This window comes from Citrobacter sp. RHBSTW-00944 (genome assembly GCF_013615435.1).
In the GTDB taxonomy this organism is placed as follows: Bacteria; Pseudomonadota; Gammaproteobacteria; order Enterobacterales; family Enterobacteriaceae; genus Citrobacter; species Citrobacter braakii.
In genome coordinates, this window is sequence record NZ_CP055418.1 from 3,683,255 (window position 1) to 3,798,597 (window position 115,343).

Genomic DNA, 115,343 nt, shown 5'->3' on the forward strand with positions numbered 1-115,343 from the left:
GTTGGTCCCTTCTACCAGCGCCTGAGCGGTAGAGAAGGTTGCGCCATCCGGCTTCAGCGCGGTGGACGTATTGTCCAGAATTTCAATCCCAACACCGTCCGCAGTGGTACCGTTATCTGCAGAAGAGACGGCCAGCAGGTTGTTATTGGTATTATCGGACTGGCCAGAGAAAGCAACGGCTGCGGTTGCGGCAACGTTCGGGTCACAGTCGTTCAGCACGATAGAGAACGGAATTTGTGCTGTAGTGTCACCCACTGCGGCAAAACTGGCAGTACGATACTGGCCTAACGTCACAACCTGATCGGATGACTGAGTACTGACTGCACAGGCTGCATTGACCAGTTCACCTTCAAAATGCACAGTACCGCCGCTAACGCTTACCGGATCGGCTGCAACCGCTGCACCGGCGACTAACATCAGGCTGGCAATAACAGAAGAGGTCATTAATTTACGTTTCATGGATTTCCCTTGAATTACACACATACGGCTCCGGCATCCTGCGGGATCCGTTTGAATCATTATCGACATTAAATGTCAGGCTAATTATCTCTGCATCCTGTAAAGATATATATCGCATGAGAATTAGCTAACCTTTTACCCCAACTCTCCTGAGTATTTGATTCACTAATTATTCCTCGCGAATATGACTATTCGTCACAGCGATAAATTAAACATTTCAATTAATGAAAAATACCTGCAAATCCTTTTAATGACCCTGGCTAATTCTTAATGGGACCCAGGAAAAATCTGTGTGGGAATGAGGTAAAATCCCTCATAATTAACCGTAACAGACTGGTTTGTGGCGCATTACCCCTGAAAATACCAGGGTGATGAGTTGTTTCATTCACGTTAATTTTGATTAGCATGCTCATTAATTATCCGCAAGGCTTATGCCTTTGTCCTGACCCCATTCGCAGATCGTGACGCCCCCTGGCGCACGTAAAAATGCAAACGAAAACTGACAGCACGTCCCGCTTCTGACAAAATAGCGGCATCCCCTTCGATTTAACGTAACAGACGGAATCCTCTCTCTGATGGCAGCAAAGATTATTGACGGTAAAACGATTGCGCAGCAGGTGCGCTCTGAGGTTGCTCAAAAAGTTCAGGCGCGTTTAGCGGCTGGATTACGCGCCCCAGGCCTGGCTGTTGTGCTGGTAGGTAGCAACCCGGCTTCGCAGATTTATGTCGCGAGTAAACGCAAAGCCTGTGATGAGGTGGGGTTTGTCTCCCGCTCCTATGACCTGCCTGAAACCACCAGCGAGGCGGAGCTGCTCGAGCTGATCGATACGCTCAATGCAGATACCACCATCGACGGTATTCTGGTCCAGCTGCCGTTACCTGCGGGTATCGACAACGTTAAAGTTCTCGAGCGTATTGCGCCGGATAAAGACGTTGACGGTTTCCACCCGTATAACGTTGGTCGCCTGTGCCAGCGTGCGCCGCGCCTGCGCCCATGTACTCCGCGCGGTATTGTGACTCTGCTTGAGCGTTACAATATCGACACCTACGGTCTGAATGCGGTCGTTATTGGCGCGTCGAATATTGTTGGCCGCCCGATGAGTATGGAGCTGCTGCTGGCTGGCTGCACCACCACCGTCACCCACCGGTTCACCAAAGATCTGCGTCGCCATGTAGAGCATGCAGACCTGCTGATTGTTGCCGTCGGCAAACCTGGCTTTATTCCCGGCGAGTGGATCAAAGAAGGTGCGATTGTGATTGATGTCGGCATCAACCGTCTGGAGAATGGTAAGGTTGTTGGCGATGTGGTCTTTGAAGATGCTGCCGCACGCGCGTCATACATCACGCCGGTACCCGGCGGCGTAGGCCCAATGACGGTCGCCACACTTATCGAAAACACGCTGCAGGCGTGTGTTGAATATCATGATGTAAAGGACGTTTAAGATGGCCACATTTTCACTGGGTAAACACCCACACGTTGAACTCTGCGATTTACTGAAGCTGGAAGGCTGGAGCGAAAGCGGCGCCCAGGCAAAAATTGCTATTGGCGAAGGGTTAGTGAAGGTCGATGGTGCGGTAGAAACGCGTAAACGCTGCAAAATCGTTGCCGGACAGACCGTCAGCTTTGAAGGCCACAGCATTAACGTCGTGGCGTGATCCCAGGTGCCGGATGAGGTTAACCCCTGTCCGGCCACTTCCTCCCTCGTTTTCAGATAATGACTTCATCACCACTTCACAGTGAACTGTTAGCATGTTGTTTTTCCACACGAAGCGATCATCATGCCAACAATCGTTACCCACGCTGCCGTTCCACTCTGTTTAGGATTAGGTCTCGGGCGTAAAGTCATCCCCCCGCAATTACTGTTTACTGGCGTCATTCTGGCTATGTTGCCGGATGCCGACGTACTGTCGTTTAAGCTTGGCGTCGCCTACGGCAACGTGTTTGGTCACCGCGGTTTTACCCATTCGCTGCTGTTCGCCTTCGTGGTACCGCTGCTCTGCATATGGATGGGTCGACGATGGTTCAAGGCAGGCTTAATTCGCTGCTGGCTATTCCTGACGGTTTCACTGCTGTCGCACAGCCTGTTGGATTCGGTCACCACTGGCGGCAAAGGCGTCGGCTGGCTGTGGCCGTGGTCGGATGAACGCTTCTTTGCACCGTGGCAGGTGATTAAAGTCGCCCCGTTTGCGCTATCACGCTACGCCACACCATACGGGCACCAGGTGATAATTTCGGAGTTGATATGGGTATGGCTACCGGGAGTTATGATGATGGGTGTGCTGTGGTGGTATCGGAAATATTAATTTGCCGGATACGACAAGCGTCTTATCCGACCGACATTCGTACATTGATTGCCGGACAGGGCGCGAGCCGCCATCCGGCAATCAATATCATTACTTACGACGCCAGGTAGTGCCCTGCGGGCCATCTTCCAGCACGATACCCATCTCATTGAGACGGTCACGCGCGGCGTCAGCTGCCGCCCAGTCTTTGGCTTTACGGGCATCCAGACGCTGCTGGATTAACGCTTCAATTTCAGCAACTTCACCGTCATCCGCCTGCGCACCGCTTTGCAGGAATGCTTCGGGCTCCTGTTCCAGCAGGCCCAGCACGCTGGAAAGCTTACGCAGATGCGAAGCCATACCGTTAGCCGCCGCCATATCTTCACCCTTCAGGCGGTTAACCTCACGCGCCATATCAAACAGCACGGAGTAGGCTTCCGGCGTATTGAAGTCATCGTCCATCGCTTCAATGAAGCGTGCTTCAAAGGCTTCGCCACCGGCTGTGGCAACGGACTTATCGGTGCCGCGCAGCGCGGTATACAGACGCTCCAGCGCAGAGCGTGCCTGCTTCAGGTTCTCTTCGCTGTAGTTTAACTGGCTACGGTAATGACCAGACATCAGGAAGTAGCGAATGGTTTCGGCGTCGTAGTATTTCAGAACGTCACGCACGGTAAAGAAGTTGCCCAACGATTTGGACATTTTCTCCCGGTCAACCATCACCATCCCAGAGTGCATCCAGTAATTAACGTATTCACCGTCATGCGCACAGGTGGACTGAGCGATTTCGTTTTCATGGTGCGGGAACATCAGATCCGAACCACCGCCATGAATATCAAAATGGTTGCCCAACTGTTTGCAGTTCATCGCCGAACATTCGATGTGCCAGCCAGGACGACCCGCGCCCCACGGAGACGGCCAGCTCGGCTCGCCTTCTTTGGACATTTTCCACAGCACAAAGTCCATCGGGTTGCGCTTAACATCAACCACATCAACGCGTGCGCCCGCCTGCAGCTGATCCAGATCCTGGCGTGACAGCTGACCATAGTTCGGGTCAGTCGGCACGTCGAACATCACGTCGCCGTTATCAGCGACATATGCGTGACCTTTGGCAATCAGTTGTTCAGTGATTTCAATGATCTCAGCGATATGGTGCGTAGCGCGCGGCTCCAGATCCGGGCGCAGAATATTCAGCGCGTCAAAATCGCTATGCATTTCCGCGATCATTCTGTCGACCAACGCCACAAAGCTCTCACCGTTTTCATTCGCGCGCTTGATGATTTTGTCATCGATATCAGTAATATTGCGCACATACTTCAGCTTATAGCCGAGGAAGCGCAGATAGCGCGCGACAACGTCGAAAGAAACGAAGGTACGTCCGTGGCCAATATGACAGAGATCGTAAACGGTAATACCACACACGTACATGCCGACTTCCCCGGCATGAATAGGTTTGAATTCCTCTTTTTGGCGCGTCAGTGTATTAAAGATTTTTAACATCGAAGATTCCGTGTAGACGTGTGTGGATAGTAAAGTCTGTATAATACCCATAATTTAGACCGGAAGCAGCACACTTTGCGAGGTGATCGCAGCTTGCGGTTATGCTATAACACACCCCTAACTCTGACCCTTCACGGGGTCGAAGCACCAATCTACCGGAACAGGATGCAAAAATGGTTACTTTCCACACTAATCACGGCGATATCGTAATCAAAACGTTTGATGATAAAGCGCCTGAAACAGTTAAAAACTTCCTGGACTACTGCCGCGAAGGTTTTTACAACAACACCATTTTCCACCGTGTTATTAACGGTTTCATGATCCAGGGCGGCGGTTTCGAACCGGGCATGAAGCAAAAAGCCACGAAAGAAGCGATCAAAAACGAAGCGAACAACGGTCTGAAAAACACCCGTGGTACGCTGGCGATGGCGCGTACTCAGGCTCCGCACTCCGCAACCGCACAGTTCTTCATCAACGTTGCAGACAACGACTTCCTGAACTTCTCCGGCGAAAGCATGCAGGGTTGGGGTTATTGCGTGTTTGCTGAAGTTGTTGAAGGCATGGACGTGGTTGATAAAATCAAAGGCGTTTCCACTGGTCGCAGCGGTATGCACCAGGATGTGCCAAAAGAAGACGTCATCATCGAAAACGTGACCGTCAGCGAGTAATCGTGACGACACTGTTTATTGCAGATCTTCACCTCTGCACAGAAGAACCGGCGATCACCGCCGGTTTTCTGCGTTTTTTAGCCGGTGATGCGCGAAAAGCTGATGCACTGTACATTCTCGGCGACCTGTTTGAAGCCTGGATTGGCGACGACGACCCAAACCCACTGCATCATGAAATAGCCGCGGCGATAAAATCACTGGTTGATTCCGGCGTTCCCTGCTTTTTTATTCACGGCAACCGAGATTTTCTGCTCGGCAAACGTTTTGCCCGTGAAAGCGGCATGAGCTTGCTGCCTGAGAAAAAAGTACTCAACCTGTATGGCCGCAAGGTATTGATCATGCATGGCGACACTTTGTGTACCGACGATGCAGGCTATCAGGCGTTTCGCGCCAAAGTACATCAACCCTGGCTACAGAAGCTGTTCCTCTCCCTACCTCTGTTCGTTCGCCAACGTATCGCCGCGAAAATGCGCGCCAACAGCAAAGCGGCCAACAGCAGCAAGTCACTGGAGATCATGGATGTGAATCCGCAGGCCGTCATCACCGAGATGGAAATGCATCAGGTCCAGTGGTTAATTCACGGCCACACCCACCGCCCGGCAGTCCACGAACTTACGGCCAATGAACAACCCGCTTTCCGCGTGGTATTAGGCGCATGGCACACCGAAGGGTCGATGATCAAAGTCACGCCAGATGACGTTGAACTGATCGCATTTCCGTTTTAATTCCGCAGATATCCAGTTCCTCTTTACACAAAACTCGTTGCGATGTAGCCAACTACAAAGGCTGCCTGAAGGGTGAAGTGTAAAGCGCGCAATCGTTTTCCTTGACGGCGAATTATGCTATTCTCTGTGGCCTCAAAAGTCGAGTGTAGTGCATCACAGGAGTTTTCAGACGCATGTCTTCCCGCAATAACCCGGCGCGTGTCGCCATCGTGATGGGGTCCAAAAGCGACTGGGCTACCATGCAGTTCGCCGCCGAAATCTTCGAAATTCTGAACGTGCCGCATCATGTTGAAGTCGTCTCCGCCCACCGCACCCCTGACAAGCTGTTTAGCTTCGCCGAAAGCGCAGAAGAGAACGGCTATCAGGTGATCATTGCCGGTGCTGGTGGCGCTGCGCATCTGCCGGGCATGATTGCGGCGAAAACGCTGGTGCCTGTTTTAGGCGTCCCGGTGCAAAGCGCGGCGCTGAGCGGCGTAGATAGCCTTTACTCCATCGTACAGATGCCGCGCGGTATTCCGGTCGGAACGCTGGCTATCGGCAAAGCGGGCGCGGCAAATGCGGCCCTGCTGGCGGCACAAATTCTGGCAACACACGACAAAGCATTACACCAGCGTCTGAACGACTGGCGCAAAGCACAAACCGACGAGGTGCTGGAGAATCCGGACCCGCGAGGTGCGGCATGAAGCAGGTCTGCGTACTCGGTAACGGTCAGCTAGGGCGCATGCTGCGCCAGGCCGGTGAGCCGCTGGGCATTGCAGTCTGGCCCGTCGGGCTGGATGCCGAACCAGCAGCGGTCCCTTTTCAGCAAAGCGTGATCACCGCTGAGATTGAGCGCTGGCCGGAAACGGCGCTCACCCGCGAGCTCGCGCGCCATCCGGCGTTTGTCAACCGCGACGTTTTCCCGATTATTGCCGACCGTCTGACGCAAAAGCAGCTTTTTGACAAGCTCGGCCTGGCAACTGCGCCGTGGCAGTTGCTGGCGGATAAAAGCGAATGGCCTGCAGTATTCGACAAACTCGGTGAGCTGGCGATCGTGAAACGTCGCGTCGGCGGTTACGACGGTCGTGGGCAGTGGCGTTTGCGCGCAAATGAAACCGAACAACTGCCGGATGACTGCTACGGCGAGTGCATCGTTGAGCAGGGAATCAACTTCTCTGGTGAAGTCTCACTGGTTGGCGCTCGTGCGCACGACGGTAGCACCGTCTTCTATCCGCTGACCCATAACCTGCACCAGGACGGCATTCTGCGCACCAGCGTGGTCTTCCCGCAGGCTAACGCCAAACAGCAGAAACAGGCCGAAGCGATGCTCTCAGCCATCATGCAGGAGCTGGGCTATGTCGGCGTGATGGCGATGGAATGTTTCATCACCCCGGAAGGTCTGCTGATTAACGAACTGGCTCCACGCGTGCACAACAGCGGGCACTGGACGCAAAACGGTGCCAGCATCAGCCAGTTTGAGCTGCACCTGCGCGCCATTACCAACCTGCCGTTACCCACGCCGATAGTGAACACTCCTTCGGTGATGGTAAATCTGATTGGTAGCGACCTGAACTATGACTGGCTGAAGCTGCCGCTGGTGCATCTGCACTGGTATGACAAAGAGGTGCGTGAAGGGCGTAAGGTGGGACACCTGAACCTGAGCGACAGCGATACCGCGCGTCTTAGCGCGACGCTGGAAGCGCTTATTCCCCTGCTGCCGCCGGAATATGCCAGCGGTATTATCTGGGCGCAGTCAACGCTGAAATAAGCCGATATGGGCGGCGTGTTTACACACGCCGCCCATTTTTTACAGACGGATACAGGTTCCGGCTTTGCCCGCCAGCGTATCTTCAATACGTGACAACGCGCCAATCCAGGCCGGTTTCCCACGTCGTTTCACATATCCGCTGACGGCGGTGACCTTTGGTCCCATCGAACCATCGGCTTTAGCAAACGGCGCTAGTTCATCAGGAGAGGCCTGACGAATCGCGCGCTGCTCCGGCGTCCCCCAGTTTTCATAGACCGCATCGGCATCGGTCAGAATGACCAGACCATCGGCATCAATCTGTTCAGCCAGCAACGCCGCCGCCAGATCCTTATCAATGACCGCTTCAGACCCTAATCCTTCGCCAGTAACAGGTACGCCGCCTCCCCCGCTGCAAATTACCACATGCCCTTCTTTAAGTAAGAGCTTAATGGCATCGCTTTCTACAATCTGGCGAGGTTCTGGCGAAGCGACAACGCGCCGCAGGTATTTGCCGTCACGCTTCATATGCCAGCCGTAGGTGGCTTCCAGTTGCGTTTGTTCTTCGGGCGAATATACCGGGCCGATAAATTTCTCCGGTGCCATAAACGCAGGATCGTCCTCTGACACAACAATCCGTGTTAACACCGTGGTCACCGGCGGCATCTCCGGTTCAGCGGTCAGGCTCTGGGCCAACATATAACCAATCATGCCCTGAGTCTCGGCAACCAGCACATCTAATGGATAAGGCTCGACCTCCTTCCAGGCAAGATTCTGTAACGACAGCAGGCCAACCTGCGGTCCGTTGCCATGTACAATAGCCAGACGGTACGAGCGCGCCAGACGCGCCAGGGCAGGTACGGCGCTGGCAATATTACGATATTGATTTTCTGCGGTCAGCGCCTCGCCGCGCTGCAATAATGCGTTGCCACCAAGAGCAACAACCAGCGTTTTCATTCCCTATCCTTCTATGATTTGTTGCCCAATCCAGAACCCCAACAGGGTGTCTGCACCGGAGGTATGCCCAAGCGCCAGCAGCGAATTTATCGCTGTGTCCAGCCTTTCCTGGCGACGCAAAGCATGGGTGAAGTGGAGTAAAGGTGAAGCGAAGTAACCTGATGCCGCGTAGCGTAGGTAGCTCACGCTAACCACAGTCGTCGCCTGCTCAAGGTAGCCGGAATCATCAAAGAAACGGTGACCGGAAACCTTATTCAGCGCGCCGAAATACCAGGCCGCCAGCAGCATGCCAGTCAATGTATCATCATGACTGGGCGTTAAACCGGGCCCTTTGCCTAACCACTGTCGCCAGTCTGTCGGCATCCCCGCAAGCGCCGTGAAAAAGCAGTGGCGGAACTGACGTAGCTCGGGGCACAAAGGCAGGTTTGCCGCCAGCATTAATGGCCCGAACAATCCCGTTTCCTCGCCGCGCTCCATCCAGTCGGGTGCAAGGCGCGGGGAATGTGGACGGTAAGTTATTCTCAATGAACAGCAGCGCCGCGGCTGGCACAGCAAAAATGGCCCCAACTGGATCCCCCCTGGGACAGCCAGAGGGGTTTCACTCCCACGTAATGCCGTACGCAGCGCATCAAAGTCATGCGTACGGATAACCCATCCTCCCGGGCTAAAGCCGCTCCCCTGGCGGTGCAACGTCAACAGTGCGCCGCTTTCGGCCACAAGATTAATCGCGCGCCGCCAGATGCCGGACAACTGCCATACCTGGCGAAAATCCGCAGACTGCTGGCTGCCGAGCAGAGGATGGATGATCATCATGCGCCCCCTTTTAGCTAATGCCCATGCTTTCAGCCAGCGCTTCCAGGGCCAGCTCAAAGCAAGCTAACGGCGCACGGACGGTTCCCGCGCCAATCTGGCCAATACCGGCCTCTTTATGCGCAATACCGGTATTGATCAGCGGCGTAATCCCCGTTTCGACCACGCGACGGATATCGAGTCCCAGGCAGGCCCCCTGGAAATCCCAGCCGGGGATCTGCAGCTGCATATTGCGCTCCAGATAGATTTCCGCCATCTCCTCGGACACGGATTTCGCGGCTTCCATCCCTCCGGCACCGACAAAACGCGTGACGCCAGGTGCGGCGATCATCGCTGCACCGCCAATGCCAAAAGTTTCGGTGATGGCGCTATCGCCCATATCCGGGTTTGCCTGCTCCTGTGAAAAACCAGTAAAGAACAGTCCCTGCGGTGTGTTAACAGGTGCGGTAAACCAGCGATCGCCAAGTCCGCTCACCCGAATTCCGAACATGTCGCCATTACGGGTCATCGCCGTCACAATACTGCCAGAACGCACAATCGCTCCGGCGTCCATCGCTGCTTTGCAGTAAGCCATCGCCAGGTTGAGGAAGAACTGGTCGGTTACGCTGAGGAAATCCATTACCTCAGCAATCTGCTGCTTATCATGTTGCAGACGGGCAATTTTCGGTGCCAGGGTTCGCATTAGCAGGGCTGAAGAGGCAATGTTGCGCTGATGGAACTCGTCCCCCATCGTAATGCCCTGCGCCATCATGGCGGTCAAATCAATACCCTGCTCCAAAGTGCCCAACGCTGCGCTTAAGACTGGCATCAGGACATCGCGCATCCAGCGTAAACGCTGCTGGACATCTTCTCCGTATGCGCCGAAACGCATCACTTTGCCAATGCCTTCGTTGAGATTGCAGTAAGCCCGGTTCCCTTCAGTGATGTTTTCCACCACCAGCATCGGCATGCTGGCAGAGGTGATTCCGCCCATTGGCCCCACGGCATTAACGTGATGGCAAGGTACAAAATTGATTTTCCCCTGCTCCAGTAATGCCAGCGCGCTCATTTCATCATTGGCCCACCCTTCGAAAAGGCATGCACCAATGCAGGCCCCTTTCATCGGGCCGGTCATCTCTTGCCAATGCATTGGCGGTCCTGCATGAAGCAGCGTTTTTCCTTCATTGAGTTCGCTGATTAACGAGGACGCGGGTTGCACATCCAGCCAGTGCGGGCGCGCACGACGAATTTGTTCGATTACTGCAGCATTGGCTTGCGCCACTGATGTAAACATTGGAACCCCTTATTGCAAACGTTCTAATAAACGAGCCAGTTTTTTGTTACCGCCAGCGACAGGCGCCCACTGGTAATGCACCACAGGCTTTTCTGCCGCCTGTAAATCCAGTGCAAAACTGCGTAACCCGGCATTAATGACCGCTACTTTTTCCAGTAGAGAAGGTGCGGATTGATGAGATAACGGTCGAGATGGCCGAATCAGTTCGGCGGCAAGCAGAGTTGCCTCAGGCAGTGAACTCACTACAGCGATACCGGCGTCCTCCAGCGTGGCGATTTGCAGTGAACGACACTGCGGATCGCGTTCTGTACCGGTCACCGTCGCAATCGCAAACAGCGGTTGCTCGATGTTTCGGGCAGCACATGCCTTTTGCCAGGCCTGAACCAGTGATGCCGCAGGATCTGCCGTCGCACCGTAACCAATCACGACGTCGACCAATAACACCCGTACCTGCGGCTGCGAACCGAGATCCGTAATAAGCTGATTACGTAATGCAGGATCGATCATCGGATGCGGCCGCCCGACGGTGTAAAAATCATCCCCCAGGTCAATAATCTGATGCCCGGCGGCATCCAGCATCATGCCGTGATGATGCTGAGCATCCGCAGCAACGTTAAGGTGTGCGGCCAGCAGTCCCGCCGCTTCGGCAGCCAGCGTTCCTCCGGTATATAGTCCACGAATCAGTCCATCTCCCGTGGCAGCAAGCGCGCAGCGTCGCGCCGTGACTCGCGCCAGTAAACAGGCTAGACGGGCCGCATCATCCAGCGTCGATGCAAACCAGACGTTTTCATCACGGGCCGCTGTGCAGGTGTAACCTAAAAACAGGGCCACAACGGGTTTTCCCGTGGCTTTCATCGCCGTGACAATACGCTGACGAACAGCTTCCGCCGGTGGTTTAGACACAAAAGCCAGCACCTGGCTTTTATCATCTGTACCGAGCATCTCCAGCGCGGTAAGTGCGCTAATGCCCCCCACCTCAGCGCTCAGATCGCGTCCGCCCAGCCCGATGGCGTGAGTGATGCCTTCCCCGGCCAGCGCTATCTGTGAACAGAGCTCCTGGATCCCTGTGCCGGAGGCGCCTATCACACCAATATTGCCTTCCGGCATTACGTTGGCAAAAGCCAGCGGCGTACCGGCGATCATGGCGGTTCCGCAATCCGGTCCCATCACCAGCAGACCTTTATCTCGTGCGCGGCGCTTGAGATTGATTTCATCTTCCAGCGTGACGTTGTCGGAGAACATCATGACGTTCAGGTTGCGATCCAGCGCCTGGTTCGCCAGTTCTGCCGCGTATTCACCAGCAACAGAAATTAGCGTCATATTCGCCTCTGGCAATTTCTGACACGCACTTTCCCAGCGTCTGACCTGCAGTAGCGTTTGGCTTCCCCCGGTAGCCTGCGCCAGCTGCTGCAACGACTCATCCAGCTGTTGCAAAATGGCCTGCGTAATACTCTCATCCGCCGCTTCAGTACGAATAGCCACGCAAATATCATTCGGCGTAGCCTGATTAAAATCGTCATGCCAAAACCCGGTCGTTTCCAGTAACGATTTATTCGCCGGCGTTCCCATCATGACCGATACATCGTCTACATTTTCGGACTCACTCAGCTTACGTGAAATGATCATTAAACTGACAGAGTCCTGAAAACACCCTTTTTTAATAAAGGCGTGGATCATAACAACCCCTTAATAATTGCACCCATGGCAATTGCACGAGTAGTGTTAATGTGGAACTCAAGGTATATATCCAACATCACAAATAGAGTGACTGGCATCACACACAGATTATTAGCAAAAGAATTTTAATAACCACAGGAGGATTACATGTTATTTTCTAACGGCATTATTTATTTAAAAAAAATGGCAAACCAGCACTGATTATCAAATAAATTCTAACTATATATTTTTGCCTGTCTGGATCACATATTAGATTTATTTTCCCGGTATGTTAACGGCAGTCATGCTTCACACCGTCGTTAAAAAGGAAGACAGATGAAAATCAGTCGGGAAACACTCCACCAGCTTATCGAGAATAAGCTTTGCAAGGCCGGACTAAAACGAGAGCACGCCGCAACGGTTGCCGAGGTATTGGTTTATGCCGATGCCAGAGGCATTCATTCTCATGGCGCCGTTCGTGTTGAATACTATGCCGAGCGCATTTCAAAAGGCGGCACTAACCGCAAACCCACCTTTCGTTTTGAAGACACCGGTCCTTGCACAGCGATTTTGCATGCCGATAATGCCGCCGGGCAAGTCGCAGCAAAGATGGGTATGGAGCATGCAATTGAAATTGCCAAAAAAAATGGTGTCGCCGTGGTCGGCATTAGCAGAATGGGACACAGCGGAGCCATTTCTTACTTTGTCCAGCAAGCCGCCCGTGCAGGCTTGATTGGCCTCTCCATTTGCCAGTCCGATCCAATGGTCGTACCGTTCGGCGGCGCGGAAATTTACTACGGAACCAATCCGTTAGCCTTCGCAGCGCCTGGGGTTGGCGACGATATCATGACCTTCGATATGGCGACGACGGTGCAAGCCTGGGGCAAAGTTCTGGATGCCCGCTCACGCAATGAATCGATCCCGGATACCTGGGCTGTCGATAAAAATGGCGCACCTACAGCCGATCCTTTTGCAGTCAATGCGTTGCTACCCGCGGCCGGACCAAAAGGGTATGGTCTGATGATGATGATCGATGTGTTATCCGGCATCCTGTTGGGGTTACCGTTTGGTCGTCAGGTCAGTTCTATGTATGAAGATCTACATGCTGGACGTAATTTAGGCCAACTGCATTTAGTAATAAACCCCGAATTTTTCTCCTCCAGCCAATTATTTCGTCAGCATCTCAGCCAGACCATGCAAGAGTTAAATGCCGTTGCTCCTGCACCTGGTTTTAAACAGGTTTATTACCCCGGACAGGATCAAGATATTAATCAACGCAATGCTGCGATTCATGGTGTCGACATTGTTGACGATATTTATCAATACCTGATTTCCGATGCTCTCTATATCAAGTCATACGAAACAAAGAATCCCTTTGCACAATAATTATTGAAACAGGAATTTCATATGATCAACCATTTTCGTCACGCAATAGAAGAATCCCTTCCCTGGCTCTCTTCCTTTGGCGCAGATCCTACTGGTGGGATGACGCGTTTGCTGTATTCGCCAGAATGGCTTGAAACACAACAGCAATTCAAAAAGCGTATGGATGCCAGCGGCCTGGAAACGCGCTTTGATGAAGTGGGCAATTTGTATGGTCGCCTGCGCGGGAACGAATCCCCGGAACAGGTCATTTTAAGCGGCTCGCATATTGACACCGTCGTTAACGGCGGCAATCTTGACGGCCAGTTTGGCGCGCTGGCGGCGTGGTTAGCGATTGACTGGCTTAAGACAACCTACGGCGCTCCACTGAAAACGGTCGAAGTGGTCTCCATGGCTGAAGAAGAAGGTAGCCGTTTCCCGTATGTTTTCTGGGGCAGCAAGAACATTTTTGGACTGGCAAATCCCGATGATGTCCGCAACATCCAGGACGCCAAAGGCACACGCTTTGTTGATGCGATGAACGCCTGCGGATTTACCCTCCCCACAGAACCACTACACGCTCGCAGTGATATCAAAGCCTTTGTTGAATTACATATTGAGCAAGGGTGCGTGCTTGAAAGCAATGGTCAGTCTATCGGGGTCGTCAGCGCGATTGTCGGGCAGCGTCGCTATACGGTAACGCTGAATGGCGAGTCTAACCATGCAGGTACAACGCCGCTGAGCTACCGTCGCGACACTGTTTACGCCTTCAGCCGTATCTGTAGCCAGTCGATTGAGAAAGCCAAAAAACATGGCGATCCTCTGGTTCTGACCTTTGGCAAAGTTGAGCCGCAGCCAAACACTGTCAACGTAGTGCCGGGAAAAACGACCTTCACCATCGATTGCCGTCATACCGACGCCGAAGTGCTGCGTGATTTTACTCAGCAACTGGAAAATGACATGCGCGCCATCTGCGACGAAATGGATATCGGCATTGATATCGATTTGTGGATGGACGAAACGCCGGTTCCGATGGATAGCAAACTGGTCGCCACCCTCACCAAACTGTGTGAAAAGGAACAGCTGAACTATCGCGTGATGCATAGTGGCGCGGGCCATGATGCGCAGATTTTCGCGCCACGGGTGCCGACCTGCATGATATTCATTCCCAGCATTAACGGTATCAGCCACAACCCCGCTGAACGCACAAATATTAACGACCTTGCCGAAGGGGTCAAAACTCTGGCATTAATGCTTCATCAACTTGCCTGGCAAAAATAAGGAGTCAACAATGGGATATCTGAATAACGTCACGGGTTACCGCGATGATTTATTGGCTAACCGCGCAATTGTAAAACACGGTAACTTTGCCCTCTTAACCCCCGATGGACTGGTTAAAAATATCATTCCGGGTTTTGAAAACTGTGACGTCACCATCCTCTCAACGCCAAAACTGGGCGCGTCGTTTGTTGATTATCTGGTGACGGTACATCAGAACGGGGGCAACCAGAGCGGTTTCGGCGGCGAAGGCATTGAAACGTTCGTTTATGTTATTTCCGGCAAAATTGAGGCAAAAGCGGAAGGTAAAACATTCACTTTAACGCAGGGTGGATATCTGTACTGCCCGCCAGGCGAGCTGCTCACCTTTAGCAATGCTCAGGCTGAAGACAGCCAGCTGTTTTTATACAAACGTCGTTACATCCCCGTAGTGGGCCATGCGCCGTGGCTGGTCTCCGGTAACGCCAATCAGTTAGAACGCATCCATTACGAAGGTATGGATGACGTGATTCTGCTGGATTTCCTGCCTAAAGAATTGGGTTTCGATATGAATATGCACATTCTGTCGTTCGAGCCGGGCGCCAGCCACGGTTATATCGAAACACACGTCCAGGAACACGGCGCTTATATTCTTTCAGGCCAGGGAGTTTATAACCTCGACAATCAGTGGATCCCGGTGAAAAAAGGCGACTACATCTTTATGGGCGCTTATTCCCTGCAGGCCGGATACGGCGTGGGTCGTGGTGAAGCATTCAGCTACATCTACTCCAAAGATTGCAACCGGGATGTCGAGATTTAACAGCGTGCAGTCCTCCTGATACTTTTTTTTATTTAGCTATGTTGGGTTTTGCCACGGTATATACCGTGGCTTTTTTTATGCTTAACGCAGAGTCATCGCCTGACCCAGTTTCATCGCACAAGCGATATTACGCGCGCAGTGATAGAGATTAGTTTCACCGCTCGCCAGCACTTCTGCTAACGGCGCGAGTCGCGGTAGAATACTGAATACCGCATCGATACCATGGCTGTGCACCACCTCTACGCCGTCGCCCAACACCCCAGCAATACCAATAACGGGAACGTGATGCCGCATGGCCACCGACGCTACGCCGATTGGCGCTTTGCCACCGACCGTTTGTGAATCAATACGTCCCTCGCCGGTGATAACCAGCGCCGCATCTTTGATTGCCCGCTCCAGATGTACAGCCTGCAGCACAATCTCGATCCCGGGTTTCATACTGGCCTGCAGGAAGATAACCGCAGCAATCCCCATTCCTCCAGCCGCCCCACCGCCAGGCATCTGAGCAACATCCTCACCGGTCAGGGTTTGCAGCACACGGGCATAGTTGAGTAGCCCTTCTTCCAGCATCTCAACCATCTCAGGCGTAGCCCCTTTCTGCGGGCCGAATACCCTTGCAGCACCGCGCGGACCAACCAGCGGATTATCGACGTCACAGGCAACGTCAATTCGACACGCTTTCAGCCGCGGATCGCACTGTTGCAGGTCGATGTGTGCAAGGCGAGACAAACTCCCACCCCCAGCGCTTAATGACTTACCTTGCGCATCCAGAAAACGAACGCCAAGCGCCTGTGCCATCCCTATACCTCCATCAACCGTCGCACTCCCGCCAATACCAAGAATAATATGGCGAATACCAGCATCCAGCGCATGGCGAATCAGCTCACCAGTGCCGTAACTTGAGGCCAGCAATGGATTGCGCGCCTGCGGTTCGACCAGCATCAGCCCACTCGCCGCCGCCATTTCAATAATTGCGGTCTTACCATCCCCGGTCAGGCCATAAAATCCCTTTACCTGTCCCCCCATCGGCCCGCAGACTTCCACAGAGATAACTTTTCCTCCTGTCGCCGCCACCATTGCATCCACAGTTCCCTCTCCGCCATCAGCAACCGGTAAACAAATATATTCTGCATCCGGGAATATGGCCGAAAATCCGGCTTTAATTGCCTGGCAGCATTGGTCAGCGCTTAAGCTCTCTTTAAATGAATCTGGCGCAATTACAATTTTCATCATCAATCCTTTTTCATCATGTTATTTAATGCGTTCCCATGGAATGAGATTCTCCATAAGCACCGCCAGTAAAATTCCTACCAGCAAGCCATTGCTCAGTAATGGCCGAATAGTCAACGGAAGATCTTGTAAATAAACCGGAGGCAGTCCCATCAAAAAAATGCCGACAAATAGCGGGAGCGCCAGTCGATAAATATTCCGTGCGGTAAATGTGATTTGCTGGCTAAATACCAAACCGGAATAAAGCAGCGGAAGATAAGAAACCAGCATCACGGCACTGCTGATCGCCAACGGAATGGCGCAAAATAAACGGGTTAGTGGCGTAAACATTGCCACGAATAAACACAATACGCTGCCGCAAATAAATGATTTTCGCGAGCTATCGCCGGTCTGTGTTAACAGGCCGATAGAAGAGACAAAGGGTGAAAATGGAATAACGGCAAAAGGTACTGTCACCAACGTCATAAAACCGGAAATAATAAAACTGCGGCGATAACGCGAGCTGCTGGAGCCTTGTTGTGCATAAAAGACGTCCGTGCCGCGCACCGCGCCATAGGTATTACTGACATTCACCAGACCGGTGATAACTGCCGTCAGAATAATGCCCGGCAACAGTCTGCCGTGACTGCCTAACGGGAACCACTTCCAGCTTAATTCACCGGACGGCAAGGTTATTGATGGAAAACACAATCGCCACAGACCCCATCCCACTATCGCCCCTACCAACAGGGCATAGCGTGAGATCCGCTGTGGTAAAAAGATGATCATCGCAAGGATGAAGCACATCACAGCAACTGCCAGGCTAAAGGGCGCCAGTTGAATTTTGACGCTGGTATCCGCAATGCCAAAGGGCAACCCCAACATGCCTTTAAAAAATATAGTGGTCAACTGCGCGCCAAGCAGCAGCATAAAAAAGACCATCACCGTTGGGGTAAAGAGCCCGGCTAATCGATGCCCCAGTCCACTAAAGCCGATAATCATCGTCAGAACAGCAGAAATCACAATTCCAACAGACAGGCTGGTAGCAATATCATTGAGTGGTGTTCCGCGTGATGCCTCAGCCAGCGTAATCGTCAGTATGGTTCCCCACCACAAACCGGTTGGTCCTTCCATAATGGCGCGGCGATGGCCACAAATAACCTGCGCAAGACAGGCCAGAGACGTCGTTAAAAAAGCGTACTGCGTGAGCATTAGCAGATTGCTCACAGGGAGATGAAAAGCAGAAACCAGCGTTGGCGGGACCACGACCGTATTACAAAAAATAAAGAAAAACCACTGAAAGCCGGATAACAAACTTTCGCGGTTAATAACAGGAAGCATATTCATACCTTAGAATAGAGAATGCCCGCCAATATGACGGGCATTAATTCACATCACATTATTGTTGATGTTTAAGGATAAATTGACCTTTAGGCGATACCGGGAAACCCTGCTCAATGTCATAAATAACATCACCACGCAGAATGGTTTTAGTAATGCGCGCGCCAATCGTACGGCCAACATACGGGCTGACTTTGTGGCGATATTCCAGGTCTTCGTTCTTCAGAACGTATTTGCTGTCCGGTTGAATAAAGACGAAGTCGGCATCTTTACCCGGTGCAATACGTCCTTTCTGCTTCAGACCAAAAATATCGGCGGCATTGGTTGCCATTAATTTTGCGAACAGCGGCAGCGACATGCCGCGTTTTTGCACGGCTTCATCAAACATAACGTCCATGCAGCTCTGCAGTCCGGCAATGCCGCCCCACGCCTGCATGATATTGCCAGCCTTCATTTCCGGTGGGCATGGAGAGTGGTCGGAAACCAGGCAGTCAATCTCGCCGTTAAACAGCTTTTCCCACATACCTTGCTGATTTTTCAGATCACGGATTGGCGGAGAGCATTTCGCGAGGGTGCCAATCTCTTCAAACTGATCGGTATCCAGTACGAAATAATGCGGGCAGGATTCGCAGGTCACATCCTGACCTTCCTGACGGACACGGGTCACTTCTTCCACGCCTTCCGGGCTGCTGATATGGCAGACATGCAGGCGACAACCGGCGACTTTCGCCAGATACAGCACCCGACGAATCGCTTCCACTTCGGTAAATACCGGACGTGAGGCCACATAATCATGCGCCGTCACGCGACCTTCGCGTTTAGCCTCCTCGCCAAGCTCGTCGCAGATGAGCGCGTTTTCGCAATGCACCAGTACCGTCTGGTTCATTTCTGCCAGCTTCTGCGCGCCTTTAAAGAACTGCCAGTCGTTCACGTCGCGAAAATCATTATCGATACCGCGGTCGCCACAGGTGGCAACGAAGCATTTGAAACCGACAACACCGACGTCATCCAGCTCGTGCAGACGATCGAGGTTATATGAAACCAGACCGCCAAGCTGCGCGGCATCAATGGTCAATTTGCCTTTGGCCGCATCAAATTTCAGCTCGATGGTTTCACGATCCACTGTCGCGGGTAGCTGGTTGAGAGGCATTTCGATCATCGTGGTGATACCGCCTTTTGCCGCGGCACGCGTCCCCGTCTCATACCCTTCCCAATGGGTACGACCCGGCTCAGAGATATGGGTATGCGCATCAACCATGCCAGGTGAAACCACCAGACCCGTCGCATCCATGACCTGCTTCGCCTCACCCAGATTCTCGCCAATGGCGGCGATTTTTCCTGCCTGGACGGCAATATCAACAATGCGAGCTTCATTTTCTAAAATAACAGTACCGTTCTTAATAATTAAATCAAAAGACATAACAAACTCCTTGTATGGATACAGATAATTTTTATAAATAACTCACGCTTAAATAAGCGATTACTGACTTCATCACATCTGTCCTGTGGCTTTTTGCGCTCTGGCTGATTCAGCAACTGATTTTTTCTTCAGCAAGGCATAGGCGACAAATGCGACAATAACGCCAACAAACCACGACACTCGCGATAACGGTTCAAGCAGAGGAATAAATTTACCCCCCAGTGAAAGAATGACTGCCACTAACGTTACGGAGAAGGCTGTCAGATTAAATCCGTTTTCATAATATTGGTAATCACCGCTGGCGGTATATAATTCATCAAGATTAATTTTTCCGCGCATCACGACAAAATAATGCGCTAACATAACCCCAATAACAGGGCCAAGCATCCCGCCGATAATATCCAGAAACAGATAAATACTGCTCTGATTTTCCATTAACTTCCACGGACAAATCAGCAAACTAATAATACTGGCGATCAATACACCGTTTTTATACGTTAACTTAGTAGGTGCAATAGCGGCAATCTGATAACCAGCAGGAATAATATTACCGGTAGCGTTCGTAGAGATTGTCGTCATTAAAATAACCAGTACCGCAAAAAACGAGGCAAACAAACTGTCCCAACGCTGCACGATATCCAGCACATTCCACGTATCCATTCCGTAATGAATACTGGCACCGGCGATTATGCACGCGCTGGCAATGGCAAATAGCACGTATGCGACAATGAGCCCTAGCGTCTGGCCCAACGCTTGTTCACGAAATGAGTGGGCATTTTGCGTAAAATCGGATGCGCTCACCGCCGGAGCGGCCCATACCGCAACAACCGCGTTGATAACAACCAGAAACAGGAATCCGCTGTTGCCCGCTTTTTGTACGCCGCCAGGAATGTAGTCCAGAATCGGTCCAATTCCTACCAGGGATATCGCCCAGATAGCCATCCCGCCGAATACAATATAAATACAGGGGTTGAGGATTGCGGTAAATTTATTTAATACCTTACCACCACCAAAACCAATACCGACGTTAATGAGCCAAAAAATAAGAAATGTAATCAGCCCCGGCAGAGAAAGCCCTAATAAGGTAAAGTCACCGCCCAGCGTTAAAAACCCTGGCCATATCTTGCCAATCAGAATAAGAAATGCCAGCGATCCGGCATAACATTGCAGACCGAACCACATAATTGCTGCAATCCCCCCTCTCAAGAGTCCCGGGAAGAGCGCTCCGCGTACGCCATACGAGCCACGCAGAATCATTGCAAAAGGTACACCGTATTTACTTCCGGCTGCACCGTTCATTACCATAACTAACGCAATAAACAATGCACTAATAATAATAGCCAGCATGATGCTGAATGTGGAAAGCCCAAGAATAAAGAACCCACCAACCATAACGTAATTAGGTACGTTATGCACAGACCCCATCCATAATGTAAAATAGTTGAATGTTTTCCAGTTTCGTTGCTCGGCTGTTTTTGGTAATAAGTCGTCACTATAACCACGTTGTTGATATAGATCTCTTTGATGTTCCATAAATCCCTCTTGTCACGTATCGGATAACGTTGTAATGGGTTTAGCTATGCGGAACAAAAACAATAGAAAATAAGTTAAATAGTTTTAATTATATTTTTATGCTGAAGCAATGACTGTCGTCGCTTTCTTTTTATATAATGTGACGGCCGCAAAAATAAGCGTTCCGGTAACAACCAGACAGGCGGAGATAACAAAGCTTATTTCTTTAGAGCCCGTCAAATCAGAAATAAATCCGGTTAATGTTGGCGCAATAACAGCTGAGCTCATGCCAAAGAAGTTAAACAGGCTAAATGCTCTGCCCAGCGTTTTTGATGACGCTTGCTCAGAAACAAAGGAGATCAGAATCGGATCCACCGCCATTTTTCCCAATAAACCGTACAGAGTCAGGCTGACCATCAACATGGTAGTATTCGGCGACAACACCGTAAATACCAGCATTGCGGCGGCCATGATTTCCAGACCAAGAATGACTTTGACTTTGCTGTTGCGAAACTTATCGGACAGATGGCTAAAGAATAATGCGCCAGGGACACCCACCACGGCGACTAACGCCGAGGCTACCCCAATCGCACCGCCATCAAATCCTCGTTCAGTCTGCAGATAAGACGGGAGCCAGGTCACGATCAGGTAATAGCCATAGCAGGTACAGAAGTAGAGGAAGTACACGCTACATAACAGACCCGAAAACAGCGGCGGGCTCTTCTCTTCTGATGCCGTTACCGTTTGAATTTTCTGATCTGCAGCAGGTACTTCATTTTTTGCCTTACCACGGATAACCAAAGTGAATATGCACAGCATCACCACCAGAATGGCAGCAACCAGGAACAACACATTTTGCCAGGCCATGCTCATGCTTTTTACCAGCACGCTGGAACCGATTAAACCGATCCCCATCCCAATTGCAGAGCCGCTATTAATAATGGCGTTTGCCAGTGCCCGACGAGCCTGTGGGACATTTGCCGAAGAGAGTGAATACGCTGAACTAAAGAAAGAGGCGCAACCCGCTCCCGCCATTAACGAACCCGCATAGATCATCACCAGTCCAGTGGCTTTTGCAATACTCAGCGTACCAATAATAAACAGCGTAAACCCACACATCAGCATAATTTTCTGGCCAAGCTTATCGACCAGAATTCCGCAGGGAATTTGCATACTGCAATAGGCGAAGAAATAAAAACTGGCGATAGCACCTATTTCAGCATTGCTGACATTACCCAGCGATGCCTGAATTTCAGGATAAATAGGTGTGAGCACGGTGCGATATATCCATATTGCTACCCAACCCAGACTCATTACGACGACGATCTTCTTCCAATATTCAATACCGGATGTTCTCTTTTCACTCATGACATGCACCTTTCCAAAGTGTGTCTGATTAAAATGTATCGCTGCAGTGAGCGCAGCGATACGAATGATCATGATAATTTATGATTTGCCATTAACTCCAACGCCTGAACCATGGCCGAGTGATCCAACTGGCTACCCCCATTCGCGGCACAGGTATTAAATAATTCCTGACAAGTTGCTGTATTAGGCAGATTTAATGACAGAGCCCTTGCGCTTTGTAATGCAAGATTGAGATCTTTTTGATGCAATGCAATTTTGAAACCGGGCTCAAAGGTGCGCTTGATCATACGCTCACCATGTACTTCCAGAATTCGAGAAGAGGCAAATCCCCCCATTAATGCCTGCCGCACGCGAACGGGATCCGCGCCAGCTTTCGAAGCGAAGACTAACGCCTCTGAAACAGCTTCAATATTTAAGGCAACGATAATTTGGTTAGCCACTTTACAGGTTTGACCATCACCATTACCGCCTACCAGCGTGATATTTTTACCCAGAATATCAAACAGCGGTTTGACCCGTGCAAATACATCTGGCTCACCGCCAACCATAATGGACAAGGTACCTTCGCGAGCGCCAATTTCCCCGCCAGAGACGGGCGCATCGAGGTAATCCCCGCCCAACGCATTAACCTGTTTCGCAAAACGTTTGGTTTCGATAGGAGAGATAGAACTCATATCGACAATGGTTTTTCCCTGCAATGCGGTTTTGGCACAACCGTGTTCACCAAAAAGCACTTCTTCCACCTGCGGCGTGTCCGGAACCATTATGAAGATGATGTCTGCAAAATCAGTTACCTGACGCGCAGTTTCAACATTAACTGCCCCCAATGACAGCAATTCGTCCGCAACCGGACCAATGGTCGTGACATGTAATTGATGTCCGACGCGAGCCAGATTAATCGCCATTGGCGAACCCATAATACCCAGACCAATAAATCCCAGTTTCATTTTAACCTCTTATATCTCTGTCGGTTTTCCCGAATTCAGGCAACACAATCCCCTTCCAGAACGGTGGAAAAATGGCGTTACCTGAAATTCCTTAAAAATTATCGATATTGATTAATCCACGATAATCCCGCTTCGGTGGTGGTCAATGGTTTATATTCGCAACCAATCCAACCGTCATAACCTGATTTATCGATAAACTTAAAAATAAAGTCATAATTAATTTCCCCGGTTCCTGGTTCTCCACGACGAGGGTTATCGGCAATTTGCAAATGACCTATTTTATTTGCCCACGTAGTCATGGTCTGGGTTAATTCCCCTTCCATACGCTGCATATGGTAAATGTCATACTGAATCTTGATATTATTGCAACCGACACTATCGATTAAAGCCAGCGCCTGCTGGGTCCCGGTGAGATGGAATCCAGGAATATCAAAATGGTTGATTGGCTCAATCAGCAATAAAATATCTTCTTTCGCTAACATATTTGCCGCATAGCGCAGGTTTTCCACCAACGTCTGCTGGATCTGTTCGGCAGAAAACCCCGCAGGAGTTTTACCTACCAGGCAATTGATCTTCTTATTGCCGAGCCCCTTCGCATAACGAACAGCCGCCGCGACACCATCGCGAAATTCTTCTTCGCGACCTGGAATACAGGCGATACCGCGTTCACCCGCCGCCCAGTCTCCGGCAGGAAGATTATGCAGCGTATGCTCCAGCTGGTTGATCTGCAGCTTTTCCTTTAATACGTCAATGTCGTAATCGTAGGGAAACATAAACTCTACGCCACGAAATCCCGATTGTGCCGCTTTATCGAAGCGTTCAAGAAAACTGTATTCCAGAAACAGCATGGAAAGATTGGCTGAGAAACGTAACATCTGTCACCCCTTCTATTCGTATTTCATAAAACAGGTTTCGGTTGGTGCATCCATCGCACCGTCCGCAATCTCTTCAAACTCGGTGACATTATCCAGCTCACTGCCCATAGAGATGTTGGTCACGCGCTCAAGGATCACTTCGACCACAACCGGAACGCGGTACTGTGCCATCAGAGCTTTGGCTTGTTCAAATGCCGGAGCAAGATCTTCAGGTTTAAATACGCGGATGGCTTTACAACCTAATCCCTCAGCCACTTTGACGTGATCAACGCCATAGCCGTTTACTTCGCTGGAGTTGATATTTTCGAACGCCAGTTGGACGCAGTAATCCATATCAAAAGCACGCTGCGACTGGCGAATCAGGCCGAGATAGGCGTTGTTGACCAGCACATGGATGTAAGGAATGTTGAACTGTGCGCCCACTGCCAGTTCTTCGATCAGGAACTGGAAGTCAAAATCACCGGAAATCCCAACAACGTTACGCGTTGGGTCAGCCACGCAAACCCCTAATGCCGCGGGCAGCGTCCAGCCAAGAGGGCCTGCCTGACCGCAGTTGATCCAATGACGATCCTTAAATACGTGCAGCATTTGCGCAGCGGCAATTTGCGATAACCCAATGGTAGTGACGTAGCAAACATCACGACCAAAGGCTTTATTCATCTCTTCATAAACACGCTGCGGTTTAACCGGGACATTGTCGAAGTGGGTTTTACGCAGTAGCGTCCGCTTACGCTGCTGACATTCATCAACCCAGGTATTCCGGCAAGGTAAACGACCGGCTTTCTGCATCTCCTGAGCAACGTCGATCAGCAAAGTTAGCGCAGCTTTGGCATCCGAAACGATTCCTAAATCCGGGCACAGGACGCGGCCAATTTGCGTCGGCTCAATATCGATATGAATGATTTTGCGCCCTTCGGTATATTTCGCGACGGAGCCTGTGTGTCTGTTAGCAAAACGGTTACCAATACCGAACACCATATCGGAGGCCAGCAGCGTGGCGTTTCCGTAACGATGCGCCGTTTGCAACCCCACCATTCCGGCCATTAACTCATGATCGTCCGGGATGCATCCCCAGCCCATCAGCGTAGGAATTACCGGTACGTTGGTTAATTCTGCAAAACGTTGCAGCAATTCGCTGGCATCAGCATTAATCACCCCGCCCCCAGCCACGATGACCGGACGCTCAGCCTGAATCAGCATTTCCAATGCTTTCTCAATCTGTTTGCGGCTGGCTGCAGGCTTGTAGACTGGCAGCGGTTCATACATGTCGGGATCGAATTCGATTTCTTCAACCTGAATATCAAAAGGTAAATCGATCAATACCGGACCAGGACGACCAGAGCGCATGACATGGAATGCCTGCTGCAAAACCCGGGGAAGCAGTGCGGCTTCACGCACTGTTACCGCCATTTTGCTGACCGGTTTGGCAATAGATTCAATATCAACAGCCTGAAAATCTTCCTTATGCAGGCGAGCGCGAGGGGCCTGACCGGTGATGCATAAAATTGGAATAGAATCAGCAGAGGCGGAATACAGCGCAGTGATCATATCAGTGCCTGCCGGACCAGAAGTGCCAAGGCAAACGCCAATGTTTCCTGCCGTCGCACGCGTATAGCCTTCCGCCATATGGGAAGCGCCTTCAACATGACGAGCCAGAATGTGACGGATGCCTCCGTGCTTACGCATTGCGGAATAGAACGGGTTAATTGCCGCTCCAGGAACCCCAAATGCGGTGGTGATACCTTCTTTTTCCAGCACATACATTGCCGCGTCAACGGCTCTCATTTTTGCCATTTTCTTTCTACCTCTATTAATTGGAAAAACTTTCCAACTTTGAAAAGATCCAAAAAAGTCCCGCTCCTCTGAGCGGGTTGCGACTTAAGCTACGGGGGTTTTTAAACCCAGCGCCGTACTGATATCTCGTGCAGTATCCCGTACCAGTTCTCCCTGACTGATAAAACGATCTTCCGTCAGTCTGGATGCGGGCCCCGAAATAGAGATGGCAGCAACGACACTGCCTGCATCATCATAGATAGCTGATGCAATGCAATTCAATCCAATAACATGCTCTTCGTGATCGACGATATACCCATTCTCACGCGCCATTTCCAGATTGCGCAGCAGAGTAGGAAAATCCACCAACGTGGTTGGCGTAAATTGCTGCAAACCCGTTTTCACGATGATGTCCATTAACTCTTCTTCCATCAACGGATAAAGCAGCGCTTTTCCCGCGCCGGAAGCATGTAACGGCATACGACTGCCTAAAGGTGCGCACATTCTGACCATCGATTTGCACTCCTTCTGACCAATCAACACCGCTTCGGTGCCATTGCGAATTGCGACATTAACCGTTTCGCCTGACAGCAGCATTAATCGGTGCATAAACGGTCCGGCTACCGACAGGACGTCGCGATTATGAATATACGCAGAGCCCACATTGAATACGCCTAAACCGATGTGCCACCAGCCTAACTGGCTGTCCTGATAGACAAAATCAGCACCCTGTAAAACCTTCAACAGGCGAAAAGTCGTGGAGAGCGGTAAATCCAGACTGCCGGAAATATCGCTAACTGACGAACTGCCTCCACTTCTTTCGAGATACTGCAAAATCGCAATGCCTCTCTCAAGCGCCTGAGCGCCTTTCTGCGCAACCGGCTCCGCCTGTCCAGGCCTGCCGCGCCGTCTTACTTCCGTCTCCACTACGTTTACTCCGGCCCAAAATATGAGCATAAACAATGAACAATATGCGCATATTAAGCAAGAAGGCCGATAGCGTCACGCAAAACAGAGCTCATGTGCCGGGATACTTTCAACATCGCAATTATCGCTACCACCACGATCGACGGTCAGAAAATTGGTCACGGTTTGCCAGGCAAACAGCGGGTGATGCCAGACATTTCGGTGGTAATTCACACCCTGTTGGCCATTGGTGATAAAGGCTTTTAAAGTGGAAAGGTCAGGTTTGTCCTCGCCGAGCGCGACAATCACTACAAACGCTTCGCCATTCATAGGCATAAATGCCTGAGTGCCTAGCGGATGGCGCTCCAGCTCATGCACAACAATCGGCATGGCGGCTGGTTGCGCGCGGTTGATACTGATGAGCGTGCGATCCTGCTTAAGTATCTCCACATTGGCCAGGTCGTGATAACGTTCAACGAGCCCATCATTGATATGAAAAAAATCACGTTTATGAGTTTCTATCACATCGCCATAGGCGCTGAACGCGTGCTGATTTAACGGTAGTACCTCTAGTTTCATCATCATTTCCTTGTAACTGAATTCCGCTGAACCGCAGTCAGAACACTTAGCGGCTTCAATACCATGCAATCTAAAACCTTCGTGATTTAACATCAACACAAAAATTGGAAAAATTTTCCAAAACTAGATTTAGACCACAATTTAAACAAGGTCATTATGCAAAAATACTTATAAATCAGAGAACAAGAAATCAGGCTTGCAGAAGATCATTTAGGGAGTAGCTGAAAATGTTTGACCCGGAAACACTACGTACCTTTATCGGCGTCGCCGAAACGGGAAGTTTCTCCCGGGCAGCGGATCGCTTGTGTAAAACCACGGCCACCATCAGTTACCGCATTAAGCTTCTGGAAGAAAATACCGGCGTCGCGCTGTTTTTTCGCACCACCCGAAGCGTGACGTTAACCGCCGCAGGTTCTCACCTTCTTTCCCAGGCAAAAGACTGGCTCGCCTGGCTGGACAGCATGCCCAGCGAATTACAGCAAGTGAATGACGGCGTAGAGCGCCAGGTGAATATTGTGGTCAACAACCTGCTGTACAGCCCTGAAGCCGTCGCTCGCCTGTTATCCTGGCTTAACGCCCGCTACCCCTTTACTCAGTTTCACTTTTCCCGGCAAATTTATATGGGCGTATGGGATTCACTCTTGTACGAAGGATTCTCGCTGGCTATCGGCGTAACCGGCACGGAACCGATGGCAAACACCTTTACCCTCGATCCTTTGGGTTCTGTTCAGTGGCGATTTGTCATGTCAGCGGATCATCCACTAGCAGACGTCAGCGGCTCATTAACGGAAGCGCAGTTGCGCCGCTTTCCGGCAATTAACATTGAGGACAGCGCGCGGACCCTGACCAAACGGGTCGCATGGCGTCTTCCCGGTCAAAAGGAGATCATCGTACCGGACATGGAAACCAAGATTGCGGCGCATCTTGCGGGTGTGGGTATTGGATTCGTTCCGCAGCCGCTCTGCCAACCGTTACTAGATAGCGGCCAACTGGTCAGCAGTATCATCCCGACCATGCGTCCCCCTTCCCCCTTAAGCCTCGCGTGGCATAAGTTTGGCGCGGGTAAGGCCGTAGAAGATATTGTGGCGCTGTTTACCCAGCGAAAACCGGAAGTCGCCGGATTTTTAGCAATTTTCAACAATGCACGCGATTGAAAATCAAGTCATCCTCTCATTTGGCGCGTAAAATAGTACGCAAGATGATTTGAGGTTTCGTTTTTTACTATGCAAGACAAACAAACAGCACAGGACTATCGCGCAATTTTGCTCGCTGGTACGCCTATAATCGATGTACGCGCCCCCGTCGAATTTCTGCAAGGCGCAATGCCGGGCGCAATCAACCTTCCCCTAATAAACGATGACGAACGTGCCGCCGTGGGTACCTGTTATAAACGTCAGGGACCCGAGGCAGCCCTCACGCTCGGCCATCAATTGGTCTGCGGCGAGACTCGCCAACAACGTATGAAGGCCTGGCTGGATGCCTGTCGTCAAAATCCTGCGGGTTATTTATGCTGCGCGCGCGGCGGTCAGCGTTCGCACATTGTGCAGCAGTGGCTGCACGAGTCCGGGATTGACTACCCGCTGATACACGGCGGCTACAAAGCCCTGCGTCAGGCGGCGATTCAGTTGACTGAAGAATTAGTGCAAAAGCCGATCGTCTTAATTGGCGGCTGTACCGGGAACGGTAAAACGCAGCTGGTGCAACAGCAGCCGAACGGTGTGGATCTCGAAGGTCTGGCGCACCATCGCGGTTCCTCGTTTGGTCGCACCGTTGAACCGCAGCTAAGTCAGGCGAGTTTTGAAAACCTGCTGGCGGTCGAAATGCTCAGAACCGACAGCCGTCAGGATCTGCGTCTGTGGGTACTGGAAGATGAAGGCCGCATGATCGGGGCTAATCATCTGCCTGAGTGCCTGCGCGAACGCATGACCCAGGCATCTATTGCAGTGGTGGAGGATCCTTTTGAGCGTCGTCTGGAGCGACTGCGCGAAGAGTATTTCGTGCGGATGCACCACGATTTTACCCATGCTTATGGCGAGAGTCAGGGCTGGCAGGAGTATAGCGAGGATCTGCACCACGGCCTGTTTGCTATTCGCCGCCGTCTGGGTTTACAACGTTTTGCCGAGCTGACCGCCCTGCTCGACGTGGCTCTGCGCGAACAGCAAGCGACGGGCAGTACCAACGCCCATATGGGCTGGCTGGTACCGTTGCTCAACGAGTATTACGACCCGATGTATCGTTATCAACTGGAAAAGAAAGCCGCGAAAGTCGTCTTTCGCGGCACATGGCAGGACGTTGCCGACTGGCTTAACGCACAGTGATCAGTGTCTGTCGCGCTTATCCGCGCGTTTCGCCAACCAGTCGCCCAGCACCTGAACGACCTGCACCAGAATAATCAGCGCCACCACGGTGACGATCATGACCTGGGTTTCATAGCGGTAATAACCAAAGCGAATCGCCAGGTCGCCTACCCCACCGCCACCAACGATTCCGGCCATCGCGGAGTAACCGATCAGACTCACCAGCGTTATCGTCAACCCACGCAGCAGACCCGCGCTCGCTTCAGGTAACAGAACGGTGCAGATGATGCGCATCGGGCTGGCGCCAAAGGCTTCCGCCGCTTCAATAATGCCTTTATCGACTTCGCGCAGTGCGCTGTCGACCAGACGGGCATAAAAAGCGATTGCCGCCACCGAGAGCGGGACCGACGCCGCAATCGGCCCAATGGTATTTCCGAGTAAAAACTGGGTGAGCGGCAGCAGCAGCACCAGCAGGATCACAAACGGCACCGAACGGATGATATTCACCAGCACGGAGCTGAGCAGATACACAAAACGGTTTTGCCAGAATAAATGCCGGTCGGTGACGAAAATAAGAAAACCGAGCGGCAGACCGCCAATAATCGCCAGCACCGTAGAGATACTTAGCATCTGAAAGGTTTCATTAAACGCCAGCGTCAAATCAGGCAATAAATCATCCACGAATCACCTCCACCTGTGCCGTGCGTTGACGAATATGTTCCACGGCGACATCCACCGCAGAAGGGTTATGCGGCGCGGTCAGTTGCACCACCAGAATCCCCAGCGCACGCTCGCCGATATATTCAATTTTGCCGTGCAGAATGTTCACCGCCACACCAAATTTAACCGCGACTTCAGACAACACCGGCTGTTCCGCTGAATCGCCGATGAACAGAATTTTCAGCAACTGGCCAGGCAAATGCTGGCGCAAGCGTTCGGGTAGCGTCAGATTGAGGGTATGCGACACCAGTTGCTGCGTGAAAGCGTGCTGCGGGTGAGCAAAAACGTCAAACACCTCACCGGACTCCACCACCTTGCCGCCGGACATCACCGCCACACGATCGCAAATCGATTTGATCACGTTCATCTCGTGAGTGATCAGTACGATCGTGATCCCCAGCTGTTGGTTGATCTGCTTAAGCAATGCCAGAATAGTGGCCGATGTTTCCAGATCCAGCGCAGAGGTCGGTTCATCACACAGCAGCACATCGGGGTGATTGGCAATCGCACGGGCAATACCAACGCGCTGCTTTTGCCCGCCGCTGAGCTGCACAGGAAAGCGGTTTGCCTTGTCAGACAGCCCCACCAGCGTCAGGATTTCGCTGACGCGTGGGCCAATTTTACTGCGCTCCCATCCGGCAGCCTTCAGGCTGAAAGCGACGTTTTGCGCCACGGTACGGGTATGCATCAGATTAAAATGCTGAAAAATCATCCCAATACGCTGACGGGCTTTACGTAGTTGCGCCCCTTCCAGCGCGGAAATTTCTACGCCGTTAACCTTTACGCTTCCCAGGCCTGGTCGCGTTAAGGCGTTCAGGGTGCGCAGCAGCGTACTTTTCCCCGCGCCGCTGGTCCCGACAATGCCAAATATCTCGCCTGCGCCTATGCACAAGCTGACGTCATCAACCGCCCGGGTTGATGGTCCACGGCCTGCGCTAAAATCCACGCAAACCTTTTCTATCTCAATCATAGCCACCTCAGAAATGCGAAAAGGGCAGTCGCCGCTGCCCCTGTTAACCTTGTGCGCAGCGATTATTGGGCTGCCGACATCCATTCCGGTTTCTGGAAGGCGCTGTAAATATTTTGCGGATCGTCGATCACCGCGCGATACGCCGGAGATTTCACCGCCGCCACAATATCTTTCGCGAACGGTTTATCCGCATCTTCACTGCGTACCGCTATGATATTTTTCAGATTTTCGTCAAGATGCTCTTGCTTGATGGCGCTGGCGAGATCCAGTTTCGCCGCCACGGCAAAGTTACCGTTGACCAGCGCGCCGGTCACACCGTCCAGGGTACGCGGCAGTTGTGCCGCTTCCAGCGGTTTAAACACCAGCCCTTTCGGGTTGCTGGCGATATCGCGCTCAGAGGCTTTAGTCGGATCGATAGTGTCTTTGATGGTAATAAGGTCAATAGACTGCAGGAAACGCAGACCGCGAGCCAGATTGGTTGGATCATTGGAAAGCGTGATCACATCCCCTTTTTTTAACTCATCCAGGCTTTTGATTTTATGTGAGTAAAAACCCATCCCGGCCGTCGGGACCACAATCAGCTTGCTCAGCTTCAGTCCTTTATCAGCGGTGAATTTGTCAAAGTAGAGCGAGTGCTGGAACAAGTTGGCATCAATACTGCCGTTGGAAAGCGCCATGTTCGGCTGCACGTAGTCGCTGAATTCGCGCACCACTACCTTATAGCCTTTCTCTTTCAGCGTAGGGGCAATGGCCTGTTTCACCATATCGCCGTACGGCCCAGGTGCGACGCCAAACACGATGGTATGCGGGTCACTGTTCGCATGAGCAAGTTGTAATCCACAGGCCAGTAACAGCGCTCCGGTCGCGACGCGTAAACTCTGACGCAATCCCATAATTTCTCCATTTTAACGTTGTGGTGTCATGTCTCACGCCGTTCTTGCGGCGTTGTTCTTGTTGGCCTGTTAACAGGCTGATTGTTAACATGACACAGATCACAACCTGCTGTCCTTGAAATTATTTCATGATGTTGCGGGATATGTCGTTGAATGTACGTTGAAGGTACTAATGTGTTTTTCAGCAAAGGATAGTAAAAAACCGGATAACCTTCTGGTTACCCGGTTTTGGCAGGGAAATTGACTTAGAAGTCGTAACGCAGACGAACCAGGTTCATATCACCCAGATTGTCGGTGCTGGAGGTGAAGACGTGTTCGTAATCCACACGGAAACCGTAGTCCAGCTGGAAGCTGATACCCACACCATTGTCGGTACGCAGGTAGTTACGACCATTCACGTATTCAATACGGTCGCCCATAACGTAGGGTTGAACGGATTTCAGCGCATACTGACCAACCGGGAAGGTGTAACCCGCAAAGTATTCCAGACCCCAGGCATCACCGGCAAAGTAATCGTTAACAGAGACTTTTTTGGTGGTCATGAAGTTTTGATACCAACCGCCGCCCATCGAGAAGGTCCAGTTGTCCGGTTTCCAGCTCAGCGCGGTACCGACGATGTTTTGATCGTAGGTTTTGCTGGTGTCGCCACGCATTTCCGCGCGGGTGTAGTTCCACGCCGTACCCCAGGTCAGGTCATCGGTGATGTGATAATCCACACCCAGCGAGCCACCGCCTTTACGCTTGTAGCGCAGACCGTTGTTCGGGTTGTAATCATCGCTGAACAGATAAGATGCGTAGAGATCAACATCACCAACCGTTTTCTTATACTTCAGTGATTTACGCGTACGATAGGAACCGTCATAGTCGCCATTGATACCGTTACCTGGTGCCTGACCGATCATGTCGTAGTCCCAGATATCCGTTTTCGCACCAACCACATCATAGTAAATGCTGTTCTGTTGACCGAAGGTCAGCGTACCCCAGGTCGCGCTCTTCAGACCGGTGTACAACATACGACGCGTGGTATCGTTGGCGCCGTTAGCATAGTGATTATCCCAGTTGAACATTGCCGGGAAGTTAACGCCCAGCTCGTAATAACTCACCCAACTGATGTCATCAAACAGATAGTAATCAGCGGCGAAGCGGAAACGCGTCCCGCCGTCGAAACCATTACGTTTGTAGCCATTCTTACCATCATCACCGGCCATATTCTGGAACTGCGGACGAATACTCCCGCCAACGGTGAAGTTAAGACGGCTCAGCGGGTTGCCCGCCTGTGGATCTTGTTTCAGGACCGTGATTTCCGCCTGGGAGGCGAACGTCGTTAATGCCACTGCTGCGCCGATCGATACCGCCAGCGCCGTTTTTTTTATAGTCATTATTTGTACCTTGATAGATAGCCTGCCAATTATTCAGCATACAAATATTAACGTTTATTAATACACTCGTGTTGTCGGGTTTTTATTGTTCTGTGCTGTTAAATATCAATGAGTTATCAATTTGTGCTACATAGATAAAAAACGCACCGGTTTAAAAAACCGGTGCGTAATCATCACGAATATGAATTAACTACTGAACTGACGGAACAGCGCTTTGCCTTTTAGCAGACGTGAACCGAGCCATCCGCCGCATAACGAGAGCAACAATGCCCCACAAAGCGGCAATACGACCCACAGTCGCCAGTCTGGCTCCCACGGAAAATCAAACACTCGGGTTTGCAGCACCGCCAGTGCGGTTTCCGCGCCGATGGCAGCCACCAGTCCGGCGACCATTCCGAGCATGGCGAACTCGCACCATAGCGTGGTACGCAATAGCTTCTTACCCGCGCCCAGCGTGCGCCAGACCACCAGTTCCTGATGACGCTGACGCATTCCGACCTGGACCTGCGCCAATAGCAGCAACATACCGCAAGCGGTAACCAGCACCACCATCACCTCCAGTGCCCGGCTCACCTGCTCCAGCACCTGGCTCACCTGTTTGAGGATTGCGCCAATATCCAGCAGGCTGATAGTCGGGAATTCGCGGTTAAGCTGCGTCAGCATGCCATTGCCGTTCTCCCAGCGAAAGCTGGTTAACCAGCTTTGCGGCTGAGCGTCCAGCGCGCCGGAGGGAAAGATAAAGAAGAAGTTGGGGCGCAGGCTTTCCCAGTCCACTTTGCGCAGACTGCTGACCGTGGCGCTGAAATCCTGGGTATCGCCCATAAAGGTCACCCGATCGCCAAGTTTGACGTTCAGCCGTTTCGCCAGCCCCTCTTCCATCGAGACTTCGCCCGCTTTTGGCGGCCAGCTTCCGGCAACGATCGGGTTATGATCCGGTCGGGTATCCTGCCAGGTCAGATTAAGCTCACGGTTCAGCGCCTCATCGTGATTGCCTTCGGTCGGCTTCTCATTGATCGCCGTCAGACGCGCCCGCACAATCGGATAGAACGATTCCGGGATCACCTGATGCTCAGCCAGGAAAGCCTTGAGTGGAACCACCTGTTCGGTGGCAATGTTGATGAGAAAATAGTTCGGGCTTTCCGGCGGCATTTGCTGCTGCCAGCGGTCGAGCAGGTCGCCACGCAGTACCAGCAGCAGCGCCAGCAACATAAAGGAAAGCGAAAATGCCGACAGCTGACTGAGCGTTGACCACGGCTGGCGCAACAGCCGACTGACCGCTAAACGCAGCGGCAGCGAGGTGAGCGTCAGGCCACGCAGCACGTTGAGCAGCATCCAGCCGAGCACCCCGCACAAAAGCGCCAGCACTACCGCTCCGGCCAGCACGGCCCACAGCAGCGGGCTTCCGCCCATCAGTCCGGCGAGCAGGGCAATCACGACTATCAATACCACCGGCAAATAAAACTTCAGCGGCCAGACGTTTGCCACCACGTCACGGCGCAGTACCCGCAGTGGCTGAGTCGCCAGCAGCAAACGGTAAGGGCGTAACCCCACCAGCAGAGAAATGACCGTCATGGTGCCTAATGCCCATAGCCACGGCCAGGGACTGGCAGGCGGCAGTTCGCCGGGCAGTACCGGCTTAAGTAATACCACCAGCACGCGTTCAAACAACAGCCCGAATAACCCTCCGGTCACGCCAGACAGCGCCAGCACCATCAGCCATTGACCAACAATCAGCCTGCGCAACTGTGCTCTGCCCGCGCCAAGGGTTTTCAGAATAGCCACCAGATCGTAACGACTGCGGCAGTAATGGCTCATCGCCACGGCAACCGCAGCGACCGCCAGCAGCAGGGTTAGCAGCGCCGACAGCAGCAGGAACTGTTGCGAACGCTCCAGTGATTTCCCCAGCGCCCCTTCATCCTGCTCCAGCCCATACCAGCGCTGTTCAGGCTTTAACTGCGGGAGCAGCCATTTTTCATAGGCTTCCAGTTGCTGCGGTGTCCCGCCAAATTTATAGCGCCAGGTCACCCGGCTCCCCGGCTGGACCGCCGCCGTTTTTTCGACATCCGCCACGTTCATCATCAGGCGCGGCGCTATCTGGAACGGATTAAAACCGGCGTCCGGCTCCTGCACCACTTCCCCAGCGATGCGCAGCGTGGCATCACCCACATCGATGGAATCACCGATTTTTAAGTTCAGCAACGCCATCAGACGCGGAGCCAGCAGCACCGAGCCAGGCTGAGGTTTCAGTCCCGGCGGATTGGTTTGCAACGTGCCATACATCGGATACACATCATCCACCGCTTTGACGTTCGCCAACTGCGGCGTATCCCGGGCAAAGGTCATAGTGGCAAAGGTCAGCTGTTCGCCCACTTTCAGGCCACGCTGTCGCGCCTCGTCAATCCACGCTTTCGGCACGGTACGCGAACTTTGCAGCGACCGATCTCCCGCCATAAACTCACGGCTTTGCTGGCTCAGCCCTTTTTCCATACGATCGCTGATATTACCCAGCGCCAGCACGCAGGCCACGGCCAGACTCAGCGCCAGCCAGACAATCAGTAATGAAGGCGAGCGCCATTCGCGCCAGAACCAGCGTGCAATCATGCCTCCTCCTGCAACTGTCCGTTCACCAGGCGTAAACGCCGATCGCAACGCGCCGCCAGTTGAGAATCATGGGTCACCAGAATCAGGGTGGTGCCATGTTCCCGGTTCAGAGAAAACAGCAGGTCGGCGATTTTGTCTCCGGTCTGGCGGTCCAGATTGCCCGTCGGTTCATCGGCAAACAGCACGTCAGGGCGACCGTTAAACGCCCGCGCCAGCGCCACGCGCTGCTGCTCCCCACCGGAAAGCTGGGCCGGAAGATGATCAAGACGTTTTCCCAGCCCCAGTTGCTCCAGCAACATTTTTGCCCCGTCGCGACTTTTTCCGCTGTTTTCACCGCGCAACAACGCGGGCAACTCGACGTTTTCCAGCGCGTTTAGGGTCGGAATTAACATGAATGACTGGAAGACAAAACCCACGTGTCGCGCCCGCAGCTGTGCCCGGGCTTCTTCATCCATGGTGTGCAGCGCCTGCCCCACCAGGCTGACTTCACCGCTGGTGCCATCGTCCAGCCCGGCGAGGATCGCCAGCAGCGTGGATTTTCCTGAACCCGACTCGCCAATCAGCGCAATGGTCTCGGCGCGTTTGACAACCAGTTCAACTCCGGTAAGGATGGATAGCTCATGATCACCCTGACCGACGGATTTCTTAAGATGATGAACTTCAACAATGTTTTCCGCTGGCATTGGCCTTTCCTGTTCCTGGTCCTGTTAACTTTCCGCGCCGCCGCAGCGGACACGTTATTAATTCTGGGTGACAGCCTGAGCGCCGGATACCGTATGTCCGCCAGCGCCGCGTGGCCTGCGCTACTTAATGATAAATGGCAAACCAAAACGCCGGTGGTGAATGCCAGTATTAGCGGCGACACCTCGCAGCAGGGGCTGGCCCGTCTGCCTGCATTACTGAAGCAGCACCAGCCGCGCTGGGTGCTGGTCGAACTTGGCGGCAACGACGGTCTGCGCGGTTTTTCGCCTGCGCAAACCGAACAAACCCTGCGCACGATTCTGCAGGATGTGAAAGCAGCAAATGCCGAACCGCTGCTGATGCAAATTCGTCTGCCGGCAAACTACGGTCGCCGTTATAATGAAAGCTTTAGCGCGATTTATCCAAAACTCGCCAAAGAGTTTGATATACCTCTGCTGCCCTTTTTTATGGAAGAGGTTTATCTGAAACCCCAGTGGATGCAGGATGATGGTATTCATCCTAACCGTGACGCCCAGCCGTTTATTGCCGACTGGATGGCGCAACATCTCACTCCTCTAGTAAATCACGACTCGTAAAACAACGGAGATCCTGACAGGTAAAGTTATGCAAAAATCGGTCTTAATAACAGGATGTTCCAGCGGAATCGGTCTGGAAAGCGCGCTTGAGCTAAAGCGCCAGGGTTTTCAAATTCTGGCAGGCTGTCGCAAACCTGACGATGTGGCGCGTATGAACAGCATGGGATTCACCGGCATATTGCTGGATCTGGATTCACCCGAGAGCGTAGATCGCGCGGCTGATGAGGTGATCGCCCTGACCGATAATCGTTTGTATGGGATCTTTAACAACGCCGGATACGGCGTCTATGGCCCACTGCCCACCATCAGCCGCGAGCAGATGGAACAGCAGTTTTCCGCCAACTTCTTTGGCGCACATCAGCTTACCATGCGCCTGTTACCTGCCATGCTACCCCACGGCGAAGGACGAATTGTGATGACCTCGTCGGTAATGGGATTGATCTCAACGCCGGGGCGCGGGGCCTATGCCGCCAGCAAATATGCGCTGGAAGCCTGGTCCGACGCGCTGCGTATGGAGCTGCGCCACAGCGGGATTAAGGTCAGCCTGATTGAGCCTGGCCCTATTCGCACCCGCTTTACCGAAAACGTCAACCAGACCCAGAGCGATGCTCCCGTGGAAAACCCCGGAATTGCCGCGCGTTTTACGCTGGGGCCACAAGCGGTTGTCGCCAAAGTGCGTCATGCGTTTGAGAGCGACAAACCAAAGCTGCGTTATCCGGTTACGCTGGTGACCTGGGCAGTTATGCTACTGAAGCGCCTGTTGCCAGGCCGCATAATGGACAAAATTTTACACGGTTGAGTTGAAGCACGCGCGTCAGCCCCCATGTAACAAGAAATCGACAAAAGAGAGTAACTCCATGTCCACACAGAATATTGTTAACATTAACGAATCGAACCTCCAGCAGACCCTTGAACAGTCGATGACCACGCCGGTCCTGTTCTATTTTTGGTCTGAGCGCAGCCAGCATTGTCTGCAATTAACGCCGGTACTGGAGAGCCTTGTTGCTCAGTACAACGGTCAGTTTATTCTCGCCAAGTTAGATTGCGACGCCGAGCAGATGATCGCCTCCCAGTTTGGTCTGCGCGCGATCCCCACGGTTTATCTGTTCCAGAACGGTCAGCCGGTAGATGGATTCCAGGGCCCGCAGCCGGAAGAAATTATTCGCGCGCTGCTGGAGAAAGTGTTACCGAGCGAAGAAGAGTTGAAAGCGCGCCAGGCGATCGAGTTCATCGAAGCCGGCAATCACGCTGATGCGCTGCCGCTGCTGAAAGAAGCATGGCAGATCTCCAATCAGAGCAGCGAAATTGGCCTGCTGCTGGCGGAAACGCAAATCGCCCTGAACCGTTCTGACGAAGCCGAAGCGGTACTGAAAACTATCCCGTTGCAGGATCAGGACACCCGTTATCAGGGCCTGGTGGCACAGATCGAACTGCTGAAGCAGGCGGCTGATACGCCTGAAATCCAACAGTTGCAGCAGCAGGTCGCCAGCAATCCACAGGATGCGGCGCTGGCAACTCAACTGGCCATTCAGTTACACCAGGTCGGACGTAACGAGGAATCACTGGAATTGCTGTTCAGTCACCTGAAGAAAGATCTCACTGCAGCCGACGGTCAGGCGCGTAAAACCTTCCAGGAGATCCTTGCCGCACTGGGCACCGGCGATGCGCTGGCCTCGAAATACCGCCGCCAGCTGTACGCGCTGTTGTACTAATCCGCTGCATTTGCCTGATGGCGCTTGCGCTAATCGGGCCTACAATCTCCCCGTAGGCCCGCGCCATCCGGTACTCCATTAGTTTTTTTTCAAATGCGTCACCACCAGTTGGTGACGTGAATTATAGAACTTCCGATAGGTCAGGTAGCAGGCGATAATGGTTGACAGACTGGCGGTCGAAAGCAGCATAAACGTCACCATAATCTGATACTTAATCGCTTTTACCGGATCAATACCTGCAAAGATCAACCCGGACATCATCCCCGGTAAACTCACCAGTCCCACGGTCTTCGCTGAATCGATCGTCGGGATCAGCGAAGCGCGAATACTGTCGCGAATCAGCGGCGCGGAGGCCACTTTCGGCGTCGCACCGAGGCTGAGTTTTTCCTGAATTTGCTGCTGTTCGCTGTTAAACCGCTGCCCCAGATTGTTGTAACACAGCCCTACCGCAACCATCGCATTGCCTGCAATCATGCCGGAAATTGGGATCACCTGCATTGGGGTAAACTCGATAGAGCCTGACAGAACCAGCACCGCCAGCGTTAACCCCGCCCCCGCCGTGATGGCGATAAATGACGAGAGAAAAGCTTTATCAATATATTTACTGCGCTTTTGCGCGTTATAGGCCGCGTTGAAACAGATAAACAGCACCATCAATAAGGTCAGAATGCTGTGGTTAACGCCGAAAATATATTTCAGCACATAGCCAACGATAATAAGCTGAACCACCGCCCGGCAAACGCTCCAGAGAATATCTTTTTCCAGCGCCAGTTTTTCTTTGTTGCTGATCAGTATCGCGACCACCACCAGCATCATCGCTAACGCCAGTGATTCATTGGTAATATTATGCTCGTTCATTGCTTACTTCCTGCATTTCCCCGGCGTGCGGTTGAAGGATTATGACATTATCCGCATGATTAATTTCATCTTTGTCGTGCGTCACCCACAGCACAGCAATATTCTTATCGCGAACATAGTGGTGAATTAATTCGTTCACATTCCGTTTATTGGCTTCATCCAGCGCGCTGGTAATTTCATCAAGCAGCAGGATTTTTGGCAGAAACTGTAAATTACGAATTAATGAGACGCGTTGCTTTTCGCCGCCGGACAGCTCATTGATGTTTTTTTTAAGGATCGTTTCGGGTAGCTCAAAACGGGCCAGATCGGCAAGAAACACATCCGGATCCGGACGTTTATCGCGGATTTGCCAGGGGAAAATGAGGTTGTCGTAAACGGTGTCACCAAACAACGCGGGCGTTTGCGCACAATAAGAAACCTGCTGGCGATATGTTTCAGGCTTAAGAGTGTTTATCTCCTTGCCCTCAAAGAGAATTTCACCGGCAGTCGGGCTGATTAATGACGCCACAATCTTGAGTAACGTACTTTTACCGCAACCAGACTGGCCGGTAATCAGCTTAAATTCTCCGGCCCGGAGATTAAAACAGATGTTATTGAGAACCTGCGTCGCCCCTGCCTGCCATGCGACATTTTTTAACTGAAGCAGAATGCTGCTTTCTTCCATTACCAATCCCTTTTTTACCTCTTTCGTGCAGACAGTCTATCCCTGTAATTTATTATAGGGGAGCCCACCCTGATAAATCGGGTATAATTTGACTAATGAGGCAGTAAAGGACAACACAACAGGAGGTTTCATCAATGCTCATTTTTATTCCTATTCTCATTTTTGTCGCGCTGGTCATCGTCGGTGCTGGCGTCAAAATCGTCCCGCAGGGATATCAGTGGACGGTCGAGCGTTTTGGCCGTTACACCAAAACCCTGCAACCGGGTTTAAACCTTGTTGTACCGTTCATGGACCGCATCGGTCGTAAGATCAACATGATGGAACAGGTGCTTGATATCCCCTCTCAGGAAGTCATCTCCAAAGACAACGCCAACGTCGCGATCGATGCCGTCTGCTTTATTCAGGTGATCGACGCGCCAAAAGCGGCTTATGAGGTCAGCAACCTGGAACTGGCGATCATCAACCTGACCATGACCAATATTCGTACCGTTCTCGGCTCGATGGAACTCGATGAAATGCTCTCCCAGCGCGACAACATTAACACGCGCCTGCTGCATATCGTTGATGAGGCCACGAATCCCTGGGGCATCAAAATCACCCGTATTGAAATCCGCGATGTGCGTCCCCCAGCAGAACTTATCGACGCCATGAACGCGCAGATGAAAGCCGAACGTACCAAGCGTGCCTATATTCTTGAAGCGGAAGGGATCCGTCAGGCAGAAATCGTCAAGGCCGAAGGTGAGAAACAGTCGAAAATCCTCAAAGCGGAAGGTGAACGCCAGTCGGCATTTTTACAGGCTGAAGCGCGTGAACGTTCCGCAGAGGCCGAGGCCCGCGCGACGCAGATGGTTTCGGAGGCCATTGCCGCTGGGGATATTCAGGCCGTGAACTACTTCGTGGCGCAGAAATACACCGAAGCGCTGCAGCACATCGGTTCGTCGAATAACAGCAAAGTGGTGATGATGCCGCTGGATGCCAGCAGCCTGATGGGGTCCATTGCCGGGATCGCCGAACTGGTGAAAGACAGCGCCAGCGAACGGAAAAAATCATGATAGCGATGATTCTGGTGCACCCGCACATCTTCTGGCTCAGCCTCGGTGGTTTGCTACTCGCCGCCGAGATGCTGGGCGGTAACGGCTATCTGCTGTGGAGCGGCGTGGCGGCGGTGATTACCGGCCTGGTGGTGTGGCTCATCCCGCTTGACTGGGCGTGGCAGGGGGCGATGTTCGCCGTACTCACCCTACTGGCAGCCTGGCTGTGGTGGAAGTGGCTGGCAAGGCGTGTACAAGATCAGAAACCCGCCGACAGCCATCTTAACCAGCGCGGGCAGCAGTTGGTTGGCCGTCGATTTATTCTGGAAACCGCCCTGGTCAATGGCCGCGGACATATGCGCGTCGGCGACAGCTCATGGCCCGTCAGCGCCCGCGACGATTTGAGCGCCGGAACGCAGGTTGAAGTCATTGCCGTTGAGGGAATTACCCTGATTATTACAGCGGTATCACACTGAAAAGACAGGAAATAAGACTATGGTCAGGAAGACATCCCTTACCTTTGCCCTTTGCTCATTATTGGTCGCCGCCCCGCAGGTATTCGCCTCTTTCGATATGGAAGACTGCAAATGGAGCGACGACAGTTGCCTGCTGAAAGGCACGCCCACCTTCAATCCGGAAAACGACAGTCGTGATAACCTGCTGCGGCTGCTGAGCCAGGAGAAATCATTTGCTCTGCCGGTGCAGTCGATGCCGGCGGACATCACCCGCTCCCGCGATTTCTATTTTGCGTATCATCCGCAGTGGGATGACATTGCCCCGCAGCCAGCCGCAGCGCAGGTATCTGCCGAAGACAGCCCCCTGTCCCGACAGACAGCCGAACTGAACATTAGCGCAGACGAAATAAACGTCAACGACGCTGAGCTTGAGAACCGTCATGTTTCGAACAATACCGCGAGCGTCAGCGCGTTTTTTGCCGCACTGCTGGCCGACTCAACGTTAACGGCAAATCAGCGTCAGGCCCTGGCCCAGGCGCGTACAGGACTGTTATCCGGGGCAACCCGCGAGCAGATTGAGTCATCGCTTGCCACTCTCCCGGCAGATTCTCCAGCTCAGTCCTACAAAAGCTATCTGGCAGCGGCCGCCAGTTTTTATGCAGGTAATTATGCCAGCGCCGAACAGGATTTCGCTCAGCTAGCCAAAAGCGATCGTCCGTGGCTGGCTGAGACCGCGCAATACATGCTGATACGTGCGGCGTTGAACAAAAGCAGCCAGAACAGCGTGGGCGAGTACGGCGATTTTGATATCACAAAAATTAACCGCGAGGACGCTTCTCAGGCTCAGACGCTGGCGCAAGCCTATCTGCAACACTACCCGCAAGGCCTGTACGCCGCTTCCTCGCACGGTATGCTGCGTCGTATCAACTGGTATTTACAGGCGTGGCCGCAATTGGCGGGGTTGTATGAGCAGACGCTTCAGCAATCGGCTGACGCACAGCAACTGCGTGAGATCGTCATCGAATACGATAATGTCTACGGCATGGCGTTCTACGAACAGTCCGTGGTGGAGGCTTTCCCCGATGCGCCGCTTGTCAGCTATATCGAACTGCTGCGCGCGTTGCGCCTGAATAACAACAACAAACCAACGCTGACGCAGGCCCAGCTTGACGCCAGCAAACCGGTGTTTGAGCAGAGCCAAAAACTGCCGCTATGGCGCGATCTGCAGCTGAATCTGTGGCTGGCAACGGGCAACTACGCGGCGATTATTTCGGCAGTTACTCCGGCGCAGAAACTTCCGGCCCACGATACGCTGGCCTTCAGCGAACAGGTGCTGTACGGCGAAGCGCTGATGGGCCAGCAGAAATGGACCACCGCACGTGATTTCTGGCAGACATTGCTGAAGCTCAGCCAGGACAACGAACAGCAGCAGTATGTGCAGGCTAAGCTAGCCGCGACGCTGGTTTATAGCGGCGACGTGGCGGCAATTTTCGCCCCAGAAAGCGCAGTAACTAACCTGCGCTTTCGCTCGCAGGTGCTGAAAACCCAGGCCACGCCTGAACTGCTGCGCCAGCAAGCCGTCCACGGTCCTAATAACGAAGAGCGTACCATCGCCCTGCATACGCTGCTGGTGCGGGATCTTACTGAGCATCGCTTTGACGACTGGCTGAATGACAGAAAACTGGCCAGCGCCATTACGCCGCCGGTCATTGGCGAAGCGTTTGATGACGTTAATCTGAGTATTTTCGACTGGAACGGCGACTCTGCCGAGAGCGGTTATACCTGTCGCAGCCTCAATGAAACGGTAACGGTTCTGAGCAAACAAGCGCATGATGCCCACGCCCTGAACTGCTTAGGCGAATTTTTCCGCACTACGCAAACCCACGTTGATTTATGGAAAAACAGTTCCGGCAACGATGTGCTTGAATCAGCAATCTCGCGCAAGAAACCGTTCGGCCAGTTCGACAGGCAAAGCTACTACCAGCAGGTGATCACATCGCCAAAAGCAGAGGTTGAAGATAAGAGCTTTGCGCTGTATCGCGCCATCATGTGCTATGCGCCGTCAGGCTCTAACGAGTGCGGCGGTGAGGAAGTGGATAAACTACAGCGTAAAGGCTGGTTCACCCAACTGAAAACGCAGTATCCGGGAAGTCCGTGGGCGCAAAAACTCAAATACTACTGGTAACTGCGCTACTGCTCGGCCAGGCACAGGCGGCGGAAATCGTCGCCGCCCGTGAGCATCCGGCCTTCTGGCTATGGTCCGGAGTGAAGGCCAGTGACGAGCTGAAAAACGCACAAACGGTCTATCTGCATCAGGGCGAGGTACTGGTACGTTCAGGTAACGTGGTGTTCCAGCGTCTCGGACTGCCTGTTAATCGCCTGACTTTCCCCTCTATCTGGTTGACCGTGCGCTTTACCACTCTCGACGTACCGGAGGAGATTCCGGCGCGCATCATACGCTTGATGCAACGCTGGCAGGCGGCCGGGAATCACGTCATCGGCCTGCAGGTTGATTTTGACGCGGCGACCCATCAGCTTGCCGATTACGCCCACTTTCTGCAGCAGTTACGCCAACGGCTACCGACCGAGTTTGCACTTGGCGTAACCGGACTACTGGATTGGGCAAAAACGGGCGACGTTGCCACGCTGAACGCGCTGGCGGTCGATGAACTGGTGGTCCAGAGCTATCAGGGGCGTCACACGGTAACGAATTATCAGGCGTATCTGCCCGCCCTCAGTCGTCTGCGCATTCCATTTAAGCTGGGGCTGGTACAAAACGGTAGCCGGGATCCGCAGGCTGAAGCGCAGCTTGAGAAATCACCGTGGTACCGTGGCACGGTGGTGTTTATGCTTAATCCGCCACTCCGTTAAGCCTTCGCTTTATGGTGGCAGCAGCCGGAGAGATTATCAATAATCGGGCATTCGGCGCTGTCATCGCCAGGGCAACTCTCCGCCAGCGCCAACAAATGCAAGCGCATAGCCTGCAGCTCGCTGATATGGCGCTCAATATCCGCCACCTTTTCTAACGTACGCTTTTTCACATCTGCGCTGTGACGCGCCGGATCGTTAAACAGGTTCACCAACTCGCCGCACTCTTCCAGGTTAAAACCAACCTGTCGTGCCTGTCGCAACAGCGTAAGCTCATTCAGATGCTGTTGGTTGTATGTGCGATAGCCATTTTCGCTACGCAGCGGCGGCGTCACTAACCCCTTTTCTTCGTAAAAGCGTATCGCTTTGCTGGTTAAACCGGTTTTTTTCGCAACATCGCTAATATTCACATTTCCCCCGCTGATCTTGTTGGTACTGAGCCACATTATAGCCCACATTGCCGTAATCCTTTACCCAAGAACCCGCGCATTTTCCACCATCACAGCGATGCACAAATCCTTTTAATTCACATTGTTATATCCGATTCAGATCACATTTCAGCATTTATTGACCACGCAAAATTGACTCAAATCAAAAGATGTATCGGTTCTGCACCTTTCATCTTGAACAAAGGGAAACAATTTTATATACAAACGCGAATGATAATGATGATCATTTACATTCAATAAAGGTTCTCTTATGTTGCCACGGATTAACCAAAGGCCATTTATTCTTTCAGCCCTGACATTATGCATGTCCGGCGCTACTTTTGCAGCGACCTCTCCAACACACGGTTCAACGTCCGACGAAGATACGGTAATCGTTACGGCTAACCGCACAGAAAGTAGTCTCTGGGATAGCCCGGCAACCATTCAGGTTATCGATCGCCAGACGCTACAAAACTCCACCAGCGTTTCTCTTGCTGATGATTTACAAGATATCCCCGGCGTCGAAGTTACCGATAACGCTCTCGCAGGTCGGAAACAAATTCGTATCCGTGGCGAAGCTTCTTCGCGGGTGCTGATTTTGATAGACGGCCAGGTCGTCAGCTACCAACGTGCCGGACAAAACTACGGAGCCGGTTTACTGATTGACGAATCCGCGCTGGAACGTATTGAAGTGGTCAAAGGCCCTTATTCTGTCCTCTACGGTTCGCAGGCAATTGGCGGCGTCGTGAACTTTATTACCAAAAAAGGCGGCGATAAGCCTCTGGGTGGTAGCGTTAAGGCTGTTTATAACTCCGCAACGGCAGGATGGGAAGAGTCAGCGGCAGCCTGGGGAAGCATCGGTAACTTTGACTACCGTATCAATGGCAGCTATTCCGACCAGGGGGATCGCGATACACCTGACGGAAGATTGCCCGACACCAACTTCCGTAATAACGGCCAGGGAGTGTGGCTTGGCTACAACCTCGATCGCCACAAAATTGGACTCTCACTCGACCGTTATAAGCTATCCACTCAAACCTGGTTTGACGATCCCGAAGGTCAGTTCGACGACTTTAGCGTCAAAATTCCTAAGCTGGAACGCGAGAAAATCGGTCTTTTCTACGACTACGCGGCCGACGGGGATTACCTGAAGAACATCCATTTTGACGCATACACCCAGACAATAGAGCGCAAATTTGAAAACCGGGTCAAAACGACCCAGATTATCCCCAGCCCGATGATTAAAGCGCTGACGGTAAGCAATCAAACCAATACCAACGACAAACAATATACCCAGGGTGTAACGCTGCAGGGCAATATCTCCCTTCCGGCTAACAACACGCTGGTGATTGGCACTCAGTATCAGCATGACAAAATAAAACAGGACACGGACGGCAGTACGCGCCAGACCGCGGCTACCGGCTTCTTCGATACGCAAACCCGTACCCTGTCATATAACGAAGCGGAACAAAGCAACACCTCACTGTTCGCGCAAAACGACTGGCGCTTTGCCGATGACTGGACGTGGACCGTGGGCGCACGCCAGTACTGGCTGTCTTCGAAACTCAATCGCAACGATACGCAAACCATCCAAAGCAGCGGCACCACCTGGCAATCCACCGGGGGAAATTCCGTTCACGATGATGAACTGGTGACTTCGACCAGCCTGCGCTATTCCGGCTTTGAAGATCTTGAACTCCGGGCTGCATACGCCCAGGGCTATGTCTTCCCCACGCTTACTCAGTTGTTCATGCAGACATCCGCCGGCGGCAGTGTTACCTACGGCAACCCAAACCTGAAGGCGGAACACTCAAATAACTATGAGTTAGGCGCGCGGTATAAAGGGAATATGTGGCTGATTGACGGTGCCATTTATTACTCCGAAGCCAAAGACTATATCGCCAGTCTAGCCTGTTCAGGCCAACCCGTTTGCAACGGCAACACCACCTCTTCCCGCGGCGGCTATTACTACTACGACAACATCGATCGTGCCAAAACCTGGGGCCTGGAATTAACCGCAGAATACAACGGCTGGGCGGTTTCCCCCTACCTGAGCGGTAATCTCATTCGCCGTCAATACGAAGGCAACACCATAAAAACCTGGGATACCGGCGAACCCACGCTGACCGGGCGCGTTGGCCTGAAACATACCTGGTTGATGAATGTCGCTAACGTGACGTCCGATGTCTTTATTCGCGCGGCGTCCCGCGCCAAAGATAATACCGGCACCACGGAAATAAACTATCCAGGCTGGGCCACGCTTAACCTCGCATTCAACACCGAGTTTGGTCCGCAGGACCAGTATCAGGTCAACCTCGCGCTCAACAACCTGACCGACAAGCGTTACAGAACCGCGCATGAATCTATCCCAGACGCTGGTTTCAATGCCGCTGTTGGCTTTGCGTGGAATTTCTGACGATGAAAAAACTCATGATTGGCTTACTGAGCCTCGCCTGTGTTTTCAGCGCCCAGTCCGCTGACCGCCTGGTGGTGGCGGGTGGTTCGCTTAGCGAACTGATTTACGCCATGGGCGTCGGCAACCGGGTGGTTGGCGTCGATGAAACCACCTCATACCCACCTGAAACTGCCGCACTCCCGCATATCGGCTACTGGAAACAGTTAAGCAGCGAGGGCATTTTATCGCTGCACCCGGACAGCTTTATCACCTGGCAGGATGCAGGCCCTCAAATCGTTTTGGATCAGCTCCGGGCGCAGAAAGTTAACGTCGTTACATTGCCGCGCGTACCGGCCACCGTCGAGCAGATGTACGCCAACATTCGGGAGCTGGCTCAAACGCTGCGCATTCCTGAACAAGGTGAAGCGCTGGTCAATCGCCTGCATCAACGTCTGGATCGTGTTCAGCACAGCGTGGCGGCGAAAAATGCGCCGGTCAAAGCCATGTTCATTCTCTCCGCTGGCGGCAGCGCGCCGCAGGTCGCCGGCAAGGGCAGCGTTGCCGATGCCATTATGACCCTTGCGGGCGCACAAAATGTCGCCACCCACGTGCAGTATAAAAGTTACAGCGCGGAGTCGCTGATCGCCGCCAACCCGGAGGTGATCGTGGTGACGTCGCAAATGGTGGATGGCGATCTGGCTCGTCTGAGCGCGATTGCCGGTATTACCCACACTGCGGCCTGGAAAAATCAGCGCATTGTGGCGGTAGACCAGGCGCTGATTCTGGGTATGGGGCCTCGCGTCGCCGATGCGGTTGAAGCCCTGCACCAGCAATTCTGGCCTCACTAACTGGATTTATAAAAAAGAATGAAAACTGAACACTCGCTGGATCTCACCGCGCATTTTGCGCTTGAGGGAAGTCAGCCCTTTAAGGATCGCCGCGCCACAATGCCATGGCGCGGGGCGATCCCGATTGCCAAAGAGCTATTGTCACAAACCTGGCAGGATGTTATCAGCCAGCCTACCCCGCCGCGTAAACGGCTGGTGTACTTGCATATCCCTTTTTGTGCAACGCATTGTACTTTCTGCGGTTTTTATCAAAACCGTTTCGAAGAAGATCACTGCGCCCGCTACACCAACGCGCTGTTGCGCGAAATCGAGATGGAAGCCGATAGCGCGTTACATCAGTCAGCCCCAATTCACGCCGTCTATTTTGGCGGCGGTACGCCTTCAGCGCTGTCAGCACGGGATCTGGGCAGAATCATCACCGCGCTGCGTGAAAAGTTACCGCTGGCGCCGGACTGCGAAATTACCATTGAGGGACGAGTGCTCAATTTTGACGATGCGCGAATTGATGCCTGCCTTGACGCTGGCGCCAATCGGTTTTCGATCGGTATTCAATCTTTTAACAGCCGGATCCGCAAGAAAATGGCGCGCACCTCAGACGGCCCGACCGCAATTGCCTTTATGCAGGGGCTGGTAAAACGGGATCGTGCCGCCGTGGTATGCGATCTGTTGTTTGGTCTGCCAGGACAAGATGCAAAACTGTGGGGCGACGATCTGGCGATTGCCCGTGACATCGGCCTCGACGGCGTAGATCTTTATGCGCTGAACCTGATCCCCAATACACCGCTTGGCAAAGCAGTTGAAACCGGGCGCACAACCGTTCCCTCTCCCGTCGAACGTCGCGATCTCTATCTTCAGGGTTGCGATTTCATGGACAGCGCGGGCTGGCGCTGCATCAGCAACAGCCACTGGGCGCGTACCACGCGTGAACGCAATCTGTACAACCTGCTGATTAAACAGGGAGCGGACTGTCTGGCATTCGGCTCAGGCGCCGGGGGATCAGTCAATGGCTATTCCTGGATGGTCGAGCGCAATCTGACGACATGGCATGAATCTATCGCCGCCGGGAAAAAACCGCTAATGATGATGATGCGTACCGCCGAGCGTGGTTTCCAGTGGCGACACACTCTCCAGGCGGGCATTGAAACGGCCCGCGTTCCGCTGGATGAACTGACGCCTCATGCACAAAAACTGACCCCGCTACTGACCCAATGGCATCACGCAGGACTGACGCGAGATGCCAGCACCTGTGTGCGCCTGACCAATGAAGGGCGTTTTTGGGCAAGCAATATTTTGCAGTCTCTTGATGAACTTATTCAGGCACTTAACGCGCCGCGCATTGCGGTAGAACAACCATACCAGGAGTGAATTATGAGCCATGTCTCTTTACAGGATTTTTTGAAAACTGAACCGGACGGTACGCTGGAAGCTATCGCTGCCCAGTACAACACCACGCTGCTGGAGGTGGTGAAAAACCTCCCCTCCCCGACGCTGGTTTCCGGCGATCAATTTGATACCGTCTGGGAAACCGTCAGCGAATGGGGCAAAGTCACCACCCTGGTCCATACTGCTGATGTCATTCTGGAATTCACCGGTGAATTACCCTCCGGATTCCACCGTCATGGCTACTTCAACCTGCGCGGCAAAAAAGGCATGACCGGTCATATCAAGGCAGAAAACTGTACGCATATTGCCCTGATTGAACGCAAATTTATGGGAATGGACACCGCGTCCATTCTCTTCTTTAACCAGGCGGGTAGCGCGATGTTCAAAATTTTCCTCGGGCGGGATGAGCATCGACAGTTACTGGCCGAACAGGTCAGCGCCTTTCACGCGTTGTCTTCATCTTTAAAGGAACATGCCTGATGGCTCCATGGCTCATTTTTGGTGCGGGTGGTAGCGGCGTCGGTGCGAAAACGCTTGAACTCGCACTGGCGGAACAACGTCCGGTGATTGCCGTCGTTCGCAACGCACAGGTCGCTGCAGGGTTGCAGGAAAAAGGTGTGCAGGTCTTCATCGGCGACGCCTGCGATAGTCAGGTCACCGCCTGTGCCTGTCGCGCAGCGGGTCAACATGCCACGGTGATCTCCTCCATGGGCGGCGCCCAGGATTATCTGGCGCACAGAACCGTCATTGATGAAGCAGAAAAAGCGGAGATCAAGCGCATGATTCTGGTGACCTCACTCGGCTGCGGTGACAGTTGGCCTTTTCTTTCTTCACGCGCAAAGGCCGCATTTGGTCAGGCTGTACGGGAAAAATCGCTGGCTGAAAGCTGGCTACAAACCAGTCGACTGGACTACGCCATTCTCCGCCCCGGCGGTTTGCTGAACGGTGCAGCCACCGGCCAGGCGCAACGAATACAGGCTCAGGAGTGTCACGGCTTTGTAATGCGTGCAGATGTTGCGAAGCATATTCACGAACTGGCCACTGCGCCGGCACTCAATAACCAGATTTACAGTTTGGTTGAGCCGGGACTGAAACCCGCGTAAACCCCTCACGGCGCGGGAACTCCGCGCCGCAAAGACGTTATGGAGCGTTACGTGCTTAAGGACTCGCTTTCTTCCGTCAGCATCCTGACGGGTCTTTCTCTTTTGCTGGTTGCTCTGATGCTCTTCGGTGCCAGCCAGGGGGCGCTAAACATTAGCTTCAGCGCTCTGTTCAACGACGAATATCGTGATATCTGGTTAAACATCCGCCTGCCTCGCGTACTGCTGGCCGTTTTGGTCGGTGCTGCGCTGGCGACGGCAGGGGTCATCATGCAGGGACTTTTTCGCAATCCGATGGCCGATCCTGGCCTGCTTGGCGTCAGCAGCGGCTCCGCGCTGATGGTCGGCATCGCGATAGTTATCCCATTTTCGTTCCCCGTAGTGCTGGTGCTGTATGAGCAGATGATTTTTGCCGTCGCAGGCAGCATGGTGGTCTGCACGATTATTTTCCTGATAAGCCAGCGTCATAACCACGGTGGAATGATGCAACTGCTGTTAGCCGGTATCGCTATCAATGCCCTGTGCGGTTCGGCTATTGGCGTACTGAGCTATGTGGGCGACGAGCAGCAGCTACGTCAACTTACATTGTGGATGATGGGAAATTTCGGCCAAGCCCAGTGGCCAACGCTGTTGGTTGCCAGCACGTTTGTTCTTCCAGCCATTGTTGTAACCATCTGCATGGCGGGAACACTTAATTTACTGCAGTTGGGTGATGAAGAGGCGCATTACCTCGGCGTAAACGTCAAACGTAAGCGTCAGCAGTTACTGTTGCTCAGTTCGCTCCTGGTTGGCGCTGCGGTTTCCGTCAGCGGCGTAATTGGTTTTATTGGCCTGGTGATCCCACATCTGATCAGAATGACGACCGGCGCCGATCATCGCTGGTTGATTCCCTGCTCTACGCTGGCCGGTGCCTGTTTACTCCTGATTGCCGACACGTTGGCCCGCACACTTGTTCAGCCAGCCGAAATGCCCGTTGGCCTGTTAACCAGCCTGATCGGTGGACCGTATTTCCTGTGGTTAATACTGCGTAGCCGGAGGGTGTCATGATCGTCGCTGAAAATCTGGTCTACCACATTCAGGGAAGACGACTGACCGACGACGTTTCCCTGACGCTACCTGATGGAGAGATCATCGCGATTCTTGGCCCGAACGGAGCCGGGAAATCGACGCTGCTACGCCAGCTTACGGGATATCTGCAGCCCCACAGTGGGCGTTGTAGCATGTTTGGCAAGCCGCTGGACAAGTGGTCAATCACCGAGCTGGCAAAAAACCGTGCCGTGATGCGCCAGAATAGTCATATGGCCTTCCCGTTTAGCGTTCAGGAGGTCATTCGCATGGGCAGACATCCGTATCGTACGCGCAACACGGGCGATGAAACGGAGCACATCATGGCATTGTGTGATTGCCAGACGCTGGCCGCACGCGATTACAGGCATCTCTCGGGAGGAGAACAACAGCGGGTACAGCTCGCGCGCCTGCTGGTTCAGCTTTGGGAGCCCGAGCCTGAGCCGAAATGGTTGTTTCTTGATGAACCCACCTCCGCGCTGGATATTCACCACCAGCAGCACCTTTTTCGTCTGCTACGTCGTCTGGTGCGTGAACGGCAGTTTAACGTCTGCTGCGTCCTGCACGATCTCAACCTCGCGGCGCGCTATGCCGACCGTGTGGTATTGATGGAACGCGGCAGAATAGTTGATAACGGATATCCGCAGGATGTCCTGAAGCAACGGTCGCTGAACGCGCTGTACGGTGCCGATCTCACGGTCATAAATGAACCGGAGCATCGAACGCCAATTATCGTCCTCAATCAATAACAGACCGGGAACCCCTGACGTGGCGTTCCCGTTTTTTCTCCCTTTACACCCTTTTTTCACCTTTTCTAAAAACGCCCTTGACCTTCCCCTTGATGGAAGGTTTAACCTTTATCACAGTCAGTTAATCCTGCAAAAAAGGAGTTGGTTATGTCTCAAACAATCGATCTAACCCTGGACGGCCTGTCCTGTGGTCACTGCGTAAAACGCGTTAAAGAAAGCCTGGAACAACGTCCGGACGTTGAGCAAGCGGATGTCACCGTGACAGAAGCGCATGTTACCGGGAGCGCCAGCGCAGAAGCGCTGATTGAAACTATCAAACAAGCCGGTTACGGCGCGGAGTTAAGCCACCCAAAGGCTAAACCGCTGACGGAGTCATCAATCCCGTCGGAAGCACTGGCAGCGGTCCCTTCCGAGCTTCCGGCAGCTACGGCTGATGATGACAGCCAACAGTTGCTGTTAAACGGCATGAGCTGCGCCAGTTGTGTGACCCGCGTACAAAATGCATTGCAAAGTGTACCGGGCGTCACGCAGGCACGGGTAAACCTGGCGGAACGCACTGCGCTGGTAATGGGCAGTGCCTCCGCCGCAGATTTAGTACAGGCGGTTGAAAAAGCGGGCTACGGCGCAGAAGCGATTGAAGATGATGCTAAGCGTCGCGAGCGTCAGCAAGAAACCGCCGTGGCAACCATGAAACGTTTTCGCTGGCAGGCAGCCGTCGCGCTGCTCCTGGGTATCCCGGTCATGGTATGGGGCATGATTGGCGACAACATGATGGTGAGCGACGACAACCGCAGCCTGTGGCTGATGATTGGTCTGGCAACGCTTGCCGTGATGGTTTTCGCGGGCGGTCACTTTTACCGCAATGCGTGGAAAAGCCTGATGAACGGCACCGCGACCATGGATACGCTGGTGGCGCTGGGTACGGGGGTGGCATGGCTCTATTCCATGAGCGTCAACCTCTGGCCGCAATGGTTCCCGATGGAAGCGCGACACCTCTATTATGAAGCCAGTGCCATGATTATCGGTCTGATTAACCTCGGACACATGCTGGAAGCGCGGGCTCGCCAACGCTCGTCTAAAGCACTGGAAAAACTGCTCGATCTGACACCGCCGACCGCACGGGTCGTCACTGACGAAGGTGAAAAGAACGTGCCGCTGGCAGAGGTGCAGGCTGGAATGTTGCTGCGTCTGACCACTGGCGACCGCGTTCCGGTTGATGGCGAAATCACTCAGGGTGAAGCCTGGCTGGATGAGGCCATGCTGACCGGGGAGCCGATTCCACAGCAAAAAGGCGCAGGCGATAGCGTCCACGCCGGTACGGTCGTACAGGACGGTAGCGTGCTGTTCCGCGCCAGCGCTGTTGGCAGTCACACCACGCTGTCGCGCATTATTCGTATGGTGCGCCAGGCGCAAAGCAGCAAACCGGAAATTGGCAAACTGGCCGACCGCATCTCCTCGGTGTTCGTTCCGGTCGTGGTCGCCATTGCGCTAGTCAGTGCGGCTATCTGGTATTTCTTTGGACCGGCGCCGCAGATTGTCTATACGCTGGTAATCGCCACCACCGTCCTGATTATTGCCTGCCCTTGTGCGCTGGGTCTGGCAACGCCGATGTCGATTATTTCCGGCGTCGGGCGCGCCGCTGAATTTGGGGTGCTGGTACGTGATGCCGATGCGCTGCAGCGCGCCAGCACGCTCGATACCATCGTGTTTGATAAAACCGGGACGCTAACTGAAGGCAAACCACAGGTTGTCGCCATCAAAACGTTTGGCAATACCGACGAAGCGCTGGCAATTCGTCTGGCAGCGGCCCTTGAACAGGGTTCCAGCCACCCGTTAGCCAGGGCGATTCTGGACAAAGCAGGTGATGTCACGCTGCCGCAGGTCAACGGTTTCCGTACGCTGCGCGGTTTAGGCGTCAGTGGCGAAACGGAAGGTCATTCGCTGCTGCTGGGAAACCAGGCGCTGCTCAATGAACAGCAGGTAGATACCACTGAAATGGAGGCTGAAATCACCGCTCAGGCTTCCCAAGGCTCAACTCCGGTACTGTTAGCGATTGACGGTAAAGCGGCAGCGCTGTTAGCGGTACGTGATCCTCTGCGTAGCGACAGCGTGGCAGCGCTCCAGCGTCTGCACCGCGCCGGGTATCGTCTGGTGATGCTCACCGGCGACAACCCAACGACCGCCAACGCCATTGCCAAAGAGGCGGGTATTGATGAGGTGATTGCTGGCGTTCTGCCGGACGGTAAAGCCGAGGCGATTAAACGTCTGCAGAGCCAGGGGCGTCAGGTTGCCATGGTCGGTGACGGTATCAACGATGCGCCTGCGCTGGCTCAGGCTGATGTAGGGATTGCCATGGGTGGCGGCAGCGATGTGGCGATTGAAACCGCCGCGATTACGCTGATGCGCCATAGCCTGATGGGCGTTGCAGATGCGCTGTCTATCTCCCGGGCAACGCTGCGCAATATGAAGCAGAACCTGCTCGGCGCGTTTATCTATAACAGCATCGGTATCCCCGTTGCCGCCGGGATTTTGTGGCCGTTCACCGGAACACTGCTCAACCCGGTAGTTGCCGGGGCGGCGATGGCGCTCTCCTCCATTACCGTGGTGAGCAACGCTAACCGACTGCTGCGCTTCAAACCTAAAGAGTAAGCCTTTACCGGATGCCGCTCTGAACGGAGCCCCAAATCATTCGCGTTGCATTAAGGCGGCAAGTATAAAAACCCCAGGAGCATAGCCAACTATGTGACTGGGGTTTTTTGCTCGCTGCCAATAAAGAGGCTGAGGGAATGATGAAGTGTATTTGCACCTTCCAGGACCACGCGCTAGCATGGAAGTCTACTTAGGGAGGCCGTATGGATCTGTTGTACCGGGTAAAATCATTTTTCACCGCGCTACGCGGCAACCACTATACCTGGCCTGCCATCGACATCTCCTTGCCCGGTAACCGCCATTTTCACCTGATTGGCAGTATTCACATGGGCAGCCGCGATATGGCGCCTCTGCCTGCCAAATTACTCAAAAAGCTCCAGCGTGCCGATGCGCTCATTGTCGAAGCCGATGTTTCCGGCGACGACGCGCCGTTTGCCAACCTTCCGACCTTTGCCGCACTGGAAGAGCGCATCAGCCCAGAGCTGTTAGATAATCTGCACAAAGTCACCGACGAGCTGGGTATTTCCCCTTCCCTGCTGTCTACCCAGCCGCTGTGGCAAATCGCCATGGTCTTGCAGGCAACGCAGGCGCAGCAGTTGGGGTTGCGGGCAGAATACGGCATTGATTACCAACTACTGAATGCGGCAAAAAAGGTGCATAAACCCATAATCGAGCTGGAAGGCGCATCCAGCCAAATCGAGCTGTTGTGTCAGTTACCCGATAACGGACTGGCTCTGCTGGACGATACCCTGACGCACTGGCATACCAATGCCAGACTGCTACAACAGATGATGGGCTGGTGGCTTAAAACGCCGCCACGCAATAGCGAACTCACTCTACCCAATACTTTTAGCCAGTCGCTGTATGACGTTTTGATGCATCAGCGTAATGCGGCCTGGCGCGATCGACTCAGGGCGATGCCTGCCGGGCACTATGTCGTGGCCGTTGGTGCGCTGCATTTGTATGGAGAAGGAAATTTGCCGGAGATGTTACGGTAAAAAAATGGCCAATATTGCTATTGGCCCGTCAAAGAGGAATTTCATCATTATTATGATCCCGACGCTTAAAGCATCGGTGTAGTTCGATTGTCGCTCAAAGTCATCATCCTGCCAACACTATTGCGCAAGATGGTACTATTTTTTAGACAGACATCAGGCGTATGCTTGTGTCGTATTTTGTCTGGGCCAGGAAAATTGCTATGACACCCGCCGTTAAATTACTCGAAAAAAACAAAATTTCTTTCCAGATCCACACCTACGATCACGATCCGTCCGAGACGAACTTTGGTGACGAAGTGGTACGCAAGTTAGGTCTGAATGCGGACCAGGTCTACAAAACGCTACTGGTTGCCGTGAATGGCGATATGAAGCACCTGGCGGTTGCCGTTACGCCGGTAGCCGGTCAACTGGATCTCAAAAAAGTCGCCAGGGCGTTGGGAGCCAAAAAGGTCGATATGGCCGATCCGATGATCGCGCAGCGAACCACCGGGTATCTGGTAGGCGGCATCAGTCCGCTGGGGCAGAAAAAAAGATTGCCGACGCTCATCGACGCTCCCGCCCAGACGTTTGACACCATTTATGTGTCCGGCGGCAAACGCGGGCTGGATATTGAACTGGCAGCAGGCGATTTGGCGAAAATTCTGGATGCGAAATTCGCCGATATCGCACGCCGTGATTAATTGTCTTTTGCCCGGTGATACGGCGATTGCGCCTACTGCGATTACAGGGTGTGATTGGTGAAGACAGTTTGGGTTCGGCCAGCGCGCAGGAACCGGAGCATAGAGGTAATAAGTAGGATTATTGGGCCGCCATGAAGGGCGGCCCGGAGGAGCGGATAAAATGATGCCCCAAATTGCCCTGTTACTGCCAGCTTACCTCGCCCTTCGGCTCATACGCACCAGCATCGAGAGGTGAGTTCTTCTGTACGTACTCTTTCAGCACTTCCGCATCAATAAACCCGGTATTCACATAGCCAGGCTTGTTATCAATTCGCGGATAGCCATCGCCGCCGGTGGCATTGAAGCTCAGCGTTGCCATGCGATAGGTTTTGGCTGGATCAACGGGTTCGCCTTTAATTTTCAAATCGTTAAGCTTGCCGTCTTTCGCCACGAAGCTGACGTTGGCAAACTGCGGATAAGCCCCGGAATCCGGCTTCATTTGTGCCACGGCGGTCAGATAGTCAATCACCTCTTTCCCGCTCATGTCGGCGTACACCACGATGTTACCGAACGGCTGCACTTTCAGCACGCTCTTATAGGTGATATCACCGCCTTCGATGGAGTCACGGATACCGCCGCCGCTCATCACGCCAAAATCAGCGCTGGTTCGCGCCATTTGCGCAGCCAGCAGTAAATGCCCCATGTTGGTCTGTACGAAACGGACTTTGCTACGGTCGCCTTCGAGGCGCGCATTGACGCTACCAATTTTCACGTCGAGCTGCGCTTTGCCTTTATTCTGGAATGGCGTCAGCAGAGAAAGCATTTGCTGATTTTCTGCAATTTCCGGGGTGTAGAGTACGCGCTCACTTTTACCGTTGTCCCAGGTCACTTTTTTCTTCAGGTTGACGGGGATGAGCTGGTAGTTAACCATTTTCATTTCGCCATTGCGGAACTCAAAGTCCGCCCGCCCCACGTATTTCCCCCACTCATGCGCCTGCACAATCCAGATCCCGTTTTGCTTGTCTGGCGCACACGGCGTACCCGGTACGTAATCAACCTGCTTCTTGTTTTCCGCGGCCATACATACCGGATCCTGCGAGTGACCACCCACAATCATTGCCAGCGATCCCGCCGGCAGGCTGCGCGCCATTTCTACGTCGCCAGGCGCGTTCGAGCCGTGATTGCCATTGTCATAATGTCCCATATGGGTGGTCGCAATAATGATGTCCGGCTTTTCCCCCATATTCAGTTCCTGGATAACCAGTTTGGCTTCATCAGCAGGTTTACGGAACTCAATATCGGTAAAGAACTCTGGGTTGCCAATTTTCGCCGTATCGTCAGTGGTTAAACCGAGTACGGCAATTTTTAAATCCTGGCGCTTAAAGATGGCCCACGGCTTAAACAAACGCTCACCGGTGCTTTTCTGATAGATATTGGCCGAGAGAAACGGGAATTTGGACCATTTTTCCTGCTGGCGCAATACGCTAAGCGGATTATCAAACTCGTGGTTTCCGACCGCCATCGCATCATAGCCAATCAGGTTCATTCCGCGAAAATCAGGTTCCGCATCCTGCAGATCGGACTCCGGTACGCCGGTATTAATGTCGCCACCGGAAAGCAGCAGTACACTGCCTCCTTCCTCAGCCACCTCTTTACGAATACCGTCCACCAGCGTTTTTTGTGCCGCCAGCCCGTATTCACCGTATTCGCTACGCCAGAAGTGACCGTGATGATCGTTGGTATGCAGAATGGTAATTTTGTAGGTTTTATCTTTTTCGTACGCCTGTGCAGGTTGACCTGCCAGCGCAAATGCGGCTAATAACGCCAGCGCCACGCCCCGTTTTAAAAACTTCATATTTCACTCCCTGACTCAATATCAACCGCCATACCCGTTATCCTTCAAATTACATGTGCGTTGGCTGCGCTCACTTCCCCCTGTCGCTTATGCAGTAAGCTCCTGGGACTCTCGCGTTTGCCGCCTACCTGTAAGTCGAATTAGTTCGGGCATAAAATTACAGCTACTGAAAATAATAGCCGAAAATGTTTTCAGAAATGAGACTTCCTTCAAACACCTTCCGCAGGTATGTTAGTCAGGTAATAATAACAAATTAGATTACCCTCATAATCGCAACCCAAACAGAAGTGACTTTCTATGGCAATAAGTGAACCAACCCAGCCAGTGGCTGGCGCGTCAGCGTCGGTTGCTAAAGCACGCACCTCATTTGGCATTTTAGGGGCAATCAGCCTCTCCCATCTGCTAAACGATATGATCCAGTCGCTGATCCTGGCGATTTATCCGCTATTGCAGTCAGAGTTCTCGCTGACGTTTATGCAGATAGGGATGATTACCCTGACCTTCCAGCTTGCTTCCTCACTGCTGCAACCGGTTGTGGGTTACTGGACGGATAAATACCCGATGCCGTGGTCGCTGCCCATTGGGATGTGCTTCACGCTGAGTGGGCTTGTTTTGCTGGCCATGGCCGGCAGTTTCCATATGGTCCTGCTCGCCGCAGCGCTGGTTGGTACCGGCTCTTCGGTATTTCACCCGGAATCATCCCGCGTGGCGCGAATGGCCTCCGGCGGTCGTCACGGTCTTGCCCAGTCAATTTTCCAGGTTGGCGGCAACTTCGGTAGCTCTCTGGGACCGTTACTGGCGGCTGTCATCATCGCGCCATATGGTAAGGGTAATGTGGCCTGGTTTGTGCTGGCTGCGTTATTAGCGATTGTCGTTCTGGCGCAAATCAGCCGTTGGTATGCCGCGCAGCACCGGATGAGTAAAGGAAAACCGAAAGTCGCCATCGTGAATCCGTTACCACGGAATAAAGTGGTACTGGCGGTAAGCATCCTGCTGGTGCTGATTTTCTCCAAATACTTCTATATGGCGAGCATCAGCAGCTATTACACCTTTTATCTGATGCAAAAATTCGGATTATCGGTACAAAATGCCCAGTTTCACCTGTTTGCCTTCCTGTTTGCCGTCGCAGCCGGGACGGTGATTGGTGGACCATTGGGCGATAAAATTGGCAGAAAATATGTTATTTGGGGCTCTATCCTCGGCGTAGCACCCTTTACCCTCTTTTTACCCTACGCAACGCTGGAATGGACCGGGATTTTAACCGTGATCATTGGTTTTATCCTCGCATCGGCGTTTTCTGCCATTCTGGTCTACGCGCAGGAGCTGCTTCCTGGCCGTATCGGCATGGTTTCTGGGCTATTTTTCGGTTTTGCCTTCGGCATGGGCGGCTTGGGAGCCGCGGTGTTAGGGCTGATTGCCGACCATACCAGCATCGATTTGGTCTACAAAATATGTGCTTTCCTGCCACTACTGGGGATACTGACCATATTCTTACCTGATAACCGACATAAAGCCTGATTTTCTGACGGCCAAAAGTAATTTTGGCCGTCTGACTTACAGTAGCCATCAGCCTTTGCCTCTCACATACCGCTGTACTTTTCCGATCCGTGCTTTTTTACGTCTAAAATCCTATTTTCATCAAAATTCAATAATTATTCACAAACAAAAACATCAAAATTGTCATAAACTATTACTCGTCGTTTGAGTTTTCAGGATTATCACAGCAACCAAAGGAGACGGAATGCATCACGCCACCCCGCTTATCACCACCATTGTCGGCGGCCTTGTGCTCGCTTTTATATTAGGCATGATTGCCAATAAACTACGTATTTCTCCTCTGGTGGGATATCTGTTAGCGGGCGTTCTGGCCGGTCCATTTACACCTGGTTTTGTTGCTGATACCAAGCTAGCGCCTGAACTGGCCGAGCTTGGCGTAATCCTGCTGATGTTCGGCGTGGGGCTGCACTTTTCGCTGAAGGATTTGATGGCGGTAAAGTCTATCGCCATTCCCGGCGCGATTGCCCAGATAGCGGTGGCAACGCTGCTGGGCATGGCGCTTTCAGCGGTGATGGGCTGGTCGCTGATGGTAGGGATCGTGTTTGGTCTGTGTCTTTCAACCGCCAGTACCGTGGTGCTATTGCGTGCGCTTGAAGAAAGGCAGCTCATTGACAGTCAGCGCGGGCAAATCGCCATTGGCTGGCTGATTGTCGAAGACCTGATGATGGTGCTGACGCTGGTTCTCCTGCCAGCCGTCGCTGGAATGCTGGAAAAAGAAGATGTCGGCTTTGCCTCGCTGGCCGTAGATATGGGCATTACCATCGGTAAGGTGGTGGCGTTTATCGCAATTATGATGCTGGTTGGTCGTCGCCTGGTGCCGTGGATTATGGCCCGCAGCGCCGCAACCGGCTCACGCGAACTGTTTACCCTGTCAGTCCTCGCCCTCGCATTAGGTATCGCATTTGGCGCAGTGGAGCTGTTCGATGTCTCCTTTGCACTGGGGGCATTCTTCGCCGGCATGGTGCTGAACGAATCTGAACTGAGTCACCGTGCGGCGCATGACACTCTGCCGCTGCGCGATGCGTTCGCCGTACTGTTCTTCGTTTCCGTCGGGATGCTCTTTGATCCCATGATTCTGATTCAGCAGCCGCTGGCGGTGCTGGGCACGCTGGCGATTATCATCTTTGGTAAATCCCTTGCCGCCTATTTCCTGGTGCGCCTGTTTGGTCACTCCCAACGCACAGCGCTCACCATTGCCACCAGCCTGGCGCAGATTGGTGAATTTGCCTTTATCCTGGCGGGTCTGGGCATGGCGTTAAACCTGCTGCCGCAGGCCGGACAGAATCTGGTGCTGGCGGGGGCGATCCTGTCCATCATGCTTAACCCGGTGCTGTTCGCGGTGTTAGAAAAATATCTCGCCAAAACAGAAACGCTGGAAGAACAGACGTTGGAAGAGGCTATTGAAGAAGAGAAGCAAATTCCGGTGGATATCTGCAATCACGCCCTGCTGGTTGGCTTTGGTCGCGTCGGTAGCCTGCTGGGCGAGAAATTGATGGCTGCGGGGATCCCGCTGGTAGTTATCGAAACCTCACGCACCCGAGTGGATGAACTGCGCGAGCGCGGGATCCGCGCGGTGCTAGGAAATGCCGCCAACGAAGAAATTATGAATCTGGCGCATCTGGATTGCGCACGCTGGCTGCTGCTGACTATTCCCAATGGCTATGAAGCGGGTGAAATTGTCGCTTCAGCACGCGAGAAGTGCCCGTCGATTGAGATTATCGCCCGCGCGCATTATGACGACGAGGTGGAATACATTACCGAACGCGGCGCCAATCAGGTCGTCATGGGTGAGCGTGAAATCGCCCGTACCATGCTGGAACTGATTGAAACGCCGCCTGCTGGTGAGGTGGTCGTTACAGGCTGATGTCGTTGCCGGATAACGCTATCGCTTATCCGGCATGTGCATGATTTAACGATCCCAGTACGACTCTTCGAGGCTATCTTCGCGTTCCGGCAAACCGCGCGTCAGGCGCGGGGAATGCTGGTTCAGCACCTGATAACTCACGCGATTCGCATATTTACACACCTGGGCTAACGACGAATAGGTCAGCCAGGTGAACTTGTGCTTGCTGGAGTTAGGCACGTTGCTGCGGTGATAGCTGTTAGCGGTAATATCATGCAGCAATGCCGCCAGCGCGCCGTCGCCAGCGCCGTTGGTATTCATGATCTTCTCTGGACCGCCCATATATGGTGCGATGTGCGAATACACACGCAGCGGATTGGTACAATCTTTATGGCGCATGGCGCGGCTAAACTCGTACTGGTTGAATTCGGCAATGGCCCCAGGCAGCAGCGGATGCTGGGTTTTACGTTTGACTTCTTCTTCCGTAAAGCCCGCCATATAAAGACCCGCCGGTCCCGCTGTGCACAGCACCAGATCCACCCAATCCAGCGCCTTGTCGGACGCCAGCAGCGGATCGTTTTCGCCGGTCAGCGCTTCGGCCTCTTCTTCATTCATCGCCAGAATTGAGACATGCTCTTTCAGGAATGCCTGCCACCACTGCGGATTATCGGCAATGACAAATTTGGTGCCCAGCGTCAGTACCACCGGTACATTGTGTTTTTTAGCAAATTCGATCGCCTTCATGGTCGCTTCCGGCATTGGCTCGCCCGGCTCGCAGCGCACCAGATAAGACGTCAGCACCAGCGCGGACGCTCCGGCAATCACCGATTCAGGGATGCTATCCGCCCGCAGCTTGTTCATATGCCCAGGGCTGATTGCAAAGGTACGCTCACCGGACTCGCCAATCAGCGTAAAGCAGCGACCAATCGGTCCATCTACGCCCTGCAGGTAGTTCAGATCGGTACGACTGGAGGTATTGCATAAATAGCGGTACGCATAGCTGCCAATCTCGATATTGCTGCACATCACACCCAGCAGCACCGAGCGGTCATCCGCCAGCACGGAGTAGTTGTGCATCGTATTACCGATAGTACCGCCCGCAAACTGATGGGTGATCAAATTTTCACGCACCAGTTCCTGGTAGAGCGCTTCAGCGACATCATCTGCAATCACCAGAGAGTGCCCGGCGCTTAATCCATAACGTTTTACAAAGTTATCATCAACTTTGGCTTCAATATCCACCAGCGTCTGGTCAATACCCACCACCCAGGCTGCGCTGGTTTCATTTTCTGGCTGAATTTGTTGCAGCAACGGATCGCGCGCGCTGACGGGGAAATAGTGTTTGGATTTACGTTTACCGGGAAATTTCATGGTCGATTTTACGGGTGGTTAGCTGAGCGATGCATGGTAGCACATTCCCCGCTGCGCATGCGATGCGGCGCTGAGTTTCAATATCGGACGGTGAGATCGCAGTTTATCCGGGATGAATTTCTACAATAACTCACCTTCACAAGGAGCGCTTTATGAAGCCGGAAAACAAGATCCCCGTACTCGACAACATTTCGGATGAAATGAAAAGTGTGGTGAATTTTCATCGCGAAGATTTGCCGCCGTGGCCCGCTGCCGATGACTTTGTGGCCCAGCGTAAACACTACATTCATGAACGGCAGTTGTGGAATGCCGATGCCCCACAGATGAATACCCGAGAATGCGTTATTTCCACCGCATGCGGCCCCGTTGCCACACGAATTTACGCTCCTCAGCCCCATAGCCAGGCGACGCTATATTACCTGCACGGCGGCGGTTTTATTCTCGGTAATCTGGATACCCACGATCGCATTATGCGTTTACTGGCGCGCTATACGCAGTGCACGATCATTGGCATCGACTATTCGCTTGCGCCAGAGGCCCGCTACCCGCAAGCCATCGAAGAGATTGTCGCCGTCTGTCAGTACTTTTATCAGCACGCTGGCGATTATTCCCTTAATGTGAATCATATTGGTTTTGCGGGCGATTCCGCCGGGGCCATGCTGGCGCTTGCCAGCGCGTTGTGGTTGCGGGATAAACAAATTGCCTGCGGCAAGGTGGCTGGCGTGCTGTTGTGGTATGGGCTTTACGGCCTGCAGGATTCACTGAGCCGACGGCTAATGGGCGGCGCCTGGGATGGTTTAACCCGCGAGGATCTGCAGATGTACGAAAACGCGTACCTGCGTAGCGCCGACGATCGTGAATCACCGTACTATTGCCTGTTTAATAACGACCTGACGCGCGACGTACCGCCGTGTTTTATCGCCGGTGCGGAGTTTGATCCGCTGATTGACGATAGCCGCTTATTATTCCAGACGCTACAGGCGCATCAGCAGCCCTGCCAGTACAAAATGTACCCCGGCACGTTGCACGCCTTCCTGCACTATTCGCGGATGATGAAAACCGCCGACGATGCGTTGCGGGAGGGCGCGCGTTACTTCAGAGCGCAGCTTTAACGGTAGGCTGCGGTCAGTTTAACCATCATTTCGATATGTTCCGGTGTGGCATTCAGCGCCGGAATATACTCATATTGCTTACCGCCTGCCTCAAGGAAAATCTCCCGGTTTTGCACCGCTATCTCTTCCAGCGTTTCGAGACAATCAGCCGCGAAGCCCGGACACATGACCTGGATATGTCGGGTCCCTTTCTCCGCCAGCATTTTTAACGTTTCATCGGTATATGGCGTTAACCACGGTTCACGGCCAAAGCGAGACTGGAAGGTCATCATCACTTTTTCCGGCGGCAAGCCAAGCGCTGAAACCAGCTCACGAGTCGTATCGCGGCAGCGCTGCGGGTAGTCATCGCCTTCATCGGCGTAGCGCTGCGGAATGCCGTGGTAGGAAAGCAGCAGCAAATCGGGTTCACCATGTTGAGCAAATGAATCACGGGCGCTCTTGGCCAGCGCATCAATGTAGCTGCTGTCATCGGCGTAATCACGAATAAATGAGATGCCAGGAATACTGCGTTTACGCGCTAAGATTCGCGCCAGTTCGTCCCAGACTGCCGCCACGGTAGAACAGGAATATTGCGGGTACAGCGGTAACACCACCATGTGTTCAACTCCGCTTGCCAGCAGTTCATCGACCGCGCTTTCAAGCGACGGTGAACCGTAGCTCATCCCCAGCGCGACAGGCGTATTTGGCAGACGTTGTGCCAGCGCCTGCTGTTGCGCCTTGCTGTAGACCATCAGCGGGGAACCGTCTTCCATCCAGATTGACTGGTACAGCTTCGCCACGCGTGGCGCACGCAGCGGCAAAATCACACCACGCAGCAGCGGCCACCACAGCGCAGGTGACGTATCGACTACGCGTTGATCGCTTAAAAACTGGCGCAGGTAGCGCTTAACGGCTTCGGGGGTTGGGGCATCGGGAGTGCCGAGGTTTGCCAGCAGGATACCGGTTTTCGTCTGACGCATTACCGCCTCTTATCGATTCAAATTGTTGATAATTGTAGCGGAAAAGCGATAAAGAAGAACTAATTGCTGTGAAAGGTAAGACGAGAATTTGCCTGATGGCGCTGCGCTTATCAGGCCTACATAAAATCGTAGGCCGGATAAGGTGTTGACACCGCCATCCGGCATTGACTGCGCTAAAACTTAACCGAGGATTTTTTCCAGCGCTGCGCGAACGTCAGCCACAGCCTGGGTGCCGTCAACTTTCGCGTATTTGGTGTTACCCGCCTGCGCTTCTTTAGAGTAGTAGCCGATCAGCGGAGCGGTCATCTGATGGTATTCCACCAGGCGCTTACGTACGGTCTCTTCCTGATCGTCTTTACGGGTGGTCAGCTCTTCGCCGGTCACGTCGTCTTTGCCTTCAACCTTAGGCGGGTTGAATTTGATGTGGTAAACGCGGCCAGAAGCAGCGTGTACGCGACGACCCACGATACGGTCAACGATCAGCTCGTCCGGAACGTCGAATTCAAGAACGTAGTCCACGTTGATGCCTGCTTCTTTCATGGCATCAGCCTGCGGAATAGTACGCGGGAAGCCATCAAGCAGGAAACCATTACGGCAGTCTTCCTGAGCAATACGCTCTTTTACCAGCGCGATCACCAGCTCATCAGTCACCAGCTTACCGGCGTCCATGATGTCTTTCGCTTGTTTGCCCAGCTCGGAGCCAGATTTCACGGCAGCACGCAGCATATCACCGGTGGAGATTTGCGGAATACCATACTTCTCCATGATGAACTGAGCCTGAGTTCCTTTACCCGCGCCCGGAGCGCCAAGCAGAATGATACGCATTACGAAAATCCCCTTAAAGGTTGTCGATATTTTTTAAAAAGCGCTAAACGATACCACCATCACGCAATTGGCTCAAGGAAGACGCCCGACGCTGAAACGGTTAACGGTGGGAAAATTAAAAATGAGGAGAGAAAATGCCGGATCGCGGTGTAAACACCGTATCCGGCCAGGGATCGACGAGATGGTGTAAGCCGGACACGCGTTAGCGTCATCCGGCATTACCTTACGGCTATCAGGACACCAGCAACTGGTTCATACGACGAATGAACTGGTTCGGATCTTCCAGCGTGCCGCGTTCAGCAAACAGCGCCTGATCCAGCAGCAGTTCAACCCACTCTTTGAACTGTGCTTCGTCCTGGGTATCCGCCGTGCGTTTGACCAGCACGTGGTCCGGGTTGAGTTCAAAGATATATTTCACTTCCGGTACGGCCTGGCCGGCAGCAGCGAACAGTTTCGCCATCTGGGTGCTCATTTCGTCCGCATCGGTGGTAACGATGGCCGGCGTGTCGGTCAGACGGTGAGTCAGACGCACTTCTTTTACGCGATCGCCCAGCAGGGTTTTCACGCGCTCAACGAACGGCGTCAGCGCTTTTTCCGCTTCTTTTGCCGATTCGTCAACGTCATCCGCCAGCTTGTCGATGGACTCGTCAGCTTTGGCTACGGACTGGAATGCCTTACCGTCGAACTCGGTCAGGTAGTTCATCATCCACTCATCGATACGGTCAGAAAGCAGCAGCACTTCGATGCCTTTCTTACGCAACAGTTCCAGGTGCGGGCTGCTCTTCGCCGCCGCATAGCTGTCTGCGGTGATGTAGTAGATTTTCTCCTGCCCTTCTTTCATACGCGACACGTAGTCTTCCAGCGACACGGTTTGTGCGGAGGAGTCAGTGTGCGTGGACGCGAAGCGCATCAGCTTAGCGATCGTTTCCTGGTTAGCGTTGTCTTCCGCCGGGCCTTCTTTCAGCACCAGGCCGAACTGTTTCCAGAAGGTCTGGTATTTTTCCGCGTCGTCTTTCGCCAGTTTTTCCAGCATCTGCAGTACGCGTTTGGTCAGCGCGCTACGCAGGTTACGGGTGACGGTGCTGTCCTGCAGGATCTCACGAGAAACGTTCAGCGGCAGATCGTTAGAATCTATCAGGCCACGCACAAAGCGCAGGTAATTCGGCATAAACTGCTCGGCGTCGTCCATAATGAACACGCGCTGAACGTACAGTTTCAGACCATGCTTGTGATCGCGGTTCCACATATCCCACGGAGCCTGAGACGGGATGTACAGCAGGCTGGTGTACTCCTGCTTACCTTCCACACGGTTATGGCTCCAGGTCAGCGGATCAGTGAAGTCGTGCGCGATATGTTTGTAGAATTCGTTGTACTCGTCGTCTTTGATTTCCGACTTGTTACGGGTCCACAGCGCCTGCGCCTTGTTGATCTTTTCCCAGGAAACCACGGTCTCGCCGTCTTTCTCTTCGGATTTTTCGATCTCTACCGGCAACGCGATATGGTCGGAATATTTGCTGATGATGGAACGTACGCGCCAGTCATCAAGGAACTCGTCTTCGCCTTCGCGCAGATGCAGCGTGATTTCGGTGCCGCGATCGTCTTTGGTGATGTCGGCAACGGTGTACTCACCTTCACCCGCAGATTCCCAGAACACACCATTTTCCGGTTTATCGCCCGCTGCGCGGGTACGCACGGTGACTTTATCCGCCACGATGAACGCAGAGTAGAAGCCAACCCCGAACTGGCCGATCAACTGGCTGTCTTTCGCCTGATCGGATCCCATGGATTCAAGGAAAGATTTAGTACCGGATTTCGCAATGGTCCCCAGATGATCGATAACGTCATCACGGTTCATCCCCACGCCGTTATCGGCAATGGTCAACGTACGCTTATCTTTATCGAAGGAAACACGCACACGCAGCTCACCGTCACCTTCATACAGGTCCGGGTTAGACAGTGCGCGAAAACGCAGCTTGTCTGCCGCATCCGAGGCGTTAGAGATAAGCTCACGCAGGAAGATTTCTTTATTGGAATACAGAGAATGGATCATCAGGTGCAGAAGCTGTTTTACTTCTGACTGAAAACCACGAGTTTCTTGTCCTTTCATGTAGGTCTACCTCAACAATGCCATTTTCAATGGTAAAAACAGGTTGAGGGTGAAATGGGGACAAGCGGGAAGGATTTCAAGCGGAAGCCGCCGTCGCGGCCTCCGTTTGTTCAGAATTTAATCTTGTGTCGTCCTGCCAGAGAGTGCGACAGCGTGGTGCCATCGACCATTTCCAGCTCGCCACCAACCGGAACGCCATGGGCGATACGGCTGGCTTCAACGTCATATTGCATGCAAAGCTCAGCAATATAGTTGGCGGTCGCCTCTCCTTCGACCGTGGGATTGGTCGCCAGGATCAGTTCGCTGATTTGCTCAGATGCCAGCCGCTGCTCAAGACGATCCAGCCCGATATCATCAGGGCCAATACCGTCCAGCGGCGACAGGTGTCCCATCAGCACGAAGTAACGTCCAGAAAATTGCCCGGTTTGCTCAATGGCGTAGATGTCCGCCGGACTCTCCACCACGCAAATCTGACCGTTTTCCTGGCGACGCGGGTTCGAGCAGATGTTGCAGACGTCCTGTTCTGTGAATGTGCGGCAATCGGCACAGTGGCCGATTTCCGACATCGCCTTCGTTAACGCCTGCGCCAGACGCATCCCGCCGCTGCGATCGCGCTGAAGCAGCGTGAACGCCATGCGCTGCGCAGACTTCGGGCCAACGCCCGGCAGACAGCGCAGAGCTTCCATAAGCTGAGTTAACAGCGGGCTGGTTTGCATCAGAACGGCATCTTAAAGCCAGGCGGCAGCTGCATTCCGGAGGAAACAGAGGCCATCTTCTCTTTCTGCGTCTCTTCAATACGGCGCGCGGCGTCGTTGAATGCCGCAGCAACCAAGTCTTCCAGCATCTCTTTGTCGTCTTCCAGCAGGCTTGGATCGATCTCCACACGACGGCAGTTATGCGCGCCGTTGATGGTTACTTTTACCAGACCCGCGCCAGATTCGCCGGTCACTTCCAGCTTGGCGACTTCTTCCTGCATCTGCTGCATTTTTTCTTGCATCTGCTGGGCCTGTTTCATCAGGTTACCCAGACCGCCTTTACCAAACATAGGCTTCTCTCTCAATCACGTTAAGGGATGACGACCGTCAAACCGTAATGGCTGACGATCAAATGGGGCGAATACTCTCTTCGTCCAGGTCCGCATCGAAAAAACGACGCAGCGTCTGAATGTTATTATCCGCAATAATCGACTCACGCGCCTGCGCGAGTTTCTCTTCATAAATGGCCTGACGCCACTCCAGCGGCGTGCGCACCGCTGGATTATCATCTTCAACGATGGTCAATTCAACCGTTGACCCTGTTAAGGAACTCAATGCTTCGGCCAGTTTTTGCTGCGCGCCGCTGGAGTTAAGGTGTCGCTGCGTGGAACGCAGGTGCAGGCAAACCACGTTGCCATTCTCTTCTTTCCAGGCATTAAGCGCCACCTGCTCCACCAGTTTAGGCAGCGAGAGCTGGCTCACCTGTGCGGCCCACGGGTCGCGTTCGATGGCCTCAGCCGCCAGCTTTGCCGCCAGTTCTGGCGTTTTTTCATGCTCAAGCGCTTTTTTCAGCGCTTTCGGCGTAGCGACGACTTCTTTGACTTCTGCAACAGGATTGGTCGCTTTCCAGCGATACGCTTCTTTCTTCGCTGGCGCTTTTTCCAGTGCAGAGACCGCTGGACGCGCCTGAACACGTTCCGACACCGAAGCCAGTCTTTCCAGCGCAGCATTATTCACCGGCCGCGCGCGGGAAGCGGCTGCCGGTTCACTCTTTTTTGGTTTGGTTGCTCCCTGAGCGCGTTGCAGCTGGCTGCGTGCCGCCAGCACCTGGCTGGTAGCATCGGAGAGCGGCACATTCTGTTGCTGTTGCGCTGCCGCAGGCTGCTGCTGCGGCACCTGCGTCGGGTTCATCACCGCAGTGGGTGCGACCGGGGCAAACGAGTGTCGTGGGGCTTCAGGTTCCGGGAGCGGCATGCGCGGATGAAAAGCCAGCGCACGTAGCAGCGTCATTTCAACGCCCATTCGCCTGTCCGGCGCATACGGCAGTTCTTTGCGCCCGATTAACAGAGTCTGGTAGTAAAGCTGCACATCGGTTGGCGGGACGATTCGCGCCAGTTCGCGCATACGCTGTTCAATAGCGGCCATATCGCTGCCGAGTGCGGCAGGTGAAAGCTGAACCATGGCGATACGATGCAGCAGAGCCGACATCTCAACCAGTAGCGCTTCCCATTCAATACCGCGCGCGGCGGCATCGTTCACCAGCGTCATAACGCGTTCGCCGTCCGCAGCCACAACCGCTTCAACCAGCGAGAGCGCCTGGTCGTCGTCCAGCGTGCCAAGCATGGTGCTGACCGCGTCGGTCGAGACCTGACCATCGCCGCTGGCGATCGCCTGATCGGTCAGGCTCAGCGCATCGCGCAGGCTGCCGTCCGCGGCGCGAGCCAGCAGTTGCAGCGCACGTGGCTCATGGGCGATATGCTCTTCTTTGAGGATATGCTCAAGTTGATGGCGAATCTGTTCGACATCCAACGCTTTAAGATGGAATTGCAGACAGCGCGACAGGATAGTCACCGGCAGTTTCTGCGGATCGGTGGTCGCCAGCAGGAACTTAACGTGCGCGGGCGGCTCTTCGAGCGTTTTCAGCAAGGCGTTAAAACTGTGGCGCGACAGCATGTGCACTTCGTCAATCAAATAGACCTTAAAGCGACCGCGCGCTGGCGCGTACTGGACGTTATCCAGCAGGTCACGGGTGTCTTCGACTTTGGTGCGTGAGGCGGCGTCGATTTCAATCAGATCGACAAAGCGCCCCTGCTCGATTTCACGGCAGTTATCGCACACGCCGCACGGCGTAGCGGTGATGCCGGTTTCACAGTTTAATCCCTTCGCCAGCAAACGGGCGATTGACGTTTTCCCGACGCCACGGGTGCCGGAAAATAAATAAGCATGATGAATACGCCCTAACGACAAGCCGTTCGCCAGTGCCGTCAGCACATGTTCCTGGCCGACGACGTCAGCAAAGGTTTGTGGGCGCCATTTTCGGGCTAAGACCTGATAACTCATTGGCAGGCTCTGAAAGGCTGGAGGGTGGATTCACAGGGAGATAATGCTAACACAACCTCGCAGCGACGGCGAGGTTGTGTGTCTCGGTATTAATCTGCCGAGATAAGATAGCCCGAAATTAGTGGCCCGGGAATGGAACCAGGCTATAACAGGTCAGCCCCTGCTTTTCCAGACGCTGCTCGCCGCCAAGATCAAACAGGTTAATGATAAATGCAGCATCGGTCACTTCGCCACCCAGACGGCGGATCAGTTTCACGGTCGCTTCAATCGTGCCGCCGGTTGCCAGCAGGTCGTCCACAACCAGAACTTTATCACCAGGTTTGATGGCATCAACGTGGATTTCCAGTTGATCGGTGCCGTATTCCAGCTCATAGCTCTCAGCAATAACTTCACGCGGAAGCTTACGGGGTTTACGTACCGGAACAAAACCAACGCCCAGACCCAACGCTACCGGCGCGCCAAACAGGAAGCCACGCGCTTCGGTACCAACCACTTTAGTGATACCCGCATTTTTGTAGCGTTCAACCAGCAATTCAATACTGAGGGCGTAGGCTTTCGGGTCTTCCAGTAAACTGGTGACATCACGAAAAAGAATGCCCGGTTTTGGGTAATCGTGGATGCTTTTGATGCTATTTTTGAGAAACTCAAGCTGCTGTGCAGTCGCGGTCATAAGTTTGTGCCTGATTAATACAGTATTACTTCACGGCGCACTATACACTTCATCCTCGACGTATCTTGAATGATTTTGTGTCTGTATAAGAGCCAAGGTTATATTTGCTTAACCTTTGACCACCTGCGCCTGTGCTCGAAAACGGTCGAATTTACTGGCTGTGAGAGACAATTGCAACAGCGTTTATTGCGCTTTACTGCTTTTGTTGTTTTTCATCAATCACCGGGATCCGCCACATAAAAATCAGTAAACAGGCGAGAATAACCAGCAGCAGGCCGCGTACCCACATCATATTGACCAGCCACAGTGAAATACTAAACGTTACCAGGATCAACAAAATAGCGCGCGGCTTTGCTCCCGGCAGCATCGCGCGGTGTTTTTGCCAGTGGCGCAGATACCCGCCGAACCACGAACGGTACAGCAACCAGTCGTGAAAACGCAGCGACGAGCGAGCAAAACACCAGGCGGCCAGCAAGATAAACGGCGTTGTCGGCAACAGAGGCAATACAACGCCCAGCGTTCCTAACACTACCGCTATCCAGCCTATGATGATTAGAATAATGCGTTGCATAATATGAATACTTAACACAGAGAATCGCTACTTTATCATAACAGTTCTCATTTTCATCGGAGTGTTGTCGTGAAAACCGTCATGCTGCTTCAGACGCTCGAAAACCAGCTTAACCGCTTACGGCAGCGTTGTGCCCCACTGGCACACCATGCCACGCTTAGCGCCCGCTTTGACAGGCATCTGTTTCACACCCGCAGCACGTTGCTACAGGCCTGTCTGGATGAAGCTGATGATAATCTCACTGCTCTACGTCGCGCAGTTGAACAGCAACAACTACCACAAATTACCTGGCTTACGGAACACCTTGCCTCACAGTTAGAGGCGATTTCACGTGAAACCGCCAGTTGGTCGCTCCGGGAGTGGGACTGCGCCTCTCCTGGCCTGGCGCGCTGGCAGCGTAAGCGAGTTCAACATCAGGAGTTTGAGCGCCGCCTGGTTGAAATGACGCGTGAACGTAAAGAACGCCTGGCACAGGTTACGGGCTTTGAAGAACAGCAAAAACTGCATCGCGAAGTAGAGGCATTCGAAGCACGACTGGCACGCTGTCGTCATGCACTGGCAAGAATAGATAACATGCTGGCGCGTTTAACCCGCTAATCCCCGGAGAATTTATGTCATTAGAGAACGCCCCAGATGAAGTCAAACTGGCCGTCGATTTGATTGTCCTGCTTGAAGAGAATCAGATGGAGCCTGAAACAGTTCTGAAAGCACTGGAGATTGTGAAGCAGGATTACGAGAAGAAACTGCTCTCTTTATCTAAAAAAGAGCTGTAACTGAAAACCTGATGGCGTTGCACTTATCAGGCCTACGAATGAATCGAAGCTCGCAGGCCTGATGATTTTTTCTATTAACCTACCGAAGGCGTCGGATCGTCACCTTTAATGATGTCACGCTTAACCTCGGTCACGGTGTCACCTTTCGCGTTATGCAGGTGAACTTCGAGCTGGTTAAAGGCGATATCAATGTCATTTTCACGGCACAAACGATCGACCGCCCGGTTAAGTTCATCAACCGTGTGGCTACGATCGCGCAATTCACGCACGTATAAACGCAGCTCATGATCCAGCGTGCTGGCACCGAAGGCGGTAAAGAACACTGCAGGCTCCGGATCGTGCATCACTTTCGGGTGTTCTGTCGCCGCCTGCAACAGCACCTTCTTCACTTTGTCCAGATCCGAACCATAGGCCACGCCAATGCGGATCACCAGACGCGTGGTGGTATCGGAGAGCGACCAGTTGATCAAACGCTCCGTCACGAATGCTTTGTTCGGGATGATCACCTCTTTGCGATCGAAGTCAGTAATGGTGGTGGCACGGATACGGATCTTGCTGACCGTTCCGGAGAACGTACCGATGGTCACGGTATCGCCGATGCGTACCGGGCGTTCAAACAGAATAATCAGACCGGAAACAAAGTTACCGAAAATTTCCTGCAAGCCGAAACCAAGACCAACCGAGAGAGCAGCGGCCAGCCACTGTAGCTTATCCCACGAGACGCCGAGCGATCCGAAGACCGTCATCGCACCGATGGCGATGATGGCGTAATTCAGGATCGTGGTGATCGCATAAGAAGCCCCCTGGCGCATCTTCAGTCGCGAGAGCACCAGCACTTCCAGCAGGCCGGGTAAGTTGCGGATCAGCGCCCACGCGACCATTGACGCAATAATCGCAAACAACAGGCTGCCCATGGTGACGTCTTTCACCACTGCCGCACCCGCTTCGGTGCCGTTGTAATGCCAGAGCGTTATGCTGTCGAGATAGCTGAACACGGTGATCAAATCAGACCAAATGGCCCAGAACAGAACACCAAACAGGGCAACCATCACCAGCATGGTTATACGCAGCGTTTGCTGGTTAACCTGCTCCAGCGCAATAGTCGGTTCTTCCTGCGGCTCTGCGCCTTCGGCCCCTTCTTTCACCAGGTTCTGACGACGCGCTAACGCACGACGCCAGGCGATACGGCGAGCCGCTACGCTCAACCCTCGCAGTACCGTCTGGTACAGCAGATTCCAGAGGATAACCAGATAGACCGTTTCAATCCAGCGGCCCGCCAGGCGCAGCGTGGTGTAGAAATACCCTGTCGCCGTCAGCACCATTAATGCAATCGGAATAATAGACAGCACGGTAATAGTGACCAGACGCAGACCATGCGACTCTTTGTCACGCCAGCTTTCGCGGCACATTGGCCATACCAGGAAGGCGATCAGCAGCAGGTTGAGGAAAATGACCACCTGGCCAAGCACATCGTCCATCAAATTAAGCGGCGACAGCTCAGCAATGACCGACCAGAAGTTAAGCGGCAACAGCGCAAGGCTAATACGCACAATCTGGCGACGCCAGTGGCTGGTCTGCTTCGCTGGCATGCCAAAATGACGTATCGCCACGCCATCTTTTTCCAGCACCTTCCAGCACAGACCAAACACCAGCCAGAAGATGGTCATCTTCTTACTGAACGCCCACAGCAGGTCGCTAATATTCAGCTGCATAGTCAGCAGAATCAGACCCACCGCGAGGATAATCAGACACGCCGGCAAGGCTCTGATGAGATCGATCAGAATCGCTTTTGGCGTATTAAGCTGACTGTCATTGCGCAGGTTCCCCACCGCGGCGGCTAATGTTGCCTGATAATCCTTCAGCCACTTCAAACGCCAACGGATTAACCCAGCGATAAGCAGCAGCGGCAGCCCTGCCAGGAACGCAATAAACACGGCGGGCCAGGCTTTTTCCCAGTTCACCGTGATTTTCATCGACTTAAACTGGTCTTTTAGGGTTTGCGGGAAGGCTTTGATCCAGTCCCAGTCCATCGGACGGTTACTGTTAACCCAGAAGATTTGCTGCGTGAGGATCTCTTTCAGGTTTTTCGACACGCTCATTAACTGCTGCTGGTTGATTTGCAGATTAATCGCCATCATCAACTGGTTGCCCAGCTGCTTATTTAGCTGATCCAACAGTTCACGACGCATATCCACGACCTGCAGCAGGGCATCATGGACTTCAGGGTTAACGTCGTTGCTGTGTCCTTCTTCCAGTTTGGCGACAAACGCATCATTCTGGAACAACGTATCGCGCTGCTGGTTGACTTCGAACTGCTCCAGACGCAAATCGGCGATCCGGTTGGTCATATCGGCAAGCTCATCCGCCGACGGCAGCGTTTGTTGTTGCTGATATAAAATGCGCGACAGCAGTAGACTGCCTTTCAGGACGGCGATCTGCTCTTTAATGTTGCGTTCGGATTGCAGCGCGCGGTCAAGCCAGTTTTTGACCTTGATATTTTGCTGCATCAGGCTGTTGCCGTTTTCAGTCGCGGCAATCAGGTGCTGGCTGAGCTGATGGTTAACATCAAGCTCCTGCTTCACTAACGGATTGGACTGAATACGCTCGGCTTCGTCCGGCGTTACCGCTTCCTGTGCCGTCTTTTCGGTTAACGTCAGTCGTTTGCTGTTCACCGCCTCTTGCAGGAGCTGGAGCTGGTGTTCAAGGCGGTTACTGTGCGCCGTCACATAATCGCGTTGTTTTTGCAGGGTATCCTGCAAAACGGTATTCCCTTCGAGGCTCTTACGCTGCTGGTCGATCTGCGCGTTCAGCAACGCTTGCTGCGCCTGCAGCAGCACCTGCTGGCTGGGGCGTAAAGCCGCCTCTCCCACAGTGGTGCCATCGAGTCGATTGCGGATTTGCTGCATCTGTTGCGACGCAGTGTACATCGCATTTTGTACGCGTTCTGGCTGTGTCTGCAGCGATACTAGTTGGCTGTTGTAAGCGGCCAGATCGTTTTGCGAGCTTTGCAGATCATCCAGGACCTGCGACACGCGCGACTCAAGCTGTCGTAAGGAGAGCGTACTCAGCGTTTTTCGCGTTTCATCGTCATTATCGACATCACTAAGCGAATTTAGCGCATCCGTAGCCTGACGCATTTTCTCCGGCGCCTGGGCAACTTTTTGCCGAAGCTGTACGGTTTCATCCTTCACACGATCGATTTTATCCAGCGTGGCAATGGTATCGATGAGATCCTGTTGAACCAGCTTATCCTGTGCGGAGAGATCTTTTTGTTTATTCAGCGTGTCTAACTGGCTCTGAATATCCGCTTTCGTCGGCAGTTCACCACTCTGTTGCGCCCGCGCAAATGCAGATGACTGGCAGGATAGCAAAAGAATGAAGAAAAGAATGGTAATAGCAATAAGATGCTGTGAACGTTTATAGAGCTGCAACATAGTCATGAGAATGAAGGTTTCTGAACCGGAAAAGTGACCGAAAATAGTCAAGCGGCAAGAATATCACGGCTGTGACCGGCAGAATAGCAGGAGGCAAAATGACCAGGAGAATTCCTGGTGCGGACCCAGAGAGTTAACAGGTTTCCGTTACGTTAACCCGCAAGGTTGGGCAGAGAAGACACATCTCAAGCAGCACGGCGACGTATTCCCGTGCCTCTTTTTTCAGATCAAAAGATTCAGGGGCAAATAACCAGTTCTCGATAATTCCGGTAACATAACTACGCAGCAGCACCGCCACGCGACGCGTGTTCAGATTTTCCGGCAGCATGTTGGCGTTCATGCAGTGCCGCAATGTTTGTTCGATACGGTCGTAATTTTCAATACACAGACTGCGTTGAGCTAGCTGAACTGAGGCCATTTCCCCGACAAATTCGCATTTGTGGAATATAATTTCCAACAATAAACGTCGGCGTTCTTCTGTCACGGTAGCTTCAAGAACGTAAATTAAAATTTCTCTTAATACTGATAGTGGATCGTCGGGGAATTTTGCCTGATACTCAGTCTCTAACTCATCAATGTTAGGTTTTGCTAGCTCCCAGATTTCACTGAATAAATCCGATTTGTTTTTGAAATGCCAATAGATCGCGCCGCGCGTGACACCAGCGGCTGCTGCGATCTCCGCAAGCGAGGTGGATGATACCCCTTGTTGCGAAAACAAACGCAGAGCAACATCGAGAATGTGCTGTCGAGTTTCCTGTGCTTGTTGTTTGGTTTTTCGTGCCATAGGTCAGTGAATTTACAGGCGTTAGATTTACATACATTTGTGAATGTATGTACCATAGCACGACGATAATATAAACGCAGCAATGGGTTTATGGGCTTTCAGCCATTGATCAATTTGAAATCGGACACTCGAGGTTTACATATGAACAAAAACAGAGGGTTAACGCCTCTGGCAGTCGTTCTGATGCTCTCAGGCAGCTTAGCGCTAACAGGATGTGACGACAAACAGGCCCAACAAGGGGGCCAGCAGATGCCAGAGGTTGGAGTTGTTACGCTCAAAACTGAACCTCTACAGATAACAACCGAACTCCCGGGTCGCACCAGTGCGTATCGCATTGCAGAAGTTCGTCCTCAGGTTAGTGGTATTATCCTGAAGCGTAATTTCACGGAAGGTGGTGACATCGAAGCGGGTGTATCTCTCTATCAGATTGATCCTGCAACTTACCAGGCCGCTTATGAAAGCGCAAAAGGCGATCTGGCAAAAGCACAAGCCGCAGCAAATATCGCTCAACTGACGGTCAAACGTTATCAGAAACTGTTGGGTACTAAGTACATCAGTCAACAGGATTACGATAGTGCACTGGCAGACGCACAGCAGGCGAACGCCTCCGTTGTCGCCGCGAAAGCCGCGGTAGAAACTGCACGCATCAATCTGGCTTATACCAAAGTAACGTCGCCGATCAGCGGCCGCATTGGTAAATCATCCGTTACTGAAGGCGCTCTGGTGCAAAACGGTCAGGCAACCGCACTGGCAACCGTTCAGCAGTTGGATCCCATCTATGTCGACGTGACGCAGTCAAGCAACGATTTCCTGCGCCTGAAACAAGAGTTGGCCAACGGCACGCTGAAGCAGGAAAACGGTAAAGCGAAAGTCGAACTGGTGACCAATGACGGCATTAAATTCCCGCAGTCCGGTACGCTGGAATTTTCTGATGTCACGGTAGATCAAACCACCGGGTCGATTACGTTACGCGCAATCTTCCCTAACCCGGATCACACCTTACTGCCGGGTATGTTCGTCCGTGCTCGTCTGGAAGAAGGGACTAACCCAACTGCATTACTGGTTCCACAGCAAGGCGTTACCCGCACACCGCGTGGCGATGCCAGTGCATTGGTTATCGGTGCAGACAACAAAGTTGAAACCCGTCAAATTGTTGCCGCACAAGCGATTGGCGACAAATGGTTAGTCACTGATGGACTTAAACCGGGCGACCGCGTGATTGTCACTGGGCTGCAAAAAGTACGTCCTGGCGCGCAGGTAAAAGCGCAGGAAATCACCGCTGATAACAACCAGCAAGCTGCAAGCGGAAGCCAGCCTGAACAGTCCAAGTCTTAACTTAAACAGGAGCCGTTAAGACATGCCTAATTTCTTTATCGATCGCCCAATATTTGCGTGGGTGATCGCCATTATCATCATGTTGGCAGGGGGGCTCGCGATCCTCAAATTGCCGGTAGCGCAATATCCGACTATTGCACCGCCAGCAGTGACGATCTCCGCGACCTACCCTGGCGCTGATGCCAAAACAGTACAGGATACTGTTACTCAGGTTATCGAACAGAATATGAACGGTATCGATAACCTGATGTACATGTCCTCAAACAGTGACTCCACGGGTACCGTGCAGATCACGCTTACCTTTCAGTCTGGTACTGATGCGGATATCGCGCAGGTACAGGTGCAGAACAAACTGCAGCTGGCAATGCCGCTTCTGCCGCAGGAAGTACAACAACAGGGTGTGAGCGTTGAGAAATCATCCAGTAGCTTCCTGATGGTTGTCGGCGTTATCAACACCAACGGCACCATGACGCAGGAGGATATTTCCGACTACGTGGGCGCCAACATGAAGGACGCCATCAGCCGTACTTCAGGTGTGGGTGATGTTCAGCTGTTCGGTTCCCAGTACGCAATGCGCATCTGGATGGATCCGAACAAACTGAATAACTTCCAGCTGACGCCGGTTGATGTGATCAGCGCCATCAAAGCGCAGAACGCCCAGGTTGCAGCCGGTCAGTTAGGCGGTACTCCGCCGGTGAAAGGCCAGCAGCTTAACGCTTCGATCATCGCGCAAACCCGTCTGACCTCCGCCGATGAGTTCAGCAAAATTCTGCTGAAAGTGAATCAGGACGGTTCCCAGGTGCGTCTGCGTGACGTAGCGAAAGTCGAACTGGGTGGCGAGAACTACGACATCATTGCGAAGTTCAACGGTAAACCGGCATCCGGTCTGGGTATCAAGCTGGCGACAGGCGCTAACGCCCTGGACACCGCAAACGCTATCCGCGATGAACTGAAGAAGATGGAACCGTTCTTCCCGTCAGGTCTGAAGATCGTTTACCCGTATGACACCACGCCGTTCGTGAAAATCTCTATTCACGAAGTAGTGAAAACGCTGGCGGAAGCCATCATCCTCGTGTTCCTGGTAATGTATCTGTTCCTGCAGAACTTCCGCGCGACGCTGATTCCGACTATCGCCGTGCCGGTGGTGCTATTGGGTACGTTTGCCGTCCTTGCGATTTTCGGCTTCTCGATAAACACGCTGACGATGTTCGGGATGGTGCTCGCCATCGGCCTGTTGGTGGATGATGCCATCGTTGTGGTAGAGAACGTTGAACGTGTAATGGCTGAGGAAGGGCTACCACCGAAGGAAGCAACACGTAAATCGATGGGCCAGATTCAGGGCGCACTGGTTGGTATCGCTATGGTGCTGTCAGCGGTATTTATTCCGATGGCCTTCTTCGGGGGATCTACCGGTGCAATTTACCGTCAGTTCTCCATCACCATTGTTTCGGCGATGGCGTTATCAGTCCTGGTGGCATTGATTCTGACCCCTGCCCTGTGTGCGACCATGCTCAAACCGGTTGCTAAAGGCGATCACGGAGAAGGCAAAAAAGGTTTCTTCGGCTGGTTTAACCGCATGTTCGATAAGAGCACGCACCATTACACCGACAGCGTGGGCGGAATTCTGCGCAGCACCGGTCGTTATCTGGCGCTGTATCTGATCATCGTCGTGGGTATGGCCTATCTGTTTGTTCGTCTGCCAAGCTCGTTCCTGCCGGATGAAGACCAGGGGGTATTCCTGTCAATGGCTCAGCTGCCAGCGGGTGCAACGCAAGAGCGTACCCAGAAGGTGCTGGACGAAATGACGGATTACTATCTGACCAAAGAAAAAGCGAACGTTGAATCGGTGTTTGCCGTTAACGGCTTCGGTTTTGCAGGACGTGGTCAGAACACCGGTATCGCGTTCGTCTCTCTGAAAGACTGGAGTGAACGTCCAGGCGAAGAGAACAAGGTTGAGGCAATTACTCAACGTGCGATGGGCGCATTCTCGCAGATTAAAGACGCGATGGTCTTTGCTTTTAACCTGCCAGCGATTGTGGAGTTAGGGACCGCGACCGGTTTCGACTTCCAGCTGATTGACCAGGCAGGTTTAGGTCATGAGAAGCTGACTCAGGCGCGTAACCAGCTGTTTGGTGAAGTTGCGAAACATCCTGATCTGTTAGTCGGCGTACGTCCTAACGGTCTGGAAGATACGCCGCAGTTCAAGATCGATATCGATCAGGAAAAAGCGCAGGCTCTGGGTGTATCCATTAGTGATATTAATACAACGCTGGGTGCAGCATGGGGCGGAAGCTACGTAAATGACTTCATCGACCGTGGTCGTGTGAAGAAAGTTTACATCATGTCTGAAGCGAAATACCGTATGTTGCCGGAAGATATTGGAAACTGGTATGTCCGCGGCAGCGATGGACAGATGGTACCGTTCTCCGCCTTCTCTACCTCACGTTGGGAATATGGTTCACCGCGTCTGGAACGCTATAACGGTCTGCCTTCCATGGAAATCTTAGGCCAGGCCGCACCGGGTAAAAGTACCGGTGAAGCTATGGCAATGATGGAGGAACTGGCCAGCAAACTGCCATCCGGTATCGGCTATGACTGGACCGGTATGTCCTACCAGGAACGACTGTCCGGCAACCAGGCCCCTGCTCTGTATGCCATTTCACTGATTGTCGTATTCCTGTGTCTGGCGGCATTGTACGAGAGCTGGTCAATTCCGTTCTCCGTCATGCTGGTGGTACCGTTAGGTGTTATCGGTGCATTGCTGGCGGCAACGTTCCGCGGCCTGACCAACGACGTTTACTTCCAGGTAGGCCTGCTCACAACCATTGGGTTGTCGGCGAAGAACGCGATACTTATCGTCGAATTCGCCAAAGACTTGATGGATAAAGAGGGTAAAGGTCTGATAGAGGCGACGCTGGATGCGGTCCGCATGCGTTTACGTCCGATCCTGATGACATCGCTGGCCTTTATTCTGGGCGTAATGCCGCTGGTTATCAGCTCCGGCGCAGGCTCCGGCGCGCAGAACGCCGTTGGTACTGGCGTAATGGGCGGGATGGTGACGGCAACCGTGTTGGCTATCTTCTTTGTTCCGGTGTTCTTTGTGGTGGTACGCCGCCGCTTTAGCCGCAAAAGTGAAGATCTTGAGCATAGCCACTCAGTAGACCATCATTGATAGATCTCTAAAGATAAGGCCGCGCAAGCGGCCTTTTTTCTGGAAAAATCATAAAAATCACTTATTGCTATATCGTTTATTTTCTCCAGGGTAAATAAGCGATATAATCCCTGTAGCCTTAAAGGCTATTCTTAAAAAAACATGAGAGTTCTTATTTACTTTAATAAATATTAAGATTATTCCTGGTAAGCGGTTCACATTGTCGATTGTTACCTTTCGTTGCTAAACCTAATCAAGATAACTCGATGATTGCCCGAAGAATAAAGAAATTGTCCGATTCCGAATAACCGCATTTATCTGTTAAAATGTAAAAATGACCTGACATCATAAGTTTGCATAATTGTAATTTTTCGTGATATGACGATGAAATCTTTTTTAGACTAGATTATAGTTAAATCATCAGGAGTCGCGGGCAAGTTCCAGGTAGTCTGTTGTATCCATCCCGAAGGTGTTCGGTTAGTTTAAGCCACGAAGAAGGGGATGCGTTATGGATGAATACTCACCCAAAAGACATGATATCGCGCAGCTTAAATTTCTCTGCGAAACCCTGTATCATGACTGTCTTGCAAACCTTGAACAAAGTAACCATGGCTGGGTTAATGACCCTACCTCTGCCACCAGCTTGCAGCTCAATGAACTGATAGAGCATATTGCAACCTTCGCACTTAATTATAAAATTAAGTACAATGAGGACAATAAGCTGGTCGCGCAGATAGATGAATACCTGGATGACACTTTTATGTTGTTCAGCAGTTATGGTATTAATACGCAGGATCTGCAGAAATGGCGGAAGTCAGGTAATCGACTGTTTCGCTGTTTTGTCAATGCCACCAGGGCTAATCCTGTTAGTTTGTCTTGTTAAAAATTATTACAATCATAGGTAAGATTTATGTCCGATAAACCATTAACTAAAACTGATTATTTGATGCGCCTGCGACGTTGTCAGACAATTGACACACTTGAGCGCGTTATTGAAAAAAATAAATATGAATTGTCCGACAACGAACTGGCTGTATTTTACTCAGCAGCAGATCACCGCCTTGCTGAATTGACTATGAATAAGCTCTACGACAAGATTCCAACTTCTGTTTGGAAATTCATTCGCTAATTGCTCACGGGTTAAGTCAGGTATAGCGGTACATTTGTCTGGCTGACCATTTTCGTATTTACAATGGTTATTTAAATCAAATCACGTGACTACGATCACAGCGAAGAAGCGGGAACGTTCCCCTTGTTTGCATTGCGTTTTACTGTGTTGAAATGACCTCCAGTACACAGGAAATTCGTAATGAGTAATGAAAAGCAAAAAATGATCGCCAGTGAACTTTATCGCCCGGCGGATGAAACATTGCGCCACGACCGACTACGCGCTCGTCAGTTGACCCATCGCTACAACCTCACCGCTCCCGATGAAAAAAATGCGCGACAAGCTATCCTTCATGAGCTGTTGGGCCAGAGCGAAGGGGCTTATATTGAACCCTCTTTTCGTTGTGATTACGGCTATAACATCTATCTCGGTAAAGAATTTTACGCCAACTTCGATTGCGTTATGCTCGACGTCTGCCCGATCCATATTGGCGACAACTGCATGTTAGCCCCAGGAGTCCATATTTATACCGCCACCCACCCGCTGGATGCCACCGAGCGAAACAGTGGCATGGAGCTCGGCAAACCCGTGACTATTGGCAACAACGTCTGGATAGGTGGACGCGCAGTGATAAACCCTGGCGTAACGTTGGGTGATAACGTGGTTGTGGCCTCAGGCGCGGTGGTCACGAAAAGCGTTCCGGCAAACTGCGTAGTTGGGGGCAATCCCGCCAGGATTATCAAAACGCTGTGATCTTAAATGTAACTGTTATGCTAAATTGTGGTTAATCTGTTACTTTCTTCACAAGGTATCCCCTTTTAAAATAGGGCGATCGCATCTGAATATCGTAGACACCACAAAGGCAAGAGATGACAGAAATACAGCGCCTGCTTACCGAAACCATCGACGACTTAAATATTCGCGAAAAGCGCGACAACAAACCGCGCTTTAGCATCAGCTTTATTCGCAAACATCCCGGCCTGTTCATCGGCATGTATGTTGCGTGGTTTGCCACGCTGGCGGTGATGCTGCAGTCAGAAACGTTAGTCGATTCAGTATGGCTGCTGGTAGTTCTGTTCGTCATACTCAACGCGTTTTTCTTTTTCGACGTTGCGCCGCGATACCGCTTTGAAGATATCGACGTACTGGATTTCAGAGTTTGCTATAACGGGGAATGGTATAACACGCGCTTTGTCCCCCCTTCACTCATCGATACCATCCTGCACTCACCTTCCGTCGATAGCGAACATAAAGCGCAGCTGCAAAAGATGATATCGCGTAAGGGAGAACTCTCGTTCTACGATGTCTTTACGCTAACCCGTCCCCAGGCCAGCCAGTAACCACATCTCAACACAGATAAAAAAAGTGCGTCTCGGTGAAGGAAACGCACTTTAATCCCTGAAATGTTGGTAAAGAAACTAACGTCTTTTTTTACGCCCCTGAACAGCTTTAAAGCGCGGATTCGTTTTGCAGATTACGTACAAACGCCCTTTGCGTTTCACTATCTGGCAATCAGGATGACGCTGTTTTGCACTACGAAGTGAATTGAGTACCTGCATCTTAACCTCGCTTAGTGCCAATAAAATGACCAAAACGTTTCTGGAAACGTGCTGCACTGCCTTCGTTATCAAAGGTTTTTTGTTTCCCGGTATAGTACGGATGCGATTTGGAAGAGATATCCAGGGTCACGTACGGGTACATTTTCCCCTCAAACTCAATCTCACGTTCCGTTTTAATGGTCGAGCCGACCTTAAAAAATTCATTGGCACTGGTATCGTGAAACACCACAGTACGGTAAAAAGGATGAATATCCGGCTTCATGGCAACCTCATCTTGCTACGTTATAACATAACAATCAAAATACACCACTCTTGTATAAATCACAACCTGGTTTACGCGATTAAGAGTTAAACGGGATGATAAGTGGCCGTAAATATATGATGCCAATCGAATAGCTTTTTCGGCTTTCGGATATACTTTCCCTACGCTGTGTTAATAAGGATATCACTGTGATAACACGACATCTGATAAGCCTGGTGACTGGGGTGCTGTTTCTTTCCATCCTCGCGCCCGTAGGTTTAAGCCTGTGGCTGGCGCATCGTCAGGTCGAAACGAAATTTATCGATGAACTCGATATGTTCTCAACCCGAGTCGCATTACGTACGGAACGCGTAGGTGAACAGGCCAAAAAAGCGTTGCGCCATATTGAAGCTTTTCAGGGTGAACCTTGTAGTGAAGAGCATCTGCTTGAAATGCGTCGTTTGTCATATAGCTACCGCTATATTCAGGAAGTGCTGTACCTCAAAGATAACGTTCCACAATGCTCATCCCTGGAAAAAAGAAGCCGGGCAGCCGCGTTTCCTCCAGCAATGAAAATCACGCCCGATGGCTACCACGCATGGTTGACCATGCAAAACGATTTGGGCATCAAGCGTTTTATGGCGGCATTAGGTAGCAAGCATTACGTCGTGATGATCGATCCCGGTTCTTTTATTGATGTCATCCCGTTTGGCTCATGGCCGATTGAAGTCGCTATCCTTGGTACCGCGCGTAACACGGTGGTAGCCAGTAGCACCGATCTGCCACCGGATGTTTTACAACATGTGCAACTAGAGCATTCGATTACCCATCTGCAGAAAGACGGCAGTATTTATAACGCCCGCCCCTTCCCCGAACTGGGCATTACGGTTGTAACCTGGGCATCCACTGTACCTTTGCAAAAAAGCTGGCACCGACAAGCGCTAATCTGGCTGCCGGCAGGGATCCTTCTCGGCTTACTCACCGCAGCCTTTATTCTGCGTATTTTGCGCCGTTTACAGTCCCCTCATCACCAGTTGCAGGACGCTATCCAGCATCGGGATATCAAGGTCTACTACCAACCGATTATCTCGCTCAAAACGGGGAAAGTGGTCGGGGCAGAGGCGCTGGCTCGCTGGCCACAGGCCGACGGGAGCTATCTGTCGCCTGAGATTTTCGTCGCACTGGCGCAAGAGACCGGGCTTTCAGAGCCGCTCACCCGTTTGATTATTGAAAGCGTATTTGACGATTTAGGAAAATGGCTGCGTCAATATCCCCACCAGCATATATCCATTAACCTTGAGTCAGCCGATCTGACCTCCGAAACACTTCCTGCTCTGTTAAGCCAGAAGGTGAACCACTGGCAACTTAAGCCTGCACAAATCGCACTGGAACTGACCGAACGCGAATTTGCCGACCCAAAAAACAGCGCGCCGTTTATTGCTAAATACCGACAGGCAGGCCATTCGATCTATATTGATGACTTTGGTACCGGCTATTCAAGTCTTAGCTATTTGCAGGATCTGGATGTGGATATCCTGAAGATCGACAAATCGTTCGTCGATGCGCTGGAGTACAACAACGTCACGCCGCATATCATCGAGATCGCGAAAACGCTGAAGCTGGAGATGGTGGCAGAAGGTATTGAAACCGAGAATCAGGAAGCCTGGCTACGCCAGCACGGCGTGCAGTACGGTCAGGGCTGGCTTTACAGTAAAGCGCTGCCGAAAGCAGAATTTATTCTGTGGGCAGAAAAACGGCTTTAGCATGGCTGTTGATGGTGAGATGGCTGGCGGCACGCCGCACAGCCAGTCACATCACTCTTCCATAATGGGCGCAAATCCACCGTAGATCATTCGCTTGCCATCAAATGGCATAGATTCACCGAATTCCTTCATACGGGGATCGGACATCATCTTCTGATTCGCCGCATCGCGGACCTCTTTGGAAGGGTATTCAATCCAGCTGAATACCACTTCCTCATGATCCTGCGCTTTCACAGCCATGCGAAAATCGGTCAGTTTGCCGTCGGGGACATCATCTGCCCAGCACTCCACCACGCGCAATGCACCGAACTCCTTGAAAAGCGGAGCTGCTTTTGCCGCCATCGCAATGTACGCCTCCTTGTTTTCAGCGGGTACGGCAACCACAAAGCCATCAACATACTTCATGAGAAAAACCTCCGAAGTGTACTGCGCGGCAAGCCGATTCCGGCCGCGTCAGTCGAGGTTAAGTTTAGTCGCCAGCAGGCGATCGTGCCCCAGGCGCATTCCTGATACGAATACGCGCCTGCGGCTGATGGCAAAACCATGGCAGGCAAATTTGAATCAGCGGCCCAATAGCCAGTGCATACAGCACCGTTCCAAACCCAACGGTTCCCCCCAACAGCCAACCAATAAGCAGCACCGACACTTCGATTGCGGTTCGAATTCGTCGTACTGGCCAGCCGGTACGCGCGTGAATTCCAGTCATCAGACCGTCACGTGGGCCCGCGCCAAAACCGGCACCAATGTACAGAGCGGTTGCTAACGCATTCAGTATCACCGCTGACACCAGCAGCCCGCTGCGCGCCAGCAGGGATTCAAATCCCGGAATCACCAGCAGCGCGACATCTGCCGCCAGCCCAATCATAATCACGTTGCTCAACGTGCCAAACCCTGGACGCTGGCGTAGCGGTATCCACGCCAGAAGCACCAACACACCCACGGCAATAATCACCACGCCGATATTCATCGACAGTAAATTTGCCACCCCCAGGTGGAACACGTTCCACGGATCGGCCCCTAAATCGGCACGGACAAACATCGCCGTCGACACACCGTACAGCGTCAGCCCGATAAACAGCTGAAGTAAACGACGCAGCATGTTCTTCCCCTCTTACTCTCAGATAACTTTCATCTTCACCGCAATTGGCACTATGATTAATGTCCAGTTTTCAAAAAGTGGACTGCTATGTCATCTCGCCGTTACGGAAGCCAGTCTTTGCAACGCCTGCTCGGACACTGGCAGGAAAGTCCCTCGCGAACGCCCATCTGGCGACAGTTGGCAGAAGCGTTACGTTTGCTGATCCTCGATGGACGGCTGGCGCTGGATAGCCGCTTGCCCGGTGAGCGCGAGCTCGCTGCCGTTCTGCAAGTCAGCCGAACCACCGTCGCCAGCGCCATGGCGCAACTGCGTGAGGAGGGATATCTGGAAAGCCGACATGGTAGCGGTTCACGGGTGATCCTGCCGGAACACATTCGCCATGTGCCTACGCGGACCAGCACTGGCACAGCGCTTGATTTGTCCACGGCAGCGCTGAGTGCCGGTCCTGAAATTCATCAGGCTTACCAGCAGGCACTGTTCGCAATGCCGCAGCATCTGCTGAGCTCCGGGTATCTACCGCAGGGACTGTCGGTTTTGCGTGAATCCATCGCCCGGCATTATTGCGAACGCGGACTCCCGACGCAGCCCGACGAAATAATGGTCGTGAACGGCGCGGTCAGCGGTCTGGCGTTGATCCTGCGTTTACTCACCGGCCCCGGCGATCGCGTAGTGGTAGATCACCCCACTTATCCGCTGGCCATTGCAGCAATACAAGGGGCGTCATGTCGCCCCGTCGGCGTGTCGCTGCCCGAGCACGGTTGGGATACGGCGGGTCTGGTCGCCACCATCGCGCAAACTGCACCGAGAATGGCCTATCTGATGCCGGATTTTCACAACCCGACCGGGCGCTGTATGGACACCGCTACTCGCCAGGTCGTGGCGGATATTGCTGAAAGAACCCACACGACGTTGGTGGTCGATGAGACCATGGTGAACCTGTGGTATGACGCCCCACCGCCACCGCCGCTTGCCGCATTCAATCGCGATGCCCCAATCATCCTGCTCGGTTCAGCAGGGAAAAGCTTTTGGGGCGGATTACGTCTGGGCTGGATTCGGGCGTCGGCGCGTACCATTGCCGCGCTGGTCCAAACCCGCGACACCTTCGATTTGGGCTCCCCGGTGCTTGAACAACTCGCCACCAGTTGGCTGCTGGATAACGCCGAGGACTTTCTTCCTGACAGAAGACGCCGGCTCACATCACAGCGAGACCTGTGCTCGCGCCTGATGAACTCACATTTTCCGGAATGGCAATTTACCCAGCCACAAGGAGGACTCTCTTTCTGGGTTGAACTGCCTGATACGCTGGCGACGCTCTTTGCCACGCGCGCCGAAAGTGCAGGCATTCAGTTGGGAACCGGTACGCGGTTCGGCCTTGATGGCGCATTCGACCGATTTTTGCGTATGCCCTTCACGTTGCCGGATGACACAGCATGTGCCGCCTTCAGAGTGTTGCAACCTATTTGGGATAGCCTGCGTTTGCAGGCCAGCGGCGGGAAAATGCGTAAAATAATCTAAACGACGAGTTAAAGGACTCGCTCTTGAATGCCGTGATGGACGAGGAGGTCCTGGCAATACTACCGCTGAGGAGGAACCGGAAAACCCTTCAGGGAAATCACGAAATTCTCACCGTCTTTCTTAATTTTTGCCCCAGCATCACACCAGTCGGAGGCAATACGGAAGAACTCATCGCTGCCGACATTCCAGCTCAGACGAACGTGTTTCACATAACCGGAGCGCAGCATTTCACAGGCTTCGCCATAATTACAGGCGGTTGAGAGCGATTGTTGTTTCATTTTTTCTTCTTCAGTAATCTTCGCAATGCTTTGATTTCTTTAGGCGTCAGTGCGTCAACTACGGATTCTTCCGTATGCTGGCTATCAATATCCTCAGCGGAGACTCCCACCTCTTCAATGGCGGAAAACGCGATCAGTAGCAGTTTTTCCGTGGCGATACTCAAATTTTCATTATGCACTTCAGCATAATGGCGAAGCTTTTCTTTTAGCGTCTCATCAACTTTGACATTCAATACAGCGGTCGACATCGTAGAAAATCCTTGTGGTCAGCCACAACACACCGGATGTAAGACCATGTCATTACAGCGCAATGGCGGCGGCAAAAGCTCAAATAACATCCCCAAAACACAGTGACAGTATTTGATGACAATAAAATGACGATACGATGACAAAGAAAAGAAGATAAACAGAAGAGAAATTGCCGGACGGCAGAATTGGGTGGGGGCCCTGCCAGCTACATCCCGGCACACACGTCATCTGCCTTGGCTGCTTCCTTCCGGACCTGACCTGGTAAACAGAGTAGTGTTGCGGGAGAACCAACAGAGCCCCCATTGAGAGCGTTGTTAACCAACGCGCAGGCGCATTATCACTGCTGCACCCTGTAATTGCAACCCATCCAGCATCGGATGCTGTTTTCTTGTGCAATGCGGCTTCACTCCTTCGCCATTCGGCATTATGCTGGAGGACTAGCGCAGGAATAAATGATGGATATACAAGACTCTTTCCCCCAACGCGTCTGGCAAATCGTCGCTTCAATCCCCGAAGGTTTCGTCACCACGTATGGCGATGTTGCCCGGCTTGCGGGATCGCCGCGCGCTGCGCGTCAGGTAGGCGGCGTGCTTAAGCGTCTCCCTGAAGGCAGCGCCCTGCCCTGGCATCGGGTGGTCAATCGCCATGGGGCCATTTCGCTGACAGGTCCCGACCTGCAACGACAACGTCAGGCGTTGCTGGCAGAAGGAATAGTGGTTTCAGGAAGCGGACAGATCGATTTACAGCGCTATCGCTGGGTGTACTAACCCTCTCCAGGCGGAGAGGGTTACAACGACTTTAGTACTGCGTGGGAGCCGGAACCGCAGATGACGGATTCACCTGGGTTGGTGAAGTAGACGGAACCGTGGTAGTAGCCCCACCGCTCGCCTGAACCGGTACTGCTGTTTGCTGTACCGGGACCAACGTCAGGTCGGCTTTAGTCCCACCCTGATTGATGACCGTCTGAACGGTATCAGTAATAAAGACCAGTTTATCATTTACCGTAATAGCCGCACTCAGCAGAATACGGGCGTTAGGTTGAATATCTGCCGGGTTGAACGGTAATACAAAGCTGAATGGCGCTTGTTTACCTTCAGTACGAACCGCTTTTTGCGACAGCACTTTTGACGGCGCATCGGCCAGTGAAGCATCTGACAGCGTAACAGTTAGTACCGCATCGGGTGGCAAGGCCACTTTCTGACGGATCCATACTGTACCGGAGACATTTGGCTGCTGAATTTTAGACTGTGTGTCAGAAATTGACGTATTAGGGCTTGGCGCAGGTGTCTGAATATCAGCGCTTTTATCGGCACAGGCCGCCAGAGCGACTGCAACCGCTAAACCACTTACCATGTGCACGAGTTTCATTAAATTCTCCTTATCATCTATGCACCAGCGAGAACTTTCCTCGCCAGAAGAGTGGTTAACAAAAACATAACGTGACTAAGTGTGGCACAAGACAGCTATTTTTGCCTGTAATAGGCCAGTAATTCAGACAATTGCACCCATCGGACCACTTTTAAAATTGCGTTATACTCTGCCTACCTCGCTGCGACATCGATATCACCTGGAGAGCACGTATGAGTCTGGCACTGAAAAATTTGCTGACATTGTTAAATCTGGAAAAAATTGAAGAAGGACTCTTTCGGGGCCAAAGTGAAGACTTAGGGTTACGTCAGGTTTTTGGGGGACAGGTTGTCGGTCAGGCGCTGTATGCCGCAAAAGAAACCGTACCGGAAGAGCGTCTGGTGCACTCTTTTCACAGCTACTTTTTACGCCCCGGCGATAGCCAAAAGCCCATCATCTATGATGTGGAAGTCCTGCGTGATGGTAACAGCTTCAGCGCGCGCCGCGTTGCCGCGATCCAGAATGGTAAACCCATTTTTTACATGACCGCCTCTTTTCAGGCACCGGAAGACGGATTTGAACATCAGAAAACCATGCCGGATGCGCCGGGTCCCGATGAGCTGAAATCAGAAACGGAAATTGCCCGCTCAGTGGCGCATTTGCTGCCGCCGCTGTTGAAAGAAAAATTTATCAACGATCGTCCGTTGGAAGTACGCCCTGTCGAGTTTCATAACCCCCTCAAAGGTCACGTCGCACCTCCGACGCGCCAGGTGTGGATTCGCGCTAACGGCGTGCTGCAGGACGATCTGCGCGTCCATCAGTATCTGCTGGGTTATGCCTCAGACCTGAACTTCCTGCCTGTTGCGCTGCAACCGTACGGGATTGGCTTCCTGGAAAAAGGGATTCAGATCGCCACCATTGACCATTCTATGTGGTTCCACCGTCCGTTTAATATCAATGAATGGCTGCTATATAACGTCGAGAGTACTTCGGCATCCGGTGCCCGGGGCTTTGTACGCGGAGAGTTTTATACCCAGGATGGCGTGCTGGTCGCTTCTACCGTACAGGAAGGGGTAATGCGTAATCGCAATTGAGAATTACCGGATGGTGGCGCAAAAGCGTTGCCATCCGGCAAATTGAGAATCAGGCGTTGTAAGCGTTCTCGCCGTGACTGTTTACATCCAGACCTTCGCGCTCCTGCTCTTCCGGTACGCGCAAACCAACCGTCATATCCGCCAGCTTATAGCCAATGAAAGCCACCACGCCGGACCAGACGATGGTGATCGCCACGCTTTCCAGTTGCACCAGCAGCTGATGCCCCATGGTCACGCCCTCGACAAAGCCCACGCCTCCCAAAGAGCTGGCAGCGAAAACTCCGGTCAGGATACAGCCGACAATGCCGCACACGCCGTGAACGCCAAACACGTCACACGGATCGTCCACACGCAGAAAACGCTTCAGCATGGTCACGCCCCACAGGCCTGCCAGACCCGCAACGACACCGATAATCAGCGCGCCGCCGACACCGATATAGCCACATGCAGGTGTTACGCCCACCAGACCCGCAATGGCACCAGAGCAGGCGCCCAGCAGAGACGGTTTACCACGCAGCGCCCATTCACCGAAGATCCATCCGAGGATGGCTGCAGCGGTGGCGACCACGGTATTGACGAAGGCCAGTGCGGCGATTTCATTTGCCGTACCCGCTGAACCAGCGTTAAAGCCAAACCAACCAATGTAGAGAATAGCGGTACCGGTGAAGACCATCGGCAGGTTATGCGGTTTAAAAGCTTCTTTGCCAAAACCGACACGTTTGCCAATCAGATACGCGCCTACCAGACCGGCAATCGCCGCGTTGATGTGCACAACCGTTCCGCCGGCAAAATCCAGCGCGCCGTGGGAAGCCAGCAAGCCGCCGCCCCAGACCATATGAGCAATGGGGATGTACGACAGCGTTAACCATACCACCACAAAAATCAGCACCGCGGAGAAGCGAATACGTTCAGCCAGCGCACCGACGATTAGCCCAACGGTGATGCAGGCGAACGAGCCCTGAAAAGCAACGTGAATGTACTGGTAGAAGCTCCCCGTTACCGCCGTTAGCGCAATATTCTTCAGCAATACCCAGTTGAAGTTGCCGAAGAAATTATTTCCTTCGCCAAAGGCCAGTGAGTAGCCATAAACCACCCATAAAATACAAACCAGAGCAAATGTCACCGTAACCTGAGTCAGCATCGACAGCACGTTCTTACCGCGAATCAAACCGCCGTAGAACAGCGCAATGCCAGGGATGGTCATAAACAGCACCAACGCGGTACAGATCATCATAAAAGCGTTATCCGCTTTATCCGCAACCGCCGGTGCCGCCATCGCCAGTCCCGGCAGCAGCGCCAGTGAAGCAATACCTGTTTTCATCGTTGCTATCTTCATTTTTTGGTTTCCTATCACTGTGTGCCAGACGTTACAGTGCGGCTTCGTCGGCTTCGCCGGTACGAATACGAATCACACGTTGCAGCTCGGCGACGAAGATTTTGCCGTCGCCAATTTTTCCGGTGTATGCCGCCTTACTGATGACATCAATCACGCCATCCAGTTGGTCGTCGGCAATCGCCACATCAATCTTCACCTTCGGCAGAAAATTGACGCTATATTCAGCCCCACGGTACAGCTCAGCATGACCTTTCTGTCGGCCAAACCCCTTCACTTCGGTGACGGTCAGCCCCTGAATACCAATAGACGACAATGCTTCACGGACGTCTTCCAGTTTGAACGGTTTGATTACCACGGTAACCAGCTTCATAGATCCCCTCCAGTCAGAATTCAGTAGTGGCTGCAGATACACGAGAGGAATATTGCAAGGGATGTGCCAGGAATGAAAAAGGCGGGATGATTCAGGTTCTCAGGGTACTTCCGGGAGAGGAAAAGAAAAAACGCACTATAACGGTGCATAGTGCGTTACATTTTTGCACCAGATTGTTGATTGCCGGATGGCAGCGTAAACGCCTTATCCGGCCTACGAGACCGTGCTGGCCCCAGACCGGATAAGCGCCGCGCCATCAGGCGATAACAGAATCGTCTTGCGTACTGGCGGCTAACTCTTCACCCGCCAACTGTAGCTGATACATCTGCCAGTAACGGCCTTGCGCCGCCAGTAATTGCTGGTGCGTACCACGCTCAACCGCCTGACCGCGATGCAGCACCAGAATGGTGTCCGCATCGACAATCGTCGATAACCGATGTGCAATCACCACCAGCGTGGTGTGTTCACGTACCGCTGCCAGAGCTTGCTGAATGGCCTGTTCAGTACCGGAGTCAATACTGGCCGTGGCTTCGTCGAGGATCAACACCTGTGGCGTTTCAACTAACACCCGCGCCAACGCCAGCAGCTGTTTTTGACCAACGGAGAGATTATTGCCCTGCTCGCCCAGCCGGGTATGAATCCCCTCGCTCAGACCTCGCGCCAGTTCAGCCAGTTGCACGGTCTCCAGCGCCTGCCATACCCGCTCTTCTGAGATATCGCGGCCCAGCGTAACGTTCGCCAGGAAGGTATCTGCCATCACCACCGGATCCTGCTGCACCATGGCGATGCCCTGACGTAACGCACCGTGGCTCAGTGAAGACAGCGGCCGTCCATCAAGGCGGATTTCCCCCTGCGTCAGCGGGTAGTAACCCATCAGCAGGCTGGCGAGCGTGCTTTTACCACTGCCGGTGTGTCCGACCAAAGCCACAAAGCTGCGCGAAGGCACGGACAGACTGATATTTTGCAGCACCAGATTGTCGTCGCGATAGGCAAATGAAACGTTATTCACCTCAATGTCCCCGCTCTTTAGCGGTCGCTCATCTTCACCATAGCGCTGACGTGGCCCATCCATCAGTTCGAACACTCGCTCACCGGCGACAACCGCCTGCTGCAGCATTGATTGCTGAGTGGTCAACTCGATCAGCGGTTCGTTCAAACGGCCGAGGTAGCTGATAAACGCGTACAGCACGCCAACCTCGATCGAGCTGCCAGAGGTAAAACTGAACAGCATCAGCAATCCGCAGAGGATCAGTGCCGAGAAAAGGCTAAGCAGCGGGCGCAACAAAAAACCATCCAGTCGCAGGGTCTGCATACGCGCCATATAGTGCGAGCGGCTTGCTTCGCCCATTCTCTCGCCAAATCGCGCCTGCTGGCGGAACTGCTGGATAACACTCATGCCGTTGATGACTTCGTTAAAGCCATCGTTAATATCCGCCAGATAAGCGCGAACCCGGCGCACAATCGGGGTGCTGTAGCGTTGATAAATCACCATCACCACCAGCACGGCCGGGAAAATGGCCATCGCCACTACCGCCATACGCCACTCAAGGCTGAACATCGCTACCAGCATGGCGCCAATTAATGCCGCGCTGCGCAGGACCGTTGCTACCACCGTCACGTACAGGTCGCGAATAACTTCGGTGTCATTGGTCACGCGGGAGATTAGCTGCCCGACAGGTTGAGTATCAAAGGCGCTGAGCGGCTGACGCAGCGCAGCGTCCATTACGTCGGTGCGCAACTGTTGTACTACGCCAACTGCCGCCTGGTTAAACAGCAATGACTGCGCGTAATGCAGGCCAGCCGCCAGCAGTTGCAGACCGATATATGCCGCAACCAGCCCGGCGACCATCGCCAGCGGCAGATTATTCTTCGCCACCATGTTATCGATAAAATAGCTAATCAGCAGCGGACCGCTGACTTCCGCCGCAGCCGCCACCCACAGCATGACTACCGCAATAGCCAGCTGTTTTCGCCATGGAGAGCCATACGCCAGCAATCTTTTCAGGGTCGGCCATAATTGCCCAAAACTACGCATTAGCCGCCTCCTCGTTTATCTCTGGTGCATCAGTCAGCGCCGCTTCCAGTTGCTGATAGCGGTACATATCGCGATACCAGCCAGGCTGCTGCACTAACGCATCATGCTCGCCGCGCTGGGCAATATGCCCATGCTGCATCACGATAATCTCGCTGGCTTCCGTCAGGGCCGATAAACGGTGGGCGCTAATAATGACGGTTCTGCCTTCGCCCCACTGGCGCAGGTTATGCAGGATCTGATGCTCGGTACGACCATCTACCGCCGACAGCGCATCATCCAGAATCAAGATTTCAGCGTTCAGGAGTAGCGCTCGAGCGATAGAAATACGCTGTTTTTGCCCTCCAGACAGCATCACCCCTCGTTCGCCCACTTCGGTGTCGTAGCCCTGCGGAAGACGTAAAATATCCTCATGAACGCTGGCAAGGCGTGCCACATACTCGATCTCTTCCTGCGTGGCCTGAGGGCGTCCTAACGCGATGTTATTGCCAACGGTATCCGAAAACAGGAATGGCGTCTGGCTGACAACTGCCAGCCGGCTGCGCCAGCTATCCAGTTGTAATCGCGTTAAGGGGATATCATGAAAGCGCACATCGCCGTGGGTGATATCAAAATGACGCTGAATCAGCGACAGCACCGTACTTTTCCCCGCGCCGGTAGGCCCACAAATGCCCAACATCTGCCCAGGTTTAAGCTGGAAGTTCACATTTTCCAGCGCCGGGTGTGCCGTTTGCGGGTAGCAAAATTCGCGAATCGCCACCGCCAGCTCCCCACGCCCTTCCGGTACCGGTTCAGTGCCGTCATCCACCACCGGCGCTTCAGACAGCATGGCGCGAATACGGCTGTACGCCGCGCTGCCACGTTCGACGATGTTAAACATCCATGCCAGCGCCAGCATCGGCCAAATCATCAAACCGAGATACATCATAAAGCTGGTGAGCTGGCCGAGCGTCAGCGAGCCGTGCACCACCATCCAGCTTCCCCCAGCAATCGCCAGTAGGTTAGCCATGCCAATGGCGATATAAATCGTGGGATCAAAACGGGCGTCAATGCGCGCCACGCGCAGGTTTTTCTTACCGGTATCTTCGGCATCGGCGGCAAATAATGCCGATTGCCGATCCTCCAGACCGAAGGCCTTGATCATGCGAATACTGGTCAGGCTTTCCTGAGTACGGTCGTTGAGACTGGAAAACGCCGCCTGCGCCAGCTTAAAGCGGTTATGCAGTCGATCGCCGTAACGTTTGATCATCAACGCCATCACCGGCATCGGCAGCAGCGCAATTAACGTCAGCTGCCAGCTTATCTGCGTTGACATCACGATCAGCACCGCACATCCCATTACCAGCGAATCTACCAGCGTCAGCACGCCTTCTCCGGCGGCAAATACGACCCGATCAACATCGTTGGTCGCACGCGCCATCAGATCGCCCGTGCGGTGACGCAGATAAAATTCTGGATGCTGGCGACTCAACTGACGGTAATAATCTTCCCGCAGCTCAACCGCCAGTTGGTAGGATGCGCCAAACAGCAGCACGCGCCAGACATAGCGCAGCAAATAAACCACCACTGCAATCAGGGCAATTGTTCCCACCCACATCAGCAGCCACTCGGTGGTGAAGCGTTGAGTCGTCACGCCATCCACAATGATCCCGACCACTTTCGGCGGAATAAGCTGAAGGATAGCGATGATGATAAGCAGGGCCACCGCCCCGAGGTAGCGACGCCACTCCCGGCGGAAGTACCAGCTTAATTGAGCAAATAATCGCACGCGTTATGTCCTGACAATATTTCCGGCAATAAGCGCCGGGAGAGTTATTCAATAGGGAGCGCAGTTGTGTATTTAATCTGTTCCATCGCAAAGCTGGAGGTGACGTCAGACAGGCCCGGTACGCTGTTCACCAGGCGCTTATAAAATTCATCGTAGCTTTTCATATCGGCGACCTGCACTCGCATCAGGTAATCATATTCCCCTGCCATACGCCAGAACCCCAGAACCTCCGGCATACCGGTGACTTCGGTGACAAAGCGGCAATACCATTCACTGCTGTGATGCTGAGTCTTAATCAGCACAAACGCGGTCAGCCCCAGCCCCAGTTTTTCTGGATCCAACAGGGCGACTCTACCCAGCAGGATACCGTCATCTTCAAGCCGTTTGAGGCGTTTCCAGCAAGGGGTGGTAGTCAGATTAACGGCATCTGCTAACGCCTGCAAAGAAAGGGTGCAGTCCTGTTGCAGTAAGCTAAGCAGCTTACGGTCAATTTTGTCTAACATATCCACTCCACAGAGAAGAATTTTCTCCTTACATTCTATTTTAAAGGCTAAATGGCAACAATTTTTTCCGTGCTTTTCGCTATTCTTGGCACAAAATGACAAATGGATATCTATTAATGATGAATAGCTCCTGGGTTAAAAACGCCATCAATGAAATCAACGCGGATTATCAGCGTTCTGCGGATACGCATCTCATTCGTCTGTCGCTACCGGCGTTCCCGGGCATTCAGATCTATTTAAAAGATGAGAGCACGCATCCCACCGGGAGCCTGAAGCATCGTCTGGCGCGTTCACTGTTTCTGTACGGATTGTGCAATGGCTGGATTAAAGAAGGCACCACCATCATTGAATCATCGTCCGGTTCAACGGCGGTCTCCGAGGCTTATTTCGCCCGACTGTTAGGGCTGCCGTTTATTGCCGTCATGCCTTCCTGTACGGCGAAGCGTAAAATTGAACAGATTGAGTTTTACGGTGGTCGCTGTCATTTCGTGGAAAGCGCCTGTGAAATCTATGCGGCCTCTGAACAGCTGGCGCGTGAGCTGAACGGTCATTACATGGACCAGTTCACTTATGCTGAGCGCGCTACCGACTGGCGTGGCAATAACAATATTGCTGACAGCATCTTCCGTCAGATGCAGTGCGAGCCCAACCCCGTCCCCCGCCATATTGTGATGAGCGCCGGAACCGGCGGCACCTCTGCAACCATTGGCCGCTATATTCGCTGTCAGGGCTACGATACTCGCCTGATGGTGGTGGATCCGGAAAACTCAGTCTTTCTGCCCTTCTGGCAGGATCGCGATGCAACGTTACGCAGCCCGATAGGAAGCAAAATCGAAGGCATCGGCCGCCCACGTGTCGAACCCTCCTTCATTCCTGACGTAGTCGATGAAATGCTGCGCGTGCCGGATGCCGCAAGCGTGGCCACCGCACACTGGCTGGAAACGCAGTTGGGCCGCAAAGTCGGCGCTTCAACCGGCACCAACATGTGGGGAACGCTGCAACTTGCCGCCCGTATGCGCGATGCCGGAGAAAGCGGTTCACTGGTCACGCTGCTGTGCGACAGCGGCGAACGCTATCTTGAAACCTACTACAACCCGCAGTGGATCGACACGCACATCGGTGATTTAACGCCGTGGAAAGCGGAACTCACCCGGCTTCTGAACACCCATTAATGGGATAAAAAAAAGCCAGACGCGAAGTCTGGCTTGCTGGAAGGGATCTCTCATTCGGGGGAATAAGGTAGATGCGGATTCTCCAGCCAATGCGTCAAAAAGTGTGACACCGCCTGATTGCGGCAATGCCCAATCACCGACAAATGCGGCAGTTCAGCAATCAGTTGTGGCATCGCGTTGCCCATAATCAGGCCGCGCCCAACGCTGCCTAACATTTCGCGATCGTTCATGGCATCGCCAAACGCCATACATTCGGCCATTGAATAACCTAAGTGGTCGCTTAGTACCGCCAGCGCCGATCCTTTATTACAGCCCACCGGCAGCACCTCAAGGCAATCAACCGCGGAAAAACAGAGATTTGCCTGCTCACCCAGGGCCTCATTCAGTTGAATGCGTAATTGGATCAGGGAGTCATGATCCCCACAGAAACAGACTTTCGTTACCTGATGAGCCGGGATACGTTTCACATCGACGATCTGGTAGCGAAATCCGCTATACACATGCGCCTGTAGCAGCGATGGGATCTCTTGTCCGGTGAACCAACCGTTGTCATTAAAGACATGCATGCTGGCTGTAGTATCCCACTTCTGATGTAACACGATATCCGCCACAGTCGGATCCAGATCCTGACGGTGCAATACATCGCCCTCAACAGAGTGAATGCGCGTGCCGTTACCCGTGATCAAAAAGGCGTCCAGTGAGATAGAACCCAAAATATGGCGCATCTCCAGCACATGGCGGCCGGTGGCAAATGTCAGGGTGATCTCGCGTTCACGCAGGCGCGCCAGCGTTGAAAGCGTTTCGTCACCTAAATGGTGATTCGGCATCAAAAGGGTGCCATCCATATCAAATGCAGCCAGACGAGCCATTTCTTTCTCCACACTGTGACGCGGTTAACTTGTGATTCAGTATCACCTGAGATATACGGAAGTAATAGTGAATAGATAAAATGAATTGTTCCGGGTTTATTACACAAAATCATTCAAGTTGCATCCAGGCGGCAAGTGAGTGAACGTCCAGGAGCATGCAGTGACTGGGATGAATTAACGCCGCCAACAAAGAGGCAGCTTGAAGGATGACGTGTATATGAGATTGTTGAATCGCCTGAATCAGTACCAACGCCTGTGGCAGCCGTCGGCGGGAGAACCGCAGTCGGTGACCGTCGGGGAGCTGGCAGAACGCTGTTTTTGCAGCGAGCGCCACGTGCGTACCCTGCTGAAGCAAGCGCAGGATGCTGGCTGGCTGGAGTGGGACGCCCAGTCGGGGCGTGGGAAACGCGGGCAACTGCGCTTTTTGGTGACGCCAGATTCGCTACGCAGCATTATGATGGAACAAGCGCTGCAAAAGGGGGAGCAACTTAGCGTACTGGAGCTGGCTCAGCTGGCGCCGGGAGAATTAAGAACGCTGCTCCAGCCGTTTATGGGCGGTCAGTGGCAAAACGACACGCCAACCCTGCGCATCCCCTATTACCGCCAGCTCGACCCTTTGCACCCTGGATTTCTCCCTGGTCGCGCAGAACAACACCTCGCCGGACAAATATTCTCGGGCCTGACCCGGTTCGACAGTATTACGCAACGCCCCTGTGGAGATTTAGCCCACCACTGGAATATCTCCGCCGACGGCCAGCGCTGGGATTTCTATATTCGCTCCACCCTGTACTGGCATAACGGCGATGCGGTCAGCAGCACACAGCTACATCAACAGTTGCTGAAGCTGTTAGAGCTACCCGCGTTAAATAAGCTGTTTATCAGCGTAAAGCGCATTGAGGTGACGCATCCCCAGTGCCTAACCTTTATTTTGCATCGCCCCGACTTCTGGCTGGCGCATCGTCTGGCAAGCTACAGCAGTCACCTGGCACATCCCGAACTCCCGTTTGTTGGTACCGGTCCGTTTCGGTTGACGCTATTTACCCCAGACCTGGTGCGCATCGAGAGTCACGATCACTACCACCTGAGTCACCCGCTACTAAAAGCCATTGAATACTGGATAACCCCGCAGCTTTTCTCCCAGGATTTGGGCACCAGCTGTCGCCATCCGGTTCAAATTGCAATTGGTAAACCCGAAGAGCTTCCCATGCTAAGCCAGGTAAGCAGCGGGATCAGCCTCGGTTTCTGCTATCTCACTCTCAGAAAAAGCGCGCGGCTGAATACGCAGCAGGCCCGTCGCCTGGTCAATATTATCCACCGCTCTTCCCTGCTACAAACGCTTGATGTGGATGAAAACCTGATCACGCCAAGCAATGCGCTGCTGCCGGGATGGACGATCCCCCAATGGGATGAACTGGACGACGTGCCGCTACCGGAAAAACTTACGCTGGCCTATCACCTGCCGGTAGAATTGCACGCCATGGCTGAACAGCTTCGCCAGGCGCTGGCGCTACTCGGCTGTGAATTAACGCTTATTTTTCATAATGCTAAAAACTGGGATGGCGACCATCCTTTAGCCCAGGCCGACCTGATGATGGGAGACAGGCTGATTGGCGAAGCGCCTGAATATACCCTCGAACAGTGGCTGCGCTGCGATCAGCTCTGGTCACATGTATTGAGCTCGCCGGCATATACTCATCTGCAAACCACCCTGGATGCCCTGCAAATCCAGGCCGATGAGGACGATCGTCATGCGGCTTTACAACACGTTTTCGCCTCGCTAATGCATGATGCGACCCTGACACCGCTGTTCAATTATCACTATCGTATTAGCGCTCCGCCGGGCGTGAACGGCGTACGCCTGAATCCTCGCGGCTGGTTTGAATTTACCGAAGCCTGGCTACCGCCCCCGTCGGCGTGAAGAAGCTGGTCGGCGACACGCCCAGGCGCTACCATAAGGGTTTCGTTATTTGTCAGGAAAAACCATGAAACGTGCCGTTGTTGTATTCAGTGGGGGTCAGGACTCCACAACCTGTCTGGCGCAAGCGCTGCATCAGTATGATGAAGTACACTGCGTGACCTTTGATTATGGTCAGCGCCATCGCGCTGAGATTGATGTCGCACGTGACCTGGCCTTAAAACTTGGCGCGCGTGCGCACAAGGTACTTGATGTAACGCTGCTCAGCGAACTGGCCGTCAGCAGCCTGACCCGCGATAACATTCCGGTACCCGATTACGAACCGGATGCGAACGGCATTCCCAATACCTTTGTGCCAGGGCGCAATATTCTGTTTTTAACGCTGGCGGCGATTTACGCGTATCAGGTGCAGGCGGAGGCGGTCATTACCGGCGTTTGTGAAACGGATTTCTCTGGATATCCGGACTGCCGAGATGAGTTCGTCAAAGCCCTGAACCATGCCGTAAGCCTGGGAATGGCGAAAGCTATTCGCTTTGAAACCCCGCTGATGTGGATCGATAAAGCCGAAACCTGGGCACTGGCCGATTACTGGGGCAAGCTGGACCTGGTACGCGAAGAAACGCTGACCTGCTATAACGGCATCAAAGGTGACGGTTGCGGTCACTGCGCGGCCTGTAATCTGCGCGCCAACGGCCTGAACCATTATCTGGCAGATAAACCGGCAGTGATGGCGGCAATGAAGCAGAAAACAGGACTAAAGTGATCGTTTTGCCGGATGGCGGTGCACGCACCTTATCCGGCTTTCGACATTCACCGTGGTCAATATCGCCCGTAAGCCTGATAAGCGAAGCGCCGTCAGGCTTTCTTCCATCACTTCACCATCTGCTCCAGTTTTTCGCGCAACTCCCCTTCCAGCGGTAGCGCCTTTTGCGTTTTCAAATCAATACAGACGAAGGTGATCAACGCGTCTGCCACCACCTGTCCTTCCGGCTCCAGGGTGATAGTCTGGTTCAACACACCGCTTTTGCCATTTAGCTGTTGCACCTGACTGGTAATGGTCAGCAGGTCGCTCAGCACCGCAGGGCGGCGGTAGTTAATGTTAATATTCACGACCACAAAAGCGATGTTGTGTGCGGTCATCCACTGAAAGCTGTCGCTGTTTTCCAGACCATCCCAGCGGGCTTCTTCCAGAAACTCAAGATAGCGAGCATTGTTAACGTGCTGATAGACATCAAGATGAAAACCACGAACTTTGATTTGTGTTTGCATAGCGCAGGAGCCTTACGTTGTTTTTATAGGAACACTTCAGGGTAAGAGGTCATAACTGGTATGACCTCTACAGTCTGGCAAACTTTCAGCACTCTGCAAGTTATTAAAGTGTTAAAACTGCCAGATTGCGCTCTACCAGCGAACTCCCCATGCCCGGCACCTGCTTTAAGTCCTCCACCGTTTTAAACGGCCCGTACTCCTCACGATAGCTCACAATCGCCTGTGCTTTCTTCAGACCTACGCCATTCATGACTCGCGCTAAATCCTCCGCAGAAGCGCTGTTGATGCTTACCCTGGTGCCTTCATCATCGCTCGCTTTAGCCGGTTGCGTGGCTTTGCTTTGTGCTACTCCCGTAGCATCCGCTTTGGCTTGAGTCGCCTGGCTTTTGGCGACTGGCTCTGCAGCCAGTGCGCTTTGAGCCATACCGGCGCAGGTCAATGAAAGGGTAATAAGCAGGGCTTTGATTCCATGTTTCATACTGTTTTCTCCTTGTTTGTTAACAGTGGAATCACGATAGCGAGGTGCAGAACGGCAGACAAACGGCAAATATCAGAAATGGAAAAGGCCGCGAAAGCGGCCTTTGGTTGATACAACTTTTTGCAATTTTTTGCGAGTAGCCTCGGTTATTGCTGCTGTTCCAGCGCGTCACCGACTTTAATTTTTGCGGCTTTACGCAGGTTGCTCATCAGCGCTTCAAAGACAATCTGCGCATTGTTCTGGGTAATCCCCTGAACCATCGCTTTCTTCTGCTCTTCAGGCATAGAACCGGCTTTCACCTCGTCCAGCGCCAGCAGTACAACGTTACCCTGCATGTCGTTCGCCACGCCGTAGCTCGGTTTGTCTTTCGCCGGCAGGCTCAGGCCAAAGGCCGCCTGACTCAGCGGATCCTGACCCGTACGGCTCAGCGTTTTCGCTTCGCCAAAGCTCAGACCCGCCGCTTTCATGGCTTCATCGCCCTTACCAGCTTTCAGATCCGCCAGCAGTTTATCGGCATCAAGCTTCGCCTGCTGCTCTGCTTTATTGTGCTTAACAAGCGCAGTTACCTGATCTTTCACTTCAGCCAGTGGTTTAACGGCTTCAGCTTTGTGCTCTGCAATTCGCAATACAAACGCGCGATCGCCATCCACGGTGATGATGTCGGAGTTACTGCCAGGCGTACCGTTCTCACCAACCAAACCACCATTGAAAATGATGTCAGCGACCGGTTTGAAGTTCAGCTCTTCCGGCAGACTGTCACGGCTAAACCAGCCCGTTTCAACCGCTTTCATACCCGCCGCCTGCTCCGCACCCGCCAGGGATTCGTTATCGTTGCTGGCGGCATCGCTCACTTTCTGCTGCAGCGCATAGTAGGCATCCAGCGCTTTTTCCTGCTTCACTTTCGCCGCAATGTCGTCGCGGGCTTCGCTCAGCGGTTTAACCTGCGCAGGCTGCACGTCGTCAAGACGCGCAACGAGGAAACCAACGGAAGACTTAATCACACCTGACAGCTGGCCTTTCTCTTTCAGACCGGCATTCTTCAGCTCATCCGGGGTGGTGGAATCTTCCAGCCATCCCATGTCGCCGCCTTTACGGGCAGAGATGATGTCAGCAGATTTTTCTTTTGCCAGCGCAGCGAAATCACCGCCTTTGTTCAGCTCGTCCAGTACCGCTTTGGCTTCATCTTCCGTTTTGGTCTGAATGATGCTGTAGCGGTTACGCTGCGGCTGAGTGAACTGATCCTGATGCTGGTCATAATAAGCCTGAATATCCGCATCGCTGGCCGTCTCCTGCATAGCAGCAGCATCCAGCTTGATGTAGCTCACGCGGAACTGTTCCGGCGTCATAAAGTTGTTTTTATTCTGCTCGTAGTAGCTGGCAACTTCCTGCTCGGTAACAGACTGCTTCGCGGCCAGTGCGTTAACGTCAATTGTCGCCTCGCGAACGATACGCTGCTGTGCGACCAGCGCCGCCAGCTCGTCCGTTTCGCCTTTCAGCATGAAGTCCGTACCGGCAACGCCGTTAATCAGTTGCTGGGTAGTAAGCTGATTACGTAATGCCTGAGCGTACTGGTCTGCGGTCATTCCCATCTGATTAACAATCGCGTTGTAGCGATTGTTATCAAATTTACCGTCCACCTGGAACGCAGGCGTGGCGAAAATAGCCTGTTTAACCTGATCGTCGCTGATGTTGAGATTAAGCTCGCGGGAGTACTGATCCAGCAGCGCTTCGTCAATAAGACGATTCAGCACCTGCTGACGCAGCGTTTTCATGTAGCCTTCGTTCGCAGCCAGCTCGGAGTATTGATCGCCCAGCTGTTGCTGCATGCGGTTACGTTCGCTGTTGAACGCATTCTCGAACTGCCCGCGGCTAATCTCCTGGCCATTCACTTTGGCGGCGAAGTTATTGCCCCCGCCAATCAGGTAACCACTCACGCCGGTCAAAATGAACGACACGATAATGATACCGAAAATAATCTTGAGCACGAGACTGTTAGCAGCCGTGCGTAAGCTGTCCATCATGGTGTAACCACACTCCGCTGTAGATGACTATACGCGTTATCTCTCAAGCCGCCTGCGCGTTGTCACAACAGCGGCGGCAAGGATTTTGAGTATATATGCTTCACGCAGCATAGCGTTTCCTGAACGCTGCGTACAAAGGCCTATTGTGACAAGAAACAGGGGCAATTGTCAGCCCACAACGCGTAGAAAGTACCGGAATTACAAATAAAAAAGGCACATCAGTCGATGCGCCCTTGTACTTCGTCACATCCCCAAAGGGGAAATCACTTAGTTTACCGCGTCTTTCAGTGCTTTACCTGCACGGAAGCCCGGTACTTTAGCCGCGGCGATGGTGATCTCTTTACCTGTTTGCGGGTTGCGACCAGTACGGGCAGCACGCTCTTTAACGGCAAAAGTACCAAAACCTACCAGCGCTACGTCATCACCTTCTTTCAGAGATTCGGTAACAGAAGCAATAATTGCATCTAACGCACGTCCAGCCGCAGCTTTAGAGATATCAGCCCCTGCAGCAATTTTGTCGATCAGTTGAGATTTATTCACTCTTCTCTTCCTCTTTATAATTTATATCGCACCTGAATCCTTCAAAGTGCGAACGCGCAGCAGTTATATCAGGCCTGCCATGCCCTTACAACACCCGTTAATGATGGCAAGCCCAATCCGTCATCTAAATTATCTATACAAAAAAAGGCTGGCAAGTCCGAAATGGCCTGCCAGCCCTGTTTTTATTAGTGCTCTTTGCGCGAGGTCACTATTTTGCGGTCACAACCTGCATTCCGGAGGGCTCATTTTGCAACGCGAGCGTCAGAACCTCCTCAATGCGTTTCACCGGATGGATGTCCAGATCGGCAATTACGTTGTCCGGAATCTCTTCCAGGTCACGTTTGTTTTCGTCTGGAATTAAGACCGTTTTAATACCACCACGGTGTGCCGCCAGCAGTTTTTCTTTCAAACCACCAATAGGCAGAACCTGGCCACGCAGGGTGATCTCGCCGGTCATCGCCACGTCGGCGCGAACCGGGTTACCGGTCAGACAAGAAACCAGCGCGGTACACATGGCAATACCCGCACTTGGACCGTCTTTCGGCGTCGCCCCTTCAGGTACGTGAACGTGGATGTCGCGTTTTTCGTAAAAGTCCGGATTAATACCCAGTTTTTCCGCACGCGCGCGCACCACGGTCAGCGCAGCCTGAATGGATTCCTGCATGACTTCACCCAGAGAACCGGTGTAGGTCAGCTTGCCTTTACCTGGTACGCAAGCGGTTTCGATGGTCAGCAGATCGCCGCCCACTTCCGTCCATGCCAGACCGGTTACCTGACCAACGCGGTTTTCGTTGTCCGCGCGGCCATAGTCAAAGCGCTGTACGCCCAGGTAGTCGTGCAGGTTGTCACCATTGATCTCAATATGTTTCAGCGACTTGTCGAGCAGCAGCTGTTTCACCGCTTTACGGCACAGTTTGGAAATTTCACGCTCCAGACTACGCACGCCAGCTTCACGGGTGTAATAACGAATAATGCCCACAATGGCGCTATCGTCGACCGTCAGCTCGCCTTTTTTCAGCGCGTTACGCTCAATCTGTTTCGGCAACAGGTGACGTTTAGCAATGTTCAGCTTCTCGTCTTCGGTATACCCGGACAGACGGATCACTTCCATACGATCCAGCAACGGTGCGGGAATATTCATGGAGTTAGAGGTCGCAACGAACATCACGTCGCTGAGATCGTAGTCCACTTCCAGGTAGTGATCGCTGAACGCCACGTTCTGCTCTGGATCCAGCACCTCAAGCAGTGCGGAAGCCGGATCGCCACGCATGTCGGAAGACATTTTGTCGATCTCATCAAGCAGGAACAGCGGGTTTTTAACGCCCACTTTAGCCATTTTCTGGATCAGTTTACCCGGCATCGAACCAATATAGGTCCGGCGGTGACCGCGAATTTCAGCTTCATCACGCACACCACCCAGCGCCATACGGATGTATTTACGTCCGGTTGCTTTAGCGATGGACTGTCCCAGAGAAGTTTTACCTACCCCCGGCGGCCCAACCAGGCACAGGATCGGCCCCTTGATTTTATTCACACGGCTTTGAACCGCGAGATACTCAAGAATACGGTCTTTGACGCGTTCCAGACCGTAATGGTCAGTATCGAGGATTTCCTGAGCCTGACGCAGATCTTTTTTGACCTTGCTACGCGCATTCCACGGCACCTGAACCATCCAGTCGATGTAGCCACGGACTACGGTCGCTTCCGCTGACATCGGAGACATCATTTTCAGCTTCTGCAGTTCTGCTTCCGCTTTCTCTTTTGCCTCTTTCGGCATTTTCGCCGCGTCGATTTTACGCTTCAACGCTTCGTTTTCGTCCGGCGCATCGTCCATCTCGCCGAGCTCTTTCTGAATGGCTTTCATCTGCTCGTTCAGATAGTACTCACGCTGGGATTTTTCCATCTGCTTTTTCACGCGGTTGCGAATGCGTTTCTCAACCTGCAGCAGATCGATTTCAGATTCCATCATCGCCATCAGATATTCCAGACGTTCGTTAACGTCGGACATCTCCAGTACGGACTGCTTGTCAGCAAGCTTCAGCGGCATGTGCGCAGCGATGGTGTCCGCCAGACGTGCAGGATCGTCAATGCTGTTCAGCGACGTCAGCACTTCGGGCGGGATTTTCTTGTTCAGCTTGATATAGCCTTCGAACTGACTGATAGCGGTACGCACCAGCACTTCCTGTTCGCGCTCATCTATAGCAGGCGAGTCAAGGTACTCCGCTTTCGCAGAGAAGTGCTCGCCGTTGTCAGACAGCGCTGAAATACGCGCGCGCTGTAACCCCTCGACCAGCACTTTTACGGTGCCGTCAGGCAGTTTCAGCATCTGCAAAATAGAGGCCACGGTCCCGACGGTGAAAAGATCGTTTACACCCGGCTCATCCGTTGACGCTTCTTTCTGGGCAACCAGCATGATTTTTTTATCATGGTCCATAGCCGCTTCCAGACAACGGATAGATTTTTCCCGCCCTACAAATAAGGGTATGACCATGTGCGGATAAACCACCACATCGCGCAACGGCAATACGGGGATTTCAATGCGTTCAGAACGCTCAGGATTCATAGAGCTCTCTCTTAGTTTAGTTTCCGCCAGGTAATCAGGTGGTACGACTGTGCTCCACACCACCTTTAACATGTATGTCAGTATATGGGGATGTTTCCCACACATTCAACGCCATGTTTACGGAAAAATAAAAGGGGAGATAAAATCCCCCCTTATTAATTAAATGTCTGTATGAATTGATGAATTATTCGCCAGATGCCTGCTGCGCTTCCGGCTTACCGTAAATCAGCAATGGCTTGCTCTGGCCGCCAATCACCGACTCATCGATCACCACTTTTTCGACGTCTTCCATAGAAGGCAGATCGTACATGGTGTCAAGCAGTGCGGCTTCGACGATAGAACGCAGACCACGAGCACCGGTTTTACGTGCCATCGCTTTCTTGGCGATCGCATCCAGCGCTTCCTCACGGAATTCCAGATCAACACCTTCAAGATTGAACAGCGCCTGGTACTGCTTGGTCAGGGCGTTTTTCGGCTCTTTCAGGATCTGGATCAGCGCTTCTTCGCTCAGTTCGCTCAGCGTCGCTACAACCGGCAGACGCCCGATGAACTCAGGGATCAGACCAAATTTGATCAGATCTTCCGGCTCCACCTGCGACAGCAGTTCACCTTCACTGGCTTTATCAGACTGCGCTTTTACCGTTGCGCCAAAACCAATGCCGGAGCCCGTTTCAACACGGTTAGCAATGACTTTATCCAGACCGGCAAAGGCACCGCCGCAGATAAACAGGATCTTGGAGGTATCAACCTGCAGGAATTCCTGCTGAGGATGTTTACGCCCCCCCTGCGGTGGAACGGCAGCAACCGTACCTTCGATCAGTTTCAACAGCGCCTGCTGTACGCCTTCGCCGGAAACGTCACGGGTAATGGACGGGTTGTCAGACTTACGAGAAATCTTGTCGATTTCATCGATATAGACGATCCCACGCTGTGCTTTCTGCACGTCGTAATCGCACTTCTGCAGCAGTTTCTGAATAATATTTTCAACATCTTCACCCACATAACCAGCTTCGGTCAGCGTGGTGGCATCGGCCATAGTGAACGGAACGTCCAGCAGGCGTGCCAGCGTTTCAGCCAGCAGCGTTTTACCGGAACCCGTCGGGCCAATCAGCAGGATGTTACTTTTGCCCAACTCGACGCCATTGCTGGTGTCGCCGTTGCGCAGACGTTTGTAATGGTTGTATACCGCGACCGCCAGCACTTTCTTCGCCTGCTCCTGACCGATAACGTAATCGTCCAGGTGGTTGCGAATTTCATGTGGCGTCGGCAGCGCACTGCGTTCACGGTGCGGTGCTACTTCCTTAATCTCTTCGCGAATGATGTCGTTACATAAATCAACACATTCGTCGCAGATATACACGGATGGTCCGGCAATCAGCTTACGCACTTCATGCTGGCTTTTGCCGCAAAAAGAGCAGTACAACAATTTGCCCGAGCCATCTTTGCGTTTATCTGTCATGGGTCAAAACCTCTTCTTTGTTCTTTGTGCCGCACACGACGACGCAAATGCCATTCTCAGGCGCAAGACGCTAGTCAGCGTTGTGCCGCTCCAGGTAATTATAGCGGTACACCTGCGCACTGGGCATTAATTACGATGGGTCAAAATCGAGTCGACCAGACCGTACTCTACCGCTTCAGAAGCGGAGAGGAAGCGATCGCGCTCGGTATCACGTTCAATCTGCTCAAGAGATTGACCCGTATGATGCGCCATAAGTTCGTTCATGCGCCCTTTTACCTTCAGGATTTCACGGGCATGAATTTCAATATCCGTTGCCTGGCCCTGGTAACCGCCCAGAGGCTGGTGGATCATGACGCGAGAGTTAGGCAGGCAAAAACGTTTACCTTTCGCCCCGGCAGTCAGCAGGAACGCGCCCATTGAGGCCGCCTGGCCCATACAAATGGTGCTGACGTCCGGCTTAATAAACTGCATGGTGTCATAGATAGACATCCCGGCAGTGATCACTCCACCAGGGGAGTTGATGTACAGGTAGATATCTTTTTCTGGGTTTTCTGCTTCCAGGAACAGCATCTGCGCCACGATCAGGTTAGCCATATGGTCTTCGACCTGGCCGGTCAGAAAAATGACGCGTTCCTTAAGTAGACGAGAATAGATATCAAAAGAGCGCTCACCACGTGAGGTCTGTTCAATGACCATCGGCACCAGCGCCATATGGGGTGCAAAGTTATCTCGTTCGCCGCTGTATGACATTTCCGTCTCCTGGATAAAATTTGAAAAAACCTGCTGTGCTGATTGTAACCTTATGGACGGATTATCAGCTAGTCCCTCTGTAATGGGTACGACATCGCCATAATTCAAGCATAACAATCTTTTGTTGTAACGCTAACACTGAAACGCTGTTTTCGCACTCTTCCCATGCAAAATCCGTGACAAAAAAAAACCCGCCACCAAAAGGTGACGGGCTTGCGTACGAAATTCGTGCTAAATAAGCGACGAATTACGCCTGCTGGTTCATCAGCTCGTTGAAGGAAGTGGCTTTTTCAGTCACTTTCGCTTTCGCCAGAACGGCTTCAACAGCCTGCTCTTCCAGAGCGACGTTACGCATGTTGTCCATCAGCTCTTTATTTTTGCTGTAGAACTCAACAACTTCTTTCGGATCTTCGTAAGCAGAAGCCATCTCTTCGATCAGGCCTTTAACGCGATCTTCGTCAGCTTTCAGCTCGTTGGTACGAATCACTTCGCCCAGCAGCAGACCTACAACTACGCGACGCTTAGCCTGTTCTTCGAACAGTTCACGCGGCAGTTCCAGAGCTTGTTTTTCGTTGCCGCCAAAACGCTGTGCAGCCTGACGACGCAGAACGTCGATTTCGCTGTCGATCAGAGCAGCCGGAACGTCGATGTCGTTAGCTTTTACCAGACCTTCGATCGCCTGAGATTTAACGCGGTTACGCACAGCGCCTTTCAGCTCGCGTTCCATGTTTTTACGTACTTCAGCGCGCAGACCCGCTACGGAACCATCTTCAACGCCGAAACGTTTGATGAATTCTTCAGTCAGTTCCGGCAGTTCGCGCTCTTCAACTTTCTTCAGGTTGATAACGAACTTAGCGGCTTTACCTTTCAGGTTTTCAGCGTGGTACTCTTCCGGGAAGGTCACATCGATAGTGAACTCTTCGCCAGCTTTGTGGCCTTTAACGCCTTCTTCAAAGCCTGGGATCATACGACCCTGGCCCATCGCCAGTACGAAGTCAGACGCTTTGCCGCCTTCGAACTCTTCGCCGTCTACAGAGCCGGTGAAGTCGATGGTTACACGGTCCTCTGCATCTGCAGCGCCGTCTTTGTCTTTCCAGGTAGCCTGCTGCTTACGCAGGGTGTCCAGCATCACGTCAACGTCAGCGTCGGTGACTTCAACAACCGGTTTTTCAACTTCGATTGCTTCCAGGCCAGTCAGCTCAACTTCCGGGTAAACTTCGAACTCTACCGCGTAAGTAAAATCTTCACCCAGTTTGTATTCGCCCGGAACGTAGTTCGGTGCGCCAGCCGGATTGATTTTTTCTTTGATGATCGCGTCAACGAAGTTGCGGCTCATCAGGTCGCCCAGAACGTCCTGGCGAACAGACGCGCCATAACGCTGAGCAACAACATTCATCGGTACTTTTCCTTTGCGGAAACCGTCAATACGCACTTTCTTCGCTACGTTGACCAGCTCGCTTTTCACAGCGGTCTCGATGCTGTCAGCAGCGATAGTAATCGTTACACGGCGGCCAAGGCCTTGAGTGGTTTCAACTGAAACTTGCATCTTGTTACCTCAAAAAATCACAGTGCTCGGTCAACTCTTCTCCGCAAGCACAGGTTGTTGGCTTCGCGGAACTGGGATGTTCTCATAAGCAATCACATTCCCTGTCGTCAGAATCATCCCGAAGACATTCCGAAAAATAAGACGCGCATTATAGCGGCATCACTTTTATGAGTCGAGAACGGTTATCGCGCGTTGCTGCGGCTTTTTTCACAATTCCCGGCTAATTTTTGTCTGAATACTGTACGACTGCCCCAGAATTCAGACAAAACAAAACGGCCCGCAGGCCGTTTTCACATAATCTGTAGCAACATACTGGAAAAGCGTCGGTTGTTGCAAATCCGTTTTTACGCGATGCTTCCCGCCCCACGACACGGAGGCGATGCAAAAATCGTATCCTGCAACGCTTCCCACTCCTTAATGGTGTAGGTATGCAGGGCAAGTGCATGAACGGTTGTGGAAAGCTCCACCGTTAAGGTGCTGTAAATCATCCGATGACGATTCAGAAAACGTTCACCTGTAAAGCGATCGCTAACCAGCACAACCTTAAAGTGGCTTTCAGAACCTGCCGGGACATTGTGACGATAGCTTTCATCCACAACTTCGAGGAACACGGGTTGGAACGCTGCCCTTAATTTTTCTTCTATTTGCTCACGAATCATCATGAAGTTTTTCCTCCGACAACGCTGAGATGTCACCCATCCCTTTAAATACTAGCCGCTTTTACCGCTTTCATTACACCTTAGCAACAAAAAATTAGCGTTTGTCTGATTTTCTCAGCCAAATGGATGAAGTTCACTAAATCCTCACTTCGATTTATTGCAAAAAGTCCGTTTATGGTCTCCACAAAGACATAAAACTGACAACACAATGAATTTACATGCGTTACCCACTTCCCCTCATCGTTGGCGATGTTATGATGGCGGGAATTTTCTCCAACCATACAATTTAGATTCGCTGAGAGCCCTGGCATGTTTAAAAAAATCCTCGTCCCGTTTGTCGCGCTGTTTATGTTAGCTGGATGCGCAACGCCGCCGACCACTATTGAAGTTTCCCCGAAAATTACCCTGCCACAGCAGGACCCGAGCCTGATGGGTGTGACCGTTAGCATCAATGGTGCCGACCAGCGTCAGGATCAGGCGCTGGCAAAAGTTACCCGTGACAACCAGCTTGTTACCCTGACCGCGTCCCGCGATCTGCGCTTCCTGCTGCAAGAAGTACTGGAAAAACAGATGACCGCACGCGGTTATATGATTGGGCCAAACGGTGCTGTTAACCTGCAAATCATTGTTAGCCAGCTGTATGCAGACGTGTCCCAGGGTAGCGTGCGCTATAACATCGCCACCAAGGCAGACATCGCCATCATTGCGACTGCTGCTAACGGCAACAAGATGACCAAAAACTACCGCGCAAGCTATTCTGTTGAAGGCGCACTGCAGGCCTCTAACAAAAATATCGCTGACGCCGTTAACAGCGTGCTGACCGATACCATCGCTGATATGTCTCAGGACACCAGCGTTCACGATTTCATCAAGCAGAACGCTCGTTAATTTCTGCCCATATGGCCCGGCGTTCGTCGGGCCTATAGAAGCCCATGTCCAGTCATTACTTACGTATTTTTCAGCAACCACGTTCAGCTATCCTGCTCATACTGGGATTCGCCTCCGGTTTACCACTCGCACTGACCTCGGGTACGCTTCA

Annotated in this window: 107 protein-coding genes, 1 other RNA gene, 1 pseudogene and 1 other annotated feature (2 of these 110 running past the window's edge); of the genes and pseudogenes, 49 read left to right on the plus strand and 60 right to left on the minus strand. The window is 52.8% G+C overall.

Annotated elements, in window-relative coordinates; all coding sequences use genetic code 11:
• A protein-coding gene (gene fimA / locus HV334_RS17750; protein WP_181220709.1) for a type 1 fimbrial major subunit FimA crosses the window boundary here: on the minus strand, window positions 1–459 show its 5' portion. The gene continues 96 nt to the left of window position 1, outside the view; only the first 459 of its 555 coding nucleotides appear in the window; its start codon is at window positions 457–459; its stop codon lies beyond the left edge, outside the window.
• A gap of 575 nt (window positions 460–1,034) precedes the next feature.
• Between fimA and folD the strand changes: the two genes are divergently transcribed.
• The 3 genes from folD to HV334_RS17765 all read left to right on the plus strand — a co-directional run bounded on the left by folD (window position 1,035) and on the right by HV334_RS17765 (window position 2,763).
• Window positions 1,035–1,901 (plus strand): bifunctional methylenetetrahydrofolate dehydrogenase/methenyltetrahydrofolate cyclohydrolase FolD, encoded by an 867-nt coding sequence (folD, locus tag HV334_RS17755; protein WP_003021887.1) that lies wholly within the window; start codon window positions 1,035–1,037, stop codon window positions 1,899–1,901.
• Between the two features lies 1 nt (window position 1,902).
• Window positions 1,903–2,115 carry a ribosome-associated protein YbcJ gene (ybcJ, locus tag HV334_RS17760; protein WP_016152124.1) on the plus strand — a complete coding sequence of 71 codons (213 nt, stop codon included), beginning with the start codon at window positions 1,903–1,905 and terminating at the stop codon, window positions 2,113–2,115.
• A 123-nt stretch (window positions 2,116–2,238) separates the two neighbouring features.
• Window positions 2,239–2,763, plus strand: coding sequence for a metal-dependent hydrolase (locus tag HV334_RS17765; protein WP_181220710.1), 525 nt, complete (start codon window positions 2,239–2,241; stop codon window positions 2,761–2,763).
• Window positions 2,764–2,853: 90 nt separating this feature from the next.
• Here the strand turns inward: HV334_RS17765 and cysS are convergent, their stop codons facing one another.
• Window positions 2,854–4,239 (minus strand): cysteine--tRNA ligase, encoded by a 1,386-nt coding sequence (gene cysS, locus HV334_RS17770; protein ID WP_181220711.1) that lies wholly within the window; start codon window positions 4,237–4,239, stop codon window positions 2,854–2,856.
• 173 nt (window positions 4,240–4,412) lie between these two features.
• Between cysS and ppiB the strand changes: the two genes are divergently transcribed.
• From ppiB to purK, 4 genes are all read left to right on the plus strand, one after another.
• Window positions 4,413–4,907, plus strand: coding sequence for a peptidylprolyl isomerase B (gene ppiB / locus HV334_RS17775; RefSeq protein ID WP_003021875.1), 495 nt, complete (start codon window positions 4,413–4,415; stop codon window positions 4,905–4,907).
• A gap of 2 nt (window positions 4,908–4,909) precedes the next feature.
• Entirely contained in the window at window positions 4,910–5,632 is a 723-nt protein-coding gene (lpxH, locus tag HV334_RS17780; RefSeq protein ID WP_049282498.1) for a UDP-2,3-diacylglucosamine diphosphatase, read from the plus strand.
• Window positions 5,633–5,805: 173 nt separating this feature from the next.
• Window positions 5,806–6,315, plus strand: a complete 510-nt coding sequence (purE, locus tag HV334_RS17785) for a 5-(carboxyamino)imidazole ribonucleotide mutase (protein WP_016152120.1) — start codon at window positions 5,806–5,808, stop codon at window positions 6,313–6,315.
• Window positions 6,312–7,379 (plus strand): 5-(carboxyamino)imidazole ribonucleotide synthase, encoded by a 1,068-nt coding sequence (purK, locus tag HV334_RS17790; protein WP_049042611.1) that lies wholly within the window; start codon window positions 6,312–6,314, stop codon window positions 7,377–7,379. The genes purE and purK overlap by 4 nt, the downstream gene beginning before the upstream one ends.
• Before the next feature lie 39 nt (window positions 7,380–7,418).
• Here the strand turns inward: purK and HV334_RS17795 are convergent, their stop codons facing one another.
• The 4 genes from HV334_RS17795 to HV334_RS17810 are packed head-to-tail and all read right to left on the minus strand — an operon-like array spanning window position 7,419 to window position 12,072.
• Window positions 7,419–8,312, minus strand: coding sequence for a carbamate kinase (locus tag HV334_RS17795; protein WP_126955892.1), 894 nt, complete (start codon window positions 8,310–8,312; stop codon window positions 7,419–7,421).
• Between the two features lie 3 nt (window positions 8,313–8,315).
• Complete coding sequence (locus HV334_RS17800; protein ID WP_181220712.1) at window positions 8,316–9,125, minus strand: DUF2877 domain-containing protein; 810 nt, start codon at window positions 9,123–9,125, stop codon at window positions 8,316–8,318.
• A gap of 10 nt (window positions 9,126–9,135) precedes the next feature.
• On the minus strand, window positions 9,136–10,395 hold the full coding sequence (locus HV334_RS17805; RefSeq protein WP_181220713.1) for a DUF1116 domain-containing protein: 1,260 nt from the start codon (window positions 10,393–10,395) through the stop codon (window positions 9,136–9,138).
• Window positions 10,396–10,404: 9 nt separating this feature from the next.
• The gene (locus tag HV334_RS17810; RefSeq protein WP_181220714.1) at window positions 10,405–12,072 is read right to left on the minus strand and encodes an acyl-CoA synthetase FdrA; all 1,668 of its coding nucleotides are present in this window, start codon (window positions 12,070–12,072) and stop codon (window positions 10,405–10,407) included.
• Between the two features lie 315 nt (window positions 12,073–12,387).
• On the opposite strand from HV334_RS17810, the gene allD reads away from it, so the two are divergent.
• Genes allD through allE form a run of 3 tightly spaced genes read left to right on the plus strand, consistent with a single transcriptional unit; the run spans window position 12,388 to window position 15,490 of the window.
• Complete coding sequence (allD, locus tag HV334_RS17815; RefSeq protein WP_181220715.1) at window positions 12,388–13,437, plus strand: ureidoglycolate dehydrogenase; 1,050 nt, start codon at window positions 12,388–12,390, stop codon at window positions 13,435–13,437.
• Window positions 13,438–13,458: 21 nt separating this feature from the next.
• Window positions 13,459–14,694, plus strand: a complete 1,236-nt coding sequence (gene allC / locus HV334_RS17820) for an allantoate deiminase (protein ID WP_181220716.1) — start codon at window positions 13,459–13,461, stop codon at window positions 14,692–14,694.
• A gap of 10 nt (window positions 14,695–14,704) precedes the next feature.
• Window positions 14,705–15,490: a (S)-ureidoglycine aminohydrolase gene (gene allE, locus HV334_RS17825; protein WP_181220717.1), complete on the plus strand. Its 786-nt coding sequence runs from the start codon at window positions 14,705–14,707 to the stop codon at window positions 15,488–15,490.
• Between the two features lie 81 nt (window positions 15,491–15,571).
• Here the strand turns inward: allE and glxK are convergent, their stop codons facing one another.
• The 10 genes from glxK to allA all read right to left on the minus strand — a co-directional run bounded on the left by glxK (window position 15,572) and on the right by allA (window position 27,420).
• The gene (glxK, locus tag HV334_RS17830) at window positions 15,572–16,720 is read right to left on the minus strand and encodes a glycerate 3-kinase (protein WP_181221918.1); all 1,149 of its coding nucleotides are present in this window, start codon (window positions 16,718–16,720) and stop codon (window positions 15,572–15,574) included.
• A gap of 21 nt (window positions 16,721–16,741) precedes the next feature.
• A complete protein-coding gene (locus HV334_RS17835) occupies window positions 16,742–18,040 on the minus strand; it encodes a uracil/xanthine transporter (RefSeq protein WP_181220718.1) in 1,299 nt (432 codons plus the stop codon).
• 58 nt (window positions 18,041–18,098) lie between these two features.
• Window positions 18,099–19,460 (minus strand): allantoinase AllB, encoded by a 1,362-nt coding sequence (gene allB, locus HV334_RS17840; RefSeq protein ID WP_181220719.1) that lies wholly within the window; start codon window positions 19,458–19,460, stop codon window positions 18,099–18,101.
• Between the two features lie 72 nt (window positions 19,461–19,532).
• Window positions 19,533–20,993: a putative allantoin permease gene (locus HV334_RS17845; RefSeq protein WP_181220720.1), complete on the minus strand. Its 1,461-nt coding sequence runs from the start codon at window positions 20,991–20,993 to the stop codon at window positions 19,533–19,535.
• 96 nt (window positions 20,994–21,089) lie between these two features.
• The gene (locus tag HV334_RS17850) at window positions 21,090–22,340 is read right to left on the minus strand and encodes an MFS transporter (RefSeq protein WP_181220721.1); all 1,251 of its coding nucleotides are present in this window, start codon (window positions 22,338–22,340) and stop codon (window positions 21,090–21,092) included.
• A gap of 68 nt (window positions 22,341–22,408) precedes the next feature.
• Window positions 22,409–23,287, minus strand: a complete 879-nt coding sequence (glxR, locus tag HV334_RS17855) for a 2-hydroxy-3-oxopropionate reductase (protein WP_181220722.1) — start codon at window positions 23,285–23,287, stop codon at window positions 22,409–22,411.
• A gap of 98 nt (window positions 23,288–23,385) precedes the next feature.
• Window positions 23,386–24,162 (minus strand): hydroxypyruvate isomerase, encoded by a 777-nt coding sequence (gene hyi, locus HV334_RS17860; protein WP_104651327.1) that lies wholly within the window; start codon window positions 24,160–24,162, stop codon window positions 23,386–23,388.
• 12 nt (window positions 24,163–24,174) lie between these two features.
• Window positions 24,175–25,956, minus strand: coding sequence for a glyoxylate carboligase (gene gcl, locus HV334_RS17865; protein ID WP_181220723.1), 1,782 nt, complete (start codon window positions 25,954–25,956; stop codon window positions 24,175–24,177).
• A gap of 84 nt (window positions 25,957–26,040) precedes the next feature.
• Window positions 26,041–26,862 carry an HTH-type transcriptional repressor AllR gene (gene allR, locus HV334_RS17870; RefSeq protein WP_249415028.1) on the minus strand — a complete coding sequence of 274 codons (822 nt, stop codon included), beginning with the start codon at window positions 26,860–26,862 and terminating at the stop codon, window positions 26,041–26,043.
• A 75-nt stretch (window positions 26,863–26,937) separates the two neighbouring features.
• Window positions 26,938–27,420: an ureidoglycolate lyase gene (gene allA, locus HV334_RS17875; RefSeq protein WP_181221920.1), complete on the minus strand. Its 483-nt coding sequence runs from the start codon at window positions 27,418–27,420 to the stop codon at window positions 26,938–26,940.
• Between the two features lie 227 nt (window positions 27,421–27,647).
• Here allA and allS point away from each other — a divergent pair, with 227 nt between their 5' ends.
• Window positions 27,648–28,574 carry an HTH-type transcriptional activator AllS gene (gene allS / locus HV334_RS17880; protein ID WP_181220725.1) on the plus strand — a complete coding sequence of 309 codons (927 nt, stop codon included), beginning with the start codon at window positions 27,648–27,650 and terminating at the stop codon, window positions 28,572–28,574.
• A gap of 69 nt (window positions 28,575–28,643) precedes the next feature.
• Entirely contained in the window at window positions 28,644–29,738 is a 1,095-nt protein-coding gene (gene mnmH, locus HV334_RS17885) for a tRNA 2-selenouridine(34) synthase MnmH (RefSeq protein ID WP_181220726.1), read from the plus strand.
• Here the strand turns inward: mnmH and HV334_RS17890 are convergent, their stop codons facing one another.
• The 6 genes from HV334_RS17890 to ybbA all read right to left on the minus strand — a co-directional run bounded on the left by HV334_RS17890 (window position 29,739) and on the right by ybbA (window position 36,963).
• Window positions 29,739–30,398 (minus strand): methionine ABC transporter permease, encoded by a 660-nt coding sequence (locus HV334_RS17890; RefSeq protein ID WP_003831085.1) that lies wholly within the window; start codon window positions 30,396–30,398, stop codon window positions 29,739–29,741.
• Window positions 30,391–31,407, minus strand: a complete 1,017-nt coding sequence (gene sfbB, locus HV334_RS17895) for a virulence-associated ABC transporter ATP-binding protein SfbB (protein ID WP_181220727.1) — start codon at window positions 31,405–31,407, stop codon at window positions 30,391–30,393. Before sfbB ends, HV334_RS17890 begins: the two co-directional genes overlap by 8 nt.
• 62 nt (window positions 31,408–31,469) lie before the next feature.
• Window positions 31,470–32,300: a MetQ/NlpA family ABC transporter substrate-binding protein gene (locus HV334_RS17900; RefSeq protein WP_016155899.1), complete on the minus strand. Its 831-nt coding sequence runs from the start codon at window positions 32,298–32,300 to the stop codon at window positions 31,470–31,472.
• A gap of 245 nt (window positions 32,301–32,545) precedes the next feature.
• The gene (locus HV334_RS17905) at window positions 32,546–33,679 is read right to left on the minus strand and encodes a porin (RefSeq protein ID WP_016152115.1); all 1,134 of its coding nucleotides are present in this window, start codon (window positions 33,677–33,679) and stop codon (window positions 32,546–32,548) included.
• Between the two features lie 186 nt (window positions 33,680–33,865).
• Complete coding sequence (gene ybbP, locus HV334_RS17910; RefSeq protein WP_181220728.1) at window positions 33,866–36,280, minus strand: putative ABC transporter permease subunit YbbP; 2,415 nt, start codon at window positions 36,278–36,280, stop codon at window positions 33,866–33,868.
• Window positions 36,277–36,963 carry a putative ABC transporter ATP-binding protein YbbA gene (ybbA, locus tag HV334_RS17915; RefSeq protein WP_181220729.1) on the minus strand — a complete coding sequence of 229 codons (687 nt, stop codon included), beginning with the start codon at window positions 36,961–36,963 and terminating at the stop codon, window positions 36,277–36,279. Before ybbA ends, ybbP begins: the two co-directional genes overlap by 4 nt.
• Here ybbA and tesA point away from each other — a divergent pair.
• The 3 genes from tesA to HV334_RS17930 are packed head-to-tail and all read left to right on the plus strand — an operon-like array spanning window position 36,931 to window position 39,269.
• Window positions 36,931–37,557: a multifunctional acyl-CoA thioesterase I/protease I/lysophospholipase L1 gene (gene tesA / locus HV334_RS17920; protein ID WP_101700628.1), complete on the plus strand. Its 627-nt coding sequence runs from the start codon at window positions 36,931–36,933 to the stop codon at window positions 37,555–37,557. The genes ybbA and tesA overlap by 33 nt on opposite strands.
• Before the next feature lie 28 nt (window positions 37,558–37,585).
• Entirely contained in the window at window positions 37,586–38,356 is a 771-nt protein-coding gene (locus tag HV334_RS17925) for an SDR family oxidoreductase (protein ID WP_019076196.1), read from the plus strand.
• A 58-nt stretch (window positions 38,357–38,414) separates the two neighbouring features.
• The gene (locus tag HV334_RS17930) at window positions 38,415–39,269 is read left to right on the plus strand and encodes a co-chaperone YbbN (RefSeq protein WP_181220730.1); all 855 of its coding nucleotides are present in this window, start codon (window positions 38,415–38,417) and stop codon (window positions 39,267–39,269) included.
• Between the two features lie 78 nt (window positions 39,270–39,347).
• Here the strand turns inward: HV334_RS17930 and fetB are convergent, their stop codons facing one another.
• Window positions 39,348–40,127: an iron export ABC transporter permease subunit FetB gene (fetB, locus tag HV334_RS17935; RefSeq protein ID WP_016155894.1), complete on the minus strand. Its 780-nt coding sequence runs from the start codon at window positions 40,125–40,127 to the stop codon at window positions 39,348–39,350.
• A complete protein-coding gene (gene fetA / locus HV334_RS17940; protein ID WP_181220731.1) occupies window positions 40,114–40,791 on the minus strand; it encodes an iron ABC transporter ATP-binding protein FetA in 678 nt (225 codons plus the stop codon). Before fetA ends, fetB begins: the two co-directional genes overlap by 14 nt.
• A gap of 134 nt (window positions 40,792–40,925) precedes the next feature.
• On the opposite strand from fetA, the gene HV334_RS17945 reads away from it, so the two are divergent.
• From HV334_RS17945 to HV334_RS17960, 4 genes are read left to right on the plus strand one after another with little or no spacing between them, the layout of a single operon-like run.
• Window positions 40,926–41,843, plus strand: coding sequence for an SPFH domain-containing protein (locus tag HV334_RS17945; RefSeq protein WP_016152106.1), 918 nt, complete (start codon window positions 40,926–40,928; stop codon window positions 41,841–41,843).
• A complete protein-coding gene (locus tag HV334_RS17950; RefSeq protein ID WP_016152105.1) occupies window positions 41,840–42,298 on the plus strand; it encodes an NfeD family protein in 459 nt (152 codons plus the stop codon). Before HV334_RS17945 ends, HV334_RS17950 begins: the two co-directional genes overlap by 4 nt.
• Window positions 42,299–42,317: 19 nt before the next feature.
• Entirely contained in the window at window positions 42,318–44,462 is a 2,145-nt protein-coding gene (locus HV334_RS17955; RefSeq protein WP_181220732.1) for a hypothetical protein, read from the plus strand.
• Window positions 44,432–45,148, plus strand: coding sequence for a DUF3142 domain-containing protein (locus HV334_RS17960; RefSeq protein ID WP_103928981.1), 717 nt, complete (start codon window positions 44,432–44,434; stop codon window positions 45,146–45,148). The genes HV334_RS17955 and HV334_RS17960 overlap by 31 nt, the downstream gene beginning before the upstream one ends.
• Here HV334_RS17960 and cueR read toward each other — a convergent pair.
• A complete protein-coding gene (gene cueR, locus HV334_RS17965; RefSeq protein ID WP_029139441.1) occupies window positions 45,145–45,555 on the minus strand; it encodes a Cu(I)-responsive transcriptional regulator in 411 nt (136 codons plus the stop codon). The two genes, HV334_RS17960 and cueR, sit on opposite strands and share 4 nt — an antisense overlap.
• 289 nt (window positions 45,556–45,844) lie before the next feature.
• Here cueR and HV334_RS17970 point away from each other — a divergent pair, with 289 nt between their 5' ends.
• The 10 genes from HV334_RS17970 (at window position 45,845) to ybaK (ending at window position 57,440) form a co-directional block, all read left to right on the plus strand.
• A complete protein-coding gene (locus tag HV334_RS17970; RefSeq protein WP_181220733.1) occupies window positions 45,845–47,989 on the plus strand; it encodes a TonB-dependent receptor in 2,145 nt (714 codons plus the stop codon).
• A gap of 2 nt (window positions 47,990–47,991) precedes the next feature.
• On the plus strand, window positions 47,992–48,816 hold the full coding sequence (locus HV334_RS17975) for an ABC transporter substrate-binding protein (protein ID WP_016155888.1): 825 nt from the start codon (window positions 47,992–47,994) through the stop codon (window positions 48,814–48,816).
• A gap of 18 nt (window positions 48,817–48,834) precedes the next feature.
• Window positions 48,835–50,181 carry a heme anaerobic degradation radical SAM methyltransferase ChuW/HutW gene (gene hutW, locus HV334_RS17980; protein WP_181220734.1) on the plus strand — a complete coding sequence of 449 codons (1,347 nt, stop codon included), beginning with the start codon at window positions 48,835–48,837 and terminating at the stop codon, window positions 50,179–50,181.
• 3 nt (window positions 50,182–50,184) lie between these two features.
• A complete protein-coding gene (hutX, locus tag HV334_RS17985) occupies window positions 50,185–50,679 on the plus strand; it encodes a heme utilization cystosolic carrier protein HutX (protein WP_016155886.1) in 495 nt (164 codons plus the stop codon).
• Window positions 50,679–51,302 (plus strand): anaerobilin reductase, encoded by a 624-nt coding sequence (gene chuY / locus HV334_RS17990; protein WP_016152097.1) that lies wholly within the window; start codon window positions 50,679–50,681, stop codon window positions 51,300–51,302. The genes hutX and chuY overlap by 1 nt, the downstream gene beginning before the upstream one ends.
• 51 nt (window positions 51,303–51,353) lie before the next feature.
• Window positions 51,354–52,346 (plus strand): iron ABC transporter permease, encoded by a 993-nt coding sequence (locus HV334_RS17995; RefSeq protein ID WP_219916538.1) that lies wholly within the window; start codon window positions 51,354–51,356, stop codon window positions 52,344–52,346.
• Entirely contained in the window at window positions 52,343–53,113 is a 771-nt protein-coding gene (locus HV334_RS18000) for a heme ABC transporter ATP-binding protein (protein ID WP_181220736.1), read from the plus strand. Before HV334_RS17995 ends, HV334_RS18000 begins: the two co-directional genes overlap by 4 nt.
• Window positions 53,114–53,260: 147 nt before the next feature.
• On the plus strand, window positions 53,261–55,762 hold the full coding sequence (gene copA, locus HV334_RS18005; protein ID WP_016155883.1) for a copper-exporting P-type ATPase CopA: 2,502 nt from the start codon (window positions 53,261–53,263) through the stop codon (window positions 55,760–55,762).
• A 203-nt stretch (window positions 55,763–55,965) separates the two neighbouring features.
• Window positions 55,966–56,760 (plus strand): TraB/GumN family protein, encoded by a 795-nt coding sequence (locus tag HV334_RS18010; RefSeq protein WP_049282508.1) that lies wholly within the window; start codon window positions 55,966–55,968, stop codon window positions 56,758–56,760.
• 200 nt (window positions 56,761–56,960) lie between these two features.
• Window positions 56,961–57,440 (plus strand): Cys-tRNA(Pro)/Cys-tRNA(Cys) deacylase YbaK, encoded by a 480-nt coding sequence (gene ybaK / locus HV334_RS18015; RefSeq protein WP_016152092.1) that lies wholly within the window; start codon window positions 56,961–56,963, stop codon window positions 57,438–57,440.
• Between the two features lie 181 nt (window positions 57,441–57,621).
• Here the strand turns inward: ybaK and ushA are convergent, their stop codons facing one another.
• A complete protein-coding gene (gene ushA / locus HV334_RS18020) occupies window positions 57,622–59,274 on the minus strand; it encodes a bifunctional UDP-sugar hydrolase/5'-nucleotidase UshA (RefSeq protein WP_016155880.1) in 1,653 nt (550 codons plus the stop codon).
• 297 nt (window positions 59,275–59,571) lie between these two features.
• Between ushA and fsr the strand changes: the two genes are divergently transcribed.
• Complete coding sequence (gene fsr / locus HV334_RS18025) at window positions 59,572–60,792, plus strand: fosmidomycin MFS transporter (RefSeq protein WP_016155879.1); 1,221 nt, start codon at window positions 59,572–59,574, stop codon at window positions 60,790–60,792.
• Window positions 60,793–61,015: 223 nt separating this feature from the next.
• Entirely contained in the window at window positions 61,016–62,695 is a 1,680-nt protein-coding gene (ybaL, locus tag HV334_RS18030) for a YbaL family putative K(+) efflux transporter (RefSeq protein WP_016152087.1), read from the plus strand.
• Between the two features lie 45 nt (window positions 62,696–62,740).
• Here the strand turns inward: ybaL and gsk are convergent, their stop codons facing one another.
• Window positions 62,741–64,045, minus strand: coding sequence for an inosine/guanosine kinase (gene gsk / locus HV334_RS18035; protein ID WP_016152086.1), 1,305 nt, complete (start codon window positions 64,043–64,045; stop codon window positions 62,741–62,743).
• A gap of 152 nt (window positions 64,046–64,197) precedes the next feature.
• Here gsk and aes point away from each other — a divergent pair, with 152 nt between their 5' ends.
• The gene (gene aes, locus HV334_RS18040; protein ID WP_047501896.1) at window positions 64,198–65,157 is read left to right on the plus strand and encodes an acetyl esterase; all 960 of its coding nucleotides are present in this window, start codon (window positions 64,198–64,200) and stop codon (window positions 65,155–65,157) included.
• Here the strand turns inward: aes and hemH are convergent.
• From hemH to HV334_RS18080, 8 genes are all read right to left on the minus strand, one after another.
• Window positions 65,154–66,116 (minus strand): ferrochelatase, encoded by a 963-nt coding sequence (gene hemH, locus HV334_RS18045; RefSeq protein WP_016152084.1) that lies wholly within the window; start codon window positions 66,114–66,116, stop codon window positions 65,154–65,156. The genes aes and hemH overlap by 4 nt on opposite strands.
• A gap of 180 nt (window positions 66,117–66,296) precedes the next feature.
• Entirely contained in the window at window positions 66,297–66,941 is a 645-nt protein-coding gene (adk, locus tag HV334_RS18050; RefSeq protein ID WP_003021773.1) for an adenylate kinase, read from the minus strand.
• A 232-nt stretch (window positions 66,942–67,173) separates the two neighbouring features.
• Window positions 67,174–69,048 carry a molecular chaperone HtpG gene (gene htpG, locus HV334_RS18055; RefSeq protein ID WP_016152083.1) on the minus strand — a complete coding sequence of 625 codons (1,875 nt, stop codon included), beginning with the start codon at window positions 69,046–69,048 and terminating at the stop codon, window positions 67,174–67,176.
• A 110-nt stretch (window positions 69,049–69,158) separates the two neighbouring features.
• Window positions 69,159–69,764, minus strand: a complete 606-nt coding sequence (recR, locus tag HV334_RS18060; protein WP_016152082.1) for a recombination mediator RecR — start codon at window positions 69,762–69,764, stop codon at window positions 69,159–69,161.
• Complete coding sequence (locus tag HV334_RS18065; RefSeq protein WP_003021764.1) at window positions 69,764–70,093, minus strand: YbaB/EbfC family nucleoid-associated protein; 330 nt, start codon at window positions 70,091–70,093, stop codon at window positions 69,764–69,766. Before HV334_RS18065 ends, recR begins: the two co-directional genes overlap by 1 nt.
• 58 nt (window positions 70,094–70,151) lie before the next feature.
• The gene (dnaX, locus tag HV334_RS18070) at window positions 70,152–72,083 is read right to left on the minus strand and encodes a DNA polymerase III subunit gamma/tau (protein WP_047501898.1); all 1,932 of its coding nucleotides are present in this window, start codon (window positions 72,081–72,083) and stop codon (window positions 70,152–70,154) included.
• Window positions 70,755–70,819 (minus strand) — a sequence feature (DnaX frameshifting element). It overlaps the preceding gene by 65 nt.
• A 118-nt stretch (window positions 72,084–72,201) precedes the next feature.
• Window positions 72,202–72,753 (minus strand): adenine phosphoribosyltransferase, encoded by a 552-nt coding sequence (apt, locus tag HV334_RS18075; protein ID WP_006685676.1) that lies wholly within the window; start codon window positions 72,751–72,753, stop codon window positions 72,202–72,204.
• Window positions 72,754–72,946: 193 nt separating this feature from the next.
• Entirely contained in the window at window positions 72,947–73,324 is a 378-nt protein-coding gene (locus HV334_RS18080) for a DUF454 family protein (protein ID WP_181220737.1), read from the minus strand.
• 69 nt (window positions 73,325–73,393) lie between these two features.
• On the opposite strand from HV334_RS18080, the gene priC reads away from it, so the two are divergent.
• On the plus strand, window positions 73,394–73,921 hold the full coding sequence (priC, locus tag HV334_RS18085) for a primosomal replication protein N'' (RefSeq protein ID WP_103283557.1): 528 nt from the start codon (window positions 73,394–73,396) through the stop codon (window positions 73,919–73,921).
• Between the two features lie 14 nt (window positions 73,922–73,935).
• On the plus strand, window positions 73,936–74,097 hold the full coding sequence (rsmS, locus tag HV334_RS18090) for a pleiotropic regulatory protein RsmS (RefSeq protein ID WP_016155875.1): 162 nt from the start codon (window positions 73,936–73,938) through the stop codon (window positions 74,095–74,097).
• Window positions 74,098–74,171: 74 nt separating this feature from the next.
• Here rsmS and mscK read toward each other — a convergent pair whose 3' ends face one another.
• A complete protein-coding gene (mscK, locus tag HV334_RS18095) occupies window positions 74,172–77,537 on the minus strand; it encodes a mechanosensitive channel MscK (protein WP_181220738.1) in 3,366 nt (1,121 codons plus the stop codon).
• 127 nt (window positions 77,538–77,664) lie between these two features.
• Window positions 77,665–78,315: a multidrug efflux transporter transcriptional repressor AcrR gene (acrR, locus tag HV334_RS18100; RefSeq protein ID WP_047416857.1), complete on the minus strand. Its 651-nt coding sequence runs from the start codon at window positions 78,313–78,315 to the stop codon at window positions 77,665–77,667.
• Window positions 78,316–78,456: 141 nt separating this feature from the next.
• Between acrR and acrA the strand changes: the two genes are divergently transcribed.
• The 6 genes from acrA (at window position 78,457) to HV334_RS18130 (ending at window position 85,249) form a co-directional block, all read left to right on the plus strand.
• Window positions 78,457–79,650: a multidrug efflux RND transporter periplasmic adaptor subunit AcrA gene (gene acrA, locus HV334_RS18105; RefSeq protein WP_016152074.1), complete on the plus strand. Its 1,194-nt coding sequence runs from the start codon at window positions 78,457–78,459 to the stop codon at window positions 79,648–79,650.
• Between the two features lie 22 nt (window positions 79,651–79,672).
• Window positions 79,673–82,822, plus strand: coding sequence for an efflux RND transporter permease AcrB (gene acrB / locus HV334_RS18110; protein WP_016152073.1), 3,150 nt, complete (start codon window positions 79,673–79,675; stop codon window positions 82,820–82,822).
• A gap of 487 nt (window positions 82,823–83,309) precedes the next feature.
• Window positions 83,310–83,684 carry an Hha toxicity modulator TomB gene (gene tomB, locus HV334_RS18115; RefSeq protein WP_019076175.1) on the plus strand — a complete coding sequence of 125 codons (375 nt, stop codon included), beginning with the start codon at window positions 83,310–83,312 and terminating at the stop codon, window positions 83,682–83,684.
• Window positions 83,685–83,711: 27 nt separating this feature from the next.
• Window positions 83,712–83,930 carry an HHA domain-containing protein gene (locus tag HV334_RS18120; protein WP_002892050.1) on the plus strand — a complete coding sequence of 73 codons (219 nt, stop codon included), beginning with the start codon at window positions 83,712–83,714 and terminating at the stop codon, window positions 83,928–83,930.
• Between the two features lie 180 nt (window positions 83,931–84,110).
• Window positions 84,111–84,662 (plus strand): maltose O-acetyltransferase, encoded by a 552-nt coding sequence (maa, locus tag HV334_RS18125; RefSeq protein ID WP_181220739.1) that lies wholly within the window; start codon window positions 84,111–84,113, stop codon window positions 84,660–84,662.
• A 116-nt stretch (window positions 84,663–84,778) separates the two neighbouring features.
• Window positions 84,779–85,249 carry a YlaC family protein gene (locus HV334_RS18130; RefSeq protein ID WP_047416865.1) on the plus strand — a complete coding sequence of 157 codons (471 nt, stop codon included), beginning with the start codon at window positions 84,779–84,781 and terminating at the stop codon, window positions 85,247–85,249.
• A 78-nt stretch (window positions 85,250–85,327) separates the two neighbouring features.
• Here HV334_RS18130 and ykgO read toward each other — a convergent pair whose 3' ends face one another.
• Window positions 85,328–85,468: a type B 50S ribosomal protein L36 gene (gene ykgO / locus HV334_RS18135; protein WP_005125190.1), complete on the minus strand. Its 141-nt coding sequence runs from the start codon at window positions 85,466–85,468 to the stop codon at window positions 85,328–85,330.
• 1 nt (window position 85,469) lies between these two features.
• Window positions 85,470–85,730: a type B 50S ribosomal protein L31 gene (locus HV334_RS18140; protein ID WP_016152070.1), complete on the minus strand. Its 261-nt coding sequence runs from the start codon at window positions 85,728–85,730 to the stop codon at window positions 85,470–85,472.
• 188 nt (window positions 85,731–85,918) lie between these two features.
• Between HV334_RS18140 and HV334_RS18145 the strand changes: the two genes are divergently transcribed.
• Complete coding sequence (locus HV334_RS18145; RefSeq protein ID WP_047501906.1) at window positions 85,919–87,472, plus strand: EAL domain-containing protein; 1,554 nt, start codon at window positions 85,919–85,921, stop codon at window positions 87,470–87,472.
• Between the two features lie 51 nt (window positions 87,473–87,523).
• Here HV334_RS18145 and HV334_RS18150 read toward each other — a convergent pair whose 3' ends face one another.
• Together HV334_RS18150 and HV334_RS18155 are read right to left on the minus strand one after the other, a co-directional pair.
• Window positions 87,524–87,877, minus strand: coding sequence for a DUF1428 family protein (locus tag HV334_RS18150; protein ID WP_003831033.1), 354 nt, complete (start codon window positions 87,875–87,877; stop codon window positions 87,524–87,526).
• A 64-nt stretch (window positions 87,878–87,941) separates the two neighbouring features.
• Complete coding sequence (locus tag HV334_RS18155; protein ID WP_016155872.1) at window positions 87,942–88,571, minus strand: membrane protein; 630 nt, start codon at window positions 88,569–88,571, stop codon at window positions 87,942–87,944.
• Between the two features lie 87 nt (window positions 88,572–88,658).
• On the opposite strand from HV334_RS18155, the gene HV334_RS18160 reads away from it, so the two are divergent.
• Entirely contained in the window at window positions 88,659–90,086 is a 1,428-nt protein-coding gene (locus HV334_RS18160; protein WP_047501908.1) for a PLP-dependent aminotransferase family protein, read from the plus strand.
• A 59-nt stretch (window positions 90,087–90,145) separates the two neighbouring features.
• Here the strand turns inward: HV334_RS18160 and HV334_RS18165 are convergent, their stop codons facing one another.
• The 3 genes from HV334_RS18165 to ffs form a co-directional block, all read right to left on the minus strand.
• Window positions 90,146–90,364 carry a hypothetical protein gene (locus HV334_RS18165; protein ID WP_016152066.1) on the minus strand — a complete coding sequence of 73 codons (219 nt, stop codon included), beginning with the start codon at window positions 90,362–90,364 and terminating at the stop codon, window positions 90,146–90,148.
• Window positions 90,361–90,612 (minus strand): hypothetical protein, encoded by a 252-nt coding sequence (locus tag HV334_RS18170; RefSeq protein ID WP_047501909.1) that lies wholly within the window; start codon window positions 90,610–90,612, stop codon window positions 90,361–90,363. The genes HV334_RS18165 and HV334_RS18170 overlap by 4 nt, the downstream gene beginning before the upstream one ends.
• Window positions 90,613–90,809: 197 nt before the next feature.
• An RNA gene (gene ffs / locus HV334_RS18175) (signal recognition particle sRNA small type) lies at window positions 90,810–90,906 on the minus strand.
• 150 nt (window positions 90,907–91,056) lie between these two features.
• On the opposite strand from ffs, the pseudogene HV334_RS18180 reads away from it, so the two are divergent.
• Window positions 91,057–91,380: pseudogene (locus tag HV334_RS18180) on the plus strand (MGMT family protein); the annotation flags it as partial.
• Between the two features lie 31 nt (window positions 91,381–91,411).
• On the opposite strand, the gene HV334_RS18185 reads toward HV334_RS18180, so the two are convergent.
• Window positions 91,412–91,981 (minus strand): YbaY family lipoprotein, encoded by a 570-nt coding sequence (locus HV334_RS18185; RefSeq protein WP_016152063.1) that lies wholly within the window; start codon window positions 91,979–91,981, stop codon window positions 91,412–91,414.
• 212 nt (window positions 91,982–92,193) lie between these two features.
• Between HV334_RS18185 and tesB the strand changes: the two genes are divergently transcribed.
• Window positions 92,194–93,054 carry an acyl-CoA thioesterase II gene (tesB, locus tag HV334_RS18190; protein WP_016152062.1) on the plus strand — a complete coding sequence of 287 codons (861 nt, stop codon included), beginning with the start codon at window positions 92,194–92,196 and terminating at the stop codon, window positions 93,052–93,054.
• Between the two features lie 49 nt (window positions 93,055–93,103).
• Here tesB and amtB read toward each other — a convergent pair whose 3' ends face one another.
• The 5 genes from amtB to decR all read right to left on the minus strand — a co-directional run bounded on the left by amtB (window position 93,104) and on the right by decR (window position 99,063).
• Window positions 93,104–94,390, minus strand: coding sequence for an ammonium transporter AmtB (gene amtB, locus HV334_RS18195; RefSeq protein WP_181220740.1), 1,287 nt, complete (start codon window positions 94,388–94,390; stop codon window positions 93,104–93,106).
• 31 nt (window positions 94,391–94,421) lie between these two features.
• On the minus strand, window positions 94,422–94,760 hold the full coding sequence (gene glnK, locus HV334_RS18200; protein ID WP_003021657.1) for a P-II family nitrogen regulator: 339 nt from the start codon (window positions 94,758–94,760) through the stop codon (window positions 94,422–94,424).
• Between the two features lie 256 nt (window positions 94,761–95,016).
• Window positions 95,017–96,795: a SmdB family multidrug efflux ABC transporter permease/ATP-binding protein gene (locus HV334_RS18205; RefSeq protein ID WP_181220741.1), complete on the minus strand. Its 1,779-nt coding sequence runs from the start codon at window positions 96,793–96,795 to the stop codon at window positions 95,017–95,019.
• Entirely contained in the window at window positions 96,788–98,560 is a 1,773-nt protein-coding gene (locus HV334_RS18210; RefSeq protein ID WP_049042315.1) for a SmdA family multidrug ABC transporter permease/ATP-binding protein, read from the minus strand. The genes HV334_RS18205 and HV334_RS18210 overlap by 8 nt, the downstream gene beginning before the upstream one ends.
• A gap of 44 nt (window positions 98,561–98,604) precedes the next feature.
• Window positions 98,605–99,063, minus strand: coding sequence for a DNA-binding transcriptional regulator DecR (gene decR, locus HV334_RS18215; protein WP_016152059.1), 459 nt, complete (start codon window positions 99,061–99,063; stop codon window positions 98,605–98,607).
• A 116-nt stretch (window positions 99,064–99,179) separates the two neighbouring features.
• Here decR and HV334_RS18220 point away from each other — a divergent pair, with 116 nt between their 5' ends.
• On the plus strand, window positions 99,180–100,235 hold the full coding sequence (locus HV334_RS18220) for a PLP-dependent cysteine synthase family protein (protein ID WP_181220742.1): 1,056 nt from the start codon (window positions 99,180–99,182) through the stop codon (window positions 100,233–100,235).
• A gap of 50 nt (window positions 100,236–100,285) precedes the next feature.
• Here the strand turns inward: HV334_RS18220 and cof are convergent, their stop codons facing one another.
• Window positions 100,286–101,104 carry an HMP-PP phosphatase gene (gene cof, locus HV334_RS18225; protein ID WP_181220743.1) on the minus strand — a complete coding sequence of 273 codons (819 nt, stop codon included), beginning with the start codon at window positions 101,102–101,104 and terminating at the stop codon, window positions 100,286–100,288.
• A gap of 217 nt (window positions 101,105–101,321) precedes the next feature.
• Here cof and HV334_RS18230 point away from each other — a divergent pair, with 217 nt between their 5' ends.
• Both HV334_RS18230 and queC read left to right on the plus strand, forming a co-directional pair.
• Window positions 101,322–103,022, plus strand: a complete 1,701-nt coding sequence (locus HV334_RS18230) for an SgrR family transcriptional regulator (RefSeq protein ID WP_047501917.1) — start codon at window positions 101,322–101,324, stop codon at window positions 103,020–103,022.
• Window positions 103,023–103,086: 64 nt separating this feature from the next.
• Window positions 103,087–103,782: a 7-cyano-7-deazaguanine synthase QueC gene (gene queC, locus HV334_RS18235; protein ID WP_181220744.1), complete on the plus strand. Its 696-nt coding sequence runs from the start codon at window positions 103,087–103,089 to the stop codon at window positions 103,780–103,782.
• 107 nt (window positions 103,783–103,889) lie between these two features.
• On the opposite strand, the gene fadM is transcribed toward queC, so the two are convergent.
• The 9 genes from fadM to bolA form a co-directional block, all read right to left on the minus strand.
• Window positions 103,890–104,288, minus strand: coding sequence for a long-chain acyl-CoA thioesterase FadM (gene fadM / locus HV334_RS18240; protein WP_016152055.1), 399 nt, complete (start codon window positions 104,286–104,288; stop codon window positions 103,890–103,892).
• A gap of 103 nt (window positions 104,289–104,391) precedes the next feature.
• Window positions 104,392–104,766: a helix-hairpin-helix domain-containing protein gene (locus tag HV334_RS18245; RefSeq protein WP_047416882.1), complete on the minus strand. Its 375-nt coding sequence runs from the start codon at window positions 104,764–104,766 to the stop codon at window positions 104,392–104,394.
• Window positions 104,767–104,912: 146 nt separating this feature from the next.
• Window positions 104,913–106,787, minus strand: a complete 1,875-nt coding sequence (gene ppiD / locus HV334_RS18250; protein WP_016152053.1) for a peptidylprolyl isomerase — start codon at window positions 106,785–106,787, stop codon at window positions 104,913–104,915.
• A gap of 267 nt (window positions 106,788–107,054) precedes the next feature.
• Window positions 107,055–107,327 (minus strand): nucleoid-associated protein HU-beta, encoded by a 273-nt coding sequence (hupB, locus tag HV334_RS18255; protein ID WP_003021629.1) that lies wholly within the window; start codon window positions 107,325–107,327, stop codon window positions 107,055–107,057.
• Between the two features lie 208 nt (window positions 107,328–107,535).
• Entirely contained in the window at window positions 107,536–109,890 is a 2,355-nt protein-coding gene (gene lon, locus HV334_RS18260) for an endopeptidase La (RefSeq protein ID WP_016152052.1), read from the minus strand.
• Window positions 109,891–110,074: 184 nt separating this feature from the next.
• The gene (clpX, locus tag HV334_RS18265; RefSeq protein WP_003831013.1) at window positions 110,075–111,349 is read right to left on the minus strand and encodes an ATP-dependent protease ATP-binding subunit ClpX; all 1,275 of its coding nucleotides are present in this window, start codon (window positions 111,347–111,349) and stop codon (window positions 110,075–110,077) included.
• Between the two features lie 126 nt (window positions 111,350–111,475).
• Window positions 111,476–112,099 (minus strand): ATP-dependent Clp endopeptidase proteolytic subunit ClpP, encoded by a 624-nt coding sequence (gene clpP / locus HV334_RS18270; RefSeq protein ID WP_003021624.1) that lies wholly within the window; start codon window positions 112,097–112,099, stop codon window positions 111,476–111,478.
• A 247-nt stretch (window positions 112,100–112,346) separates the two neighbouring features.
• Window positions 112,347–113,645, minus strand: a complete 1,299-nt coding sequence (tig, locus tag HV334_RS18275; protein WP_003021622.1) for a trigger factor — start codon at window positions 113,643–113,645, stop codon at window positions 112,347–112,349.
• 344 nt (window positions 113,646–113,989) lie between these two features.
• Window positions 113,990–114,307 (minus strand): transcriptional regulator BolA, encoded by a 318-nt coding sequence (gene bolA / locus HV334_RS18280; RefSeq protein ID WP_016152051.1) that lies wholly within the window; start codon window positions 114,305–114,307, stop codon window positions 113,990–113,992.
• Between the two features lie 306 nt (window positions 114,308–114,613).
• Here bolA and HV334_RS18285 point away from each other — a divergent pair, with 306 nt between their 5' ends.
• Window positions 114,614–115,192, plus strand: coding sequence for a lipoprotein (locus HV334_RS18285; RefSeq protein ID WP_016152050.1), 579 nt, complete (start codon window positions 114,614–114,616; stop codon window positions 115,190–115,192).
• A gap of 44 nt (window positions 115,193–115,236) precedes the next feature.
• Window positions 115,237–115,343 carry the start of a muropeptide MFS transporter AmpG gene (ampG, locus tag HV334_RS18290; protein WP_153690667.1) on the plus strand. Its footprint extends 1,369 nt past the window's final position, so 107 of the gene's 1,476 nt are visible here — the first part of the coding sequence; the start codon lies at window positions 115,237–115,239; its stop codon lies off the right edge, out of view.

Excerpts from the sequence above, each read along its gene's own strand:
- folD (WP_003021887.1), top strand. The coding sequence starts at position 1,035 with ATGGCAGCAAAGATTATTGACGGTAAAACGATTGCGCAGCAGGTGCGC.
- ybcJ (WP_016152124.1), top strand. The coding sequence starts at position 1,903 with ATGGCCACATTTTCACTGGGTAAACACCCACACGTTGAACTCTGCGAT.
- HV334_RS17765 (WP_181220710.1), top strand. The coding sequence starts at position 2,239 with ATGCCAACAATCGTTACCCACGCTGCCGTTCCACTCTGTTTAGGATTA.
- cysS (WP_181220711.1), bottom strand. The coding sequence starts at position 4,239 with ATGTTAAAAATCTTTAATACACTGACGCGCCAAAAAGAGGAATTCAAA.
- ppiB (WP_003021875.1), top strand. The coding sequence starts at position 4,413 with ATGGTTACTTTCCACACTAATCACGGCGATATCGTAATCAAAACGTTT.
- purE (WP_016152120.1), top strand. The coding sequence starts at position 5,806 with ATGTCTTCCCGCAATAACCCGGCGCGTGTCGCCATCGTGATGGGGTCC.
- purK (WP_049042611.1), top strand. The coding sequence starts at position 6,312 with ATGAAGCAGGTCTGCGTACTCGGTAACGGTCAGCTAGGGCGCATGCTG.
- HV334_RS17795 (WP_126955892.1), bottom strand. The coding sequence starts at position 8,312 with ATGAAAACGCTGGTTGTTGCTCTTGGTGGCAACGCATTATTGCAGCGC.
- HV334_RS17800 (WP_181220712.1), bottom strand. The coding sequence starts at position 9,125 with ATGATGATCATCCATCCTCTGCTCGGCAGCCAGCAGTCTGCGGATTTT.
- HV334_RS17805 (WP_181220713.1), bottom strand. The coding sequence starts at position 10,395 with ATGTTTACATCAGTGGCGCAAGCCAATGCTGCAGTAATCGAACAAATT.
- HV334_RS17810 (WP_181220714.1), bottom strand. The coding sequence starts at position 12,072 with ATGATCCACGCCTTTATTAAAAAAGGGTGTTTTCAGGACTCTGTCAGT.
- allD (WP_181220715.1), top strand. The coding sequence starts at position 12,388 with ATGAAAATCAGTCGGGAAACACTCCACCAGCTTATCGAGAATAAGCTT.
- allC (WP_181220716.1), top strand. The coding sequence starts at position 13,459 with ATGATCAACCATTTTCGTCACGCAATAGAAGAATCCCTTCCCTGGCTC.
- allE (WP_181220717.1), top strand. The coding sequence starts at position 14,705 with ATGGGATATCTGAATAACGTCACGGGTTACCGCGATGATTTATTGGCT.
- glxK (WP_181221918.1), bottom strand. The coding sequence starts at position 16,720 with ATGAAAATTGTAATTGCGCCAGATTCATTTAAAGAGAGCTTAAGCGCT.
- HV334_RS17835 (WP_181220718.1), bottom strand. The coding sequence starts at position 18,040 with ATGCTTCCTGTTATTAACCGCGAAAGTTTGTTATCCGGCTTTCAGTGG.
- allB (WP_181220719.1), bottom strand. The coding sequence starts at position 19,460 with ATGTCTTTTGATTTAATTATTAAGAACGGTACTGTTATTTTAGAAAAT.
- HV334_RS17845 (WP_181220720.1), bottom strand. The coding sequence starts at position 20,993 with ATGGAACATCAAAGAGATCTATATCAACAACGTGGTTATAGTGACGAC.
- HV334_RS17850 (WP_181220721.1), bottom strand. The coding sequence starts at position 22,340 with ATGAGTGAAAAGAGAACATCCGGTATTGAATATTGGAAGAAGATCGTC.
- glxR (WP_181220722.1), bottom strand. The coding sequence starts at position 23,287 with ATGAAACTGGGATTTATTGGTCTGGGTATTATGGGTTCGCCAATGGCG.
- hyi (WP_104651327.1), bottom strand. The coding sequence starts at position 24,162 with ATGTTACGTTTCTCAGCCAATCTTTCCATGCTGTTTCTGGAATACAGT.
- gcl (WP_181220723.1), bottom strand. The coding sequence starts at position 25,956 with ATGGCAAAAATGAGAGCCGTTGACGCGGCAATGTATGTGCTGGAAAAA.
- allA (WP_181221920.1), bottom strand. The coding sequence starts at position 27,420 with ATGAAACTAGAGGTACTACCGTTAAATCAGCACGCGTTCAGCGCCTAT.
- allS (WP_181220725.1), top strand. The coding sequence starts at position 27,648 with ATGTTTGACCCGGAAACACTACGTACCTTTATCGGCGTCGCCGAAACG.
- mnmH (WP_181220726.1), top strand. The coding sequence starts at position 28,644 with ATGCAAGACAAACAAACAGCACAGGACTATCGCGCAATTTTGCTCGCT.
- sfbB (WP_181220727.1), bottom strand. The coding sequence starts at position 31,407 with ATGATTGAGATAGAAAAGGTTTGCGTGGATTTTAGCGCAGGCCGTGGA.
- HV334_RS17900 (WP_016155899.1), bottom strand. The coding sequence starts at position 32,300 with ATGGGATTGCGTCAGAGTTTACGCGTCGCGACCGGAGCGCTGTTACTG.
- HV334_RS17905 (WP_016152115.1), bottom strand. The coding sequence starts at position 33,679 with ATGACTATAAAAAAAACGGCGCTGGCGGTATCGATCGGCGCAGCAGTG.
- ybbP (WP_181220728.1), bottom strand. The coding sequence starts at position 36,280 with ATGATTGCACGCTGGTTCTGGCGCGAATGGCGCTCGCCTTCATTACTG.
- tesA (WP_101700628.1), top strand. The coding sequence starts at position 36,931 with ATGATGAACTTCAACAATGTTTTCCGCTGGCATTGGCCTTTCCTGTTC.
- ybbA (WP_181220729.1), bottom strand. The coding sequence starts at position 36,963 with ATGCCAGCGGAAAACATTGTTGAAGTTCATCATCTTAAGAAATCCGTC.
- HV334_RS17925 (WP_019076196.1), top strand. The coding sequence starts at position 37,586 with ATGCAAAAATCGGTCTTAATAACAGGATGTTCCAGCGGAATCGGTCTG.
- HV334_RS17930 (WP_181220730.1), top strand. The coding sequence starts at position 38,415 with ATGTCCACACAGAATATTGTTAACATTAACGAATCGAACCTCCAGCAG.
- fetB (WP_016155894.1), bottom strand. The coding sequence starts at position 40,127 with ATGAACGAGCATAATATTACCAATGAATCACTGGCGTTAGCGATGATG.
- fetA (WP_181220731.1), bottom strand. The coding sequence starts at position 40,791 with ATGGAAGAAAGCAGCATTCTGCTTCAGTTAAAAAATGTCGCATGGCAG.
- HV334_RS17945 (WP_016152106.1), top strand. The coding sequence starts at position 40,926 with ATGCTCATTTTTATTCCTATTCTCATTTTTGTCGCGCTGGTCATCGTC.
- HV334_RS17950 (WP_016152105.1), top strand. The coding sequence starts at position 41,840 with ATGATAGCGATGATTCTGGTGCACCCGCACATCTTCTGGCTCAGCCTC.
- HV334_RS17955 (WP_181220732.1), top strand. The coding sequence starts at position 42,318 with ATGGTCAGGAAGACATCCCTTACCTTTGCCCTTTGCTCATTATTGGTC.
- HV334_RS17970 (WP_181220733.1), top strand. The coding sequence starts at position 45,845 with ATGTTGCCACGGATTAACCAAAGGCCATTTATTCTTTCAGCCCTGACA.
- HV334_RS17975 (WP_016155888.1), top strand. The coding sequence starts at position 47,992 with ATGAAAAAACTCATGATTGGCTTACTGAGCCTCGCCTGTGTTTTCAGC.
- hutW (WP_181220734.1), top strand. The coding sequence starts at position 48,835 with ATGAAAACTGAACACTCGCTGGATCTCACCGCGCATTTTGCGCTTGAG.
- hutX (WP_016155886.1), top strand. The coding sequence starts at position 50,185 with ATGAGCCATGTCTCTTTACAGGATTTTTTGAAAACTGAACCGGACGGT.
- chuY (WP_016152097.1), top strand. The coding sequence starts at position 50,679 with ATGGCTCCATGGCTCATTTTTGGTGCGGGTGGTAGCGGCGTCGGTGCG.
- HV334_RS18000 (WP_181220736.1), top strand. The coding sequence starts at position 52,343 with ATGATCGTCGCTGAAAATCTGGTCTACCACATTCAGGGAAGACGACTG.
- copA (WP_016155883.1), top strand. The coding sequence starts at position 53,261 with ATGTCTCAAACAATCGATCTAACCCTGGACGGCCTGTCCTGTGGTCAC.
- HV334_RS18010 (WP_049282508.1), top strand. The coding sequence starts at position 55,966 with ATGGATCTGTTGTACCGGGTAAAATCATTTTTCACCGCGCTACGCGGC.
- ybaK (WP_016152092.1), top strand. The coding sequence starts at position 56,961 with ATGACACCCGCCGTTAAATTACTCGAAAAAAACAAAATTTCTTTCCAG.
- ushA (WP_016155880.1), bottom strand. The coding sequence starts at position 59,274 with ATGAAGTTTTTAAAACGGGGCGTGGCGCTGGCGTTATTAGCCGCATTT.
- fsr (WP_016155879.1), top strand. The coding sequence starts at position 59,572 with ATGGCAATAAGTGAACCAACCCAGCCAGTGGCTGGCGCGTCAGCGTCG.
- ybaL (WP_016152087.1), top strand. The coding sequence starts at position 61,016 with ATGCATCACGCCACCCCGCTTATCACCACCATTGTCGGCGGCCTTGTG.
- gsk (WP_016152086.1), bottom strand. The coding sequence starts at position 64,045 with ATGAAATTTCCCGGTAAACGTAAATCCAAACACTATTTCCCCGTCAGC.
- aes (WP_047501896.1), top strand. The coding sequence starts at position 64,198 with ATGAAGCCGGAAAACAAGATCCCCGTACTCGACAACATTTCGGATGAA.
- hemH (WP_016152084.1), bottom strand. The coding sequence starts at position 66,116 with ATGCGTCAGACGAAAACCGGTATCCTGCTGGCAAACCTCGGCACTCCC.
- adk (WP_003021773.1), bottom strand. The coding sequence starts at position 66,941 with ATGCGTATCATTCTGCTTGGCGCTCCGGGCGCGGGTAAAGGAACTCAG.
- htpG (WP_016152083.1), bottom strand. The coding sequence starts at position 69,048 with ATGAAAGGACAAGAAACTCGTGGTTTTCAGTCAGAAGTAAAACAGCTT.
- recR (WP_016152082.1), bottom strand. The coding sequence starts at position 69,764 with ATGCAAACCAGCCCGCTGTTAACTCAGCTTATGGAAGCTCTGCGCTGT.
- HV334_RS18065 (WP_003021764.1), bottom strand. The coding sequence starts at position 70,093 with ATGTTTGGTAAAGGCGGTCTGGGTAACCTGATGAAACAGGCCCAGCAG.
- dnaX (WP_047501898.1), bottom strand. The coding sequence starts at position 72,083 with ATGAGTTATCAGGTCTTAGCCCGAAAATGGCGCCCACAAACCTTTGCT.
- apt (WP_006685676.1), bottom strand. The coding sequence starts at position 72,753 with ATGACCGCGACTGCACAGCAGCTTGAGTTTCTCAAAAATAGCATCAAA.
- HV334_RS18080 (WP_181220737.1), bottom strand. The coding sequence starts at position 73,324 with ATGCAACGCATTATTCTAATCATCATAGGCTGGATAGCGGTAGTGTTA.
- rsmS (WP_016155875.1), top strand. The coding sequence starts at position 73,936 with ATGTCATTAGAGAACGCCCCAGATGAAGTCAAACTGGCCGTCGATTTG.
- mscK (WP_181220738.1), bottom strand. The coding sequence starts at position 77,537 with ATGACTATGTTGCAGCTCTATAAACGTTCACAGCATCTTATTGCTATT.
- acrR (WP_047416857.1), bottom strand. The coding sequence starts at position 78,315 with ATGGCACGAAAAACCAAACAACAAGCACAGGAAACTCGACAGCACATT.
- acrA (WP_016152074.1), top strand. The coding sequence starts at position 78,457 with ATGAACAAAAACAGAGGGTTAACGCCTCTGGCAGTCGTTCTGATGCTC.
- acrB (WP_016152073.1), top strand. The coding sequence starts at position 79,673 with ATGCCTAATTTCTTTATCGATCGCCCAATATTTGCGTGGGTGATCGCC.
- tomB (WP_019076175.1), top strand. The coding sequence starts at position 83,310 with ATGGATGAATACTCACCCAAAAGACATGATATCGCGCAGCTTAAATTT.
- HV334_RS18120 (WP_002892050.1), top strand. The coding sequence starts at position 83,712 with ATGTCCGATAAACCATTAACTAAAACTGATTATTTGATGCGCCTGCGA.
- maa (WP_181220739.1), top strand. The coding sequence starts at position 84,111 with ATGAGTAATGAAAAGCAAAAAATGATCGCCAGTGAACTTTATCGCCCG.
- HV334_RS18130 (WP_047416865.1), top strand. The coding sequence starts at position 84,779 with ATGACAGAAATACAGCGCCTGCTTACCGAAACCATCGACGACTTAAAT.
- ykgO (WP_005125190.1), bottom strand. The coding sequence starts at position 85,468 with ATGCAGGTACTCAATTCACTTCGTAGTGCAAAACAGCGTCATCCTGAT.
- HV334_RS18140 (WP_016152070.1), bottom strand. The coding sequence starts at position 85,730 with ATGAAGCCGGATATTCATCCTTTTTACCGTACTGTGGTGTTTCACGAT.
- HV334_RS18150 (WP_003831033.1), bottom strand. The coding sequence starts at position 87,877 with ATGAAGTATGTTGATGGCTTTGTGGTTGCCGTACCCGCTGAAAACAAG.
- HV334_RS18155 (WP_016155872.1), bottom strand. The coding sequence starts at position 88,571 with ATGCTGCGTCGTTTACTTCAGCTGTTTATCGGGCTGACGCTGTACGGT.
- HV334_RS18160 (WP_047501908.1), top strand. The coding sequence starts at position 88,659 with ATGTCATCTCGCCGTTACGGAAGCCAGTCTTTGCAACGCCTGCTCGGA.
- HV334_RS18165 (WP_016152066.1), bottom strand. The coding sequence starts at position 90,364 with ATGAAACAACAATCGCTCTCAACCGCCTGTAATTATGGCGAAGCCTGT.
- HV334_RS18170 (WP_047501909.1), bottom strand. The coding sequence starts at position 90,612 with ATGTCGACCGCTGTATTGAATGTCAAAGTTGATGAGACGCTAAAAGAA.
- HV334_RS18185 (WP_016152063.1), bottom strand. The coding sequence starts at position 91,981 with ATGAAACTCGTGCACATGGTAAGTGGTTTAGCGGTTGCAGTCGCTCTG.
- tesB (WP_016152062.1), top strand. The coding sequence starts at position 92,194 with ATGAGTCTGGCACTGAAAAATTTGCTGACATTGTTAAATCTGGAAAAA.
- amtB (WP_181220740.1), bottom strand. The coding sequence starts at position 94,390 with ATGAAGATAGCAACGATGAAAACAGGTATTGCTTCACTGGCGCTGCTG.
- glnK (WP_003021657.1), bottom strand. The coding sequence starts at position 94,760 with ATGAAGCTGGTTACCGTGGTAATCAAACCGTTCAAACTGGAAGACGTC.
- HV334_RS18205 (WP_181220741.1), bottom strand. The coding sequence starts at position 96,795 with ATGCGTAGTTTTGGGCAATTATGGCCGACCCTGAAAAGATTGCTGGCG.
- decR (WP_016152059.1), bottom strand. The coding sequence starts at position 99,063 with ATGTTAGACAAAATTGACCGTAAGCTGCTTAGCTTACTGCAACAGGAC.
- HV334_RS18220 (WP_181220742.1), top strand. The coding sequence starts at position 99,180 with ATGATGAATAGCTCCTGGGTTAAAAACGCCATCAATGAAATCAACGCG.
- cof (WP_181220743.1), bottom strand. The coding sequence starts at position 101,104 with ATGGCTCGTCTGGCTGCATTTGATATGGATGGCACCCTTTTGATGCCG.
- HV334_RS18230 (WP_047501917.1), top strand. The coding sequence starts at position 101,322 with ATGAGATTGTTGAATCGCCTGAATCAGTACCAACGCCTGTGGCAGCCG.
- queC (WP_181220744.1), top strand. The coding sequence starts at position 103,087 with ATGAAACGTGCCGTTGTTGTATTCAGTGGGGGTCAGGACTCCACAACC.
- fadM (WP_016152055.1), bottom strand. The coding sequence starts at position 104,288 with ATGCAAACACAAATCAAAGTTCGTGGTTTTCATCTTGATGTCTATCAG.
- HV334_RS18245 (WP_047416882.1), bottom strand. The coding sequence starts at position 104,766 with ATGAAACATGGAATCAAAGCCCTGCTTATTACCCTTTCATTGACCTGC.
- ppiD (WP_016152053.1), bottom strand. The coding sequence starts at position 106,787 with ATGATGGACAGCTTACGCACGGCTGCTAACAGTCTCGTGCTCAAGATT.
- lon (WP_016152052.1), bottom strand. The coding sequence starts at position 109,890 with ATGAATCCTGAGCGTTCTGAACGCATTGAAATCCCCGTATTGCCGTTG.
- clpX (WP_003831013.1), bottom strand. The coding sequence starts at position 111,349 with ATGACAGATAAACGCAAAGATGGCTCGGGCAAATTGTTGTACTGCTCT.
- clpP (WP_003021624.1), bottom strand. The coding sequence starts at position 112,099 with ATGTCATACAGCGGCGAACGAGATAACTTTGCACCCCATATGGCGCTG.
- tig (WP_003021622.1), bottom strand. The coding sequence starts at position 113,645 with ATGCAAGTTTCAGTTGAAACCACTCAAGGCCTTGGCCGCCGTGTAACG.
- bolA (WP_016152051.1), bottom strand. The coding sequence starts at position 114,307 with ATGATGATTCGTGAGCAAATAGAAGAAAAATTAAGGGCAGCGTTCCAA.
- HV334_RS18285 (WP_016152050.1), top strand. The coding sequence starts at position 114,614 with ATGTTTAAAAAAATCCTCGTCCCGTTTGTCGCGCTGTTTATGTTAGCT.